Source organism: Psychromonas arctica (assembly GCF_036697365.1).
Classification (GTDB): domain Bacteria; phylum Pseudomonadota; class Gammaproteobacteria; order Enterobacterales; family Psychromonadaceae; genus Psychromonas; species Psychromonas arctica_A.
This window is the reverse complement of record NZ_JBAHZA010000002.1, coordinates 1-115343: the sequence shown is the minus strand read 5'-3', so window position 1 is coordinate 115343 and position 115343 is coordinate 1. Positions and strand designations below refer to the sequence as shown.

General features: G+C 36.0%; 103 protein-coding genes and 1 pseudogene. 39 read left to right on the top strand and 65 right to left on the bottom strand.

The genetic code is table 11. The features are described 5' to 3' along the window. Positions 1-57: 57 nt before the first annotated feature. The 13 genes from V5290_RS02605 to V5290_RS02545 all read right to left on the bottom strand — a co-directional run bounded on the left by V5290_RS02605 (position 58) and on the right by V5290_RS02545 (position 10775). Positions 58-1299, bottom strand: a complete 1242-nt coding sequence (locus V5290_RS02605) for a cyclopropane-fatty-acyl-phospholipid synthase family protein (RefSeq protein WP_333381538.1) — start codon at positions 1297-1299, stop codon at positions 58-60. A gap of 35 nt (positions 1300-1334) precedes the next feature. After that, entirely contained in the window at positions 1335-2129 is a 795-nt protein-coding gene (locus tag V5290_RS02600) for a DUF1365 domain-containing protein (protein ID WP_333381536.1), read from the bottom strand. A 5-nt stretch (positions 2130-2134) separates the two neighbouring features. Further along, positions 2135-3409, bottom strand: a complete 1275-nt coding sequence (locus V5290_RS02595; RefSeq protein ID WP_333381533.1) for an NAD(P)/FAD-dependent oxidoreductase — start codon at positions 3407-3409, stop codon at positions 2135-2137. 4 nt (positions 3410-3413) lie between these two features. Beyond that, entirely contained in the window at positions 3414-4130 is a 717-nt protein-coding gene (locus tag V5290_RS02590; protein ID WP_333381530.1) for an SDR family NAD(P)-dependent oxidoreductase, read from the bottom strand. Beyond that, a complete protein-coding gene (locus V5290_RS02585; protein WP_333381528.1) occupies positions 4130-4588 on the bottom strand; it encodes a nuclear transport factor 2 family protein in 459 nt (152 codons plus the stop codon). The genes V5290_RS02590 and V5290_RS02585 overlap by 1 nt, the downstream gene beginning before the upstream one ends. 76 nt (positions 4589-4664) lie before the next feature. Further along, a complete protein-coding gene (phrB, locus tag V5290_RS02580; protein ID WP_333381526.1) occupies positions 4665-6038 on the bottom strand; it encodes a deoxyribodipyrimidine photo-lyase in 1374 nt (457 codons plus the stop codon). Positions 6039-6115: 77 nt separating this feature from the next. Further along, positions 6116-7075 carry a DUF523 and DUF1722 domain-containing protein gene (locus tag V5290_RS02575; RefSeq protein WP_333381523.1) on the bottom strand — a complete coding sequence of 320 codons (960 nt, stop codon included), beginning with the start codon at positions 7073-7075 and terminating at the stop codon, positions 6116-6118. Between the two features lie 30 nt (positions 7076-7105). Continuing rightward, positions 7106-7804: a ChrR family anti-sigma-E factor gene (locus V5290_RS02570; protein WP_333381521.1), complete on the bottom strand. Its 699-nt coding sequence runs from the start codon at positions 7802-7804 to the stop codon at positions 7106-7108. Beyond that, the gene (locus V5290_RS02565; protein ID WP_333381518.1) at positions 7797-8423 is read right to left on the bottom strand and encodes a sigma-70 family RNA polymerase sigma factor; all 627 of its coding nucleotides are present in this window, start codon (positions 8421-8423) and stop codon (positions 7797-7799) included. Before V5290_RS02565 ends, V5290_RS02570 begins: the two co-directional genes overlap by 8 nt. Positions 8424-8515: 92 nt before the next feature. Then, on the bottom strand, positions 8516-9082 hold the full coding sequence (locus V5290_RS02560; protein ID WP_333381515.1) for an LON peptidase substrate-binding domain-containing protein: 567 nt from the start codon (positions 9080-9082) through the stop codon (positions 8516-8518). 109 nt (positions 9083-9191) lie between these two features. Then, positions 9192-9740: a DUF3833 domain-containing protein gene (locus V5290_RS02555; protein ID WP_333381513.1), complete on the bottom strand. Its 549-nt coding sequence runs from the start codon at positions 9738-9740 to the stop codon at positions 9192-9194. Next, positions 9737-10285 carry a chalcone isomerase family protein gene (locus tag V5290_RS02550; protein ID WP_333381509.1) on the bottom strand — a complete coding sequence of 183 codons (549 nt, stop codon included), beginning with the start codon at positions 10283-10285 and terminating at the stop codon, positions 9737-9739. Before V5290_RS02550 ends, V5290_RS02555 begins: the two co-directional genes overlap by 4 nt. Further along, positions 10278-10775 (bottom strand): DUF2878 domain-containing protein, encoded by a 498-nt coding sequence (locus tag V5290_RS02545; protein ID WP_333381506.1) that lies wholly within the window; start codon positions 10773-10775, stop codon positions 10278-10280. The genes V5290_RS02550 and V5290_RS02545 overlap by 8 nt, the downstream gene beginning before the upstream one ends. A 318-nt stretch (positions 10776-11093) precedes the next feature. On the opposite strand from V5290_RS02545, the gene hisF reads away from it, so the two are divergent. Together hisF and hisIE are read left to right on the top strand one after the other, a co-directional pair. Beyond that, positions 11094-11867 carry an imidazole glycerol phosphate synthase subunit HisF gene (gene hisF, locus V5290_RS02540; protein WP_333381504.1) on the top strand — a complete coding sequence of 258 codons (774 nt, stop codon included), beginning with the start codon at positions 11094-11096 and terminating at the stop codon, positions 11865-11867. After that, on the top strand, positions 11864-12487 hold the full coding sequence (hisIE, locus tag V5290_RS02535) for a bifunctional phosphoribosyl-AMP cyclohydrolase/phosphoribosyl-ATP diphosphatase HisIE (protein ID WP_333381501.1): 624 nt from the start codon (positions 11864-11866) through the stop codon (positions 12485-12487). Before hisF ends, hisIE begins: the two co-directional genes overlap by 4 nt. 70 nt (positions 12488-12557) lie before the next feature. On the opposite strand, the gene V5290_RS02530 is transcribed toward hisIE, so the two are convergent. The 6 genes from V5290_RS02530 to V5290_RS02505 all read right to left on the bottom strand — a co-directional run bounded on the left by V5290_RS02530 (position 12558) and on the right by V5290_RS02505 (position 18749). Beyond that, positions 12558-13529 (bottom strand): choice-of-anchor A family protein, encoded by a 972-nt coding sequence (locus V5290_RS02530; protein ID WP_333381498.1) that lies wholly within the window; start codon positions 13527-13529, stop codon positions 12558-12560. 506 nt (positions 13530-14035) lie between these two features. Further along, positions 14036-14776, bottom strand: coding sequence for an amino acid ABC transporter ATP-binding protein (locus tag V5290_RS02525; RefSeq protein ID WP_333381495.1), 741 nt, complete (start codon positions 14774-14776; stop codon positions 14036-14038). 2 nt (positions 14777-14778) lie between these two features. Continuing rightward, positions 14779-15450, bottom strand: a complete 672-nt coding sequence (locus V5290_RS02520) for an amino acid ABC transporter permease (RefSeq protein ID WP_333381493.1) — start codon at positions 15448-15450, stop codon at positions 14779-14781. A gap of 25 nt (positions 15451-15475) precedes the next feature. After that, the gene (locus V5290_RS02515; protein WP_333381490.1) at positions 15476-16234 is read right to left on the bottom strand and encodes an amino acid ABC transporter substrate-binding protein; all 759 of its coding nucleotides are present in this window, start codon (positions 16232-16234) and stop codon (positions 15476-15478) included. A gap of 661 nt (positions 16235-16895) precedes the next feature. Next, the gene (locus tag V5290_RS02510) at positions 16896-17492 is read right to left on the bottom strand and encodes a glutathione S-transferase family protein (protein WP_333382146.1); all 597 of its coding nucleotides are present in this window, start codon (positions 17490-17492) and stop codon (positions 16896-16898) included. 15 nt (positions 17493-17507) lie between these two features. Further along, entirely contained in the window at positions 17508-18749 is a 1242-nt protein-coding gene (locus tag V5290_RS02505; RefSeq protein ID WP_333381488.1) for a DUF711 family protein, read from the bottom strand. A 155-nt stretch (positions 18750-18904) separates the two neighbouring features. On the opposite strand from V5290_RS02505, the gene V5290_RS02500 reads away from it, so the two are divergent. Together V5290_RS02500 and V5290_RS02495 are read left to right on the top strand one after the other, a co-directional pair. Continuing rightward, positions 18905-20740: a sensor histidine kinase gene (locus V5290_RS02500; protein WP_333381485.1), complete on the top strand. Its 1836-nt coding sequence runs from the start codon at positions 18905-18907 to the stop codon at positions 20738-20740. Further along, positions 20737-22065 carry a sigma-54 dependent transcriptional regulator gene (locus V5290_RS02495; RefSeq protein WP_333381481.1) on the top strand — a complete coding sequence of 443 codons (1329 nt, stop codon included), beginning with the start codon at positions 20737-20739 and terminating at the stop codon, positions 22063-22065. Before V5290_RS02500 ends, V5290_RS02495 begins: the two co-directional genes overlap by 4 nt. Positions 22066-22252: 187 nt before the next feature. Here the strand turns inward: V5290_RS02495 and V5290_RS02490 are convergent, their stop codons facing one another. The 5 genes from V5290_RS02490 to V5290_RS02470 all read right to left on the bottom strand — a co-directional run bounded on the left by V5290_RS02490 (position 22253) and on the right by V5290_RS02470 (position 28106). After that, complete coding sequence (locus V5290_RS02490; RefSeq protein ID WP_333381478.1) at positions 22253-23626, bottom strand: TRAP transporter large permease; 1374 nt, start codon at positions 23624-23626, stop codon at positions 22253-22255. Then, positions 23626-24297: a TRAP transporter small permease gene (locus V5290_RS02485; protein WP_333381475.1), complete on the bottom strand. Its 672-nt coding sequence runs from the start codon at positions 24295-24297 to the stop codon at positions 23626-23628. The genes V5290_RS02490 and V5290_RS02485 overlap by 1 nt, the downstream gene beginning before the upstream one ends. Before the next feature lie 78 nt (positions 24298-24375). Further along, positions 24376-25377 carry a TRAP transporter substrate-binding protein gene (locus V5290_RS02480; protein WP_333381471.1) on the bottom strand — a complete coding sequence of 334 codons (1002 nt, stop codon included), beginning with the start codon at positions 25375-25377 and terminating at the stop codon, positions 24376-24378. 493 nt (positions 25378-25870) lie between these two features. After that, positions 25871-26590, bottom strand: coding sequence for a PEP-CTERM sorting domain-containing protein (locus tag V5290_RS02475; protein ID WP_333381469.1), 720 nt, complete (start codon positions 26588-26590; stop codon positions 25871-25873). 202 nt (positions 26591-26792) lie between these two features. Further along, positions 26793-28106 carry an Hsp70 family protein gene (locus V5290_RS02470; RefSeq protein ID WP_333381466.1) on the bottom strand — a complete coding sequence of 438 codons (1314 nt, stop codon included), beginning with the start codon at positions 28104-28106 and terminating at the stop codon, positions 26793-26795. Between the two features lie 352 nt (positions 28107-28458). On the opposite strand from V5290_RS02470, the gene V5290_RS02465 reads away from it, so the two are divergent. The 4 genes from V5290_RS02465 to V5290_RS02450 all read left to right on the top strand — a co-directional run bounded on the left by V5290_RS02465 (position 28459) and on the right by V5290_RS02450 (position 32721). Further along, complete coding sequence (locus V5290_RS02465; RefSeq protein WP_333381463.1) at positions 28459-29073, top strand: ANTAR domain-containing response regulator; 615 nt, start codon at positions 28459-28461, stop codon at positions 29071-29073. 222 nt (positions 29074-29295) lie between these two features. Further along, positions 29296-30681: a CmpA/NrtA family ABC transporter substrate-binding protein gene (locus V5290_RS02460; protein ID WP_333381461.1), complete on the top strand. Its 1386-nt coding sequence runs from the start codon at positions 29296-29298 to the stop codon at positions 30679-30681. Between the two features lie 155 nt (positions 30682-30836). Further along, on the top strand, positions 30837-31832 hold the full coding sequence (locus tag V5290_RS02455) for an ABC transporter permease (protein WP_333381458.1): 996 nt from the start codon (positions 30837-30839) through the stop codon (positions 31830-31832). 52 nt (positions 31833-31884) lie between these two features. Then, positions 31885-32721 (top strand): ABC transporter ATP-binding protein, encoded by an 837-nt coding sequence (locus tag V5290_RS02450; RefSeq protein WP_333381455.1) that lies wholly within the window; start codon positions 31885-31887, stop codon positions 32719-32721. Positions 32722-32778: 57 nt separating this feature from the next. Here V5290_RS02450 and trhA read toward each other — a convergent pair whose 3' ends face one another. Beyond that, on the bottom strand, positions 32779-33405 hold the full coding sequence (trhA, locus tag V5290_RS02445) for a PAQR family membrane homeostasis protein TrhA (RefSeq protein WP_333381452.1): 627 nt from the start codon (positions 33403-33405) through the stop codon (positions 32779-32781). 82 nt (positions 33406-33487) lie between these two features. On the opposite strand from trhA, the gene V5290_RS02440 reads away from it, so the two are divergent. Beyond that, positions 33488-34402 carry a M14 family metallocarboxypeptidase gene (locus V5290_RS02440; protein ID WP_333381450.1) on the top strand — a complete coding sequence of 305 codons (915 nt, stop codon included), beginning with the start codon at positions 33488-33490 and terminating at the stop codon, positions 34400-34402. Here the strand turns inward: V5290_RS02440 and V5290_RS02435 are convergent. The 4 genes from V5290_RS02435 to V5290_RS02420 form a co-directional block, all read right to left on the bottom strand. Continuing rightward, complete coding sequence (locus V5290_RS02435; protein WP_333381448.1) at positions 34389-35102, bottom strand: pseudouridine synthase; 714 nt, start codon at positions 35100-35102, stop codon at positions 34389-34391. The genes V5290_RS02440 and V5290_RS02435 overlap by 14 nt on opposite strands. Positions 35103-35191: 89 nt before the next feature. Then, entirely contained in the window at positions 35192-36007 is an 816-nt protein-coding gene (locus V5290_RS02430; protein ID WP_333381445.1) for a PhzF family phenazine biosynthesis protein, read from the bottom strand. A 401-nt stretch (positions 36008-36408) separates the two neighbouring features. Beyond that, positions 36409-37527, bottom strand: coding sequence for a glycine cleavage system aminomethyltransferase GcvT (gcvT, locus tag V5290_RS02425; RefSeq protein ID WP_333381443.1), 1119 nt, complete (start codon positions 37525-37527; stop codon positions 36409-36411). A gap of 66 nt (positions 37528-37593) precedes the next feature. Then, complete coding sequence (locus tag V5290_RS02420) at positions 37594-38214, bottom strand: XRE family transcriptional regulator (protein ID WP_333381440.1); 621 nt, start codon at positions 38212-38214, stop codon at positions 37594-37596. Between the two features lie 337 nt (positions 38215-38551). On the opposite strand from V5290_RS02420, the gene gcvH reads away from it, so the two are divergent. Then, positions 38552-38929 carry a glycine cleavage system protein GcvH gene (gene gcvH / locus V5290_RS02415; protein WP_333381437.1) on the top strand — a complete coding sequence of 126 codons (378 nt, stop codon included), beginning with the start codon at positions 38552-38554 and terminating at the stop codon, positions 38927-38929. Positions 38930-39043: 114 nt separating this feature from the next. Continuing rightward, entirely contained in the window at positions 39044-41971 is a 2928-nt protein-coding gene (gene gcvP, locus V5290_RS02410; protein ID WP_333381434.1) for an aminomethyl-transferring glycine dehydrogenase, read from the top strand. Between the two features lie 169 nt (positions 41972-42140). Here the strand turns inward: gcvP and V5290_RS02405 are convergent, their stop codons facing one another. The 6 genes from V5290_RS02405 to V5290_RS02380 form a co-directional block, all read right to left on the bottom strand. Then, complete coding sequence (locus V5290_RS02405; protein WP_333381432.1) at positions 42141-42947, bottom strand: SDR family oxidoreductase; 807 nt, start codon at positions 42945-42947, stop codon at positions 42141-42143. A gap of 60 nt (positions 42948-43007) precedes the next feature. Then, positions 43008-43361: a MerR family transcriptional regulator gene (locus V5290_RS02400; RefSeq protein WP_333381430.1), complete on the bottom strand. Its 354-nt coding sequence runs from the start codon at positions 43359-43361 to the stop codon at positions 43008-43010. Positions 43362-43664: 303 nt separating this feature from the next. Beyond that, on the bottom strand, positions 43665-44264 hold the full coding sequence (locus V5290_RS02395) for a pentapeptide repeat-containing protein (protein WP_333381428.1): 600 nt from the start codon (positions 44262-44264) through the stop codon (positions 43665-43667). A gap of 106 nt (positions 44265-44370) precedes the next feature. Then, positions 44371-44589 carry a DUF6500 family protein gene (locus V5290_RS02390; RefSeq protein WP_333381426.1) on the bottom strand — a complete coding sequence of 73 codons (219 nt, stop codon included), beginning with the start codon at positions 44587-44589 and terminating at the stop codon, positions 44371-44373. 345 nt (positions 44590-44934) lie between these two features. Then, positions 44935-45378 carry a DoxX family protein gene (locus V5290_RS02385; protein ID WP_333381425.1) on the bottom strand — a complete coding sequence of 148 codons (444 nt, stop codon included), beginning with the start codon at positions 45376-45378 and terminating at the stop codon, positions 44935-44937. An 86-nt stretch (positions 45379-45464) separates the two neighbouring features. Then, the gene (locus V5290_RS02380) at positions 45465-46010 is read right to left on the bottom strand and encodes an FMN-dependent NADH-azoreductase (RefSeq protein ID WP_333381423.1); all 546 of its coding nucleotides are present in this window, start codon (positions 46008-46010) and stop codon (positions 45465-45467) included. Positions 46011-46232: 222 nt separating this feature from the next. On the opposite strand from V5290_RS02380, the gene V5290_RS02375 reads away from it, so the two are divergent. From V5290_RS02375 to V5290_RS02365, 3 genes are all read left to right on the top strand, one after another. After that, positions 46233-47123, top strand: a complete 891-nt coding sequence (locus V5290_RS02375) for a LysR family transcriptional regulator (RefSeq protein ID WP_333381421.1) — start codon at positions 46233-46235, stop codon at positions 47121-47123. A 141-nt stretch (positions 47124-47264) separates the two neighbouring features. Continuing rightward, complete coding sequence (locus tag V5290_RS02370; protein ID WP_333381419.1) at positions 47265-47954, top strand: pirin family protein; 690 nt, start codon at positions 47265-47267, stop codon at positions 47952-47954. 293 nt (positions 47955-48247) lie between these two features. Beyond that, the gene (locus V5290_RS02365) at positions 48248-48652 is read left to right on the top strand and encodes a hypothetical protein (RefSeq protein WP_333381416.1); all 405 of its coding nucleotides are present in this window, start codon (positions 48248-48250) and stop codon (positions 48650-48652) included. A 114-nt stretch (positions 48653-48766) separates the two neighbouring features. Here V5290_RS02365 and V5290_RS02360 read toward each other — a convergent pair whose 3' ends face one another. The 9 genes from V5290_RS02360 to V5290_RS02315 all read right to left on the bottom strand — a co-directional run bounded on the left by V5290_RS02360 (position 48767) and on the right by V5290_RS02315 (position 61129). After that, positions 48767-49459, bottom strand: coding sequence for a GntR family transcriptional regulator (locus V5290_RS02360; protein ID WP_333381414.1), 693 nt, complete (start codon positions 49457-49459; stop codon positions 48767-48769). Between the two features lie 164 nt (positions 49460-49623). Then, entirely contained in the window at positions 49624-50871 is a 1248-nt protein-coding gene (locus tag V5290_RS02355; RefSeq protein WP_333381412.1) for an amidohydrolase family protein, read from the bottom strand. Then, complete coding sequence (locus V5290_RS02345; RefSeq protein ID WP_416351593.1) at positions 50871-53348, bottom strand: ATP-binding cassette domain-containing protein; 2478 nt, start codon at positions 53346-53348, stop codon at positions 50871-50873. Before V5290_RS02345 ends, V5290_RS02355 begins: the two co-directional genes overlap by 1 nt. A 2-nt stretch (positions 53349-53350) precedes the next feature. Next, positions 53351-54220 carry a branched-chain amino acid ABC transporter permease gene (locus V5290_RS02340; protein ID WP_333381409.1) on the bottom strand — a complete coding sequence of 290 codons (870 nt, stop codon included), beginning with the start codon at positions 54218-54220 and terminating at the stop codon, positions 53351-53353. A 44-nt stretch (positions 54221-54264) separates the two neighbouring features. Then, the gene (locus V5290_RS02335) at positions 54265-55449 is read right to left on the bottom strand and encodes an ABC transporter substrate-binding protein (RefSeq protein WP_333381406.1); all 1185 of its coding nucleotides are present in this window, start codon (positions 55447-55449) and stop codon (positions 54265-54267) included. Between the two features lie 1033 nt (positions 55450-56482). Next, positions 56483-58213 (bottom strand): D-lactate dehydrogenase, encoded by a 1731-nt coding sequence (dld, locus tag V5290_RS02330; RefSeq protein ID WP_333381403.1) that lies wholly within the window; start codon positions 58211-58213, stop codon positions 56483-56485. A gap of 677 nt (positions 58214-58890) precedes the next feature. Next, complete coding sequence (gene pcp, locus V5290_RS02325; RefSeq protein ID WP_333381401.1) at positions 58891-59529, bottom strand: pyroglutamyl-peptidase I; 639 nt, start codon at positions 59527-59529, stop codon at positions 58891-58893. A gap of 8 nt (positions 59530-59537) precedes the next feature. Continuing rightward, entirely contained in the window at positions 59538-60443 is a 906-nt protein-coding gene (locus V5290_RS02320) for a DUF979 domain-containing protein (protein ID WP_333381398.1), read from the bottom strand. Beyond that, positions 60437-61129, bottom strand: a complete 693-nt coding sequence (locus tag V5290_RS02315) for a DUF969 domain-containing protein (RefSeq protein ID WP_333381397.1) — start codon at positions 61127-61129, stop codon at positions 60437-60439. The genes V5290_RS02320 and V5290_RS02315 overlap by 7 nt, the downstream gene beginning before the upstream one ends. A 587-nt stretch (positions 61130-61716) precedes the next feature. Between V5290_RS02315 and V5290_RS02310 the strand changes: the two genes are divergently transcribed. Genes V5290_RS02310 through V5290_RS02280 form a run of 7 tightly spaced genes read left to right on the top strand, consistent with a single transcriptional unit; the run spans position 61717 to position 67507 of the window. Then, positions 61717-62682 (top strand): TRAP transporter substrate-binding protein, encoded by a 966-nt coding sequence (locus V5290_RS02310; protein ID WP_333381394.1) that lies wholly within the window; start codon positions 61717-61719, stop codon positions 62680-62682. 41 nt (positions 62683-62723) lie between these two features. Continuing rightward, positions 62724-63281 carry a TRAP transporter small permease gene (locus V5290_RS02305; protein WP_333381391.1) on the top strand — a complete coding sequence of 186 codons (558 nt, stop codon included), beginning with the start codon at positions 62724-62726 and terminating at the stop codon, positions 63279-63281. A 2-nt stretch (positions 63282-63283) separates the two neighbouring features. Then, a complete protein-coding gene (locus tag V5290_RS02300; RefSeq protein ID WP_333381389.1) occupies positions 63284-64588 on the top strand; it encodes a TRAP transporter large permease subunit in 1305 nt (434 codons plus the stop codon). Position 64589: 1 nt separating this feature from the next. Next, a complete protein-coding gene (locus V5290_RS02295) occupies positions 64590-65120 on the top strand; it encodes a winged helix DNA-binding protein (protein WP_333381386.1) in 531 nt (176 codons plus the stop codon). Positions 65121-65137: 17 nt separating this feature from the next. Further along, positions 65138-65893 carry a 5-oxoprolinase subunit PxpA gene (locus V5290_RS02290; RefSeq protein WP_333381383.1) on the top strand — a complete coding sequence of 252 codons (756 nt, stop codon included), beginning with the start codon at positions 65138-65140 and terminating at the stop codon, positions 65891-65893. Next, the gene (gene pxpB, locus V5290_RS02285; protein WP_333381380.1) at positions 65884-66567 is read left to right on the top strand and encodes a 5-oxoprolinase subunit PxpB; all 684 of its coding nucleotides are present in this window, start codon (positions 65884-65886) and stop codon (positions 66565-66567) included. Before V5290_RS02290 ends, pxpB begins: the two co-directional genes overlap by 10 nt. A 16-nt stretch (positions 66568-66583) precedes the next feature. After that, complete coding sequence (locus tag V5290_RS02280) at positions 66584-67507, top strand: biotin-dependent carboxyltransferase family protein (RefSeq protein ID WP_333381377.1); 924 nt, start codon at positions 66584-66586, stop codon at positions 67505-67507. Positions 67508-67612: 105 nt separating this feature from the next. On the opposite strand, the gene V5290_RS02275 is transcribed toward V5290_RS02280, so the two are convergent. Then, on the bottom strand, positions 67613-68362 hold the full coding sequence (locus V5290_RS02275) for a sulfite exporter TauE/SafE family protein (protein ID WP_333381374.1): 750 nt from the start codon (positions 68360-68362) through the stop codon (positions 67613-67615). 319 nt (positions 68363-68681) lie between these two features. Between V5290_RS02275 and V5290_RS02270 the strand changes: the two genes are divergently transcribed. After that, a complete protein-coding gene (locus V5290_RS02270) occupies positions 68682-69584 on the top strand; it encodes a LysR family transcriptional regulator (RefSeq protein WP_333381372.1) in 903 nt (300 codons plus the stop codon). 14 nt (positions 69585-69598) lie between these two features. Here V5290_RS02270 and V5290_RS02265 read toward each other — a convergent pair whose 3' ends face one another. The 3 genes from V5290_RS02265 to V5290_RS02255 form a co-directional block, all read right to left on the bottom strand. Then, the gene (locus V5290_RS02265; protein ID WP_333381369.1) at positions 69599-70654 is read right to left on the bottom strand and encodes a carbon-nitrogen hydrolase family protein; all 1056 of its coding nucleotides are present in this window, start codon (positions 70652-70654) and stop codon (positions 69599-69601) included. Positions 70655-70729: 75 nt separating this feature from the next. Beyond that, positions 70730-72679, bottom strand: coding sequence for a TRAP transporter fused permease subunit (locus V5290_RS02260; RefSeq protein ID WP_333381366.1), 1950 nt, complete (start codon positions 72677-72679; stop codon positions 70730-70732). 49 nt (positions 72680-72728) lie between these two features. After that, positions 72729-73754, bottom strand: coding sequence for a TAXI family TRAP transporter solute-binding subunit (locus V5290_RS02255; protein WP_333381363.1), 1026 nt, complete (start codon positions 73752-73754; stop codon positions 72729-72731). A 595-nt stretch (positions 73755-74349) separates the two neighbouring features. On the opposite strand from V5290_RS02255, the gene V5290_RS02250 reads away from it, so the two are divergent. Next, positions 74350-74601 carry a hypothetical protein gene (locus V5290_RS02250; RefSeq protein ID WP_333381360.1) on the top strand — a complete coding sequence of 84 codons (252 nt, stop codon included), beginning with the start codon at positions 74350-74352 and terminating at the stop codon, positions 74599-74601. Between the two features lie 228 nt (positions 74602-74829). On the opposite strand, the gene V5290_RS02245 is transcribed toward V5290_RS02250, so the two are convergent. Beyond that, positions 74830-75246 carry a VOC family protein gene (locus V5290_RS02245; protein ID WP_333381357.1) on the bottom strand — a complete coding sequence of 139 codons (417 nt, stop codon included), beginning with the start codon at positions 75244-75246 and terminating at the stop codon, positions 74830-74832. Between the two features lie 176 nt (positions 75247-75422). On the opposite strand from V5290_RS02245, the gene soxR reads away from it, so the two are divergent. Beyond that, a complete protein-coding gene (soxR, locus tag V5290_RS02240) occupies positions 75423-75887 on the top strand; it encodes a redox-sensitive transcriptional activator SoxR (protein ID WP_333381354.1) in 465 nt (154 codons plus the stop codon). A gap of 121 nt (positions 75888-76008) precedes the next feature. Here the strand turns inward: soxR and V5290_RS02235 are convergent, their stop codons facing one another. Then, positions 76009-76887, bottom strand: a complete 879-nt coding sequence (locus V5290_RS02235) for a carbon-nitrogen hydrolase family protein (RefSeq protein WP_333381351.1) — start codon at positions 76885-76887, stop codon at positions 76009-76011. Positions 76888-76889: 2 nt separating this feature from the next. Continuing rightward, on the bottom strand, positions 76890-78224 hold the full coding sequence (locus V5290_RS02230) for an APC family permease (protein WP_333381349.1): 1335 nt from the start codon (positions 78222-78224) through the stop codon (positions 76890-76892). A 308-nt stretch (positions 78225-78532) separates the two neighbouring features. Between V5290_RS02230 and V5290_RS02225 the strand changes: the two genes are divergently transcribed. After that, the gene (locus V5290_RS02225) at positions 78533-79327 is read left to right on the top strand and encodes a helix-turn-helix transcriptional regulator (RefSeq protein ID WP_333381346.1); all 795 of its coding nucleotides are present in this window, start codon (positions 78533-78535) and stop codon (positions 79325-79327) included. A gap of 267 nt (positions 79328-79594) precedes the next feature. Then, positions 79595-80977, top strand: a complete 1383-nt coding sequence (locus tag V5290_RS02220) for an NAD-dependent succinate-semialdehyde dehydrogenase (protein ID WP_333381345.1) — start codon at positions 79595-79597, stop codon at positions 80975-80977. Positions 80978-81111: 134 nt separating this feature from the next. On the opposite strand, the gene V5290_RS02215 is transcribed toward V5290_RS02220, so the two are convergent. Both V5290_RS02215 and V5290_RS02210 read right to left on the bottom strand, forming a co-directional pair. Continuing rightward, positions 81112-81870, bottom strand: coding sequence for a DUF3307 domain-containing protein (locus V5290_RS02215; RefSeq protein ID WP_333381343.1), 759 nt, complete (start codon positions 81868-81870; stop codon positions 81112-81114). After that, positions 81863-82513 (bottom strand): hypothetical protein, encoded by a 651-nt coding sequence (locus V5290_RS02210; protein ID WP_333381340.1) that lies wholly within the window; start codon positions 82511-82513, stop codon positions 81863-81865. Before V5290_RS02210 ends, V5290_RS02215 begins: the two co-directional genes overlap by 8 nt. Positions 82514-82931: 418 nt before the next feature. On the opposite strand from V5290_RS02210, the gene V5290_RS02205 reads away from it, so the two are divergent. Then, a complete protein-coding gene (locus tag V5290_RS02205) occupies positions 82932-85016 on the top strand; it encodes a diguanylate cyclase (RefSeq protein WP_333381337.1) in 2085 nt (694 codons plus the stop codon). A 67-nt stretch (positions 85017-85083) separates the two neighbouring features. Here V5290_RS02205 and V5290_RS02200 read toward each other — a convergent pair whose 3' ends face one another. The 4 genes from V5290_RS02200 to V5290_RS02185 all read right to left on the bottom strand — a co-directional run bounded on the left by V5290_RS02200 (position 85084) and on the right by V5290_RS02185 (position 89879). Next, positions 85084-87084: a CHASE2 domain-containing protein gene (locus V5290_RS02200; RefSeq protein ID WP_333381335.1), complete on the bottom strand. Its 2001-nt coding sequence runs from the start codon at positions 87082-87084 to the stop codon at positions 85084-85086. A gap of 10 nt (positions 87085-87094) precedes the next feature. Beyond that, a complete protein-coding gene (locus tag V5290_RS02195; protein ID WP_333381333.1) occupies positions 87095-87688 on the bottom strand; it encodes an OmpA family protein in 594 nt (197 codons plus the stop codon). A gap of 1 nt (position 87689) precedes the next feature. Beyond that, positions 87690-88133: a FecR family protein gene (locus tag V5290_RS02190; protein ID WP_333381330.1), complete on the bottom strand. Its 444-nt coding sequence runs from the start codon at positions 88131-88133 to the stop codon at positions 87690-87692. A gap of 264 nt (positions 88134-88397) precedes the next feature. Further along, the gene (locus V5290_RS02185; RefSeq protein ID WP_333381327.1) at positions 88398-89879 is read right to left on the bottom strand and encodes a carboxypeptidase M32; all 1482 of its coding nucleotides are present in this window, start codon (positions 89877-89879) and stop codon (positions 88398-88400) included. 330 nt (positions 89880-90209) lie between these two features. On the opposite strand from V5290_RS02185, the gene V5290_RS02180 reads away from it, so the two are divergent. The 3 genes and pseudogenes from V5290_RS02180 to V5290_RS02170 all read left to right on the top strand — a co-directional run bounded on the left by V5290_RS02180 (position 90210) and on the right by V5290_RS02170 (position 92449). Beyond that, positions 90210-90620 (top strand): hypothetical protein, encoded by a 411-nt coding sequence (locus tag V5290_RS02180; protein WP_333381326.1) that lies wholly within the window; start codon positions 90210-90212, stop codon positions 90618-90620. A 65-nt stretch (positions 90621-90685) separates the two neighbouring features. After that, positions 90686-91093 carry a hypothetical protein gene (locus V5290_RS02175; RefSeq protein WP_333381323.1) on the top strand — a complete coding sequence of 136 codons (408 nt, stop codon included), beginning with the start codon at positions 90686-90688 and terminating at the stop codon, positions 91091-91093. Positions 91094-91425: 332 nt separating this feature from the next. Beyond that, positions 91426-92449, top strand: a pseudogene (locus V5290_RS02170) (IS630 family transposase). A gap of 126 nt (positions 92450-92575) precedes the next feature. On the opposite strand, the gene V5290_RS02165 reads toward V5290_RS02170, so the two are convergent. Then, complete coding sequence (locus V5290_RS02165; protein ID WP_333381320.1) at positions 92576-93484, bottom strand: LysR substrate-binding domain-containing protein; 909 nt, start codon at positions 93482-93484, stop codon at positions 92576-92578. Between the two features lie 112 nt (positions 93485-93596). Here V5290_RS02165 and V5290_RS02160 point away from each other — a divergent pair, with 112 nt between their 5' ends. From V5290_RS02160 to V5290_RS02145, 4 genes are all read left to right on the top strand, one after another. After that, on the top strand, positions 93597-95591 hold the full coding sequence (locus tag V5290_RS02160; RefSeq protein WP_333381317.1) for a CocE/NonD family hydrolase: 1995 nt from the start codon (positions 93597-93599) through the stop codon (positions 95589-95591). 18 nt (positions 95592-95609) lie between these two features. Continuing rightward, positions 95610-97139 (top strand): BCCT family transporter, encoded by a 1530-nt coding sequence (locus tag V5290_RS02155; protein WP_333381315.1) that lies wholly within the window; start codon positions 95610-95612, stop codon positions 97137-97139. A gap of 221 nt (positions 97140-97360) precedes the next feature. Continuing rightward, positions 97361-97561 carry a ribosome alternative rescue factor ArfA gene (locus V5290_RS02150; protein ID WP_333382142.1) on the top strand — a complete coding sequence of 67 codons (201 nt, stop codon included), beginning with the start codon at positions 97361-97363 and terminating at the stop codon, positions 97559-97561. Positions 97562-97980: 419 nt separating this feature from the next. Beyond that, positions 97981-98697 (top strand): metal-dependent hydrolase, encoded by a 717-nt coding sequence (locus V5290_RS02145; RefSeq protein ID WP_333381311.1) that lies wholly within the window; start codon positions 97981-97983, stop codon positions 98695-98697. Between the two features lie 90 nt (positions 98698-98787). Here V5290_RS02145 and V5290_RS02140 read toward each other — a convergent pair whose 3' ends face one another. Then, positions 98788-99651: a polysaccharide lyase family 7 protein gene (locus V5290_RS02140; protein ID WP_333381309.1), complete on the bottom strand. Its 864-nt coding sequence runs from the start codon at positions 99649-99651 to the stop codon at positions 98788-98790. Between the two features lie 464 nt (positions 99652-100115). On the opposite strand from V5290_RS02140, the gene V5290_RS02135 reads away from it, so the two are divergent. Next, the gene (locus V5290_RS02135; RefSeq protein ID WP_333381306.1) at positions 100116-100937 is read left to right on the top strand and encodes a GGDEF domain-containing protein; all 822 of its coding nucleotides are present in this window, start codon (positions 100116-100118) and stop codon (positions 100935-100937) included. Positions 100938-101005: 68 nt separating this feature from the next. Here the strand turns inward: V5290_RS02135 and V5290_RS02130 are convergent, their stop codons facing one another. After that, the gene (locus V5290_RS02130) at positions 101006-102556 is read right to left on the bottom strand and encodes a PAS domain-containing methyl-accepting chemotaxis protein (RefSeq protein ID WP_333381303.1); all 1551 of its coding nucleotides are present in this window, start codon (positions 102554-102556) and stop codon (positions 101006-101008) included. Positions 102557-102828: 272 nt separating this feature from the next. Between V5290_RS02130 and V5290_RS02125 the strand changes: the two genes are divergently transcribed. Then, positions 102829-104133 carry a DEAD/DEAH box helicase gene (locus V5290_RS02125; protein WP_333382140.1) on the top strand — a complete coding sequence of 435 codons (1305 nt, stop codon included), beginning with the start codon at positions 102829-102831 and terminating at the stop codon, positions 104131-104133. Between the two features lie 397 nt (positions 104134-104530). Beyond that, the gene (locus V5290_RS02120; RefSeq protein WP_333381299.1) at positions 104531-106765 is read left to right on the top strand and encodes a sensor domain-containing phosphodiesterase; all 2235 of its coding nucleotides are present in this window, start codon (positions 104531-104533) and stop codon (positions 106763-106765) included. On the opposite strand, the gene yqfB is transcribed toward V5290_RS02120, so the two are convergent. Next, positions 106744-107064, bottom strand: a complete 321-nt coding sequence (gene yqfB, locus V5290_RS02115; protein ID WP_333382138.1) for a N(4)-acetylcytidine aminohydrolase — start codon at positions 107062-107064, stop codon at positions 106744-106746. The genes V5290_RS02120 and yqfB overlap by 22 nt on opposite strands. A 345-nt stretch (positions 107065-107409) precedes the next feature. Next, a complete protein-coding gene (locus V5290_RS02110; protein ID WP_333381297.1) occupies positions 107410-108567 on the bottom strand; it encodes a YHYH protein in 1158 nt (385 codons plus the stop codon). Positions 108568-108771: 204 nt separating this feature from the next. Between V5290_RS02110 and V5290_RS02105 the strand changes: the two genes are divergently transcribed. Continuing rightward, positions 108772-109020 carry a DUF3297 family protein gene (locus V5290_RS02105; RefSeq protein WP_333381294.1) on the top strand — a complete coding sequence of 83 codons (249 nt, stop codon included), beginning with the start codon at positions 108772-108774 and terminating at the stop codon, positions 109018-109020. A gap of 93 nt (positions 109021-109113) precedes the next feature. On the opposite strand, the gene V5290_RS02100 is transcribed toward V5290_RS02105, so the two are convergent. The 3 genes from V5290_RS02100 to V5290_RS02090 all read right to left on the bottom strand — a co-directional run bounded on the left by V5290_RS02100 (position 109114) and on the right by V5290_RS02090 (position 112857). Continuing rightward, the gene (locus tag V5290_RS02100; protein WP_333381292.1) at positions 109114-110463 is read right to left on the bottom strand and encodes a YHYH protein; all 1350 of its coding nucleotides are present in this window, start codon (positions 110461-110463) and stop codon (positions 109114-109116) included. A 99-nt stretch (positions 110464-110562) separates the two neighbouring features. Beyond that, positions 110563-111063: a hypothetical protein gene (locus V5290_RS02095; protein ID WP_333381290.1), complete on the bottom strand. Its 501-nt coding sequence runs from the start codon at positions 111061-111063 to the stop codon at positions 110563-110565. Between the two features lie 405 nt (positions 111064-111468). Then, positions 111469-112857 (bottom strand): fibronectin type III domain-containing protein, encoded by a 1389-nt coding sequence (locus V5290_RS02090; protein WP_333381287.1) that lies wholly within the window; start codon positions 112855-112857, stop codon positions 111469-111471. A 469-nt stretch (positions 112858-113326) separates the two neighbouring features. Between V5290_RS02090 and V5290_RS02085 the strand changes: the two genes are divergently transcribed. After that, positions 113327-115228 (top strand): methyl-accepting chemotaxis protein, encoded by a 1902-nt coding sequence (locus V5290_RS02085; protein WP_333381285.1) that lies wholly within the window; start codon positions 113327-113329, stop codon positions 115226-115228. The last annotated feature ends 115 nt before the right edge of the window (positions 115229-115343 follow it).

The following is a 115343-nucleotide window of genomic DNA, read 5'->3' as shown; positions in this document are numbered from 1 at the left end:
AAAAATAGAAAGGCGCTATCTAAATAGCGCCTTTTTTGTAACCTAGTGTCAGGGTTATTAACTTTTTCTAGCAACAAGATGTACCGTGCTTATTGAGCGTTCTAAAAAAGCGCCTTCACAATATGCTAAGTAATATAACCATAAACGTTTGAACTCTTCATCATAACCATGCTGAGTTAATTCACTCCATGAGGCTAAAAAGTTAGTACGCCAATCGGCTAAGGTTTTAGCATAATCTAAACCAATATCATGCAGCCCTTCCATCACCATTTCTGAGCTTGTGGTTAACTGTTGAGATAGCACGTTAATAGATGGCAGAAAACCGCCTGGGAAAATATAACGTTGAATAAAATCTACATTATTTTTGTAATGCTCAAAACGCTGATCTGCGATGGTAATAGACTGGATTAGCAGTTTACCACCGGGTTTTAATCTTGCGTTGCACTGTTCAAAAAAGCTCGGCAAGAACTCATAACCCACCGCTTCGATCATCTCAACAGATACGACTTTATCAAAAGACCCTGTTAAATCACGGTAGTCTTTTTTCAATAACGTAATTTTATCTTCTAAGCCTAAAGATTTCACTCGCTGTTCAGCATAAGCATATTGTGCATCAGAGATAGTTGTTGTTGTTACTTTACAACCAACATGTTGAGCTGCGTAAATTGCTAAGCCACCCCATCCAGTACCTATCTCCAATAAATGATCATCTTTGTTTAGTGATAAACGTTCACAGATAGTTTTTAACTTGTAAAGCTGTGCATACTGCAGTGTTGTTGTTTCAGATGGATAGATAGCAGATGAATACATCATCTCTGGATCTAAAAAACGTGTGTACAACTCGTTACCTAAATCATAGTGAGCCAGTATATTTCGTTTTGAACCAGATTGTGTGTTTCTATTTTGCCAATGTGTAAAACTATTTTTAATTTTATTAAGGATAGATTTGTTAGAGTCCAATTGATCTGTTTGTTGCTGTGCTTTAGCAAAAATTCTAATAACATTTGTTAAATTAGGACTTGTCCACTTTCCTGCAATAAATGCTTCTGAAACACCAATACTGCCGCCTTTTACAAACTCTTTATAAACAGCGATATCGTGGATGTGAATTTTTGCTTTAATTAAATTTTCTTGTTTATCTTGGTCAATCACTTCCGGAAAAAAGTAGTGCTCAGAACCTTCTACGACTTCTAGTTGACCGTAACTTAACTTTGAGAACACTGAATGAACAAGAGTCCTGCAGCGTTTAGCAAACCAAGTATTTGTCTCTACAGTTACCACTTTTTGAACTTCTTCCATTAATATCTCCTAAAATATAAAGCGTGTACTAAATATTAAGTTGCCTTTTGGTAGCCAATAAAAGGAATTCTCTTCAGAAATAACTTAAGCGCTTGCCAATAAATACCTAATACAATCTTGCCCGTCATAATCGGAATTTGGGCCCAGATTTTAAATAAATTTTGTTTATTAAAAGCCTGTTTTTTTAAAGATAGGCTTGCTTCAAATAATTTAAAAAAGTCTTGGCCGTCTTGGTCATACCGTCTGTTTTCAATCTTAACCATAAGACGGTCAGAACAAGTGCTGGGCGCTCTAACATGCCAAATATAACTCATATTAAGATCCATGAATGGTGAAACCTGAAACACTTTATCTGTTATTTTAAGTTGTTTTTCTGCAATTAAGTCCACCAAATAATAATGTCTTTCATTCCATGGTGTATTACTTACTTCAGCTAACATTTGTGTACATTGATCATTTGCATCATAACAAAAATAAAAATTAACAGGACTAAAGTACAATCCAAAACAGCGTACCTGAACTAGCATCAATACGCGTGTAATATCCTCATGACCTTCAAGACTTTTTACTTTGTTTCTAATACGTTGCGAAAGTTTATTAGGTTCACTCCTTAAATAATCTTTCTCTACAAAGCGTAATGGATGAAACCAATTGTAGCCGAAAACACCAATACCCTGCTTTTCTGTAGCTAATTTATCTACATCTAATGCCAACATAAATAGCTTAGCATTAAAGTGGTGTTTCTTAGGATGAAATCTGTGATGGACAACATTGCCGACATAAATTGCGCTATGTTCAAATTTAGTCAGCTTATTTATTTGGCTTTCCATAAAATTTATTTCCCAGCAAAAGCATCAAGATAACAATTAAATCTCTGAGCAACCTCTACCGCACTTCTTACGCCATCTTCATGGAAACCATTGTGCCAGTAAGCACCGGCAAAATGAGTATGGCTTTTGCCACAAATCGTACTTCTTTGCTGCTGAGATTGAATAGATTGCAATGAAAACACTGGGTGATAGTAGGTAAACTCTCTTAAAATTTTATCTGCATCAATCTCTTCTTTTTGATTCAAAGTCACACAGAAAGTCTCATTACTTGTGATTCCTTGTAATATATTCATATTGTAGGTAACACTTGCAGCTTTGTTTCTATCATTGCTTAGCTGATAGTTCCAACTTGCCCACGCTTTTTCTCTGTTAGGGAGTAAGTTCGTATCTGTGTGTAAAACAACAGAATTTTCGCTATATGGCATACCAGATAGAATGCTTTGCTCATCATCTGTGGCATCACTTAAAAGTTTAAGGGCTTGATCGGAATGACAAGCGATAACCACTTCATCAAAAGTTTGCATCTGATTTTCGTCTTCAAAATGCAACTGCACTTTATCATTTTGCCTAGTAATACCTAGTAGCTCAGCATTTAAGTGAATACGTTCTTTGAAAGGTTCACAGAGAGGTGCTAAATAGGATCTTGAACCATTTGGAATAACGTACCATTGTGGTCTGTCTGCTATATTGAGTAATCCATGGTGATGAAAGAATTGTACAAAAAAACGAAACTCGAAAGTCTCCATTTGTGCTAGAGAACTTGACCAAATAGCGGCGCCCATTGGCAATATATAATGCTCAGCAAAGAAATCACTGAATTGATTAGTCTTTAAAAAGTCACCTAATGTATCGCCGGGTTTATAACTATTATTTTCGAAAATAGCTTTACATAGCTTATTAAACCTTAAGATTTCTTTAACCAACAGCCAAAACTTAGGTTTAAATAAGTTACTGCGTTGAGCAAATAAAGTATCGAGATTATGTCCGTTATACTCAAGGCCTGTTTGACAGTTGTGCACAGAAAAGCTCATTTCTGTAGCCTGTTTGCCTACACCAATCTCATCGAGTAATGCTAGATAATTTGGATAAGTCTTGTCATTGAAGACAATAAAACCAGTATCAATTGCATAAGAAACACCATTTTTTTCGATATCAACAGTGGCAGTATGACCACCAATGTAATTATTTTTTTCGAAAACAGTTACTTGATGCTTTTTAGATAATAAATAAGCTGCCGTCAATCCTGAGATTCCAGAGCCTATTATGGCAATATTTTTCATTTTACTATCCCTTAATGATCATTTTACGCCAAATCCAATTTGGCATAATAGAGAAGAATTTAAGTAGCATGGTTAAACGCTTTGGAAAATGTGCATATTCTTTGCGCTTATCAATCGCCTTTGCAATATTCAAAGCTGCTTGTTCACTAGTTAATAAGAATGGCATAGGGAAGTCATTTTTATCAGTTAAAGGGGTTTTAATGAAACCAGGATGTATTAAGGTCACATCAATTTTTTCTTTAATAAGGTCTAATCTTAGGCTGTTAGCAAGGTAGTCAATACCTGACTTAGACGCTCCATATGCTTCGCTGCGTTGAAAAGGCATTAATGTCGCACTAGAACTAACAAACACCACTTGTCCACCTTTTCGTACTTTTGGTAGGAAAAACTGTAATAACCAACCTAGTGAAATTAGGTTTGTTTCAATAACGTCAGCAAATAAGGCACCATCGAAATTTTTAGCATCGTCAATATAACGACAGTTACCAGCATTTAACACAAGGATATCTAGACTCTCTACGGATTTTGAGAAAGTCTCAATTTCAGACGGGATAGTCATATCAAACTGACCAGTTAAGTGAGCTTGGCTAGCTATTTCATCTAACTTTTGTTGGTTACGCCCACAAGCAATGACGTTATCGCCCTTTCGAGAATAGTGCTTAAAAAGTGAATGGCCTATGCCTGATGTTGCACCTGTAATTAATATATTTTTAGCAGTCATTATTGAGCCGCCTTAACTTTTATCCAATGAATCAGTTTTCCAATTAATGGTAATTGTTCATATAACATGGCACCTAAGTCTAAAAAATCACGGTGATATACGATCTTATTGTCTTTTGCTATTAACTTAGAAGATCCTTGCACTGATACTATTTCACCTTTATTTAACTTGGCATGTTGATAATTCATTTCCCAGTAGACTGCTGCCTGTTGTTCATCCACGATGACGTCATTAATGATAAAAGTACAACTACTTAAATTCTTATATAGACCATCAAAGTACTCGTGTAAGTTAGACAGCCCTTTGATTTCGTGGATAGGATCAATGAATGTAACTTCTTGTGCATATATTTCGTCTAACAAATCCAGGTTATTAGTTGAAAGTTTCTGATACACAGAAATAAATTGATTCAACCACTCAGGGTATTGCTTTACTACTGATAACCTATCTTTGTCCATTGTATTACCTTAAATAAATCTACCTAATACCAATCAATAAACATGCCAAGATCTTACACCTGTTTATTAATATTGATTACTTGTAAAAAGCTAATGCACTCAATCTTGCTTCTTTATGATCGACTATTGCAGGCCAATAAATAGATAAATTATTTTCTTTTATATATTTGTGTGGAAAATGTATCTGTTTATCAGGCAACTTGCTCAGTTCTGGTAAATATTTACGGATAAAAGTACCTTTAGGATCAAATCTTTCGCTTTGAGTAATCGGATTGAATATTCTGAAATATGGCTGAGCATCGCAGCCAGTACTTGAAGCCCACTGCCAACCTCCATTATTTGAAGCCAAATCACCGTCTATCAAGTGCTGCATAAAATAACGTTCGCCTAAACGCCAATCAATTAATAGATGTTTTGTTAAAAAGCTAGCAACTACCATACGTAAGCGATTGTGCATCCAACCAGTTTGATTTAGCTGTCTCATAGCTGCATCTACAAGTGGGTATCCTGTTTTACCCTCACACCAAGCTTCAAATAATGTTTTATCGAGTGGCCAAGAATGGTCTTGATACTTGTCGTTGAAACATTTGTGTTTACACAAACTAGGATTAGCGAATACTAAATGACGATAAAATTCACGCCAAATGATCTCATTCAACCAGCAAAATTCATCACTATCACTGCTAATTAAAATGTCTGGATATTTATCTAACAAACTTTTAAAAACATAACGAGGGCTTAACACCCCTGCCGCCAAATAAGGAGAAATACCACTGGTTCCTTTTACGCTAGGAATATCACGAACATTTTTATAATTTGAGACTTTGAGTCGGTAAAAAAGTGGCAAAGCTTTTTCTGTTAATATGCTCACTAAGGGCCACTTACTTGACAGTGATGAACTTTTATCTTCATCAGTTATACTTTTTTGGTCACTTATACTTTTAAAGTACTGATAACCATGCTCTCTGACATAGGTTAACCAAGCACGCTTAAAAGGGGTAAACACTTTATACATTTCACCTGATTTAGTAACAATTTTACCTTTAGGTACGATTACGTCAGCTTCAAATAATATGAGGGGTATTTGTTCTGTTACACATAATTGATCACGTTGTTGCTCGTTGATTTCTAATTCACTGTTGGCTAAAACTTGCTTAACATCATTCTCTTCACAGTAATTTTTTAAGTATTCAATCTGATCTTTGAAATAATCAACTTCAACTAACTCTAAATGAATGTTAATTGCCGCTAACTCTTTAACTAATGCAACAGCATGTCGTTTAATAAAATCAATCTTAATAGGTGCCCAGTCATGTGTTAGCCACTGTTTTTCAGAAATAAAAAAAACCGCTTTACCGGTTTCGTTTGAAGTAGATTGATTAATGAATTGATATAACGCGGGGTTGTCATCTGTCCGTAAATCGTTACGGAACCATAGTAGTTGATTCATAGGAAGGGAGATTCCTCTAAAAATAAGAAGGCATAATCAACGCTACAGCTGAAACTGTAGCGTTAAAGACATGAAGCTTAGTATGCGTACCTTAATCTAAGCTGTTCTGGATATGGTTGTAGGTAAGACTGGCCTTTCAAATAATCCTTTGGATACTCTCTTAAATAATGATTAATCAATGTTAAAGGAGCAATTAAAGGTAATAAACCTAAACGGTATCCATCTATCTGTTCACATAACTCTTTACGTTGCTCTGCAACTAAGTGTTTAGAAAAATATCCTTGGATGTGAGTTAATGTATTAACATGATTCTTACGTGTTGCAGGAATTTTCAACGCATTCATCAATCCTAAGATATACTTGTCTGCTTTTTCAGCTAAAGGCATATCTACATCTGCTAACAGTTGTCCAAGCTTTTTATAAGCAACAAGATTATGGCTCATGACAGTGTATTTATAATGGCTATGAAATGTCGTTAACTTATGTTTTGTTAAACCAGATTCACTGACCATTTGCCAATGTTTGTAAGCATAAATACGTGCAACAAAATTTTCTCTTATGTGCATGTCATTTAAACGACCATTCTCTTCACATGGTAGTAACGGATTTGCTTCCATTATCTCTTTTGCAAAAGCACCAATGCCATCAGATGCTAGTGAATTGCCATCTTCTGAGTAAATTTTAACACGTTCCATCCCGCAACTAGGACTTTTAGCACAAAACACGTAACCACTTAAGTGTTTAGTCATTTCAGCTACTTTTTTACCATAAGCCTGCAAAGCTTCAGTTACATCTCCAGACCCATCAGGTCGTGCAACAGTGATAACATCATCTTTTTTAATCTGTCTTATTGTAGGACGTGGAATAGGTAAGCCGATAGCAACTTCCGGACAAAATGATTCATATTCAACATGATCACCTAATTCATCAATACAAAACCGAGAAGGCTTATTACTTGCATCGAAACGTACTTTTTGACCTATCAAACAAGCACTTATACCAATTTTAATATCTTCTTTTGCGACTGAATAAATCACTATTCGCTCCTTTGAATAAAAGCATAAAAATTAATAGATAAACGAACCAATTGGGTTTAATAGTTTATTGATACCCTGTGTAAAGTGTAGAGCATCATTAGCAACTGTGTAACATAAGCACCCATTTTCTGAAACTGGATTATGTGTAAAGGTACCATCTAGTAAAATAAAATCGCCTTTATTATACTCACCTCTGCTGTCAGTGAATGACCCATCCAATAACACAGTTAACTCAAAGCCTTTGTGAGTATGAGCCGGAACACCACCGCCTGGATTGATATGTAACAAACTAGAGTGAATTTCATCTTCGTTTAGTTGTAAACGAGAACGTGATAATTTACCTATATTTGCAGCTTTACCGAGGTCAATACGACTAAGCGCTGTTGGTAGTTGGTATTTCTTATCTTTAAATACAACTTCACGCTCAACTGCTTCCACAACTTCATCTGCATCTTCAGAAAAAGTAATATTACTTATCATGGAGTCAAATAATTCGTCTTGGTCCAGATCATCAGAATCAGACAAGAAACTGCTGTCACTAAGGTTATCGAGTCGAATCGTCGATTCTTCAAACGAGTGCTCGGCTACTTGTTCAGTCAATTGCATTATTGTGTGTTTGCAATCAGGGCACATATCCGCATGGATACTAATGCCAATAGCAAGAGAAGCAGGTAATTCGCCATTGACATAAGCTTGTAATAATTCAAATTTCGGATGATGTTTAATCATTTTTTTCTCCTAACTGCACTTTCAATTTTGCGAGTGCTAAACGTAATCTGGATTTAATTGTGCCAAGTGGTAGGTTTAGATGGTTAGCAAGTTGTTCTTGCGACATTTCCATCAAATAAAAACCTTTAACAACTTGTTGTTGCGCTTCTGGTAATGCTTCAATGACACGTAAAAGTTGATTACTTTCGAGATGATCTTCATAAACTTGTTCTTCGGTCACTGCGCCTTCTGCAATTGGCCAAATATCATCACTTAAATTATCTTCTCGATTACTTTTAACCTTTCTTAATAGGTCAAAAGTGACATTACGCATTACCGTATAAACCCATGTAGTAGCAGCGCCTTTATTTGCGTCAAATAAATGTGCTTTACGCCAAACATTACTCATGGTTTCTTGAACCACTTCGTGGGATTGAGCTTCATTAGGAAATTTACTGCGTGCAATACGCTGTATCTTGGGTGCGAAAAATTTAAACAGATGAGTAAACGCAATTTTACATCGTTTATCAGCAACTTGATTAAGCCATTCGCTTAGTTGGGTGTGATCAATATTTTCATTCATGCTGTTAGATTTAGCATGACTTACCCCTGTTGGCAATTTAGTTTCTTCGACAACCATAATTATTTCCCTAATTTGGACTCTGATAGTCAATACGAGAGCTGCAAATTAAAGATCACTTAAAGAGTAAAAAAATAAAAGTTTTGTTGGAGTTATTGGGAAATGATTGAATGTACAAGTTTTTTAGCTTCCATATAAGAAGAGTCAAATACAAACTTATTTTTAACATCAAATGGAATAGGCAACAGTTCCAGCCATCTTGAAACAGTCCAATATGGATTGTTAGGTAACTTCTGCTGATACAATTCATTTAAAAGCTCATTATTTTCAAACAGCATTTTAAGTGAATCAGTTAATAACACCAACTCAGTAGAAGATGACTTTTGAGACCAATGAGTCAGTTTTTCTGCATCTGCAAACAACAGCTTATCCGAGTCTTGAAATAGATTTGATATAAGAACTAAACAATCACATTCGACATCTATCTCTAGAACACCATCAGATCCTTGCTCAAAGTTAATAATTTGTACCCAGCTTCCCCAACGATCACCATTTGAATGATTTTGCTTATTCGAAGAAATAACAAAACCACCTAACTGTGAAGCGAGACCTACCATTTTCAAATAACGAGGCTCGAATATTCTTAAACGCGTAACACCACCTGGTAATAAAAATAGATCCAATGGAAATACAGGAAGATTAGTTGTTTTAGTTGACATAAGGGCCCCTCTTTAAAAAATATGCTTGTTTAGTATTACGAAGGCCTTGCTTAAATAGTTCATTGGATAATTAAAGTCGTAAAATTTTTCGTTAAAATTGCACAAAAAATTATTCACAACCGGTTATTGGGTCTTGTTTATCAAAGAAAAGAGTTACATTAGCAACATTGACTCCAAATTTATTTATCGAGGTTTTATTAACAACTCGATATTCATCTATTTGATACATCCAATCATTCATGCTCACATCATAAGTAGTGTCGTCAACTGGTATTGTTAATGTATATTGTAATTGAAAAGCAAAACCTTGGTGCTCGCCAATTGCTTCTCCAACTACATCTTCAGCGGTTCCAATATAACGTCCATCAGCCTGCTTAGAAAAATGCCAATTTCGATAGCTTATTTCACCATCGTCAAAGAAAAACTTTTCAGCCAACACACCATCTTGACCTTCCCAAGTACCTTCCAGTTCAACACAAAAGCGCCGAGTGACTACATTGCTAGCATCTTGAATAGTACCCCAAGCGGTTACATTACCGTTGAAGTATTCTTTAATATCAAACTCATTGCTATTTTTTGTGTAATCACTTAAATCTTGGCTACAACTAGCTAGAGCGAAACTACTGAGCAGCAATAACGATGTTTTAATATATTTCATGATTTAATTCCTAATAATGAATCACGTAACTCTGGTTGAGAAGTTTTCTCTGAAAACCAAATAGACAAAAAGACTTCAGCAAACCCTTGATTGTCGATACTACCCACCAAGTAACCGTTATAATAAAAAGCACTTTCATCGCCTTTAGCAATAAAGGCTAGTTGATCGCCCTCTTCGATATCTGGCCAAATATTACCTAGTTGCTTAACGTAAGGTGTATAGCGATCACTTTTAATGCCAAGGTGTTGCCATTGTTCAATCGTTTTTTTTATCAGCTCTTTTGACTCAATATTTTTAAAGTACTTAATTTGGTAAACAATTAACCCATCTGGATCAGGGTAATTACCACTGCTCGTTGACAATTGGCTTTGGTAAATATCCCAAATAAATACGGAGAATTTGGCTGTTCCAATTTGCTTTGTGGAGTTTGATTCCAATAGTTCAGATAAATTTTGTTTCCATTCAGTTGCCATATCATTTGGCGAAGAAAAAGCCATATTTACTGATAAAATGAACACAACTAATCCACTAAAAATTTTAAGCATAATGTAGGTCTCTTTGTAAAATAACTGATTTCAAATAAAAGAATAAAAGGAATAAACATCCCCAAATTAATGCGAGTACAGAAAAAGTAATAGGTAAGCTGTACGTGAACGCTACCATACTGAATTTTTCTCCAGCTAAGTAACTTAATGGAGCAAAACCTCCCCCTATAATCAACTGGCTTTTTTTAGAGGAGCTTAAAAAAGTGAGGCTATGGCAAACGGTACTAGCAAAACAAGCCCACAACACCATTAACCAGAAAGGTGTAAAATTAGCATTAGGAAAACTAAAAAAGTTGATGAAATGTAAAAATGAATCTACTGACACACCAATCACAGTAATTAGCAATACCAGTCTAATCTCTTTTTTTATTTTAGAGAGGTACTTAAAATGAATCACTAACAGGCCTAACGCAACGGGAATAAACATATTTCCCCAATATAACAAACCAAACCAGATAAGGTTAAACCCCAACATATTGATTAACATCATTATCGCTCCGTGATTCGTTTTAATTATGAATAAATAATAACTACGACACTAGATTATATTTAGATCTCTTTTCTATACTGAATAAACATTGTTTTACTGATTAAAAAGTAGCAAAGGTATCGCTATAAAACCAATATTAAAAAGTACTTAATAATAGGATTAAAGCCTACAAACTGATCATTAATATAGTTATAATGACCGGATAATGAATTAATAATCTTTACAATCACTTATGATTATTTTTAATAAAGGATTGGTAAATTATTTTAAGGCTATTGAAAAGCTTAAAAATAGCAAACCACATAAAAGCGAGGCTTTATGTTAGCAAAACGAATTATTCCATGTTTGGATGTAAAAGATGGACAGGTTGTTAAAGGTGTTCAATTTCGTAATCATGAAATCGTCGGCGATATCGTTCCACTTGCTAAACGCTACGCTGAAGAAGGCGCAGACGAACTAGTATTTTACGATATTACAGCTAGTTCTGACGACAGAGTAGTTGATAAAAGTTGGGTTAGCAGAGTTGCTGAAGTCATTGATATTCCATTCTGTGTTGCAGGCGGTATCAAAACAGAAGAAGATGCAAAACGCATCTTACAATTTGGAGCAGATAAAGTATCTATTAATAGCCCTGCTCTAGCGGACCCAAGTCTTATCAATCGTCTAGCTGAAAAGTTCGGTACTCAATGTATCGTTATTGGCATTGACTCTTATTTCGATGAAGAAACAGGCCAACATCAAGTAAAACAATTTACAGGTAATGAAGCTGCTACAGTAACAACCAAGTGGAATACATTTGATTGGATAAAAGAAGTACAATCACGTGGTGCCGGTGAAATAGTGTTAAACGTAATGAACCAAGATGGTGTTCGTTGCGGATACGATGTTGATCAACTTTCTCAAGCACGAGCAATTTGTAATGTACCATTAATTGCATCAGGTGGTGCAGGTGAAATGAGTCACTTTGCAGATGTATTCAATGTAGCTGATGTAGACGGCGCATTAGCAGCCAGTGTATTCCACAAACAAATAATTAATATTGGTGAGTTAAAATCTTACCTTAAAACAGAAAAGGTAGAGATACGTTTATGAGTTTAATGAAAGAAGAACAACTAGCAACTTTAGATTGGGCAAAAGTAGATAATTTAATGCCTGTTATTGTCCAAAACCAAGTTTCTGGAAAAGTACTAATGCTAGGTTATGTTAATGAAGAGTCATTAGCAGCAACACTTGAATCTGGTAAAATGACCTTTTTTAGCCGCACTAAACAACGTCTATGGTGTAAAGGCGAACAGTCAGGTAATTTTTTAAATGTTGTTGAAATAAGTTCTGACTGTGACAATGACACATTACTAGCAATCGTTAATCCAATCGGTCCAACTTGTCATTTAGGTAATGAGACTTGTTTCAAAAATGAACAAGAACCTTCATTAAGCTTTATCTCTGATTTAGAGCAAGTTATCAAAAGCCGTAAAGGTGCTGATCCAAAGAGTAGTTATACTGCTAGTTTGTATGCACGCGGTACAAAACGCATCTCTCAAAAAGTTGGAGAAGAAGGTGTTGAAGTTGCACTAGCTGCAATGGCTAAAGATATGGATGAGTTAACCTGTGAAAGTGCTGACTTGTTATATCACCTAACCGTGTTGCTACAAAACGAAGGTTTGTCACTAGCAGATGTTGCTGCTAAATTGGCTGAGCGCCACAGCAAGTAACAAACCTCTTATACAAAAAACCGCTAATAGAAACTATTAGCGGTTTTTTTATGCTTAAAATAAATGTAAGTTATGAAGTTTGCTTTCTGCGCCATAACATAAAGCCTAACAAAGCAGTCAGTAATACAAGCATCGAATTGGGAGCAGGCACAGCTACTGGATCTGTTGAACCATTACCTTGTGCATTATAGTTTATTACGCCACTAAATAAGGCGTCATGCACTTCTCCATTTTGTTCAAAGTTATTTACCACCACAGAACCTTCGATAGGAGTTGCGTTTGTTAAGTCCGCAAAAGGCGCAAGTACACTACCATTGATTTGTTTAACTAAATCAATTTCAGTTGCTTCAAAGAAATTCCAAATGATGTTTTCACGAAATGCATCAGTAGTGATGTTACCAACTGCATTTCCTAAGCTTGCATCATTGATGGTTTCCCCTGAAACATTAATAACAATAGCAGAAGGTGATTGACCATTCAGGTCGACATCATATTGCTGCACTAAATTATTCTCAAAGAACTCTTCCGAAGTAATATTAAAAACAGCTAATTCAGAACCGACTGAATCGCCTACTTCAAATGAGCCAGCAGATGGTTGACCATTTGTAGAAGTCAGTAAGCTAGAGTTGACAGCTAACTCAGATAAAAAGCCAGAGAAATTAATAAATTCAGATTTAATTAGATCGAAGTCATATGCTGACGCATCATTTGATACCGAATTAGCATTAATGTTGCCGTTACTATTACCTGCAATAATGACATCATGTCCATTAGCGTTAACTGTGGTGCCTGTTGTTAAATCACCACCTACGACTAACACACTGCCAACAGATGAATCGTTTTGAGGTAAATGAATACCGTAATTAGAAGTAGATCCTGATAGGTCACCAGATATGATCGTTTTACCTTCAACCTCACCACTTGAAGTTAAATCATTTAGAACAACAAGATTATATTCATTTAACGTCTCTATTGGTCCGGCTAAACTGATAGGTGTATAACTGGCTAAAGCAAATGCTATTAATGTGGTTACTTTATTCATATATGGTCTCAAAGTTAAAATAAAAATTCATGTGTTTATATGCAATTATCTCGCCAAAACTATAAGTGATTGAAATATAAGTGCTTATTGACTACCCATAAAGTAGTTAACCCTAAAGTGTTAATTAAATCGACATGATTAATATTAAAATTTACTTAACCATCGTATTCTTTTAATGTTTTTTGCTGCTATATAAAGAAAACCATAAACAATAAAGTATTGTGTTTATACCAATTACATTAAAATTTATTTAAACTTGGCACTGAAAAAATTAAGTTCAGATATGCCTACATGCACTATATACGTAAATCAAAACGTCAAATTTCCTATTTTAACAAGGAAGGTAATTAAGGAATTTGTTTAGATTGCTATCATTATCAGCATAAAATATTTGAGCGTAGATAAAAATAATGGCCTAAGCCGGTACGCCTTTTAAGTTAATTGTATAATGATAGGTAGGTAATGAAAAAGTATTACTACCTCGTGGAGAGGTAGTAATGCGCAAATTAGTGCTGTTTTAGCGCCCTTTTCACAAAGGCTTGTGTACGTTTATGCTGTGGGTTAGTAAAGATTTGTTGCGGAGCACCCTGCTCTACTATGTATCCATCTTCCATGAAAATAACCCGATCTGCGACCTCTTTTGCAAATTGCATTTCATGAGTTACTACAATCATGGTTTGCTTTTCAAATGCTAATTGCTTCATCACTGCGAGCACTTCATCTACCCATTCCGGATCCAAAGCAGAAGTAGGTTCATCAAATAAAATAACCTCCCCCTTTGCAGCCATAGCCCTTGCAATACCAACACGCTGCTGTTGGCCTCCTGATAATTGAGAAGGATAAACATCAAGTTTTTCAGCCAAACCTACTTTAACTAAAATTGTTTCGGCAGTTGATAACGCTTCTTGCTTGGGTGTTTTCCAAACAGTAATTAAACTTTCAGCTACATTTTGTAACGCTGTTTTGTTAGCAAATAAAGAGTAATTTTGAAAAACAAAACTACTTTGTTTACGTAATTCGGTTATATCTTTAGCTTTATGATCTACAGCATCGATACTCGCAGGCCCAATAGTAATTTTGCCTGTGGTTGGTGTTTCAAGGTAATTTAAACAACGGAGTAATGTTGATTTACCAGTGCCTGATGGGCCGATAATAACCACAATTTCGCCCTTTGCTACTTCAAAGTTAATCTCTTTGAGTACTGCTAAATCACCAAATTTCTTACTTAACTGAGACACGTTGATCATGATTAATAGGCCTTATTAAGTTTATATTCTAATAAATGTTGGATACGAGTAAAGAAGATAACTACTACCCAATAAATTACCGCAACGGCTAAAAAGCTTTCAAAGAATTTAAAGCTAGATGATGCTTCCATTTGTGCTTTAGCCATAATCTCAGCGACACCAAGTGTGAAAGCCAAAGAAGTGCTTTTAATCATATCAATAAAGTAATTCATTAAAGATGGTGTAGCTACACGGGAGGCTTGAGGCAATATGATGCGTTTCATTGCTTGTAAACGTGTCATACCGATACTTAAACATGCTTCCATTTGAGATTTATCTATTCCCAAAATAGCAGCTCGTATACTTTCTGCCATGTAAGCAGAAAAATGTAATGACAAACCGATAACTGCGGCAGTAAATGCATCCATGCCAACAAAGATAGGCATGAACTGTGGGAAACCATAATACAAAAGGAAAAGCTGTACTAATAAAGGTGTGCCACGGAAAAATGAAATATACAATGATGCTAGGTGTTGTATAAAAGCAATTTTAAATACTCGCACTAAAGCTAGGCCTAGCGCGAGTATTAATGCAAATAAGAACCCCCAAAGTGCCATTTCCATTGTTACCCCAAGATACTTCAGTAAAATGGGCATTAATTCAATTATGTATTGAAGATCAAAAGAACTTTGCATAAAAACGACTCTTTAAGGATTAATATTATTGTGTAATGTCTGTACCGAACCACTTATCTGAAATTTCAGCTAATTTTCCATCAGTACGCATAGATGCTAATGCAGTATTAACTTGATCACGAATAGCCAGTTGAGATGGTTTATTTAAGAATGGCATTGCATTTTTAATTTCTTCAAAAGGATGACCAGCAAGTTGCAGTGGTAAACCAGCTTCTTTGATTAATTGCACAGAAGAAACGCGGTCCATTACAAATGCATCAGCACGACCAAGGGCAACATCTTGCTCAATACCTGTATCGTAAGTCACGATGTTAATTTCGTTTTTAGTATCAAACTTACGTAGTACTTCTTCAAAGTTACTACCTAGGTTAACGGCAACTTTTTTACCTTTTAAGTCTTCGATACCTTGAATATCATCACGACCTTTACGAACAGTTACCTGAACACCATCTATAACGTAAGGTGTTGAGAATGCATATTTTGCACTACGCGCTTCAGTAATAGTGATTTGATTAGAGATAGTATCAATATGACCAGCTTCTAACATACCAAATAAACCCGAGAAGCTAGCCGTTACAAATTCAACTTTGTAATCAGAACGTTTTGCGATTTCATTCCATACATCCACTTCAAAGCCTTGTAGTTTATCTTGCTTAGAGAAAGTGAATGGGAAGTAACGACCAGACATACCAACTTTAACTGTTTCTTGTGCAAATGCCGGAACAGTCAATAAGCTACTTGCAGCAACAAAAGCAATCAGCGCTTTTTTAAAAAATAATTTCATAGTAATCCCTATTTAGGTAATGTTTCCAATATGCTAATTAAGATCCATCTATTTTCAGTAGCAAGATAATTACCTTTAACAACTAAAAATAACGTTTAATTATCGTTATTGGTGGTAAACCAATCACACTGTTTTACCGATCTTTTTAATGGATAAAAACTTAATTTATTCGCTGTAAGTTTCATATAAAGAATGACTATTTAACTCAACTTACAGTTCGAATAAAACCATCGTTCCCAGCAATATTTAGATCAGATATTTAATATAATTGGTATCAGTTATAGTAAAAGTCATTAAACGCATTTAATGAGATAATTATTATTCCAATAATCACATTAATTTGTTCATACAATGGGAAAGACTAATACTAAAAAGTAACCCTAACTGACGTACGCAAGGCAATTGTTATTATTAATACAATCTTTGTTCATTAAACAAACTAACGAATTATTTATCAGAAAAACAGACCAATTCTACCGTAAAATCAATGTTTAAATCACCAAAATTATTGATTCTAAAGTAAAACAAAGCCATTCAACCGGAAATGTGTTGCGAATAGTAAACTACTCTTGTAGCCCTGTCGTTTAAGATTTTATAACTTAATGTTATATAATAGAGACTTAGCTGATGATCTTTAGTGAATAGAGCAGTTTTTCAGCAACTAACCAATGGCAATGTAATCAGCATGATTTTTTATTCGGGAAATCCAAGCAAGAATTGCAGGATAACCATTCAAATTAAAACCACCTTCATAAGCGACATGGGTATAAGCAAATAAACAAATATCTGCAATGGTAAAGTCATCACCCACTAAATAAGGACGTTCTTGTAATGCGACTTCCATGACACCTAACGCTTTATTTCCACCTTCTTGTTTACTTACTAGCTCTTCCAACCTATCACTGGGACTCCCCAAATATTTATGAATAAACCGGGCTACAGCGATATAAGGCTCGTGACTATACTGTTCGAAAAACATCCATTGCATACAGATTGCTTGTTGATACTGTGATTGAGGAAACAACTCGCTTTGCTGTGCTAAAAAATAAAGAATAGCATTAGATTCAGATAGGAATTGATTATCTTCAGTCACTAATAGTGGAATTTTTGCATTAGGGTTCATAGCCAAAAAATGATCGGTTCGAGTCTCTCCTTTTAAAATATCAACTTCTACCCAATCATGTTGTATTTGTAATAAAGCACATAATAATTTCACTTTATAACAGTTACCTGAAAAGCTATCTCCGTAAATGGTTATTGACATACTCTATCCTTAGGGTACCGCAAGTACCGTACAGTTGCATAAATCATCACTTTCAAATGAGGTAGTATCACCTGCAACCAATCCCGGCACAGGAAACACTCTAACTGTTAATGGTTTATTTAATCTGAATGCCATTGTTCCAGTATCTCGCATTAAAGCTGATAGCTTATGGTTTGGTGTATCTCCTGGAATCGGCACTGTATCTAAACCAATGCCGCATACCGCACTGTATGTTAATAATGCACGAATATCAAAATTCGCAGCATGGCTACCCGCTGCTAAGCCACGATCTTCGGTTAGCGCTAACATTAATCCAGAAAATCCCACCAGCGGCATCGTTTCAATAGATTTAAACACTCTGGTTAATAAGGATGAAGCTTCTACTGTGCCGGCAGCACCAAAATACTCAACGCCCATCAACTCATAGACGTTTGTCATACTTGCACAATTTTTAGAGGGAGCGGCCGAGCTATCTATTCCTGCAAAACGGAATAGTTTTTTATCTGAGCTATCAATTATTTGTTGTAATTTATCTACATGTTGTTGTATTTGCAGGACAAGTGCTTGGTAATAACCCTCGTATAGGTCTTTATGTTCAAGTGTTGGATTTAACCTATTAAATGCTTTAAGTGTCGCCACTAATAAATCGGGTGTTTCTAATCCAATTACAAATGTATTCACATGTTCATTATCAACATAACTAGCAGGAAAGTATGGAATAAGTGGTTTGCAATTAAAGTTAACAGTAAAGTTGAAATTACCCTCACCTCTGGGTGTTATTTCACTGATTCTTTGAACCGTTTTTACTGCTTCATCTATTAATCGATTGTCCAATAAGAAGTGCTGGTCAGCTGGAATATTTACACATACATTACATAAATCACCAAACTCATTAATCAATTCAGGAATTAGGTTTAATTCATGTGCTGTTTTAGCTTCTCCAATAGCAAAACGTAGCCTAAGTTCACTGCTCTGAATATTATTTAATATGGTATTGAGTTTGCGCAAATCGCTTTGAGCTGTTTTTAGATTGGTTGTGTCTATATATTCAGAAAAAGCATTAGTGACTATTCGTATAGATTGAACGTGATATCCCTTACCTTTAAACTCTTCAGCTAAAGTTAGACAAAACTGATTCGCTTGGTCGATTAAGTCTGGCCATTTACTTTGGTCAAAATCAAACTTTAGAAAAGTAGTAATAGTCCTAACTTTACACAACGATTTATCTAACAATAGTTCTGGGAGGTGCATCTGGTAGCCTCTATAATGAATAAAGATAATAAATTTGGTCTCACTCACATTATCATAAGTATCAACCAATTAAATATAAAACTATGCGTTAAGAAACATTAATTTAGGTAGATTAGCGTAAATTAAATAACATAGATCTTTATTAGGAATACCTTGTGACATTAAATACCATGCCATTAGGACGCCGCATTAATAGTGTATGTTTTTTATTATATAGCATTACTTTAATTATTAGCGTTCATACTCTTTGGCAAACAAGCTATCAGTCACTACAAATTAGTAACCAACAACAACTTGAACGCTTTAAACGTCACCTAGACAGTCAGTTGGGGCACTATGCGTTTATTCCACAATTAGTATCGCGTCAGGATATTATTTTTAAAGCATTTCAATATCCAAATAATCCATCCGTTATTAAAATGACTAATAAACACTTACAGTCTATCAATCAAATTGTTAGTGCATCAGATACTTATCTTCTGGATAAAAATGGTACTACCATTGCCGCTAGTAATTGGCAAAAAGAAACTACTTTTATAGGCAATAATTTTAGTTTTCGACCTTACTTTAATAAGGCAATACAAGGAGAGCATGCACAATATTTTGCTTTAGGATCTCGATCTGGTAAACGAGGCTATTATTTTTCATATCCAGTGCGAAATGAAATTAACGTTATTGGCGTTATTGTTGTAAAAATGGATTTATCGTTAATCGAGAAAGATTGGGTAGGTAAAGAACAACACTTTTTAGTCACTGATAACGATGGCATCGTGTTTATATCATCCAGAGAAGACTGGCTTTTCCATAGTTTGACTCCTTTATCATTACAAAAAACAGATCTCATTAAACAAGAGCAACGTTATTTACAGCGTATTATCGATCCATTACCGCCTATTTACGGTGACTTAAACAAACAAGCAAATATACTTACACTTGCTAACAAAAGAGCATTCTCTAACTATTATTTATCATTGTTGATTGTTTCCGACGATAATCAATGGACTGTAAGAGTCTTTGCCCCCATTGCACCTATTATCATAGATTTGCTGATCTTAACGCTGATCGTTACATTAGTATATTTACTGCTCTACTTATCGCTAATTTTAATCAAACAACAGCGACACCGTCACCAAGAACAAGCGCGAATAGAGGCTAAAACCAAGCAAACTTTAGAGATGACAGTGTTAGAAAGAACTTCAGCACTACAGGCAGAGATACAGGAAAGACACAAAGCAGAAAGTGCGCTTCGCTCAACACAAAAAGAACTTATACAATCTGCAAAGTTAGCCGTATTAGGACAATTATCCACCAGCATTAGTCATGAATTGAATAATCCGCTATCAGCTATTCGAAGTTATGCTGATAACGCCATCATATTCTTACAAAGAGATAAACTGGACAATGTAAATGAAAACTTAATACGCATTACCTCGTTAACCGAACGCATGGCAAAAATTAGTGCTCAGCTTAAATCCTTCGCAAGAAAAACAGACGGGGAATTACAAATTGTAGCGATACAACCTATTATTTTAGCTGCACAGGAGCTATTAAAAGCACAATTTAACAATCAACATGTAGAACTAACATTAGAGATGCCAAGCAATTTCATTCATGTTAAAGCTGATGCAATTCAACTAGAACAGATCCTCGTTAACTTACTCTCAAATGCCTTACAATCGATGCAACATAGCAAACAAAAGCAAGTCAAAGTGCATCTCAAATGCATAGAAGATAATGCAGTAATAAGCGTACTGGATGTAGGTACAGGTATTGAAATAAATCATCTACCACGCTTATTCGAACCCTTCTTTACTACTAAAGAAACAGGTTTAGGTTTAGGCCTGTCAATTTCTCAACAAATCATCCATAACATGCAAGGTAAGTTAACCGCTCAAAACCGACAAGAGCAAGGAGCAGAATTTACTATTAGCATGCCCATTTACAATACAAAAGAGCAGGTCAATTCAAACATAAAGGAACTAAATCAATGATATTTTTTATTGATGATGAAGATGATATGCGCATCGCTCATCAACAAAGCTTTGCATTAGCTGACATTGAAGCTCAATGTTTTCCTGACGCAGAATCTGCATTAGTCGCAATGCACAGTACATTACCTTTAATGATTATCTCTGATATCCGTTTACCAGGTATAACAGGTTTGCAATTACTGAATACATTGCAGCAAAAAGATGCTGATTTGCCTGTGGTATTAATCACAGGGCATGGTGATATTTCTATGGCAGTGGAAGCAATTAGAAATGGTGCTTATGACTTTATAGAAAAGCCTTTTGCATCCGAAAGATTGATTGAAATAACTCGTAAAGCGATTGAAAAAAGACAACTAACGCTAGAAAACCGTGAATTAAAAAAAGCATTACAAAGTAAAGATACGCTTGGCCCTAGAATCATAGGTAATACGCCTAGCATAAGTGCACTTAAACAGATGATATATCGAGTTGCAGATAGTCATGCCGATATACTTTTATACGGTGAAACCGGAACGGGTAAAGAATTAGTAGCTCGTTCCTTACACGAGCAAAGCCAACGCAGTGATCATAACTTTGTTGCTATAAACTGTGGCGCAGTACCTGAACACTTAATTGAAAGTGAGTTATACGGCCATGAAAAAGGTGCGTTCACTGGTGCTGATTCGCAACGTATTGGTAAATTTGAATATGCACAAGGCGGCACCCTATTTCTAGATGAAATCGAATCCATGCCAATGCAAGCTCAAGTTAGGTTATTACGAGTATTACAAGAACGTACATTGGAAAGAGTAGGATCTAATAAGGCCATTGAGTTAGATATAAGAATTATCGCTGCTACTAAAGTTGATTTAAAAGAAACTGAACACTTCCGACAAGATCTTTACTATCGTTTAAATATGGTTACCTTAGATTTACCGCCATTACGCCAACGTAAAGAAGATATTGCACCTTTATTTCATCACTTCTTATTAGTAGCAGCTGCTCGTTATGGTAAAGCTGCACCAGCATTACCAGCTGATTCGTTACAAGCCTTAATGAGTCATGATTGGCCAGGTAATGTAAGAGAATTAAGAAATGCCGCAGAACGATTTATTTTATTAGGCAGCCTATCGGACTTAAATAACGCCAATAACAACATAAGTGCCGGTTTAAGTTTATCAGAACAAGTTGAAGTTTTTGAGAAAACACTTATTGAACAAGCTTTAAGCCTGAGTAACGGTAGTATTAAAAATACGATGGAAGCATTAACACTACCGAGGAAAACGTTATACGACAAAATGCAAAAATACGGACTACAAAAACAAAATTTTAAAAATGAAGAATAACAATTCTTTAACGCCCCTTATTCTAGGTTTATTAATATAATAACTGACAGATATTAAATATCTTAAAAAGAGGTTAACTATTAATAATAATCAGATTTAGTATAAGAATGCTGGAGTTATCAACTCCAGCATTGGTTAGCAATAAATAAATTAAGTAATGCTACTTAGTGGTTTATCTACTAGCAACTTATTTGGTAATAACTTCAGGTCCCATCATCAAGTTAGGTAACCAAGTTGAAACCGCCGGAACATAAGTAACAATGATCAAAAAGATAAACATAACTCCCACCAACGGTAGAGAAGCTTTAACGACTTTCATCATCGATAATTTAGCAACACCAGCTGTCACAAACAGATTTAACCCAACGGGGGGAGTGATCATCCCTATTTCCATATTTACTACCATCATAATTCCAAGATGTATCGGATCAATACCTAATGCAATAGCAATAGGAAACACTAAAGGTGCGACAATAATTAATAGGCCCGAAGGCTCCATGAATTGACCACCGACCAATAGCAATAGGTTAACAACGATTAGAAACTCAATTGGTCCTAGTCCTGCCGATAACATAGACTCCGTTATCATCTGTGGAATACGCTCTTCTGTTAGCACATGCTTAAGAATTAATGCATTAGCGACAATAAACATCAACATAATCGTTAATTTGCCAGCTTCATAAAGTGTTTTACGTGTATCTTCATGAAAAAGTACATGTAATGCTTTTATTAGATAAGGTTTAGCATTTTTATGTTCAGGCTCTTTTTCAGCTAACGGTCCCATGTCTTTATAAACAAAATTGGAAATAATAAAGGCATATACAGCTGCAACCGCTGCAGCTTCGGTAGGCGTAAATACTCCACCATAAATACCGCCGAGAATAATAACGATAAGTAGCAAGCCCCATCCAGCATCTTTAGCAGCATTGAAGACTTCTGCCCACCCCACAAAAGGTTGCGCAGGAATATTTTTATAACGTGCGTAAATGTAGATAGCTATCATCAACATTAAACCAGCGAGTAAACCGGGTATTACGCCACCTAAAAACATACGGCCAACAGATACGTCTGTTGCAGCCGCGTATACCACCATAACAATTGAAGGTGGAATGAGAATACCCAAAGTACCAGCATTACAAATAACCCCAGCAGCAAACTCTTTGGTATAGCCATTTTTTACCATACCAGCAATAACAATCCCCCCAATCGCTACAACGGTTGCAGGTGATGAACCTGATAAAGCAGCGAACATCATACAAGCCACTACTGATGCCATGGCTAAACCGCCACGCAAAGATCCTACCAATGCAATTGCAAAACGAATAATACGCTTAGCTACTCCGCCAGTGGCCATAAAACTAGAGGCTAAAATAAAGAATGGAATTGCCAATAAGGTGTAATGCCCAGTGAAAGCATTTAGTAATGTTTGTGCAATCGAAGCTAAAGACGCATCAGAATGAATTAATAGAAAAACAATACTAGAAGCACCTAAGGAGATAGCAATAGGTACACCAATTACCATCAAAATAATGACCATAATAAATAGCATTAACATTGCCATTAGTGAAACTCCCTTTTGTTGTTTTTATTCCCTTGTAAAACAATTTGCTCAGAAACATCTTCTGTTTCATGCAAGGCATCGACTTTTTCCTCTGCCTCATGACTCGCAATCATCCTGTCAGTTGAGTTATTAACGATTTGCCAACCTATTTGTAAAAACCTAAAAGTCATTAATGTCATCGACAGTGGCAATGCAAAATAGGGAATAAAACGAGGTAATCTTTCATATCTCTCCCCTTCGTTAAACCAATCTGCTAAAAACTGTAATATTTCAGGCATTGGAATATCTTCTGTTTCATACCAAGCGCGATCAGTAATAAAAGGTACCCAGTAATTCCAAGAGCCAATCAATAATGAGATAGAAAAGAATAAACAAGCCGAGACAGTCAATAGTGCACAAGCCTTTTTAAATCCTAGAGGAACCAGATTAATCACTACATCTACACCAATATGTGAATGCTTTTTCACCCCATATGACGCCCCTACTAATACCATCCAAGCAAACATAAACACTGTCAGCTCTAATGCCCATAATATGTTGTCATTAAATACATAACGAACAATCACATTGGCAAAAGTTAATAGTGTCATTAACCCTAAAAATGCAGCAATCAGTGTTTCTTCAATATGATCAGTGATCTTTCCAATTTTAGTAAACAATGTATTCGCCATTAATAACTCCTTGTTTAATGACAATCTAAAATAGTGGCATCCTTGTTAAGCAGATAACGAAGGATGCCGTTGAAAAGATTACTGATTGTTAGATGCTTGAGCAGCTTCAAGTAAATCGCTACCAATATCTTTTTCAAACTTCTTCCAAACAGGTTTTAAAGCCGTTACCCATTGTTGACGTTGTTCAGCTGTTAAAGGACGTACAGTACCGCCTGCTTTAATAATGTTTTGCTTATTTTCCTCGTTCACCGCAATAGACTCACCATTACGTACCTCTGTGACTTCACGTAAAATGGTAGCAAGCTGATCACGCATGTCTTCAGGTAACCCATCCCACCAATCGCCAGATGTCACCACTAAGTAATCTAGAATGCCATGATTACTCTCCGTCACACCATCTTGTACTTCAAAGAACTTCTTGCCGTAAGTGTTTGACCATGTGTTCTCTTGACCGTCAATAACTTTAGTTTGCAGGCCGCCATAAACCTCTTTAAATGACATTTTTTGTGGGTTTGCACCTAATTGCTCAAATTGAGCGACTAAAACATCAGAAGCTTGAACGCGAAATTTAAGTCCTTTCGCATCATCAGGGACTAATAATGGTTTATTGGCTGACAATTGTTTCATTCCGTTATGCCAAAACTCTAAGCCTTTTAGACCACGACGATTCATGGCATTCTTTAACTTGTCGCCCGCTTCTGAGTTTTGGAAGCGATCAACTGCCGCAACATCATCAAACAAGAATGGCAAATCAAAAATACGGTACTTCTTAGTAATTTTTTCAAACTTAGATAATGAAGGTGCTGCTAACTGCACATCTCCATTTAACAATGCTTCTAAAACTTGGTTGTCATCATATAAGGTAGAATTTGGAAAAACTTGCATACAGGCTTTACCGTTCATTTCTTCATTCACACGTTTTTCTAATAATGAAGCAGCAACTCCTTTAGGATGCTTATCTGCATTGGTAACATGACTAAATTTAATAACCATTTCACCAGGATCACAATTAGCATAAGCCTGTGTACCTGATAGTAATGCAGCGCTACAAAGTGAGATGACAGTGAATTTTTTTAACATGTGAAGCTCCTATATCCGTATGATGCGCATCAATGCGCGGCTTTTATTGACGACCTTATCGGCCATAAATATTGTTAACGTAAAACAGATATAGCAATGCATAGGCCAATATTCATAAACTTAGCATTGGCGGTGTTTCTGAGGATATTTAGAAAAAATAAAGCGCTTCAACGATAGAGTAATGGGTGGAAGTTCACCCATATAAAATAGCCTAATGAGTCATAATCCATCATTATTAAATCAGTAATGAACGAAATAATACCAATCACACTAATTAACTGATCTATTTCACTTGTTAAAACAACTTATTTCTTCGTTGTAATTTTCGCAAATAGAACAACTATTTAACTTAAATTACGCCTTGAACTCAGTCATTTTTCCGGCGTAAAATTTAGATCACTTATTTAATGTAATTGGTATAAGTTTAAATTATAAACAATAAAAAAGGCCACCGAAGCGACCTTAGATAGGATAACGATTATTAATTTCGGTTTTAGCTATTACGCTGTTTACGTCTCGCACTAACTAAACCAATTAATCCCATTGCAAAAACAGCAAGTGTTGTTGGCTCAGGAACTGAAGTTGTTGCACTAGTGAAATCAATATTACTGATAGCACCAGAGCCGAAAAAGTTTATTTCAATTGAGTAAACATCAGCTACATCAAAGTACAAACGATCCCAGGTATTATTACCACCCGTGTAAGGTGTGTAAAACTCATCAATATTCAGTTCATCACCGTCGATATCAAATAAATGAATAGCATTGTTACTTGTTGCTTCGTCATATTCAACATCAAAGAAGTCGATACTGTTTAATGTAACACTCTCAGAAAAATCGATCGTGAAATATCCAGCAGGACGGCTTCCTTCATCATCAGGATTACTACAAGTAGATGCATCACATGTACTTGGTGTTTCATGAATAACTAATACATTCCCAGGATTAGAAGTACCTAAACTAGGGTTGTTTATATTAGTAAAAGGTGACTCTAAGTCAGGATCAGCGGTATTATTTAAAGTAGTATCAAATACAACTGCTAGATTAGATTCATTTTTATCAACATTATAACCATTAAAAGTTACACCATAAGATGATGAGTACTCATCATCTACACGTGTCCCATTGTCTAACTCATCAAATGTGATAGTCGTTGCCGAGGCAAGTGGTGCTACCACAGTTGATGCTAATATCATCCAATATTTAAAACTCATCGTTTCTCCTTAACGTTATTATTATTTCCATAATAGTGACATTATTTTTTATCATTATCCCAGAAATAATTATATCTCGCTTAACTTCAAATCCTTATATATCAATAGTAATAATTATTTAATAAAAATTGATTATTTCTATTAAATTCAAGGATTAAGCAAAGAAATTACCCCGATGAGTTTGATTATTAATTAACTTAAGTTATGAATATAGTCGTTGTGCTTTTAATAATGCACCAAAGACTACAGAGCTGAATGCATCTGCCACATTTATTTCAACATCAGGGTAACGCTGCCCTAATGCTTGTTGCACCAGAGGAGATAATCCCATGCCTCCAGTTAAGTAGATTATTTCAGGTACTTTACCTGCTTCAGTTATCGCTTCATCGATCATTACAAACATTTTGTCCAACCAATTAATCATAGTATCTGAAACGTGTTGACGCTCTACTGATAATTGCAAGGTACTTTCAATAAATGCCAGTGATAGATCAGTTTGTGATTTGTCGCTCAGGTTGATCTTTGCAGATTCAATCGCATGCATAAGTTGGTGTGTTAAGCGTTGTTTTTGAACACGCTGTAAACGCATTAACGGTAATGGATCTTCACTTTCGAAAATATACTCTGAAATCAATTTAGCGCGGGCTGGAGAATAAAACTCTCCCATTAAAGGGATATTATCAATATCGTAAACACCTGAAAATAACATATTAGGTATAGCTCGCCCTGTGTCGGTTCTACCACCACGGCCAAATAACGGAGAAACGATCCCTGCTGCTAATGACTTATCAGACACAATACCACCTTGTCTTATGCCTTTAGTTGCAAAAATATCATTAGACCTATCAAGATGATTTGCTTTCTCTTGACTTAATTGACAGAAAGTAACGTCTGAAGTACCACCGCCCAAATCGACAACCATTGCATCTGTTGTTTGATCAATACTTTGCTCAAAGTGATAAGCAGCCGCTAAAGGTTCGTGAATAAAATCAACTTCAGTAAAACCGACTTTGTGTGCCGCACGTAACATAAGGGCTTCTGCTTGCTTATTTCCCAGTTCACCCATGGTTGAATGGTAGTTAACTGGTCGAGCAATCACGGCTTTAGTAATCTCTTGTAATAATTGCTTTTCAGCACATTGTTTTAAATAAGATAAAAAGCGTACCACTAGGATTTCAAAACTATCCAACAAACGCTTTGGAATTTTGGCTCCAAGGAAGTTTTTAGGGCTATTAACATACCTTCCTTCATGCGGTGTTTCTAGGAAGGCATTAAACCCACGTTCGCCAAATAGAATCTCCCCAGCAGCTAACATATCGTTCAATGTTTGTTCATTGGCTTTCGCATCATGGCTATCTGTACCCGATTCATCCTGTGCTAAATAAATTGCAGAGCGTATTTTATATGGGTTTTCACTGTTTTCATCAACAACAATTAAGGTCGGTAAATTATCCACCAATGCGGCAACCGCACAGTTACTTGTTCCAAAATCGATTCCAATAAAATCAGCTGTCATAATGCTTCCTAATGCTAAAAATAAAAGAGCGAGATATTACCTTATCCAATCCTAAATACATACATTTCAAGCTTTAAATAGAACAAACCAGACCCTGTTCGCCGAATTCATACACAAAATTAATGAATTAAAATAGTGGTTATATTGAACACGCCCTTTTTCAGTGCACTTTTGACTTTTTTTTGTCTATTTGGTGCGAAACCACCTACCCCTAAGAGTAATCAATAGAGAAATAACGCCTAATTCATTGATTAATAAGTATTAATTAATAGTGGCACTCATTGTGCTATATATTCCACAAGATAGAGCCTGTTAATTAAATGTTAAAATGGATTTTAATGGAGATAATTACATGGATGCGTTAACTAATACTGATCATAAACTCGCTGTGTTGTTAATTGAAGATAACCCAAGTGAATATTCTGAATTAAAAAATTACCTGACTCACCTTAACTTTAATATCGTGTTACATATTAATACTGATCAAATTATCTCGACAGTTTGCAAAAACACGCTAGCAGACATAGTGATCATTAATACAGATACTCCCAGTGCAAGAACATTACAAGAGCTCACAGATATCGACAACAAATGTCCTCTGCCAGTATTAGTATTTGCAAAACAAGATGCTCGAGAAATGATTCAATCAACCCTAAAAGCTGGCGTTAGTGCATATATTGTTGGTGAAATAAAAGAAAGTCGCTTACGTTGTTTAATAGAAGTGGCTATCGAACGGTTTAAACAACGTCAATCATTATTATCAGAACTGAAAAAAACTAAGACACAATTAGCAGATAGAAAAATAGTTGAGAAAGCGAAAGGTTATATTATGCAAGAAAAGCAAATAACCGAACAACAAGCATTTAAACTATTAAGAAATATGGCAATGAATAATGGACAGTCATTAGCTACCGTTTCGAAAAATATCATCGAAGTTTATCACATGCTCGAACATGACATAAAATAACCGCAAAGCATGAAATAAAAAGTTTTTACCCAATGGCTTTGTTATCAATGGTGATAACAAAGTTAAAAATAGCCTTTACACCTAGTGAAGGATAAAAAGCATAAACAATGACGTTTATGTGTTAAAGAGCAACGGCGCTCATTAATTACCTGACTTGCTTAGGTGATTGATGAGCGCTTTTTTTTGCATAAAAAACGACTATACAATAAAAGGATTTTTATAATGAGTTGGATCAAACCAGTCAAGTTTGTCGCTAAAAAGCTAGCATTAAGCATCGCTATTTCGGCAACCGTTATCTCTTATTCACAAGCTGAAAAAATAGGCTATCCAGAAAAAGAGGAACTGAAATTTGGTTTTATTAAATTAACCGATATGGCACCGATTGCGATTGCTTACGAAAATGGTTACTTCGAGGATGAAGGGCTATACGTAACAATAGAAGCACAAGCAAACTGGAAAGTCCTATTAAATGGCTTAATCGATGGTAGTTTAGATGGCGCGCACATGTTAGCTGGCCAACCAATTGCAGCAACTATGGGCTTTGGTACTAAAGCACATATTATCACCCCTTTTTCAATGGATTTAAATGGTAATGCAATTACTGTTTCAAATGAAATCTGGGAAAAAATGAAGCCAAACATTCCTAAACAAGCTGATGGTAAACCTGTTCACCCTATTAAAGCGGACGCTTTAAAACCGGTAGTAGAATCATACAAAGCGGAAGGTAAACCATTTAATTTAGGTATGGTATTCCCAGTGTCAACGCATAACTATGAATTAAGATATTGGCTAGCAGCTGGTGGTATCCACCCAGGTTTTTACGCGCCACATAAAGGTGATACTAGCGGTCATATTGATGGCGATGCCATCCTATCTGTAACGCCACCACCTCAAATGCCTTCTACTCTAGAAGCAGGCACTATCTACGGTTACTGTGTTGGTGAACCATGGAATCAACAAGCAGTATTTAAAGGTATTGGTGTACCGGTAGTAACTGATTACGAAATTTGGAAAAACAATCCAGAAAAAGTATTTGGTTTAACTGCTGAGTTTGCTGAAAAATACCCAAATACTACCATTCGTTTAACACGCGCACTTATTCGAGCTGCTATGTGGTTGGATGAAAATGACAATGCTAACCGCCCTGCAGCTGTGAAGATCCTTTCACAATCTAACTACGTTGGTGCTGATTATGAAGTTATTGCAAACAGTATGACGGGTACATTTGAATACGAAAAAGGCGATAAACGTGACGTGCCCGATTTCAACGTATTCTTTAGACACAATGCAACCTACCCATACTACTCTGATGCAATTTGGTATTTAACACAAATGCGTCGTTGGGGGCAGATTTCAGAACAAAAATCAGATGAATGGTACAAAGACTTAGCGAAAAAAGTTTACCGTCCAGATATCTATAAAGTCGCAGCACAATCACTAATTGATGAAAAAATGGCTGATGCAAAAGACTTCCCTGATTTTGATACTGAAACAGGTTATCGAGCACCACAGCAACACTTTATTGATGATTTAGTTTACGACGGTAATACACCAAACGCTTACATTGATGCATTTGAAATTGGACTTAAAAAGAGCGACAAGCTTTAAATTTAGTCTAATCAAAATGTTAAACAGTTAAGAAAGTATTACCCATCACGCTGAGTTAATTCTGCTTATTTGCTTAGTGTGATGAATTTAAAACTTAGGCTACACCAATGGTGGTGTGAGCCTAAGCAAAAAGCGTTAAACAAGGAATAGTTATAATGACGACTAGCTCAGTAAGTAGCAAATTAGATCTTTCATCGGCAAAAAGCGCAAAGCTTCAACAATTTGTCAAAGCAACCACCAAAATGCTTGCTCTACCACTATTAGGTATAATGATATTTTTATTATTGTGGAGTATTGCGGCAAAAAACATACATACTTCATTAGGTGAATTCCCAGGACCCAATGCAGTACTTAACCAATTTAATTCACTTTATAATGAACACACAGCAGAAAGAGAAAAAGCAGATAAATTTTATGAACGCCAAGAAGTGCGTAATGCTAAACGAGTCGAAGCAGATCCTACTTACCAACCTAAAGTAAGAAAATATACGGGTAAAGAAACCTTCTTAGATCAAATCATTACAAGTTTAATAACAGTAACCAGTGGCTTCTTATTGGCCGCTATCATTGCCATTCCACTGGGTATCGCAATGGGCTTAAGCAAAAACCTTAACTCTGCTATTAATCCTATTATTCAAATATTTAAACCAGTATCACCATTAGCTTGGTTACCTTTAGTGACCATGGTGGTCAGTGCACTTTATGTTTCGAACGACCCATTGGTATCAAAGTCATTTGTTAATTCATTATTAACAGTAACCCTATGTAGTTTATGGCCTATGGTGATCAATACGTCTATCGGTGTTTCATCACTTGACCAAGACTTAAAAAATGTAAGTCGCGTTTTACGTTTACCCATTTTAACGCACATCAGAAAAATTGTATTACCCGCTTCTGTACCAATGATATTTACCGGAATGCGTTTGTCTTTCGGTGTCGCTTGGATGGTATTAATTGCAGCAGAAATGTTGGCACAAAACCCAGGCTTAGGAAAATTTGTATGGGATGAATTCCAAAATGGTAGTTCGGATTCACTGGCTCGTATTATGGCGGCAGTGATTGTTATTGGTTTCATTGGTTTTATCTTAGATAGAGGCATGCTACAGCTACAACGCCTTGCATCTTGGGATAAATCAGCAACAACAGTTTAGGCACCTTTGTTTAATTTAAACAATTGAGCCATTAGAAATTAAGGAACTAAAAATGAGCACATTACTTGATATAAGCCATATTGATATGGTTTTCCCAACTCCAACAGGCAGTTTTACGGCTTTAAAAGATGTAGATTTAAAAATTAAAAAAGGTGAGTTTGTCTCATTAATTGGACACTCAGGATGCGGTAAATCTACCGTGTTAAACGTCGTTGCAGGACTTTATCAGGCAACTACTGGCGGTGTTATCTTAAGCGGTAAAGAAGTTACTGAACCAGGACCAGAGCGTGCAGTTGTTTTCCAGAACCACTCTTTATTACCTTGGTTAACAGCTTACCAGAATGTTGAGCTAGCTGTTGAGCAGGTGTTTGGTTCTAAGATGAATAAACAAGAGAAAAAAGAGTGGATTGAACATAATCTAAAATTAGTACACATGGATCACGCCATGTATAAACGCCCTAACGAGATTTCTGGTGGCATGAAACAACGTGTTGGTATCGCTCGAGCTTTAGCGATGCAGCCAGAAGTACTACTAATGGATGAACCGTTTGGAGCACTAGATGCATTAACACGTGCACATATGCAAGATTCATTAATGGAGATTCAAAACGAGCTTAATAACACAGTTATTATGATCACCCATGATGTGGATGAAGCGGTATTGTTATCAGATAGAATCGTTATGATGACCAATGGGCCAAGTGCTACCATCGGTGAAATATTAAAAGTTGACTTAGAACGCCCACGTGACCGTTTAAGTTTGTCTAAAGACCCGCATTACAATCGTTTACGGTCTGATGTGTTAACCTTCTTATATGAGAAACAACGTAAAGTTGAAACTATCAAAAGTAAAACGGTTACGAAAAGTACACAAACAAAAACAGCTTAGTAAAAACATCGCTTCAACAATACATTCGAGGGCTTAACGCCCTCTTTTTATTAATAACTATCTGACATAGAAGGCAATTGAAATAAAGTGACTGATAGATCCCATCAATACAAATAAATGCCAAATACCATGTGCATGCCTGAGCTTCTTTAGATCATCTAATACATAAAAAATAACCCCCAAAGTATAAGCAATGCCACCTACGGTTAACCAAATAATGCCTCCACCAGGTATCAGTTGCATCAGAGTTGTATACTTAAGTACACAAACCCACCCCATCGCGAGATAAATTAAAATCTGTAGCCATTCAATACGCTTTTTAATGGCAACATCCATAATTAAACCAAAAATGGCGAGTCCCCATACAATCGATAACATTAACAAGCCATCATTACCTTGTAATGTTAACAACATATAGGGCGTGTAAGTCCCTGCAATCAACAAATAGATACAGACATGATCTAATGTTTGAAATAGTTTCTTAAGGCTCGGTGGTTGTACACTATGATAAAGTGTAGACATAGTATAAAGCAGCACTAAAGTGGTTCCAAACACACTAAACCCAGTGATAGTGCGCCAATCACCTTGTTGCACAGCAATGGTTAATAACACACCCAGCCCAACTAATGCTAAAATTGCACCAATTAAATGAGTAATACTATTAAACTTCTCTCCGTAATACATTAAAGACTCCTGTACTTTCAACAAGTAAGATGATTTATTAGCAAGTTAAAACGTTTTTCGAAAAATAACGATAAGGAAAGATATGACAACGAATGCATTTTATCCCATTGGCCAAGCTGGCGTCCCATGGTCAGACAAAGAGAAACAACAATGGTTTAATCAAACTGTTAAATCCCGTTCATATCAACAAGAAGTCGTCACTGAGCTAACAGCATTAAGTACTGACTTTACCTTGACACAATATGGTGAATTAACGATTAACCCAACTCTTTATCCACTTTATGCATTAACATCTCTAAATTGGGACAACAGCAAGCCGATTATGTTAATCACAGGTGGTGTTCATGGTTATGAAACCAGTGGTGTTCACGGTGCAATCACTTTTCTTAAAGAACAAGCAAAGAACTATGAAAATAAGTGCAATATTGTCGTTTTACCCTGCATAAGCCCTTGGGGTTATGAACATATTTTACGTTGGAACCCTTATACCGTTGATCCAAATCGTTCCTTCGTTAATAACAGTATCAGTGAAGAAGCAGCAAATGCAATGCAGTTTATCGCCTCACTAAAGGGTGAAATCAAGCTACATATTGATTTACATGAAACCACAGACTCTGATGAAAGTGAGTTTAGACCTGCATTGGCTGCTCGTGACGGTGAAGATTACCTTGTGGGTACCATTCCGGATGGTTTTTATTTAGTTGGTGACTCAGAAAACAAACAAGTGGAGTTTCAAAAAGCCATTATTGAAGCAGTTAAAGAAGTAACTCATATTGCGCCAGCAGATGAAAAAGGTGAAATCATTGGCTCGAAACAACAAGGAGAAGGAATTATTAACTATCCAGTTAAATCACTAGGCTTATGTGCAGGTATGACCGATGCTCTCTACTCTACAACCACTGAAGTTTATCCGGACAGCGCAAAGGCGACGCCTGATGACTGCAATAAAGCACAAGTTTGTGCAATTAAAGCTGCATTCGATTTTATTCTCGAATAACACTGTTAATCTCTAGTGGTGTTAGAAAGCGCCACTTTTCACTTTCTACATCTAGCTTTATTTGCCCAATTTGCTCGCGATGCAAACGAACAACACGGTTACCTACAGCAGCAAACATACGCTTAACTTGATGAAACTTTCCTTCTGTAATAGTTAATAACACCTCTTTTTCATCAACTATTTTAACTTTTGCGGGCTTTGTTAACTGTTGCTCACCTTGAAGCTGGATACCCTGTTTAAATATATCGACCAACATTGGGTTAAATGTTTTAGATAGCCTTACACGATAAACCTTAGGACAAAGATTGGTGGGCAATGTGATGTTATACGTCCAGCGGCCATCATCAGTAATTAAAATTAAGCCAGTGGTATCAGCATCTAAACGCCCTGCAATATGTAATTCGTCTATATTGTTTATACTTTCATCATATTTAGCGTTATTTAATAGATTTAAAACAGAAGGATAAACTTCATCGATATTAGAGCAGATAGTATTAGTTGGTTTATTCATCATCAGATAGCGAAATGGTCTTGAAATGAGTCGTTGTTGCTCAAAGACAACGTTATTTTTTTCATGTACTTGATGCGCAATATCCAAAATAATTTTATCATTAACCGTTACTTTGCCAGCCTCAATCTCAATACAAGCCTGTTGCTTGCTTAACAAAGTACTTTTACATACAAACTTATCTAAACGCATTAAACCTCTGATCAATCATCAAGCTACTTAGTGATAACACTTAAACTCATATTTGTGTGTAATTTTAATTTAAAAACAAAATATAAGTGTTAAATATAAATTGTGCCTTTTAAATATAATATCCCAAAGCCTGATATTAATACACGTTCTTCATTAACGTCACAATATAAAGTGCCACCTCTTTTAGAAGCTTGGTATGCAGTTAATTGTTGTTTGTTTAATTCATTAGCCCAGTAAGGAGCGAGCCCAGCATGGATAGAACCTGTTACTGGATCTTCATCCCCACCATTAGCAGGCCAAAAATAGCGCGACACAAAATCATAATGATCCGCTACATTATCATTCTTTATTGAATGGCTGGCAGTAACTACTACATCAAAAGGTGAAAGCTGCTTCAGTAAATCAGACTGATACGTTACATCAAGCACCTCTTGTACTGAACCAAGCACCACAACGTAAGCTTGACGGTTTTGCAAAACACTTAAAGGTTGAATCGATAATCCTTCGCTTAGTGCCTGTGGGACTTCTTCTATTATGTGTGGTTTTTGATTAGGGAAACTCATTTCAATCCGTCGATTTTTGCCTTGTCGCACTGTTAATGAACCAACTTGTAAAGTGACAAATTCAATGTCTCCAATTACGCCTAACTCATTAAATAGGACAAAAGCACTAGCGAGCGTTGCATGGCCGCAAAAATCAATTTCAGTGATAGGAGAGAACCAGCGTATTTCGTACCGCCCTTTACTGATCTCAACAATAAAAGCTGTTTCAGACAAGTTGTTCTCAGTTGCAATATTTTGCATTGCATCATCATTGAGCCATTCTGTTAAAGGAATAACCGCTGCAGAATTCCCTTGAAACTGTTGATCGGTAAATGCATCAACAACATAAATAGTAAGTTCCATTTGTTTTCTTCCTATGAATATTAAAAATAACGATGACGTAAAATATTTTATCTAAATTTACGATGAGGGCACAGTTGAATTCAGTTTTTTATTGATATAAACACTTGGTTTGTTTAGAAAATTTGTAACCAGAAAATGCACTTTTTTACATATTGACTAGGTAATCTATTTATTACGATAGTTAAAACAGTACATACTAAATAAAGCCGTTAATAAAGATACAGATCGAAAATAACAAACAAAACAGAATGGCATTTTTTTCATTATTTAAAAATATAATGAAAAAGCAGGCTAATGCCTGCTTATAGCGATTACATTAAATAGGTTATCAATATTATTCGCTGAGGGAGATCTCAGCTATTAATTGAAATTGCTATTATTGAACGAGATTAATAAACTGACTAACCGCGGTAATAACTCTGTGCTACAAAAGGCATTTTAGTGACTGTCATAGCCAGCTTCTTACCACGTACTTCAGCATAGATAACAGAATCTAATACAGCATTATCTGTTTTCACATAGCCCATGGCAACCGGTGCACCTTTTGATGGTCCAAAAGTACCGCTAGTCACAATACCAATCTCATTGTCATCAGCATCAAATAACACAGCACCTTCACGAACTGGTGCTTTTGATTGCCCTACTAAGCCAACACGCTTACGGTTTACTTGTTTAGTCGCAATCTGCTCAAGGATAATATCACTACCAATAAAGCCACCCGCTCGAATCCCATCTACACGTCGTGCTTTGCTAATGCCCCACAACAAACTAGCTTCAACAGGTGTCGTTGTTTCATCAAGATCATGGCCATATAGGCATAATCCACACTCTAAACGTAATGAATCACGGGCACCAAGACCAATCCATTCAACTTCTTGTTTAGCTAATAATACTCTTGCTAGCTGTTCAGCTTGAGCAGCAGGTACTGAAATTTCATAACCGTCTTCACCCGTGTAACCTGAACGGCTCACGTAACATTCTACGCCAACTAGCTCAACTTTAGCTGCATCCATAAACACCATGTTATTAACACTGGTATTAAGCTCAGATAAAATCGCAGATGCTTTAGGTCCTTGTAAAGCCAATAATGCTCTATCTTCAATAACCTCTAATTCAACATCTTCAGGAAGATTAGCTTGTAAGTGTGCAATATCTTGCGTTTTACACGCAGCATTAACAACTACAAATAGATGGTCGCCAAAATTAGTCACCATTAAATCATCACTAATACCGCCTTGTTCATTAGTGAAAAATGCATAACGTTGTTTGCCATTTGGCAAATCGATAATATCTACTGGCACTAGGTTTTCTAAGCTAGCTGCTGCATTTGCACCTTTTAAACGTAGCTGTCCCATGTGTGATACATCAAATAAGCCAGCAGATTGACGACAATGTAAGTGTTCCTTTTTAACACCTAACGCATATTGCACAGGCATATCATAGCCAGCAAAAGGCACCATTTTTGCCCCCATTTCAATATGTAAAGCATGTAGTGGCGTAACTAATAGTGGTTCAGACATTGAGTAGATCTCCAATAAAACGTTAAGTATTTCTTAATTAAACAGCTCAGTAGCAAACATTAGTTGCTAAGAAGCCGTTACCCATAAAATAAGCGCATCATCTTCACTAACAGAGGCTAACATGTGCCCCATATTAGCATCGTAATAAACCGAATCACCTTCACTCAAGTTGACAGGTTCATAATATTCCGAGAAGAATGTTATCTCCCCTTTTATAACAAGCAAAAACTCTTCGCCATCATGGCGGATCCAGTCACTGTAATCGTCAAAACTACGCGCACGCACTAGAGATTTAAAAGGCATCATTTTCTTATTCGATAATTGCGTCGCCAGTAACTCGTGTTCATAAGTCGAAGTAGGATGTGCTTTACCTAGTTCATTACGGGTAATGTCTCTGCGACCTGTAGTATTAACTTTCTTAGGTGTAGCAAATAATTGTGGGATATTAATATCTAAACCACTGGTTAACTTCTGCATTGCTTGAAAAGTAGGCGAGATTTGTTCATTTTCAATTTTTGATAGGGTGGAGCGTGCTAACCCAGTCTTTTGGCTCGCTTCTTCTAAGGTGAGTCCTAATCCACGACGGATCTCTTTCAATCGTTCGCCGAGTTTAATAGGGGCAATATTTTCAGATGATTGATCCGTTGAAATGGTCATCGATGGATAAATATCTTGTTGATCAGTCATCACTGAAGTCCTTTATTTTTATGCTATTAACGTGGGGACAGCACATTACTACAAATCAATTAACTAACGTTAAAGTATTTATGTTTCCTTTTGGAAACTTATTTTATTCCATATTAATAATTTTTCTATAAATGTCCATATATTAAACGCTTATCTTAAAAACAAACAGATAAAGACCTACTTCTGACCATTTGGTTACATATTTAACCAGTAAATAAATTCACTATAGGAAACATTTGTTATTGATATCTTTTCCCAATATGGTAAAAATACACAAAATCGAGCGGCATTTCGGCGCAACCAATCATTCAAAATGCATTTTAGCTAAGGGAACATTATGGAAGGCAACTTAAAATTCACGGAAACACACGAATGGGTATTGGACAATGGTGACGGTACTATCACTATGGGTATTTCAAACCAGGCTCAAAAATTATTAGGTGATGTTGTTTACGTAGATTTACCAGATGTGGGTGATGAAGCTGAAGCAGGTGAAGCCTTCTCACTTGTTGAATCAGTTAAAGCAGCTTCTGATCTATATGCACCAGTGACAGGTGAAGTTGTAGAAATCAACGAAGAACTTGAAGACAGCCCAGAGCTAATTAATGAATCCCCCTATTCAGCTGGCTGGATAGTAAAAATCAAACTATCTGATGAAGCAGAGTTAGAAAACTTAATGTCTAGCGAAGCATATCACGAAGCAAATGAAGAATAGCAACTTGCTGACTACTTCATTCAGCACTAACTGCAAATAATTAAAACCCAGGCGACTTCAACTGAACTCGCCTTTTTTTTAAAACGTAACTGACTGCGACTGTTTAGGATAAATATGACTGCCAACACATTACTCGACCTACTAAGTGACCAACAAGAATTCGCTACACGTCACAACGGACCAGACTTAAATCAACAACAAACTATGTTGAAGACTATTGGAATCGACAGTTTAGACCAACTGATTGACCAAACGGTTCCTGCTGCCATCCGCCTTAAAGAGAAGATGAACCTTGCAGAGCCGCAAAGCGAATCTGCTATGTTAGCGTCACTAAAAACTATCGCAGAGAAGAACGTAGTTAATCGTAGCTTCATTGGTCAAGGTTACTACAACGCTCTAACGCCTAACGTTATCTTACGTAATGTATTAGAAAATCCAGGTTGGTATACAGCTTACACTCCTTATCAACCAGAAATATCACAAGGTCGTTTAGAGTCATTATTGAATTACCAACAAGCAGTGATGGATTTAACTGCTATGGATCTAGCAAATGCATCTTTATTAGATGAAGCAACTGCTGCCGCTGAATCAATGACATTGAGTAAACGAGCAAGTAAAAGCAAAAGTAATGCATTTTTTGTGAGTAATGACCTTCACCCACAAACCGTTGATGTTATTCGTACACGCGCTGAATATATCGGTTACGACATTATTACAGGTTCAATTGAAGAGCTTGATAACCACGACGTATTCGGTGCTATTTTACAATACCCAAGTACTACCGGTAACGTAACAGACCTTACTGAGATCATTGAAAAAGCGCATACCAAAAAGACATTAGTCACCGTTGCTTCTGACCTACTGGCACTAACAGTACTAAAAGCGCCAGGTGAAATGGGTGCGGACGTTGTGATTGGTAGTGCACAACGCTTCGGTGTACCAATGGGCTTTGGTGGGCCGCATGCTGGTTTTATGGCAACACGTGATAAATTTAAACGTACCATGCCGGGCCGTGTTATTGGTGTATCAAGAGACAGCAAAGGTAAACAAGCACTGCGCATGGCAATGCAAACGCGTGAGCAACATATCCGTCGTGAAAAAGCGACATCTAACATTTGTACCGCACAAGCATTGTTAGCTAACATGGCAGCGTTTTACGCGCTTTACCATGGGCCAGAAGGTTTATTCAAAATCGGTCGTCGTGTTCACCACTTTACTGCTGTGTTAGCAGCTGCATTACAAAGTGAAGGTATCGAGCTAGAAAACAGCGCTTTCTTTGATACGTTAACGATCAACACCAACGAGCATACTAAAGCTATTTATCATCGCGCACTAGCGGAAGGCATGAACTTACGTAAGTTCCCGCCAATGCCGACCAGTGATGCAGACAAAGCAGCAGATAACACGCCAATTCAACTAGGTATCAGCTTAGACGAAACAACCACAGCAAAAGATGTCGAAGACTTAATATTAGCGATTACAGGTAAAGCATTAAGCGTAAGCGATTTAAGTGAAACAATCGCACAGGACGAGTTTGCTGCTATTCCAGAAACATGTCGTCGCACAAGTAAATACTTAACACATCCAGTATTCTCAGCGCACCACAGTGAAACGCAAATGATGCGTTACATGAAGAAGTTAGAAAACAAAGACTATTCATTAACACACGGTATGATTCCGCTAGGCAGCTGTACCATGAAGTTAAATGCAGCCGCTGAAATGTTACCAGTTACTTGGCCTGAATTTGGTCAAATGCACCCTTTCGCACCAACAGAGCAAAGCTTTGGTTACCAAGAGTTAGCTGAAAAATTATCAGCTATGTTGTGTGAAATAACTGGTTATGATGGCATGTCATTACAACCAAACTCTGGTGCACAAGGTGAATATGCGGGTTTAATCGCTATCCAACGTTACCACGAAAGTAACGGCGACTCGCATCGTAACGTTTGTCTTATCCCAAGTTCAGCACATGGGACAAACCCAGCGTCAGCAGCAATGGTGTCGATGAAAGTTGTGGTAGTAGGCTGTGATACCGAAGGTAATATTGATCACGATGACTTAAAAGCAAAAATAGAAAAACATCGCGAAAACCTATCATGCATCATGATCACCTACCCTTCTACACACGGTGTATATGAAGAATCTATTCAAGAAGTTTGTGATTGGGTACATGAAGCTGGTGGTCAAGTTTACCTTGATGGCGCAAACATGAATGCACAAGTAGGATTAACAACACCTGGTTTCATTGGATCAGATGTATCACACCTTAACTTACACAAAACATTCTGTATCCCGCATGGCGGCGGCGGTCCAGGTATGGGTCCAATTGGTGTTAAAGCACATCTTATTCCTTTCCTGCCTGGACACATTGAAGTGACTGAATCTGCTGATAATAAACATTATGCAGTATCAGCAGCGGAACTAGGTTCAGCTTCTATTTTACCTATCTCTTACGCTTACATTGCGATGATGGGAGAGCAAGGTTTAACACAAGCAACTAAATTAGCTATCTTAAACGCTAACTACGTTATGGAACGTTTACGCCCTCACTACCCTGTATTATACCTAGGTAAAGAAGGACGTGTTGCGCATGAATGTATTATTGATATTCGTCCAATCGAAGAAATATCAGGTATTTCAGGTGAAGATATCGCTAAACGTTTAATGGACTATGGTTTCCATGCTCCTACTATGTCGTTCCCAGTTGCAGGTACACTGATGATAGAACCAACAGAGTCTGAGAACCTTACAGAACTAGATAGATTCTGTGATGCGATGATCGCAATTCGCAACGAGATTAAACAAGTTGAGTCAGGTGAATACACACTAGAAGACAACCCGCTAGTTAATGCGCCTCATACACAAGTTGATCTAATGGAAACTGAATGGGCACATGCCTATTCACGCGAAATCGCTTGTTTCCCATCTGAATTCAGCAAAGGTGCGAAGTACTGGCCGTCAGCAAACCGCGTTGATAACGTATTTGGGGATCGTAACTTAATCTGCTCTTGTCCAAGTATTGAAAGCTACATGGAAGATTAATGTTTTGTAGTTGGCTTTAAGTTTAACCGGCTCAACTAAACAAATAAAAAATAAAGGCAACCAGTTTTTGGTTGCCTTTTTGTTATCTATCTCTAATCTGAGATTAGAGATTATAGTTATTACCATCTGCTTAAAGAAAATGCTGAGTTACTATTCATGTTTACTAAAACTAAGTCGATTTTCCTACCACCATCTCTTTAAACATATTAACAACTATTTTGACCGTTTTTTTGCGTGACACTACTCGAGGTATTAAAGACTGTAAGTAATAAAATTTACCCGATACTGTGTATATTTTATTTTTATCGTAATCAGTAAGTGCGTCTCTAACTACTTCGCTTGCGGGTGCTAAATGCATCTTTGATGTATCAGCATTAGCATTTTCCATAAATCGAGACTCTGTAGCGCCAGGGCATAAAGCCATAACCCGAACATTAGTCTCTAATAACTCTCCTGATAACGCTTCTGAAAAACTTAAAACGAATGCTTTAGATGCACCATAAACAGCCTGATATGGTAATGGTTGAAATGAGGCTATGGAAGCTACGTTAATAATTCCTCCACTATTTTTATCTTTCATTGCAGGTAAACATAAATGAGTAAGCTCCACTAAGGCATTTATATTTAAGGTCAACATTTTATGATAAGTTTCAAAACTCTCACCAGAAAACTCACAAAATTTCCCAAACCCAGCGTTATTTATCAAATAATCAATCGAAAGTCCCAACTGTTTTATCTTCTGATATAAAATTTCAGGGCTGTGCAATTCACTCAAATCAGCAGTAATAGTATGAATTAAAATGTTCTTGTGTTGAGATTTTAGTTCTTGGGCTAGGTCCTGAAGGTCACTATGTGATCTGGCTGTTAAAATTAAATTTGCTCTTTTATTGGCAAATTGCTTCGCAAACTCTTTCCCGATCCCAGAAGATGCGCCTGTTATTAAGATAGTGGTGTTTTCAAAATTCATTTTTTTCATGATAAGCCACTCTGTTAGCTAATTAAAAACTAACTGTAACCCTTCCCCTTAAGGTGAAGGTCAATTGAATTTTTTAACTAAATCTCCTTTAAATTTTTTTAGATTTTCAGCCTTAAGTAAAAGCGCTTCAGATTCTTGTTTTAGCGCTGATATTTTTTCATCTATTAATTGATTAACTAAATCAATAGGTAGCTTCTTTCCCTGCGTCTTTTTGGCAACAATATCTTTAATTTCAAAGAGGCTAAAGCCAAGGGCTTTGGCTCGGCAAATCATACTGATAACCATAACATCATGGTTATTATAAATTCGGTAGTTGCCTTTTCTCTCAGGAAGAGGAATCAAACCTATCGATTCATAGTGCCGAATAGCTTTGCGAGTTGCTCCCGTCAGTTCAGAAACACGACCTATTAACATAGTAACCCTCATAATTTTAGATAGATAATTTCCTAACATCTTATAGCTAGGCATAAGTATAAAGTTTTCTGTTTATCAGAATAAGGCCAAAATAAAGCGATGAATCTGCATTACCAACTTAGAAAGTTAATACGGTGAATGAGTGCTGCGCCAGTAAATTTTAACAATAATTAAGAATATAATTTACCATGCGACAATCTTGGTCACTTAAGACTTTTTAGATCAACAATAGCCCACGATATTTTCCATCATAGATTATTCGTCTAACACCAGTAATTTACTAAATAAATATGTTGTTACTTATTAATCAACTAACTCGATATCCAAGCTATTTAACAAAGATAGTGCTTCATAACGTGTAAACTTAGCTTTTGAGACCCTATTTTCCAATACATCGATGGTGAAGTTATTTGATTCGGTGAAATCCACACTTTGTAGATTTGTTCGCATAAATAAGCTGTTAGTAAAATCACAATAAGTCATGGCCGATTTAGCAAAATCTCCTTCTCGGAAATCTACTTCATGTAATTTACATTCATCGAGTTTTAATTCATTTAATGACAATCCAAAAAAAGATGAATCATTTAAAATACATCGGCTAAATGTAAGTTCTGAACATAAATTAAATGATGACCACTGTGCCACTGTCCAATCTATCCCCACTAATTTACAGTCAATGAAATCAACTTCAAAAAAACGCGAACTAGGTATTTTTATTAAACTTAGATTACAACGATTAAATGAAGAATTCAGAAAGTTACACTGTTTAAATATAGCTGATGAAAAGTCGCAATCGTTAAACTCACACTCCTCAAATTCGCACTCCAAGATATCAATAGACACTAGGGCTTGCTTATCAAAAGACTCCTCAAAATACTGCGTATTATTTTTTATGTCTGTCACTCAAGGTCCTTTAGGGGTTGTATTGATTTACGAGTTCTGATTATTGGCTATGATTTATTTAAAATGAAGCTAATAAACCGTTATTTATCTGAATTGATTACTTACTTTACAAACCGGTTTGAATCATCTCTTTGATTTTATGTGCTTTAACGAAATGATCTAATTTATGGATTTGAATCCACCAAGTGGCTACTTCCATAAGTAATTCAGGATTGTCATTTTTATTTGCAAAGAAAGCATAAAAAGAAAGACCTACATTATTACCTTTCTTTGCTATTTTTTGATCGCATATGTCTATGATTTTTAGCCTTAATGTTTTTCTCATGATCTACTCATACAGTTAAATGTGTTGAATACCTACGATTATTGAATCAAGTAATTAAACTATTGGTTAGAAATAGGCAACAGTAAATACTGTTTAAATTAGCATGAAAAGGCACCTCGAACATTAAATAAATAGTCTAAATTTTACGTAGTAAAAATGACTAAGTTTGAGGCTTAATTTAAGTATTTCATCAAGTAACCTCGTTAATATTCTATCGAGGAATTGACGGTAACATGTTAATTAGTATGATTGGTTTTGTATTAGAAGTGACTTATCAATCTTTACAGACTGATAAGCCATAAGAGCAAGTTTGTTGAAAGATTAATATAAAAACCTAAAAATGATCTAAGTTAGTTTTTTATAAATCGTATTATCTAAGGCAAACTTCCCAGCACCAGAAAAAGCCAATGAAAGGCTAGCGGCAAATAATGCTAAACCAAATTCATATCCGTTATTTGCTATAAATAATCCATTACCAATATGCACAGTGAATATAGCAACGGCCATTGTTAGAGTAAGAATAGCGCCAACCGGACGGGTTAGTAACCCTAGTAAAATAAATACTCCACCAAAAAACTCTGCACTACCAGCCATCAGAGCCATTAAAAATCCAGGTGCTAAACCAATTGATTCCATAAATTGACCAGTGCCTTCTAAACCATAGCCACCAAATAAACCAAATAACTTTTGGGCTCCATGGGCAATAAAGATAACAGCAGTGCCAACTCGTAAAACTAATGCAGAGTAACCTGCTTGAGAGTGAGTAATGCGCTTAAGTAAAGATTCCATATATTTTCTCTTTCGTATAAAAAACTAGTAGGTTTTAATTAAAATTTTATCTGAGTTAATTCGTTTTGTGCAGATGCTAATCGCCCTTAACTTCCAGGCATGTTAAGACCTTCAGCATAAGTAAAACTAACATCTTTAATACCGATAAAAGCCAAGAAGTCTTTTAAGTACTGAGTCTGCGAATCATGCTCAGTACCCGCATAAATGCCACCTCTTACTGCGACGATAATCGCTTTTTTATTTTCTAATAATCCTACTGGGCCATTCTCGGTGTAACGAAATGTCACTCCAGCTCTTGCGACTCTATCAACCCACGCCTTAAACGTTGAAGGGACACCAAAATTGTACATAGGCATGCTTAGCACCAGTATATCGCTATCTTGTAATTCTTTGATTAGCTTGTCAGACGTTTCAGCTAACATTGCTTGTTCTTCGTTTCGCTGGCTTTCTTCCGTCATCCATGCCCCCATTTCAGCCTGTGTAAGATGTGGCAAGTTATCACTAGCTAAATCTCGTTTAACTACATTTACATTTGCACCAGCGGTAAGATTTGACAGCAACACTTCCCCAAGCATAGTTGATTGACCTTGGCGACCATTCAATGATGACGTAATAAATAATATGTTTTTCATAAGACTCCCCATAATTTGATAGATAACAGTACCTTGTGTAACGATAAAACTATTATTTAGCAAAATTTAAAGAATGAAAATTGGTTAATCCAGTACAAATCATTCTATTAAAACGAATGATTGGAATGTTATGATAATTCAACAATAAGGTTAGATTTGTCTTTTCCCATCCGTGACAAGTTAGATTAACTGAAGAAGACACTGTCAATAAAAGGCGCAATAATGCTAAAAATATCTTTAGAACAATGGAGAATGTTTCATGCTGTTGTTGAGTTTGGTGGCTTTAACCAAGCTTCGCAGCATGTATATAAAAGCCAATCTAGTATCCATAATGCTGTAAGCAAAATTGAGGAGTCACTCGGTGTAAAACTATTCTTGATTGAAGGAAGAAAAACCGTTTTAACTGAAGCTGGACGAATGATATTAAGACGTTCAGACTATTTACTGGAAGAGGCTAAGAAGGTCGAGGATATCGGACTAACATTAAGTCAAGGCATTGAAAGCCATCTCAAGATTGCCGTTGATGAAGTTTTCCCTCGTACATTACTTTACCAAGCACTAGAGCAGGTATCCGAAAAATTCCCAACCGTTCAAATTGAGTTACTTGAATCAATATTAAGTGGTGCAAATGAAATGCTTGATAAAGAAGATGTCGAAATCGCTATTTCACCAAACTCTCTAGGGGCTGGGTTGAGTGAGCATCTTTGTGAAATTAAGTTTGGTGCTGTCGTGACACCAGACCACCCTCTTAGTAAGATTGACAGAAATTTAACACTGCAAGATCTGAAAAAATTCCGACAGATAGTAGTTAGAGACTCTTCAACATCAAATAACAAAGAAAAAGCCAATGATGGTTGGCTTAAAGCAAACCAACGCTGGACAGTTAGTCACATGCAAAGCTCAATCGATATGGTATCAAAAGGATTAGGGTTCGCATGGTTACCACTAAATTTAATACAAGATAAACTTGAAAATAACACTCTTATCCCACTTCCTCTCGATGGTAACAGTGAACGGTCAGTATCACTGTATTTAACATTTAAAGACCTTGATGCGTTGGGACCAGTAGCTCAGGACTTTATAACTACGATTAAATCACTCTGTGCAATTTAGTGAAATGATTTCATAAAAGTCTAAGGATGAAGTCGTTATACCATTCTATTTTTTAGAACAAAAAATGCTAAATTAACTAATTTTAATCACTTTAGTGAAACATTAGTATGGACTCCACATAAATAACGGAGAGTCGAACTTATGAAATATATAAGAAGAGCTGAAGATCGAGGTGTCGCAAATTTTGGTTGGTTACAAAGTAAGCATACTTTCTCGTTTGGGAGTTATTACGATCCTAAACACATGGGTATATCTGTATTACGTGTTATCAATGATGACATGGTGCTGGCCGGTAAAGGGTTTGAAGAACACGGACACCGTGATATGGAAATTATATCGTATGTCATTGAAGGAGTGTTGAAACATGAAGATAGCTCAGGAAACAACTACCTTGTTCCAGCAGGTGAAATACAAAGAATGAGTGCAGGACGAGGTGTCATGCATTCTGAATTCAATGCCTCACAAACTGATAAAGTTAAGTTTTTGCAAATTTGGATTGAGCCTAATGTAAAAGGTATTAAGCCGAGTTACCAGCAAAAACAAATCCATCAACAGGGAGCATTCACTAAGTTAGTAACACCAAACGGTGAAGATAGCACTTTATCTATCAATCAAAATGCTTCGATTTCTCGCTTAGTGTTAGCAGCAGGTGAAACATTTCAGTTACAAACAGAAGCAAGAATTGGTTATTTGCACCTTATCAAAGGCGAGATATCAGCAGATGGACAAGTATTTAAACAAGGCGATGCGTTTTCCATCGATCCAGAACAAGAAACTCTAATTACCGCAAACACCAATATTGAAGCGCTATGGTTTGATTTACCTAGGTAGTATTCGCTAAAACCCTAGCGTTATTATTATTACAAAGACTTAAACACACAATAAATAAACTAATGAGTAGGTGAAAGTGATATCGAACCCATGAGTGAATTGTTCTTAACAAACTGATTTATAATGAAACTTATTAACCTGAGCTTTCAGAAACTATTCTTAAATCTATTTATCTAAAATTAACAAAAAGGATTGCTAGCAATTTAATTGTAATTGCTAGCAATCCTGTTAACATAAATAGGTAGTATCAATTTATCTAGTTTGAATTTTTTGATTAATTTAAAGGAGTAAATATGAATGATTTAAATAAAGCTGTTGAAGTAGTAAATCAATTTCTAGAAGCATCAATGGAACCCAACCCAACACTTGCAGCAACTTTTATGGATGATGATGTTAAAATAACTTTTACTGGCCGCCGAGAAATGGCTAATGCACAACAAATAACAGAATTTAATAAAAGTCGATATGAGTGGGTTAAAAAATCAATAAAACAGACTGATGCGGTCCAAAAAGAAGATCACTGTATTGTTTATTCAATAGGCTTTTTATACGGAAAATGGAAAGACGGCACTCCGTTTAATGGTAATCGATACACTGATAGATTCGAGGTTCGTCAGGGAAAGATTACAAAAATGGATGTACTTAATGATAGTGCAGAGTGGATATTAACTCCTGAAATAAATCGACTAGTTGAGTAAAATTCAAACTTATAAATTACTGTAATGTTAACATTTTTAAATTTATGTAACTAAAACTTATTACAAAGTAATGAGTCTTAGTTATGCATTCCCAATTTGCTAATAATAAGCAACCTAAATTTCTTTTAACGCCATCACTAAATCAGACGTTGAACTGCTAGTGTTATCGAGTACTAACTCAGACTCTAAGTGTTGTAAATGTTTTAGCATAACTTCAATAGCTAATGCTTGATCCCCTACTTTTAACGCATCAATTATCTCCTGATGTTCATTATGTTGACAAGATGGGACATCATTCCTCTGATACAGTGCAACAATAAGAGAACTTCGAACCATAATATTTTCAAACATCTCTTTTAAAACTGTATTTCCACATATCTCAGCTAGTAATTTATGATAGTCACTTAATACACCAACAATAACACGTCGATCGTTTCCTTTAGTAACTTGATTTTCACTTTTCATATGGACTTCAATTTTATGCCAATTATCAAGTATTGTTTGTTGAGTTATATTTTCTATAATCCCTCTTTCAATAACACGTCTCGCAGCAAAAACTTCTCTTGCTTCATTTGAGCTTGGCTGAGCGACAAAAGAGCCCCTATTAGGCTCTACAGTAACAATATGTTGCAACGCTAAACGCTGCAAAGCAGATTGAACATGATTCCGGTTTGCCCCCAACGCTTCGACAATTTGAGCTTCAACTAAACGTTGTCCAGGTTTTAATTTATGTTGAGCAATAGCCTTAGAAAGCGTAGTAATAATTCTTTGTATTTCTTGTTGTTTGTTAGTTACTACTTTTTTCATTTTATCAATACATCCTAAATTTCTAGCTATATTGCTAGCTTATAAAATATGATACTGCAATGTACTTGTATAAATCAAAAGTAATGTCACTCAAATAGAAATTAAAACAATTATATTTCATGGTATTACAGTATTTTCATCAATATTAATTAACCGTTAAAAATTTATTTAGGTGGGTATAAATGCGTATCATCACGTGAAAATGTTATCTTTCCACTTTTAATTCCAAAGCTTGGAGGCTGAATCGTTGCAATAATTTCAGCTCTCTCACGAACAGGGAAAAAAATCGCATCGGCAGAGTGATTAACGGCAATACCATAATCATCCATTCTCATTAATAAAGCTGAATCAGAAGAAACCCAATCTAAACATTGTACTAACTCTTTTTTCGTTGCTAACTGAGCAATATTTGCGAACAAGTTAGCTTGTCTTACCTGTGAACAATCACCATAAGGAGTGAAAGGGTTTTCAATATTATTACTCGAAATAGAGCAATTCACTCCTGCTTTAGTCAAAGGCATTAATGGAGCAACACCTCGTGGTATATTGTGGTCAAACTCTCTTCCCATTAAGAATAAGTCAGTACTTGGTAAAGCGGTTAGATGAACTCCAGCTATTGCCATTTCTTGTGCAATAACGGCTAATTTATCCATAGGGATGGTTGATAATTTTGTAACATGACCAACTGTAACACGATGTTTATAATTATATTTTTTGGTCATTTCAATTACATGTGGCAATAACATATGATTACTATCTAGATCAAAATCTAAATGAAAATCCAAATCTACATCATATTTATTAGCAAGCTCAAAAAGTGTTTCAATTTGTTTTTCCGGTAAGCTGTCTGTGTAAGGACAGCCCCCTAATAAATCTGCTCCAGATTGTAATGCTTGCTCTAATAGTTCATGAGTTCCTTCATTGTTATGTAAACCCTCTTGAGGAAATACACATAATGATAACGTTATTCCCCAAGCATAATCTTGTTTTAACTGTTGTATCGCTCGAAACCCCGTCAACCCAATAACAGGATCAATCTCAACATGGGTACGCATATAACTCGTCCCTTGTTTGATAGCTTTTTCAATTACCTTCTTTCCGCGAATATACACATCCTCATAATCAAAATTGGCTTTAGCATTTGCTGTTTGTTCAATTGCTTCAGACAAGGTTCCTTTATGTAATTCACAACGGGAAAATATACACGCCTTATCTAGATGAACATGTGTTTCTACTAGTGGAGGTAACATTAATTGACCTTTTGCATCAATCATTTCTACATCCTGCAATTGAGATGGTAATAACTCTTTTTGATCTAAGAATTTTACAAATCTCCCCTGCTCAATAAAAACGCAACTTAATTCTTTTTTACCCTCAAGCAAACAATTAATAATAATAGTATCAATAGCCATTATCGAGCCCCCATATAAGCTTCTTCTAATTTAGGATCAGACAATAATTGCTCCGCTGTACCTGATTTAACAATTTTCCCTGTTTCTAACACATATGCTCTATCAGCAACTTGTAATGCTAAATTTGCCATTTGATCGACTAATAAAATAGTTACACCATCATCTCGCAGATCAGCTAAAGCATCATATAACTCGCCGATCATCGCAGGTGATAAACCTAATGAAGGTTCATCCAATAATAAAATACTTGGTTTAGCCATTAATGCTCGACCAACTGCTACCATTTGCTGTTCGCCGCCAGAGAGAAGTCCAGCAGGACTATCAATTCGATCGTTAAGTCTAGGAAAACGAGTTAATATATCGTTTAATTCATGCTCTTCATCTACTTTGTCAGAGCGAGAGTAAGCACCGATTAATAGGTTATCTTTAACTGATAACTCACCAAATAACTGCCTACCTTCGGGCACTAACGCCAAGCCCCTTTTAGCAATATCATTGGCAGTTAGATCTTGTATATATTCATCTTGCAACCCAATATTTCCTTGTATTGGACGCTTGAGTCCAGCCAAAGCCTGTAAGATGCTACTTTTCCCTGCTCCATTAGCCCCTAAAATAGCAACAAGCTCACCAGGATTAACTTCAATGTTAACTTTTTCAACAACCGGGGCAGCACCGTAATCTATTGTTAAATTTTTAGTAAATAGAACAGATTGTCTTTTCGCTTTCCATACTGCTTGTCTAGGCGTTGCTTGATAACTTGTACCACCTAAATAAGCTGAAATAACTTTCTCGTCATTCCTAATGTCATTAGGGGCCCCCATTGCTATTGGTTGACCAGCATCTAGCACTAAAATTTTATCACTCACTCCCATTACTAATTGCATATCATGCTCCACAAGAATCACTGCAATTCCGAAACTGGCAATTGTTTTCAGTAATGTAGATAACTTATCTGTATCCTCTCGACTCAAACCCGCTGCAGGTTCATCTAATAATAAAACCCAAGGACACATTGCTAAAGATCGAGCAATTTCAACAATACGGCGATCAACGTGTGGTAGATCTTGAGTTGGTGTATGTAAACCTCCCTTATATCCAACAAGAGAGAGCAAATTTAAAGCTAACTCTTTTTGCCCTGATTTACTGGATAAGAATGGATGCCCTAGTTGCCCTTTCTGCATAGCCGCTAACAAATTTTCTAATACAGACATATCATCAAATAATTGGCTAGTTTGATAAGTTCTAGCGATACCACAGCGAGCTACTTGATAAGCACTTTTGCCCGCTAATTCATCAAACAACTTAATGTTTCCTTGATTAGGCTTATAAAACCCACTAATCATATTTAATACAGTTGTTTTACCTGCTCCATTAGGGCCAATAATACTGGTTACTTTACCAATTTCAGCTTCAAAACTAATATTTTGTGCTGCTTTAACACCACCAAATTGGATGCCAATATTTTCAACTTTTAAGGCTTTTAAACCATTACCTGATCGATCATAAAATTTAGAAATCAAATGCCTATTAACAGACTTCGGTGGTAATTCTTCTTTGTAACGAACAAATCTAGCTTGTATTTCACCTAGAATACCTCTCGGTGCCCCCCATAAAACAACAAGTAATAACACCGCAAAGATCAATAAACGATACTCCGCTAAAGGAGATAATACTTCTGGGAGTAAAACTACAATGGCAGCACCTAAAATTGGCCCCCATAGAGTACTAGTACCACCAATGATTACGACTAATACAAATAAAATAGATTGAGAAAATGGAAATGTACTTGGACTTATAAATAACATTAATGGAGGTACAATTGAGCCGGCTAACCCTGCAAAGCTGGCGGATAAAGCAAAGGCTAATGTTTTCGTTTGAACCGCGTTAAAGCCTAATGAACCTGCCGCTATAGGGCTTGCTTTAACAGATCTCATCGCTTTCCCCCACCCACTGTTGTAGAGGTAGGCATAAAGAACTAAACAAACACTCAATGCAAAAGAAGCGATGATTGCCAATATTTGGCTAGGATCCATTTCGCCATACATTGGCATTGGTATCCCCATTAATCCATTACCACCCCCAGTTAAACTTCGCCATTCAATTAATCCATGATGCACTACGAAAGCAAATGCAATAGTGATCATCGCTAGATAGGGCCCGCTAACTCGCATTGCTGGGATAGCTAAAAGAGCGCCCACCAGACCACAAGCGATAGCAGCCATTAATATGGCTAAGAAAAATGGTACTCCATTTAGTAAAAGCAACGCACTGACATAAGCGCCAATAGCGTAAAAAGCGATGTGTCCGAAGCTTATTTGCCCACTTAACCCCATTAAAATATTTAATCCAATACCAACTAATGCTGTTAATACACAAAGAGTAAATACAAGTAATGAATAACTATCTAATAAAAAACATAAGGTGAAATTAACAAGGGTTAGCACCCCAAGAAATAGTAAAGATCTATTGTTGGCCATGTTCATACCTTGACCTCCTTATTCTTGCCAAATAATCCATTAGGTTTTATTGCAAGTGCAACAATAACTAATGAAAAAGTAATAATTTGTGTAAAAGCTGAACCAAAATAAATAGTTACGACCGCCTCAAGTAATCCGAAGATTAAGCCAGCCATGAATACACCATATGCACTAGCAATCCCCCCTAGTATTGCAACTGCAAAAGCTTTCAGACCAAACAAGGTTCCCATATCAGAGTGCACTGCAAACAAAGGAGCAATTAAAATTCCAGCAATAGCTGCAAATATTGTAGAAATAGCAAAACTTACAGCAACAACTCGGCTTACATTAATACCCATTAATTGAGCTGATTGAGGGTTTTGCACACATGCTTGCAAAACCTTTCCGAGACGCGTGTACCTACCAACCAGTACTAAAGAAACAGTAATCGCGATACCCACTAAAGGGATAATAATTTGTAAAGCTGAAATATTGCCGCCAAAAATATCAACACTTAAACTTGCAAATTCGCTAACAAATTGGCGAGGTTCCTTACCGAAAGAAAACAACGCCAAATTATCAACTAATATACCACCAGCCACCGTTGCCATTAACCAAGCCTCGGAACCTTTGCTTGCAAAAGGTCGAACTAAAAACCGCTCAATAGCGAGCCCATATACAGCACAAATTATCAGAGTGATAAAAAATGCAACCCAATATGGAAAGCCCCAAGTAATAGTTAATGTGTACGCAACAATAGCGCCAACCATCATTGCACTGCCTTGAGCAAAATTAACGGTTTTACTAACAATGTAAGTTATATGAAAACCTAGGGCTAACAACGCGTACATACTGCCTAGCCCAAGGCCTGTGATAATGGCGGCTGATAACATAACTTCTCCTAAATATTTAAATAGCATCCCTGCCAGTACATAAATTACTTAACTGGTACAATTTGATTATCTACAAAGTGTGTAAAGATATAATCATTAGCCTCAATAGCATCATGCTGATCTTTGCTGAAAGGTTTGCTATAACTTTTTATTAGGCCGTCATATTTATCGATAGCGTAGTAACCGTTACGTATGTCTTTACCTTTAGTATTCCCTGCTTGTTCAATCGCAATAGCGGTTAAATGCATCGCATCATAAGCATTTGCAATACCTACAGCAGGAGTTACATCAGCAATCGATTTGATCTCAGGAAATTTAGCTTGAAGCTTTTTAAATATGTCTCCACTCTTTCCACTTTCTGTGTCAGTGAAGGTAAAAGTCTGAATGAAATGTACGCGATCAGCAGTTGCGCCAGCTAACTCACCAAAACGACCACCAGCTGGTCCCCAATGAGAAACAATAGGTACATCCCAGTCCATACGCTCTAATGACTTTACAACCTGAGCTGAAGGTGCAACATTTGCTACCATTAATAATGTATCAGTCCCTTTTTCTTTTAACCTAGTTAGTTGAGGAATAACATCTAGATCACTTGATTCAATTCTTTCAATAACCGTATATTCAATTCCGCGTGATGCAAGTGATTGCTTTAAGCCCTTTTCATTAGATTCACCCCAAGGATTGTTAATTAAAATCATGCCTGGTTTTTTCATTGCATAATTATCAACGCCATATTTAACTAAAGCTTCATCAACTACTTCATCCACCGCAGATACACGAAATGCATAATTCTCTTTAGCGCCATTTTTAGTAATCGGCGTACCCGCAGCCCAAACGCCCATAAACGGGACCTTTAATTGGTTAATTACAGGTACGATTGCTAATGATACAGGCGTATCTAAACCACCAAATAAAACAGAGACCTTCTCTCTTTGTATTAACTCTCTTGATGCCAACAAACCTTTAGATGGATTACTTTCATCATCTCGTCTCACTAGTTCCAATGGTCGTCCTAACACCCCACCAGATTCATTAATCTCATCTATAGCTATAGTTAACCCTCGAGTAATTGCTTCACCTGATTTTGCAGATTGTCCAGATAAAGCAGCAACTAGGCCTACTTTAATAGGTTCAACCGCCTGCGCAGTTACAGCCCCCATAGTGAATACACTATAAATACTGATACAAAGTCCTTTTTTTAACGCTTTATTAATCATTGATAAATTCATACATCACCTTTTCCATCTGATTGTTATGACAAACCCTAAATTGCTAGCTAAATAAACAGTATTGCTAGCAATCACAATTAAATAGCTAGCAATAACAGTGCCAAACTACACCTCCCTTGTTTGCTAGGGTTTACAATATTTATCTGCACTAAATGAGAGCGAAAGTTACCTAAACGCACTTAATTTGATCAATTTAGATACAAATCAAGTTATCGAAATAGGAATGTTTTTGAAAACTAATCTTTAGAGGCTTAAATAATTAATTTAAATATTGGTTTTAAAATAAGAAAGTAAACTAAGCATTAATATTGAACTAAGTATCGCTGACAAGTGATAAGAACAGTGCAAGTCAAGATGGTTTTATTTGGGAGGGTAAGATTATACCTCGACACAAATCGAGGCATAATTAAAGTTGGATTGTACGTACTACTGTTCCAGCCATAAGAGCACTGTTTTAATTGTTGTTATTTTTTGGCTGTACTATTGGAGGCTCTTCGGCACTGATATAACCATCATTGTTTTTATCTAAATAACTAATGCTTGTATCTTGGCCTTTAAATTCAGCGCTAGATACTTTGTCGTCACCATTTTTAATAAAGGTTTTTTGACTATAGGATGGATTCTCTCTAACAGGTCGTTGGTCTTCCCCAGACTTTGTAGGCAGCTTCTTTGAACAATTCAGTTTTCATTATAAGTCCCTTGGCTTAAGATAAAAATTTATTGATCTAATCTTTGCCATGTGGACAGTCTGAAAAAGTTCGTATTAATACCGGAAATATAAAGTATCGACAACATACATATGAAACAAGCCTGAGTATTATAACTAAAGTCATCGACTACTAATTCACCAAATAAATAATAGCTATGTAAAAAATGCATTTGGGGAGTAAAAATTGAGCTTTTCTTTTTAGACATCGAAAAAGTTAACCTTTCTCGGTTATGTCGTTCAACCAAAAACTGAACGACATAACCGAGATAGTTCTTTCTTCACTCAGAGAATTAAAAGGAAGTTAGTACGAGTGTGTTTTCAAGGCTATAAACAGCAAGAACAATTACGTTTAGTTTTTTCCATTTTCCCAATGCCCGGATTAAAAGTATTGGTCGGGTCTAATTTTTTATAAAACTGTACTAGTCCATCTTCCGCTTTATACAGGTGTCCTACATTATGTTCTGCTGGGTATTTTGCTCCACGGTCATCTAATATTTTGAGCATTTCCGCTTTCACTTCTTTGGCATCTACGCCTTTTTTCAATACATAGTCTTGATGAAATACATGACAGAAAAAATGTCCATAATATAAAGACTTATCGATTTTATCTTGCAGTGATGCTGGTAACTCTTCAACCCAATCGAATTCGTTTCGACGTAATGCGATGTCTAAGGCGATCAACTCCCCGACTTGCTTTTGATTTAGCACCTCGTAACGTATTGCCGCACCAGCTGCCGCAAAACGATGTAATGATGCACTAGTGGCTTCTTCTGCATTACATTCAAAATATTCACCATTATCTTTATCCGCAAAGAACTCAGGTAAAAAAGCTTCGACTTCAGCAATGCCATCATCACTTACCTTCAAAATAAGGTAATGCTCGAACTTTTCTCTATATTCAAGTAAACGTTTTGGAAGGTGTTGCGGAAATAGATTTGCTGCAAATTGCATGACGCGATCGGTAAGATGATTTGGTAACCATTTTACATTCTTCAAAGCTGAATCTATGCGACCTTTTAATGCAAATAATTTAGGCATTCTATCTGTGCCTAAATATTTTACGCTCAAGAAAGTGTCTTTACCGTAATCTTGGGACACATCAAAGATATCACGGTGCATATACTCGCCCACTTCTGGTAGGTTAGTAAATTCGGCTAAAATTCTACGTCTTAGTGTCGTTAATGCCGCAGCACTGTTGGTGCCTATATAAAAGGTTTTCTCTTTTTTAGGCACTGGAAAGCTATCTAGTCTCACAGCAAAAACAGCCAATTTACCGGCACAGCCGCTCGCTTCATACAGGCGAGAGGTATCAGCATTATAACGGCTTGGCGTATCAGCATCGACATCTCGCAATAATTCTTGGTAGTTTCTGGCACTGGCTTGTTTGCCAGTACCTGTAAACGGATTGTTATTAGTTTCAGGGTCAACATAAGCATGATCAAATTGACCATTTTCAAGATTTTGTAAAATCTCTTCTGGACTATTGCCTAAGTCAATACCTAGGTGATTGATGAGAGTTAACTCACCTTTTTCATTTACCTGTGCAAAAAGCGCTAATTCTGTATAAGCAGGACCACGTTTAACTAGTGCGCCACCGGAATTATTCGCAACACCACCGACAACGGTTGCCCCTAGACCAGACGATCCAATCACTGAATGTGGTGAACGAGACAAAGGCTTTAAGGTCTTTTCTAACTTATGGAGAGTAGTTCCGGGAAAGCTAACTATCTGCTCACCGTCACCCAACATAATAAGTTGATTCATTGCCAACGTATTAATTACCACAACTTCTCGATCATAATCATCACCGCTCGGTGTTGACCCTTCAGTTAATCCTGTTTTAGCAGCTTGCATGATAACGATGCAATTATGAGCAATACAAATTTCTAATACGTGCCAATATTCGATTAACGTCTGAGGGAAAAGTACTGCTAATGCTGTGCCTTTTCCAGATCGCCAACCTGAACGATAGTGCTCCGTTCGACGTTGATTGGTTACAACATGCTCTTGAGATAATACATTTTGGAATTTTTCGATTGCAGGATGTTGGGACATTTTTCACTCCGAAAGATAAAGCTTTATTTTTATGAAGAGACTGCATAGGTTAACAAAATGTTAATATACAGTTAAATTAAATTTCATTTTTCTGTTTTTTGAAATAATGAGACCAATATTTTTATACTCAAAACACCTATGGTGTTGTTTATTGATCGAGTACAAGAAAAGTGATTCTTTTGTATCCCAAACTTTCGCATCGATATGTTAGTTGTTGTAGAAGCGCTTCACATTACAAGATGCTCAATGACTGTATCGTACAACTAATAGGCAAGCTTAACAGTGGCTTAGTTAGCATTTTAGGAAAAATCTAAAAGTATCAAACTGCCCGAGGATATAACAGCATTCCTCCCTATATTTATTGTGTCATGAAGTAAGAAATAGAATGAATATGATGCACCACGATAACAACAAAGTTTACGCTAAGCACTGCTGTAAGGTTTCATTAATTAACGCTGGCCTTACTTTTATACGAACGCTTAAATAGTCTCTAAAACTTAGATGTCCATTCAATCCAATTAAAGTTGGATTGAATGGACTACAGTTCGAACCATATGAACACAGTTTTAATTATTGTTATTTTTAAAGGTCCCGTTGGAACTTTGTCGGCACTGATATAACCATCACTTTTTTATCTATATGCCTAAAATTTCTCTCTTCAGCTTTGAACAAAAAACTCAACAAATAGTTCCAGCACCAAAGCTGATGTCTTTATCATTATCAACTATAGCTTGTGCAGCAATACTTAATCCCTCAATAATCGAGTCTAATGACATAGTTGGTTTACTACCATCAGTACACTGCTCATTCATTAGAGGAATATGCACAAAACCATGTTTGATATTAGTCTCTCTTAAATAATGTTGGATACCATAAAATAGGTGGTTACAGACAAATGTTCCAGCTGTATTAGAAACTTGTGCTGGTATGCCCTTATCCTGCATCGCTTTAACCATGGCTTTAATTGGCAGTGTTGACAAGTATGCATCGGGGCCAGTTTCCTCTACTTTTTGATCAATAGGTTGGTGACCATCGTTATCGGGAATTCGGTAATCATCAATATTGATAGCAACTCTTTCAGGTGTAATAGCACACCGCCCTCCTGCTTGACCAACAGTAACCACATAATCTGGTTTATGCTTTTCAATTTCATGGATAACGGTATCAATAGAGCGTTGTAATACAACGGGCACACTACAAGTTACCACTACGGCTCCTTCAAGCTCCAAACCTTCAAGTCGTTTTACAGCCTCCAATGCAGGATTTTTATCATCTCCACCAAAGGGTTCAAACCCAGTAATTAATAGTTTTTTCATGGTTAACCTCAAAATGCTAATAAGTAAATTAGGAATGTATTAATGGTCAACATTAATAAACCTGGGATAAGTTGTAGAAATATGATCTGATTTTTATTTTTTAACGCTAATAAAGCAGCTGGAACAATATTAAAATTAGCAGCCATTGGTGTCATTAACGTACCGCAATATCCTGACAGCATCCCGATTACGCCAATAATCATAGGATTACCAGATTGTTCGATAATCAATAACGGGATAGCAACACCCGTTGTAATAACAGCAAACGCAGCAAAAGCATTGCCCATAATGATAGTGAACAGGGCCATACCGAATGTGTAACACATGACGTAAGCAAATAAGTTATTATTAGGTATGATTTCTTTCACTATTTGTGAAACTGTTTCACCAACACCAGCCTCACCAAATAAATACCCAAGTGCCGCTAAGAACTGAGATAAAATCGCTGCCCAACCAATGGTATCAATTAAACGGCGTCCTTCATGAACACTCTGTTGGACAGTACCTTTGGTAATAATGATAGCCACAATTAAAGCCAATGCAGCACTTATCCCTAATCCAATTAATGCACTTGAGTCAGTCATTTTTGACCATAAAACCGTGACCACAGGAATAATGATTGCAGGAATAAACATACTATTTTTTAATTTTTTAGCACTTGCGACTCTGAATTTCTCTTCAGAGTAACCGTAACTACCGCTTCCCATCAATCCACACGCGGCGATCATCGTCATTAACAAAACCATCACACCAACAAACCAATCCGGAAGAAGTGGACCAAAAAGAAAAGATAAACCATAAATTAGCCAAAATGCCCCTGTGCCGAAGCGTTTTTTATTGCCTTTATCAAGGAAGGATTGCACAGCAAATACGATCAATAGAAGGCCAGTAGCTTGATATACATATTCTAACATTCTGACTCCTCCGCAACTTTAGATACTGAGGTCGCTTTCTTTTGCTCAATTTTAGAAAAGATAAAGAAAATAACCAAAGACGATAACGCAGTAGGAATTGCCCAAACATACATATCATCAAGCTCCATCGCGTAACCTGCTTCATCTAACACGCCTTTAATCAATAACAAACCACCGCTACCAATAAAAATAAGCTGGCTGAAAAAGTTTCCAAAGTTTTCACTCACAGCTGCAAACGCTCTTACACGTAATCTCTGTTTTTCAGTGATAGCAGGATTAGAAGCTACTGCGGCTGCTTCAGTCATAGGTGCTATCAATGGACGTACCATTGAAGGATGACCTCCTAAGCTCAACCCCATTGCATTAGTTACTTTTCTTAACAATAAATAAGCAAAAGTCACTTTACTCACTGATGCATTTTTCATAGATGAAATAAGAATTTCAGCACGCTCTTTTAACCCATAATGTTCAAGTAAACCAATCATAGGTAAAATCAAAATAAATAGAGACATATAACGGTTTTTGGTAAATGAAGCCCCTAAAATACTCAGTATTTCAACTATTTGTAAATGTGAAATTAACCCTGTTACTACTCCTGCGATAAGAATAACTAGCAAAGTATTTAGTCTGAGCATGAACCCAATAGTAATTATCCCTATGCCAATCAATGGCCAAAAATCAATCATTCTAACTTCTCCTTGTCTTTATATTTACGGTTTATTATGTCTACTAAACAACTAAGTTGTGCACAAAAAAAACACACCAAATTAAATTTGCATGCGATTTACACGCGTTTTACTCATAAAACACAAAAAAATTAAAGCATCAACTATGCCATAAAATAAATAAAGTTGATGGTGGCTAAAAAATAGTTAGTCAGTACAGTAAAAACGGCTTTTACTGTACTGATTTGTTTTATTGGAAAGTAATGAATGTAGTTTAAACAAATCATTTACCTAACATGGTGCACTTATTTGGTGTGTGTTTGCCCCAAAGTAGTGTGTTGTAAATTAATAAAGTAGCTAAGTTCACCTTTTATCTCTTCTCCATTTAAAAAAATCAATAAGAAACAATAAAAGAATAAATCAATGAGAATCGGCGTGTTTATTGACGTCATAGATGTTTTTATTACATAAAGCTTAATAAATGTGTTTCAGTTCGCTTGATTTGGTATGCAATCTGCAATGAAAATAATTAGCATGTAAATTAAATGTGATTTACATGTGATATGTAATTGGATGTTATTTTTTCTATAATTGATAAGGGATAATCTATGAAAATATTCAAAATTGCAGCACTCACCATTGCAGTAATCGGTTCAGCAACTAGTTCTGCAGCAACCCGATGGGATATGGCAACGCCTTACGTTGATGCGACACACCATACTCAAAACAATATTCAATTTGCTAATGATGTAAAAGTAGCAACCGATGGCGAATTAGAAATTATTATCCACTCAGGTGCTTCGTTGATTAAGCATAAAGAGATCCCTAAAGCAGTGCGTAGCCAACAAGTACCTATTGGTGAAGTCTTTATTGGGATAATGGGCAATGATGATCCTATTTATAAATTAGACAATGTGCCATTCTTAGCGACCAATTTTGAACAAGCTAAAAAACTTTACGATGTATCTAAATCGGCAATTCAAGCTAAATTAGATGAAGATGGTTTAATGCTACTTTATTCAGTGCCTTGGCCTCCACAAGGTATCTACAGCCAAGAACCCGTCAATAAGATTGAAGACTTTAAAGGTGCAAAATTACGATCTTACAGCTCTACCCTTTCTCGCTTAGCTATTCTCTTAGAAGCTTCACCAACAACAGTACAAACTGTTGAAATACCTCAAGCATTTTCAACAGGTATTGTGAATATGATGATCACATCACCAACAACCGGTGTGAGCAGCCAGTCTTGGGATTACGTTAATCACTACACCGATGTGCAAGCTTGGATCCCAAAAAATATGGTTATTGTTAACAAACGTGCTTTCAGACGTTTAGATAAACCATTGCAAACCGCACTATTAGCTGCAGCAGAAAAAGCTGAAGCGCGTGGCTGGGAAATGGCAATAAAAGAAACAAAAGAGAAAACAGCTGAATTAGCTAAAAACGGAATGAAAGTGACTGAACCTAGTGATGCCTTAATGACTGAACTAAAAAAAGTAGGGGCAAATATGGCAGTTGAATGGGCTGAAGAATCAGGAAGTAAAGGCAAAGCTTTGTTAGAAGCATATAAATAACAATTTACTTTTATTGATAGTCTATTAAGGAGAGCCTGATAATGAGAACACTATTAGATAAACTCTATTTCTTTTCTGGTGCATTATCGGGGCTTTGTATTGTCGCCATTTGTGCCGTTATTTTAGCCCGCGTAATTGGTCGGTGGTTTAGCATTGAAATTCCTTCTAGTGATGACTTTGCAGGATTTTTATTAGCTGCGGCTAGCTTTTTAGGATTAGCCTATACCTTCCGTCGTGGCGATCATATCCGCGTGAATTTATTTATTTCTAAATTGCCTGTCTCAATTAATCGTTGGATAGAGAGGTTTATTTTAATACTTGGCTCGGGGCTTATTATTTATCTCACGTGGCAATCTGCGTTATTAGCGTTAGAGTCATATGAATACAATGACCTTTCATCAGGCTACATCCCTGTGCCACTCTGGATTGTTCAATTTCCCTTAGCTTTAGGTATGGTGATCTTCAGTATCGCTATTATTGACCAAACTATTTGTCACCTATTTTTAGGACAAATGCTACCAAAATCAGAAGAGGAAGCATTGGTAGATAGCGAACAAATCGATGTTACCACTACAAATTCATTGAACACGGAGCGTTAATAATGAATGAGATGATGATTGGATTTATTTTACTAGGTGTTTTATTCGCTCTATTAGCCAGTGGCTTTTGGGTTGCATTCACACTGATAGCTGTTTCCATTGCTGGTATGACCTTGATTGGTAATGATAACTTTGGCTTATTATTTGGTACTTCGACTTGGGCATCGGTGTCCGATTGGTCTTTAGCAGCGTTACCCCTATTTATTTGGATGGGTGAAATATTGTTTCGCTCTAATCTATCTAAAGACTTATTTAAAGGTTTAACACCTTGGTTGACTGGCGTGCCAGGTAAGCTATTACACGTTAACATTTTAAGTTGTGGTATTTTCGCAGCGGTATCGGGTTCATCAGCAGCAACTGCAGCAACAATCGGGAAGATGACTTTACCCGAACTTAAACGCCAAGGTTACGACGATAAAATGGCTATCGCAACCTTAGCCGGTTCTGGGACATTAGGTTTATTAATACCGCCTTCTATTATTTTAATCGTATACGGTGTAGCCGCTGAAGTATCAATTGGCCGTTTATTTATGGCAGGTGCATTGCCAGGCATCATGTTAGTCATTTTATTTATGGGTTATACGGCTTTTTGGTCTTATAGAAATCCCAGTAAATCACCACAAACTGAGAAAAAGTATACTTGGTCTGAAAAATTTTCATCATTATTGCGCTTGATACCTATCGGTGCACTTATATTTTTTATCATTGGTTCAATTTATGCTGGTTTAACAACACCGACAGAAGCAGCTGCTTTTGGCGTGGTTGGTTCATTAATTTTAGCTGCAAGTAGTCGTTCATTATCAATAAACACTTTTATTGATAGTTTAATGGGCGCCGTTAAAACGTCTTGTATGATTATCTTCATCTTAGTGGGCGCAGCTTTCTTAACCATGGCAATGGGATTCATTGGCATACCGCGTATGCTCGCAGAAAATATCGCATTATTAGATTTATCACCGTATATGCTGCTTTTTATACTAACTATTATGTTTATTATTCTTGGCTGTTTTTTAGATGGTATTTCAGTAGTTGTATTAACGACATCAATTGTTTTACCTATGGTGCTTGAAGCAGGTATCGATCCCCTTTGGTTCGGCATTTATATTGTTCTGGTCGTAGAGATGTCTCAAATCACACCACCAGTGGGCTTTAATTTATTTGTCATTCAAAGTTTGACGGGCCGAAATATACTTTATGTTGCCAAAGCGGCCTTCCCTTTTTTCTTCTTATTACTCGCGGCCGTTTTAATTGTCACTGTTTTCCCACAAGTTGTCACTTGGCTGCCACACACAATGTCTAGAGGTTAATATGGTAAAGAAAACCAATACCGATAAAAATGAATACGTCCCTATATTGTCATCGTCACATTTAGGTGGAGAAAACGCACAAGAATTAAGTGAGTTTGAATACGGCTTAGTCATGGTTAACAACGCATTTCAACGCTGGATGCAATCATGCAGTACGGCTTGTGAACAACATAATTTAAGTGCTTTGGATAACTTAGTTATTCATAACATTTATCATAGAGACCGAGCTAAGCGAATCACTGATGTAGCTTTCACTCTAAACCTTGACGATAGCCATAACGTTTCGTATTCGGTTAGAAAACTAGTTAAATCCGATATGTTGAAACATGAAAAACGCGGTAAAGAAACGTATTACAGTGTGACATCTAGCGGTAAGCAGTATTGCTTAGAATATGCAGCAATTCGAGATAAGTGTTTGCTTCAAGCACTTGACCATCTGTCCGTCGATAGTTCCCTCAGTGAGGTTGCTAAATTAATGCGCACACTTTCAGGTGTGTACGCGCAAGCTTCACGAGCAGCAAGCTCTCTATAAATAAAAAGGAAAGTTCAATGCTAATAAATTGCGATATGGGTGAAAGTTACGGCACTTGGAAAATCGGTCAAGATAAAACCATCATGCCTTATGTGGACATGGCTAACATTGCGTGTGGTATGCATGCATCTGACCCAAGTGTCATGCTAAAAACGGTACGTTATGCAAAAGCGAACGACGTTCAAATCGGTGCTCATCCTGGCTACCCTGATTTACAAGGTTTTGGGCGACGTTTTATTGAAATGCCAATGGAAGAGCTGAAAGCTTACGTTGTTTATCAACTTGGAGCATTAAGTGGTATCTGTCAAAGTGAAGGTGTCGCTATCAGTTATGTGAAACCTCATGGCGCACTTTATAACGCGATGATGAAAAACGATGAAATTTACATTGCGCTTCTTGAAGCCATTGCTAGTTATAATATTGAATTACCTTTAATGATAATGGCTGTACCCGATCATCTTCATTACACTACTTTAGCTGAACAATATGGTGTCGAATTAATATTTGAAGCCTTCGTAGACCGTACATATCTATCAAATGGTCGCCTAACACCAAGAAGTCAACCAGGTGCTTGCCATGATAATTTAGAGATTATTTGCGCGCAGGCAATGAAGCTGGTTTCTGAGCATTCAATAACAAGTATCGATGGTAAAGAAGTAAAAATTAAAGCTGACACATTATGTATCCATGGTGATGGACAATTAGCTGCTGATATTGCTAAAAGTTTAAGAATGCGAATCACTGAATACACAGAGTCCTTAACATGCAAGTGAAGCTAGTCAATGAAAATAGCCTTATCATCTATTTTGCTGAATCGGTTAGCATTGAAACCGCTGACTTTATCAATTATGCCTATCGTCGATTAAATGAAGAACTAGGTGACGTGATTGAAAGTATTATCCCTTCTTACACGTCTATCTTACTGAGTTGTAACTCACGCAAAATTGGTTTACAACACTTTTTAAGTCGCGTTAACGCCCTAGTAAACAATTTACACGCAAAGGATATCACTGACTTTAAGCCCAACCAGATTGAACTGCCCGTTTACTATGGAGAAGAAGTTGCTTTAGATCATCAAGATATATCACAACATACAGAATTGGCTTTTTCAGAAATCATCAAACTCCATACCAGTGAAGCTTACCGTGTATTTGCTATTGGCTTTACCCCCGGTTTTGCATTTTTAGGTAATGTCTCAGACAAAATTGCCATGCCACGTAAAAAAAGCCCTAGAACTGCGGTTCCTAAAGGCAGTGTTGGCATAGCTGACAGGCAAACGGCTGTTTACCCCAACCAATCCCCAGGAGGATGGCAGATTATAGGACGGACGCCAATTGATTTAATCGATATAACAACAAGTAGTCTCAGTAAGTTTTCAATGGGCGATCAAGTGAGCTTTAAAGCAATAGATAAACAAACATTTTTAGACATGGGCGGCACTCTTTAAAGGTAACAATGAATCAATGACATTAAAAATCAAACAAGCAGGTGCATTAAGTTTAATACAAGATCTAGGACGCTTTGGCTATCAAGATTTAGGCGCTACAGTAGGTGGCCCAATGGATAACCATGCTTTTTACTGGGCAAACCGTTTATTAGATAACGCCCCAAACGCAACACAAATTGAAATCACCATGGGCCCTTTTAGCGCAAAGTTTGAAAAACCAACCACTTTCTCGCTCTGTGGTGCGGATGTTGTTGCCAAATTAAATAATCAAACCATCAGTAATTGGCATTCATGGACAGCCAACACAGGTGATGTATTAACCTTAAGCTTTCCGCAATCAGGTTTACGTACCTATTTAGCCATTGCTGGTGGCTTCGATGTCCCAAAAACACTAGGCAGTACTAGTACTGTTGCTAGAGATCAATTTGGTGGATTAACCCAGCAAGGTGATAAACTAAAGGATAATGATCTTATACCTTATCAACCAAAGCTTATTGGCTATCACCGTAATGTACCGAAACAATTTATCCCCGATTATGCCCAGACAATTCGAATAGGTGTACTACCAACCTACCAGTTTGACCAATTTGGCGAGCAAGCAATAACAACATTGTTTAATGAGGTTTATACCGTTAGTCCTTTAATTGACAGAATGGGTTACCGGCTTAGCGGTACGCCTATCGAGTTCCCACAACAGCAGTTCGTTTCAGAAGGGATTGTACCGGGTTCTATTCAAATTCCTGCCAACGGACAACCCATCATATTGATGAGAGACAGACAAACAATAGGTGGATACCCTAAAATTGGTTGCGTGTGCAATCGAGACCTCAATTTACTTGCTCAAGCAACGCCAGGTACAAAAATTCAATTTTTCTTACAAGATTTATTGGAAGCTGAAGCTGAACTTCAACAAGAACAACATTACTTTTATACTGTTTAACCATTTAAACCAACATAAACCAACATAAAACCCAAGTCTAAAGCCCGGATGATCTTTTGGTTTAAATAACTCAGTTATTTAAACCAAAAGCCTAATTCTGATTTTCTACAAAATCGCTTTCAACGATAAACTAACACCAGATAACAATAACAAAATAAGCGCAATACGCTTTATGATTTGCGGCGGTATATTTGGTGGATAGCGTTTTGCTAATACTGCGGTAATTAGCACACAAGGCAAACCAGCTAAACTAAGCCATAACATTGGTTCTGTTATTTGTCCGCTTGCGCCCATTATCACGATCCGCAATATACAAGAGACAAAAAACACACTAAGTAACGTTGCACGAATGATACTTAGGGCAATAGGTTGACGATACATCAAATATGAAATAGGTGGACCAGAGGTAGAAAATAAGCCGCCAAATAAGCCTGAAATGCTTCCGAATACAAAATATACCCACGGTTTTGAAGGTTCAGCATCTTGTTTAGGCTTGATTAAACTCATCAAACAAGCCATTACAATACTTATACCTAATAAAAGTTGTAACCAGTGTAAGGCATTACTGCCAAAGTAACTTAATAAATACACCCCGACTGCAATCATAGGCGTCGACGCTAGAAAGAAAATAATAAAATTCTTAGCATTAACTTGCTTCCATGTACCTCCATATAAGCTGGTTCCAGCATTGACCATACTCAATACACTCACCACAAAAGCAGCAACCTCTAATGGCACAAGTGAAAATAAGCCAACCATACTCATCACTATCAAACCAAAGGCGAACCCAGTGATACTTTGCACATAGCTGCCTAGAACAAAAACTATTAGAAGCCATATAGAAAAATCTTGCATACAATCCTCAATCTAAATAATACTAATATCAAAAAATAAATTATCTGTTTTACTCGTTAAAACTGCCTATTTCCTTTTTACAAATTTCGTAAACTAGCAAGCCATTTACGTCTTAAATAAACTATTTTTCCTATAGAAAATTTACCGAACATATTTAATGTCATCGATATACAAAACCTGATAGCTATTAAACAAATTACTGTTTAAAAACATTATTAATAAACCTATTATTTATCTCATTTGTTATGTTGATAGTTTAATCCTCATACTATTTCCTATAGGATTTAAGATAACTCATTGCATTAATCAGGAAAAAACAATGGATATAAAGCTACGCCCTATTCGTTATTTTATAGCAGCGGCAGAGTGTGGAAGCCTATCCGAAGCTGCTAATAAACTTCATATATCTCAACCAAGTATTTCTGCTGCAATCCAAGAGATAGAAGAGACATTAGATCTCCAGCTATTCATTCGCTACCCTTCAAAAGGTATCCGACTTACCGCTGAAGGAATTAAAGTCCTTGAAGAAGCCAGAATATTAATTAGACACGCTGAATCCTTTCGGGCAGCAACTAGTGAAGTTAAATCACAACTTATCGGTAACCTCTCTATCGCCTTTTTCATGAATCTAGGCTCACACTACTTATCTGAAATTATTAGAACCTTTAAAGAAAAGTACCCAGATATTAATGTACATATTCACGATTTAAATCAAGCGGACATCTTTGATGCTTTGAGCAGCGGTAAAGTAGAACTTGCGTTAACCTTTGATTTAAATATTCCAAAGTCAATGAAAGCAAAATATATTGCTTCCAGAGCTCCATACGCTTTATTACCTACAGACGATCCACTTGCACAACAAGATGAGGTTGAATTAAAACAGCTTGTTGAACGCCCTTTTGTTTTAATGGATCTTCCCTACACTAATGATTATTTTATCTCATTGTTTTCAAAGTATAATCTAACACCGAATATCCGATATCGTACTACATTATTTGAAGCAGTAAGAACATTTGTTGCTAGCGGATTGGGAGTATCAGTTTTAAATCTAATTCCTAAATCTCCAATAACTTACAATGGTAATGCCGTCGCGATTAAACCTATTAAAGATGAAGTAGACCCACTTAATATTGTACTAATACATTACACGCGATTAAAGCCTCGACGCATTGCTGAGATATTCTCAGAACATGTCGAAGCTTTTTTTGAAGCATCTTCATAGAAGGTTTTAGCAAATTAGATATTGTTAATAATTTCCAAACTTTCTTCTAATGTACTGCTTGTTTGTGCCTGGCTATTAGGGCTGTGATTTACCATATCATGCAATGGTTTATGACGAGAGCGATTCACCGATACGTGAAATATGTCATGGCGATTGTAATATCCTGCCATATCATGATGTTGTTTAAGCTCAACCAAGCTGCCAACATCGATATCAGCTATCACTAATCCTTCGCGGTCTGTTAATGTTTCACCAAGCGTTGTGCCACTCGGCGTTACAATCATAGAGGCAGACCTTGGTGATGCTTTCAAAATAGCTAAGGCTTCTTCGTCATCACACAACATTTCTAGGTTTTCATCGGTTATAAAACCAGATGAAACAACAGCGAATACCTTAGCTTCAAAGCAGTGCGCAGCAGCACGAACGCGTATTGCATCTGCAAGATCATAAGGTTCTGAATCACGAGGATCTTTAAATGGCCAAATAGGAGGGTAATTTGCACAATGAATCTCTTCACCCTGTGCCATCAATGTGTAACGAGATAATGGATTACCATTTTCACCACAAATTAACCCCCCTACTTTACCAAATGGCATGTCGATAACTGATAGTCCTGCTCCATCGCCTCGACTCCAGGTTAATTTCTCATAAAACGTAGGTACTAATTTACGATGATGATTCACAATGATGCCCTGGGCATTAATCAATACCGATGCGTTCCATAAACAACCTGCTGAATATGAGGCCACTTCCGAGAACCCAAGTGATACTGATATTTTTTGTTCTGCTGCAGCACTCGCTATCGCTTTAATTTCGGGGCCATCAACTCGTAATGAAGCAGCAGCAAATTTTACAAAGTTAGCATGGCCACTAATTGGGCTAGATAATGCATTCCAAATTGGAAAACCAGGGATAAAGCTCTCTGGAAATACAACTAATTCAGCGCCTGCTTTAGCAGCTTCGGTTAAAAACTTAATCGCTTTTTCAACACCTGCAGCAGGATCAAAAAATGCTGAAGAAACATGTGCAGCAGCAACGCGAACCATTTTGTTTTTTTTAGTATTTGACATAATAATCTTCCATCTATTTATCATTGATACTTACGAATAAATATCTTTATTTAATATTTCATTCCTGAGAATGGATCACATTTGCGTACTCGGAGTGTTATCGCTGACACTGTTTAAAGCATCTTGCTGGTTACTTTTGCGATTACGATAAGTAAATATCACCTTGATAACGATTGTCGCGATAGGTAATAAGCCAATTAAAACATTGTGTGTTGTTAAGTAAGTAATTAGAGATATAGGTCCGGTTACTACGTAGAATAACCTCTCACGAGTACTTAATTTACTGCCAATAGCTCCATAAATAACACCTGACGTTAATATAGCGGCACATAGATATACAATTAATCCAAGTACAGCTTCTGCAGTAATATTGGCAGGATCTAAAATGCTTGGAATTGATACAAATACAAAAGGTACTAGTAATGCACAGCTCCCCAATTTAGCGGCTTCAATAGCACTTCGCATAAAGCTTCCCCCAGAGATCCTAACCGCAACTAAAATACCAACTGCAACAGGCGGAGTTAGCGCAGAAAAGATCGCAAAGTAAAAACCATACATATTTGCAGCCATAGGTGACAAGCCAGCATCAATCAGCCCCGGTACTACCACGATGGCAATTAATGCATAGGCAGCTGGAGTTGGTAAGCCCATTCCAATAATTAATGAAACCAACATGCCTACAATCAACGCCATGATCATATTTCCATCAGTAAACACTGAAATAAGATGACCAGCTGATACACCTAATCCGGTTGTTGTTAAGGTTTGAACGACTAAGCCAATTGCTGCTAATACAACGGTTAATTGCACTGCTGTCTCAAGACCTGTCTGACAGCCTTTTAATAACTCTTTTAAATTAGGGCGATATTGAGCGGGACGGACAAAAGAGAGTAAAACAACCAATAAGCCTCCCCAAAAACCAGCCATTGCGGGTGAATAACGCAGCATCAGTAATACAATCAATACCGCGAACGACAAGATAAATGAAGGCAAAGTCCATTTTATTTTTTGCCAATCTATTTTACATTGCTTCAAAATTTGACGAGATTGACGACCTATTAAACAGTAAAGCGCAATACCAACGGCACACATGTAAAGTAAACCGGGAATAAAGCCTGCAATTACAACTTCAATGTATGAAACGCCAAGTATTACAGCCATTAAAAAGGCTCCTAAGCCCATAATCGGTGGTAACAACTGACTACCCGTTGATGAAATAACTTCAATTGCTCCTGCTTCATCTGCAGTAAATCCATTCTTTTTCATTGTAGGGATGGTCATTACGCCAGACAGTGCAATATTACTGATAGCCTGACCTGTCACCATACCAATCAATGTACTGGCAACTACTGCTGAATAAGCAACACCTCCTTTCACCAGCAGACCAATTGCTTGGCCCAATTCACCAAACGTATCGATGACACGCGTGCCATGCAGTAAACCGCCGTAAACTAATAATAAAAAGATCATATCTGCAGACAATGGCATATAGCTCAACACACCACGAGGTCCACCAATACCTCCCAGAAAACTAATTGCTACATTCAATGGTTGATGACGTGACGTTAAAGGCTCTGGTAATAAATGCCCAAAAGTCATGTATGCAGCGCCCAATAAGCAGATAACCGCGATGGTCGCTCCCCACATTCTCCATGTAACCAAAATAACAGCAGTGATAAAGCATGCACCTGCAATCAAAGCTTCTGATTCAACAAAAGGCTGAGTGACCTCTAAGATTTCAGAGTTTGTGTACAGGTAAACACCTGCACCTATTGCTAGCACTAAACTTACGATAGAGGTGAGAACATCGATACTTCGTGACAAAGATGATTTACCAGAAGAACGATTACCTATTATCAATAAAGCTCCTAAAACCAAAACAGCTGTCAGGTGCATGGTATAATGCTTCATTGACCCGTGAACACTCACCCAAAGGGTTAACATATGGTAAGCAAAGAGACTTCCCCCTACTAACCATAACAACCAGTGACTAAGTGATATCATTTTTGACTTACTTTCTAACATATTTAATCCTTTGTTTTATTGAAAATAGCTTTAAAACATTAAGCTTTACTTAATCAATAAGACCGAATTCTTTATAAGCTCGAAGTGCGCCAGGATGGATATTCTCTTTACCAATTTTGGCAACAGTTGAAATCGTTTCTTTATCCCAAATTTTTGCTATGGCACTGTATTTACCAAGTTCAATACCAGACTTTAACCATAGCTTAGTCATTTCATAAGCATCTTCTTCAGGAAACGATTTATGCACAGTTAATAACGTGTAATTACCAAAGCTTGTAACAGGTTCAGGTTGGTGAGCGACTGTGTTAGCTGGTAAAACTTGGATACTGAAAGGAGCACCAGTTTTATCGATGTATGATTGGATATCCGCTTTATCAATATCGATAAAGGCATAGTCTCGACCTGAGCTTTCCAGTGTTTTAAATGCGCCGGCTTGTAACGTGAAGCTAAAGTCGTGATTACTGTGAGTAGCTAAAGTACCGATATCAGCTTTATTATCTAAAAGAGCATTAATATTTTGCGCTGGGCCTAAGGCATCAAAGGATTTAAGTTTTTTTGTCATTCCCCAACCGTCAAGCATCATACGTTGGTGCATGCCCCACTCATTTTGAGTTAATAACCCCACAGCAACGCGTTTACCAACGAAATCATCTTTGCTTTTAATTGACGGATCGAGCGTAACAAACATATTACTCGTACGACTCATCACACCCAATGCGCGAAAATCTTTCACTGCCTCCATCGGTTTAGGAAAGAAAGGAGCAATCCCTTCTTTTGCAGCCCACTCAACCACTTCACCCGACCCTATAATCGTATTTTCCCAAAGGTGTGGTGAAGAGGCTAAATAACGTACATTGTAAGTAAACCCAGGCGTTTCAACAGCAACTGGGGCTATTTTATCAGTGTAATCACTTGCATAGTTTTGCATGGTTGCCCAAGCTAAATAAGGACCTGAGCCAGAAGGAGATATTAATATATCGACTTTTTTAGGGTCTGCCGCAGCAGAAAATGAGGTTGAAAGTAAACATATTGCAGAGATGCTTAAAGCTAAAGTGTTTTTTATAAACTTTTTCATAGTGTTGCTCCTTGACGTTATAAAGACATTCCCTAGTCGATTTTTAATAAAAATAGTTAACGACTAAACAAAAGTTAAAATTAGTCTAAGAGCAACGCTTCCAAGTGTATAGCATGTTATTCATTACAACTAACAAGGAAAAAACTATGAATGAAATAGCGCACTAGTTAAGTGCGATATCTTTTATTTTTGCAATATTATGATGCGTTTTTATGATGAAATTACTCGAAAATAGACGCAAACCAATGATTTTTTCAAAACATATAAAAACCTATATGAAAAATCATTTTTTTAAAAAGCAATAATTCGATGGCATTAATTAACTTATTTCGCTCCAACCTTTGCTATTTTTTATAAGTATTAACGTCATAGCATTAATCATTTTGAGGTTTAACAACTCCAGTCCCTCTAATTTGCTAGTTCAATGTGCGAAATATAAAAACATTGAATTCAACGTAACTAATGAGTCATTATAAAATTTATAAAAGTCATTCATTAATTAAATCAATCAATCATTTCACGTTTAACTCTTATGTTTTATAGCTAAAATTATTACAATAAATGACAACAACAAATGACACATAAGGACTTTAAAATGGGATACAGTGACTTCGCGAATATTCTTTCTACAAAAACAACATATAAGCCGGTAGAAACTTTTGCACGAGAGCACGGCATTAACTTAGAGGAATTAAAAGCAACGACTGCCGCTGTTTTGAAAGAAAGTGGAAAAGTACCAGCAGTTAAACATGTGAATGCTTATTTTGGATTAGGTCGACCTTTGCCACTATTATCAACGAAAAACTATGTTGAACAAATTGAGCTATCTATTAACGAAATGGAATAATGGGGAAATAAAAAGCAAAGCCAGTTATTGCAACTAACCCGTAGATATACGAAAAGGTCTTAGTGTACCTGACATTTTACTCGGTATTTTTAATAAATCAGCATGCTGTTTGTAGTACTGCGTTCAAAATTGGTACATGGCTAATAAAGGATGCCAAATTAATTTCGAACGCATGACTTCTTCAGTATTGAAATGAGTGTTTGTACACCAACTTCTCCTTGATACGTGTTAATTGTAAGCGTTTCTTTCTTCAATTAGATCACTATGGTACTCAACAAATTCAACCTCAAATCCATTTGGATCTAAATAGTATAGATTTGAACGATGAGGATCCTCTGCCCCATCTTTAGCTTGTTTATAACCTGCATCTAATAAGCGCCCTTGTACCGCTTTCAAATTAACGACAACAAACGCAAAATGTGCCAGCCCGACTTGATGACCACTTAAATCTCGATTGCTTCCTTCGCCATCATCGCAAAAAGTAAGATATTGATGGTTATCACCAAAGTGTAGCCATTTTCGCTGCTTTCCATACCAAGTTTGTTCTCCTTGCCCTCTAATTTTCCAGTTAGGAAATGCAGCCTGATAAAATGCCAATGTTGTTTCAAAGTTTTTAACCGTCAAATTCAAATGCTCTAAATACATTATTTTCTCCATAAATATTAAATGAAGCATGACTATAAGTGCTCAACCTAACTTGAGGTCAAGCGTTAATTGCTATAACTTTATGTAATGAGAAACACCCTGAACATATATCACCATAGATTTTACACAGAGAATTAAATTAAAACGCCAATAGATGGGTAAAGAGAAGAATCAAAATGGATAAAAAAATAGGACATGGAAACTTATTAACCGTAGGCGCTGTTGCAAAGCGCTGTGGAGTAAAAGTATCAACGCTGCATTTTTACGAAAATAAAGAATTGATCAACAGTACACGTAATAGTGCAAATCAGCGTCTTTATAATAAACAAGTTTTACGTCGAGTATCATTAATTAAAGCAGCACAAAAGATGGGAATTACCTTAGCAGAAATTAAGGAACAGCTGGATACATTAAATGGTAAAACGTCACCCAGCCAAGAAGACTGGCAACGATTATCAATGCATTGGAAAGAAAGTTTAGACCAACGTATTCATAAAATGGAAAAACTACGTGACTATTTATCAGGTTGTATTGGCTGCGGTTGTTTATCAATGCAAGCTTGCCCGCTTTACAATGAGAATGATAAACTAGCTAGTAAAGGTAGCGGAGCAGTTTTAATTGAAGGCTCAAATAAGGATTAAACGACGATAAAAAGCTAAACTTTAAAAATTTAGTTAACTCACTACTTACCGTTGATAATGAAAAGATACAACATAAATGATTGTGCTGTAAAAGATAACAAAATCATTTACAGCACTTATTTTAACGTTTTTTCGCTTCCCACGTTGAAGGATTTATTTCACCATTTTCATAGATAGGTAGTTTTAAAGGTGCATCATCGGGCAAGAATTGAGCCCAAGTCCTATTTAGACCACACACTCCATACTCTCTTACTTTTTTAACTTCATCACTATTAATAACATCCGTTAAAATAAAGTCAGAAACACCGGGTGATTTAGCCCTAATATTACCTTCTGGGTCAATAATGATACTTTCACCGGTACCCGCTGGAGCTGCCGCATTGACACTCGCAATATAGACTTGATTTGTTATTGCTTGCGCCTGCAACAAGATCAATTCTTTACTGCGGTCACAAGTAGAGGTTTGGACTAAATTAATAATTAAGTCAGCCCCCATCCATGACAATTGACGTACCACTTCAGGGAACCAAATATCATAACAAACACAAATACCGACTCGACCAAAACCAGGAATATCGAACACATTTAACTCTTTACCCGGTGTAAAAGGTTCATAAGGACGCCATGGAAAACATTTACGATAGCTAGTAACTAACTCCCCTTCCGGTGAGTAAACAACAGCCGTACAATAAATATCATCACCTTCACCTTTCTCAATCACTGTGCCAGGAATTAACCAAATATCGTTTTCTTTTGCTATTTTGGCAAGTCGCTGTCCTCTCGGTCCATCTAATGGTTCAGCTGCATCGTAATACATTTTTTTGCGTTCAGCTCGTGTTCCTTCAGCTCGACATAAATGTATTTCAGGACAGATAATCATTCTTGTTTTTTCGAAGTCAGACTTCAATTCTTTAATTTCAGCTTCAAATTCATCTAAGCTTTCAACTGTTGGAAGACGAGATGGAGCTTGCATTAATAATATTGGTAAATGGTGGAGCATATTTATGATTCCTCAAAATGAAGAGCAGGTGTTGGTTTGGTAAACCCTTTTGTTAAATACACTAAATAAAGAACACCTATTCCGAGCCAAATTGCCCCCACAGTTAAAGCATTAAGGTCTAATTTAGTCATTAGGTAAAATGTAACAAAAGTACCAATTGCCGGAAAAACTAAGTTAAGTATTGTGGAGCCAGTTGCAATGCCTTGTTTTTTATCTTTTACATAAGTAAAAATAACAGACATATTAACAAATATAAAAGCAACAAAGGCACCGAAATTGATTAATGAAGCCGCTTGCATAACATCAAAAAATAAAGCCAAGCTTGCAGCTAAAGCAGATAAGATAATACCGCCGATTGGTGTTAAATATTTAGGATGTAAAAAACCAAACACTTTTTTAGATAATACACCATCTCGCCCCATAGCAAATAGTAGTCTTGATACACTTGCTTGTGCCGATAATCCAGACATGAACTGGGCCGTGATCATGGCAGCTAAGAATATTGAAGCAAATATGTTTCCACCAATATTGGCTGCGATTTCAAAGGCCGCTGAGTCTGTATCATTAAAAATAGCACCAGGGTGTACTAACTGTGTCGTATAACCAACGGCCACATAGATAACACCAGCAAAAAGTGTACAAAGCATAATTGCTTTGGGTACTGTTTTTTCTGGTTCAATTGTTTCTTCTGTAAAAGTGGTAATCGCATCGAAACCTAGGAAAGCATAAGCTGCAATACTTGAACCTGCTAAAACAATAGATAAAGTACTAAACTCATTAAAGAACGGCGCTGTACTAAATAAGCTGCTAATACCACCATTCCCGTATACTTCGCCTAACGATAAAACAACAAATATAACCATGGCAGTTAATTGAAATATCATTAATACAGAATTTAATTTGGCAGCTGTTTTAACACCGATATAGTTAATAACGGTTGTTACAATAACAAAACCAATGAGAAATACCCATTGAGGAGTTTCAGGGAATTGAGCGCCCAAATAAGCTGCCCCAATCAGCCAAATAACCATAGGTAAGAAGAAGTAGTCTAATAGAATTGTCCACCCCACCATGAAACCAACTCTGCTATCAATAGCCTTAGTAGCAAAAGTATATGCCGAACCTGCTATCGGGTATTTACGAGCCATAATGCCGTAACTATTTGCAGTAAATAGCATTGCAAAAGTAGTTATTAAAAACGCCATTGGTACAGTACCATTGCTTGCTTCTGCTATTATGCCAAAGGTACCTAACACGATTAATGGTGTCATGTAAGCAAGGCCCATAATAATGAGAGGCCATAACGTTAAAGTCCTCGTTAATTTTAAACTTGTCATTTTATATCTCCATATATTTTAAATTAAAGTATTTCAATAAAATTACACAACGAGAATTTTCTAGTTATCAGTCAATATAGCTTTTCACACATTGATAGCACTTTTCTAAAGGCAACGATCAATGTACTTTAAAGCTTATTTTTCTGTACCTATAGTTATTCAAAACTTAATAGGATATAACTAATAAAATAACCCGAATAATGAAGTTTTATAGTAATTTCACTGTTAAAGGGGGTATATAACCCCAGCGTGGTATACTTTCAAAAAATGCGTTGTGAAGACTTTTTATACAGATAGGAATAGTTTTAATGCCTAATCAAGAACAAGATAAAGCGTTAAGTGAGGTCGTTAGATCACTTGGTAATGCTAATTTTCCAGAAGCGTTAGGACATTTTGTAAAAAAAATAATTGGCTTCGATAACTTAATTATCATCGTCTACCACAAAGACTTTAATCCGGAAGAATTATATCGAGAATATGATGCCCCTACTGTATATGAAAATATGCAAAGTCATTACTTAACAGCGGCTTACTTACTCGATCCTTTTTATCATGCAATTAAAAATGGCATTCAAAAAGGCATACACTGCATTTTTGACTTAGCACCAGATCAATTTAAGCAAACCAGTTATTTTAATGAATATTATCGAGCAACAACATTAGTAGATGAATTTAGTTTATTCGCTAGAATTAATCATGACACAACATTAACAGCCTGTTTTGGTAGGGATAAAACAAGTGGCTTGAAATTCGGTAAAACTGAATTAAAAAAAATAAAATCTTATGAGAATATACTCTCTGCGTTATGTCAGCAGCATTGGCAGCATTACCAACCCAAAGAAGGAAAAGACATTGTTCTGCCGCCAATCAAGCATCGACTAAGAACGAAATTAAAAGATCAACACGAGATATCACTTAGCCCACGTCAAGCTGAGGTTGCCCTTTATATACTTCAAGGACACTCCTCTTTGTCAATATCTCTCAATCTCAATATTAGTAAAGAAACAGTAAAGGTCTTCCGCAAACAACTGTATTCAAAATGTAACATCAGCTCACAAGCAGAACTTTTTGCTCTATTAATGCCTATTTTTTCAATGTTGTAGATTAAACTAATCCAATTAACGTGAAATCTATTTCCAAGTTTAAATATTTAATCCTCCCTACCGTTAACTAAGTATAAGAATGAATACGACATTGTAAAATGAACAATTTACAATGAATTTTTTTCACCCTTCCTTCATTAACATTTACATCTAAAACAATAAAAAAAATATAAGCCATTGATAAATAAAACTTTAAGATTATTTAACAATGTTGGCATTAGCTTTGCTGAGTAAGAGATACTTATGCAATAAAGAGGTAACTGTTAAATGAGTAATTCAATACAAACGATCAATCCTTTTACTGAACAAACATTAAACGAGTACAACTTGATGGATCTTCAAGGTGCTGAGAATGCAGTAAATAAGTCAAATGATTGCTTTGCAGAATGGAAACTTGTACCTGTTAAACAGCGTATTAAGCTTGCTAATGCATTAGCTGAAGTCATCGAAAAAAATCGTGATGAATTAGTACAATTGATGGTCAGTGAAATGGGTAAGGTAAAATCACAAGGTGAAAGTGAAGTAACACTTTGTGCGAATATTTGTAAGTATACAGTCAACATTGCTGAACAAGCATTAGCAAATGAAACTCGCGAATATGAAGGTGGGAAAGCAATTATAAGTTATCAACCAATTGGTGTAATTTTAGGTATCCAACCTTGGAATTTCCCACTCTATCAAGTGATTAGATATAGCATAACGAATTTAATTGCTGGTAATACAACTGTAATGAAACATGCTTCAAATGTGTTTGGTATGGCAGAAAAAATCCAGTCACTTTATGAAGAAGCAGGCTTTCCGAAAAATGCTTATCAGTCATTATTAATAGATGGTAAAACAGCCAGTGCATTAATTAGTCATCAAGCTATCAAAGGTGTGACTTTTACTGGTAGCGATAAAGTCGGTAAAAAAGTAGCTGAAGAAGCAGCAAAAAGAAGTAAAAAAACAGTTTTAGAATTAGGCAGTAATGATGCATATATTGTTTTAGATGATGCAGATATCCAACTTGCCATTGAAACTTGTGTTTTAGGTCGTGTCGTTAACAATGGCCAAACCTGTGTTTCAGCGAAACGATTTATAGTGACTGAATCAAATTACGATAAATTTAAAGACGGTTTTACAAAAGCAATGTCGCAACTCAAAACGGGTGATCCTGAAGCAGAGGACACTGATATCGGTCCAATGGCTAGGAAAGATTTAAGAGAAAAACTACATCAACAGGTTACAGAGTCTATTGAAAATGGGGCCTCTGTGGTTTGTGGTTGTGAAATACCGGAAGGTAAAGGCTATTTTTATCCTGCTTCTATTTTAGAGAATGTTACGCCAGGTATGCCAGCGTACGATGATGAATTGTTTGGTCCAGTAGCTTCGCTTATCAAGGCTAAAGATAATGAAGATGCAATGCGTATCGCAAATGATTCACGCTATGGTTTAGGCGGTGGTATTTTCTCTAAAGACGAGGATAAAGCGACAGAACTTGCTATTAAACACTTTGATACGGGTATGGTAAATATCAATGGTATCGCTCTATCACAACCAAACCTCCCCTTCGGCGGTGTAAAAAGCAGTGGTTATGGTCGTGAGCATGGTGGGTTTGGAATAAAAGAGTTCGTTAATATCAAGTCCGTAATGGTCGCTAAAAATAGTTAAATTAATAGATTTCAATTTCTATTTATTACTGATTAGATGCTAAATTTTCAGTATATTTAACAGCGTAACAGGCTATTTATTAATATAGCTTGTTACGCATTCCTTAAGACATCCTCAAAGTAATACACCTATCTTTACTTAATTTTTATTCCCAAGATCAGAGAAATTAACGTACCAATCACTATAGTGATTACCATAGATAACAAAGAGCCAATTAAAACATACTCGGTCATACTTCTATCTCCAGATTTACTTAACTCCCCAAATCTAAATATTGACTTAGCTGCCAATACAAACCCTATCGCAGCGTAACTTCCAACTAGAGTAAAGGTGAGTATTAACACACGTTCTAGATAACCGATCAGTTCACCACCAGCTTCTAATCCATGAGTACTCGTTTTATCAGTACTGCTTGATATTGAGTATGTTCTTAACACATTACCAATGACAATTGATGTTGGTTTAAGGACTAATAAGTAAGCAAAAATAACCATCAAAGCTTCAAAAAATTTTTCATGCTTTAATACGCTTTCAATGGTTACGCCCTTTGACATATAAAAAGCAAACACCATTAACAATAACGCATACGTAAATTGTTGAATGACAAAATGGGATAACCTGCATGCTTTCTCAGCGGTTACCTTACATAGGTCTAAGATGAAATGAGTAACGGTGACAATAACAGCTAAATAAACCGTCGTTGTTAAATTAAAAGCTAATAACCAAGCAGGTAATAATATTGCGATACCATGTAATATTGAATTAAGGTAAAGCTCAGGCGCAGCGAAGCGTTTGGCTCTCTTCGCACTTTCCCAAGATTTAGGTTGAATATAGAATTCGCAGATAATGTGCACCAGCATCAAGGTCAACAAGATTTTAAAAAAATCAATCATATTTGAACTCCATGACTTGCTTAACAAACTTAGTGTTAAGTGCTTTTATTAACGACCAACCTGATGCCTTAAGTGATTTACTTGTTGTAGCTGTCGCTATATCTAGTTCCTGTGCTAACTCACTAATCGTTAGTTCTTTTTTACTTTTAATCATTGGCAACAATACCTCACATTGACGAGCGGTTAACTCTGTTATTTGCTTATCAAGATATTTAAACAGTAATTCAAATTGTTCAGTTAATGTTGGGTACTCACAAGTAAACAATAACCTATCATTTTTTATTTCTTTTAAACCTCTACCTGAAAGTACAAATGCTTCGCCCATCGACTCAGGCAATAGTTCTCTTAAATCCGCATTAGCAGCAATTGCAAAGCTAATACGACTATCAAATGCTTTGCCAAGTGATTTAATACTAAGTCGATAAATAATTGTATATCTCAGTGCATGCTGAATATCATGGATTACAGATTGAAACTCATCACCTCGCACAATACTATGCGCATTTTTACTATTTTCTTCGGTTATCCATGTTTGGATATCTTTTAGATTTACAAGTAACCGCTCATACTCCATCTTTGTTAGCTTAGTTGAATTAACGATATCGCCACTGATGACAGCAATAGGTGTATTAATAGATCCCATAATACCTCTCCCCTTCTAACAACAATCTCATAATTTAGCCCCATTAGGCTAAAAATGCAAATTTAGCCATTTAAGGCTAAAAAGAAAGATAATGGTTTATAAGCACTGTGTTAAAAGTTAACTAGGTGAAATGTATCAATCCTAGATTCGCATAATAAGTGTCATTTAATATCTTTATTTACTAGAAACATGCGTTCATTTATAAGAAATCAAAACTTAATACCTATATGTGAGTAATTGTGTATTACAATATAGATGAGATTGTTTTTTACCCACTATTAAATTATTTGTCTACTAACATGACTCTTATTATTAACTATTAAATTATTAGGCTTGCTTTATGCGTTTCAGATATTCAAATATAAGCTTTATTTCAATACGTCTACGAAAAATAGTTGTCACTGTTGTGTTGACTCTTATGCCAATTAATATAATGGCAGAAAGTAATTCAGGCCCTCTATCATCAAAATCAACAATAGCTTCTAGTATAGATATCAACGCTCAATTAAATGAAGTTAATACCTTACTAAAACAAAAAAAATACGATAAAGCACAGATAATAGTGAGTGTGCTATTCGGGGAAATAAGACAGTTAAAGAAGCCAGAGATAAAGATCGATATCTATACAATGGCGGGAAAGCTCAGCTATAAACAAAAGAGATATAATAAAGCTATTATCCAGTTCGAAAAAGCCATTTCACTTATTACAGAAGATGATGATCAATCAAAAAAACTATTAGCCGCTCTATATCATGAAATTGCCCAGTGTTATAAACACTTGAGAGATATACCAAAGTCTATTGATAATTATCAAAAATCGCTAACTATACAACAACAGAGAAAGGATGAGTTCTTTATTGCAATGGCATTGAAAAATATTGCTATGGCAGAAAACAAACAGAAAAACTTTATTAGCGCCCTTGATCATGCACAAAGAAGCTTAACTATTCTTTCATCTGGTAAGTGGCCGTCACGTCAAGCACAGACATTACTTACAATAGGTATCATTTACCGCAATATAGGCCATTATGAAAAATCACTAGATTATATCCAACAAGCTAAAATAATTTACGAGCAAGAGAATGATGTACAACATTTAGCCGAAGTTGATAACCAAATTGGATTAATTTATACCAATTTACATCAGCTTAATAATGCAAAGTCATTTTACACACAAACAATAGAGTTACCGACCGAAAACGTGAAGCCTGAAACACGTGCGGCTGCATTTCGTGAAATAGGTGTAATTAATTACCACCAAAATAATTTTAAAGAATCTACTAGTAAATTAAAGACAGCAAAAACTATTTATGAAATCGCGAATAAAATATCAAAAACAACGCGGATAGATTTGTTATTAGGACGTAATTATTTAGAGCAAGGTCAACCGACTATCGCGGCAGATTATTTTGAAAATTCATTAGCATTAGCGACTGAGTTTAAACAAATTGACCTGCAAATACAGTCACTTAATTATTTAGGTGAGCTCATGCTAAATAAAGATATTGACCTTGCCATAACACTATTTCAAAAAGCATTAACGCTCTCTTCAACAATCGATGCTAAAGATGAGAAAATGAAAACGCTCCATTGGTTAAAAGAAATTGAAAAGCAAAAAGGAAACTTAGATAAATCCCTTGAATACTCAGAACAAAAATACCAATTATCACACCTCATTCAACAAGAGCATGAAAATTTAGATTTTACTAGAAACCAAGTTATTTTGGCCTCTTATAAATTAGAGATGGAGCTTAAAGATTTACGTAAGAATGCAGAGTTAAACTCATTGAAACTAACACAGCAACAAAATGAATTGTCAATAATGAAGCAGTTACAACAGATTTCAGAACTAGAAATTAAAAAAAATCGCTTTGCTAATTGGCTACTGATCACTCTGCTAACCGTATTTTCAATGTTAGCAATCTATATTCTATACCAGTATAAAAATACCCGTGCAAAAAATAAAAGGCTCGATTATTTAGCTTCAAGAGACCCATTAACCAATTGTTTTAATAGACGAATATTGTACTTACGCTTTAATAAAATGCAGGAAGAACAAGCAAAATTAAAACTCTACTCAGTGGTGCTAGCTGATATAGATTCATTCAAAGCAATTAATGATACTTACGGACATGCGACAGGTGACAAAGTATTGCAAAACGTTGCTAAAATATTACAACAAAGTACTGATGAACATGACACGGTCGCGCGATTTGGTGGTGAAGAGTTCTGCATTTTATTACCTAATTCAAATGAGAAAGAAGCTGAAGAAATAGCAGAAAAAATGCGCGACGAAATTGAAAAAAGTGTCTGTGAATCAATCAAAGTAACCTGTAGCTTTGGTGTTTCCTCGCTAGATAATAAAGTCGAATGTAACTTAACATTAATTGAACGTGCGGATATGGCTTTATATCAATCTAAATATCAAGGTAGGAATCAAGTGTCAATATGGAATCCACAAAGTATACACCCACAAAAAACAACCAATAATGACAACACCTAACGATATAAAAGGGATTAATGTCTAGTAATGTTAAGTTCGATTTTAAACACACAAACAACACTTTCCACTAATCATTTATTGTTTGTGCGATACAAAGTAAATCTGATTTAATTTCGATAAAAGCATCGACAACATCTGGATCAAAGTGGTTTCCTGATCCTTGTTTAATATAACTAAACGTGTCGTCAAAGCTAACCGCTTTTTTATAAATTCGTTTATTAATCAGAGCATCAAATACATCAGCAACCGCCATTACTCTCGCAGAAAGTGGGATAGCGTCTCCTTTTAAACCTAATGGATAACCAGTTCCATCCCATTTTTCATGATGGTAATTAGCAATTTCTATCGCAATGTTAAGGTAGGGATTAGGCCCTAACTTTTTAATTGTTTGCCTTAAGATATCCCCACCTAATGCAGCATGTGTTCTCATGATCACAAGTTCATCAGCAGATAATTTACCAGGTTTGAGTAGGATATGGTCGGGAATACCTACTTTACCTATATCGTGCAATGGAGAAGCAGCAGAGACAAATTTAATATATTCATCATTAATTTGATGCTTATATTTGGGTTTTGTTTGTAACTGTTTAATCAACGCTTGCACATATAATCGAGTCCTGGTTATATGTCCACCTGTTTCAGAGTCTCTTAATTCCGCTACCGTCGCCATAGAATCAATAATAGATAGATTCGCGTTAGCAATAGCACCTTGAACAGTGGCTAACTGCCTTTCTGCGCAATAATATTTTAATGTCGTCATCACAATGAAACTCAATACTAAACTGACGATAGCTATAAATGGAGATAAATATACTTGCGTAATATAAAGCAACATTGCAGGTAGAATGATCAAGGCACAAAGTAATAAACCAGCAGATATATTTAAAGCCATCACACTTTTTTTTATCATTAATAATGCGAGTAATATACCAATCAATAAGATCATGAACGACTCTAGCTCACCAAACCAAATTGGTATCGTTAACACATCATCACTGATTACGTTATCAATTAGCGTTGCATGTAGTTCAACATTAGGAAAAACAGGATCTAAGTAAGTATTAGAAATATCATTCAGTGCAGAGGCTGTAGCGCCAAGTAACACTACTTTTCCTGTAAAGTAGTCAGGTGAAATAGTGCCATTCATTAGATTTAACATTGAAATTGTCTGATAATGTCGCCCTTCCCCTCTAAAGTTTAAAAGCGCATCACCAGATTGATCAACAGGAATATAATTGTTATTTAATTTAATCGATGTGCCTACATGCCCACGATTAACAGTAAATTCACTACCAAAAATAACTGTTAACCCTGCCATAGAAAGACTTGGTATTAATTTATTATTATACATTTTTACGATAGGTATTCGTCTTACTATGCCATCGTTATCGATACTAGGATTGATAAAGCCAGTCGCGGCTGCATGTTGATAAAACTGCTGCAAAGGACAAATGATGCCTTTGTACTGTCTTGAATTAAAATTCCTTAAGCTTTTTTCGAGGGTGTCTTCAGTAGTTTTTTGATAGTTTTTTTGTTCAACATAACTATTAATACATTGTTTTTGCTGTTGTACTTCATACTGAGAAAGTAACGAAGAGAGAATAACAGGTGTGCCATCAATAACTTGTGAAAAATAAGCATCATAATCTTTTAATACATGAGGCACAGATGATAAATCTAGGTCGATTGCAAATTGTGTTGCAAAGAGTTGTTGAATGTTGGCTAGAGATGAACGATCTTTCTCGGTTAATAATATATCGATTAAAATAGAAGAAGGTTTACCTTCAATAACACTACGCAGTGCCTCAGCTAGTTGAAAACGAGGCCATGGCCATTGGCCGATAGCCTCTATGCTTTGGTCATCAATATCAATAATGATGATGCTTTTATTAGGCTCTGATTGAGGATAATAACTGTTATAAAAATCGTAAACTTTCCAATCTAATGTTCTCTCATTTATCGGCGTTGAAAATGCATAGTATGCAAACCAAATAGTAATAATAAAACCAACTAATGAAGGTAAGTATTTAGTTCGCTGACTAAAAACAACATTTGAGTCATTTATCATCGATATGGCATCACCAAATTTCAACTTCTACACGTCTATTTTGCGGTTCAATCTCTTTATCTGATTTAATCAGTGGATCATTTTCACCATATGAATCGATTCTATACTCGGCACCTTTAATATTTTTAGATTGTAATAATTTAGCGACAGAATTTGCTCTTTCAGTAGAAAGCCTCAAATTGTATTCAGTACTTCCGGCTGCATCTGAATGACCAATTATATTCAAAATAGGCGCTTCTCTTGTTTTAGCAGCTTCAATAATAGTCGATATTAATAATTTAGATTCATTGAGTAAAACTGCCCCGTTGTTTTCAAAATAAAGTAGGAACTTGTCTGGTTTTTTAGGTTGAATGGCAAATAAGGTAGCATGTTGTAACTTTATTTTTTCTAAGTCGACTTGTTCAGGTGTTGTCGGTGTATCTACATCAGAGGTAACGATTACTGCGAAGCCTTGCTCATCTACAACTTGAGACCCTGAGTCATTTAAAACAATAATTTTACTATTTTCTTTATCATCAGGGAGTAGCGTCACTTTGGTTGTCGAAGACTGAGTCGCACTTAAAATCGCTACAAACGTAAAAGTGACCAAAATGAAGATTTCCATATTAATCCACCTCTACTAAAAATTTTGTACCACGCACACCAATCGTTGCTTCGGGTGTTTGTACTTTAATCGACTCAGGTGATAATTCACCCAGTTTGCCTGATGAATAAATTGCACTTCCATTTTGAATCATCACATCAAACAAATAATTTTTTTGTTTAGGAGAAAATAAATAGCGATTAATAATAACTTGAGAACTTGGTCCAATAGATAACTGCGTACCATCAATAAAGACAAGACCAATACTACTATCGTCTTCTGTTTCGATGAGATAGCCTTCATAAAGTTTATCATTAGGTTTAGCGTCAAATATTGTGGAACCAACTTGAATAAATACGTTACCTTGTACGGCTTTTATTGTGCCAATAAAATCTGACTCGGCGAAAGCAGAAGAGCATGACAAAAAAATGGTCAATATTACGTAATAAAAAACTCTAGATACCATACAAATCCCTTTAGCATGATTTATTGAATATGTTTATTTGCAATCACTATATAAATCTATAATAGATAAACAAATTAATAATACAATAACAATAAAATGTAAGTGTGCAGAGGATGGTGTATTTAACTAAATATTAAATAGCTATCTTTATCTTAATATCTACCAGATGAAAATAATATGAAACTTATTACCTGAGTATTGACATGATTTAATGGTTAACAAATTAAGGCTAAACAATGGCTTGTGTAGCCTTGATACATACTATTATAAATAACGTGTTTCTAAATGCTTTTTAAAATGAGCCGCATTTAAGGTTTCACCTGTAGCACGTTTGATTAAATCGTCAGTATTGTGCAATGAAGCTTGTGACCAAATATTATCACTTAACCAATTAAAAATTGGGCTTAGGTCACCGCTTTTAATGGCACCATCAATATCAACAGTTTGCTGCATTGTCGCTTTATATTGTGCGGCATACATCGCGCCTAACGTATAAGATGGGAAGTAACCAAAGGCACCATCAGTCCAGTGAATATCTTGCATACAGCCATTTTGATAATTACCTTCAGTAGTAAGCCCTAATGACGCTTTCATCTTCTCATCCCATAATGCAGGTACATCGCTATGTTCTATCACACCGTTAATTAGATCACGCTCTATTTCATAACGTATGATAACGTGTGCAGGATAAGTCAATTCATCAGCATCAACACGTATGAATCCTTTTTCAACTTGAGTGTAAATCTTATAAAGATTCTCTTCTGCAAAAACTGGATCTTGATGCGCATTAAAGGCATCAGCGGATAGCTTTGATAAGTGAGAAATAAAGGGCTTACTGCGACCAACTTGCATTTCAAAAAACAATGATTGCGACTCATGAACCCCCATAGACCGAGCTTCTCCTACTGGTAAGCCAGCAAAGGCTTTCGGTAAACCTTGTTCGTAGCGTGCATGCCCTGTCTCATGGACAATCCCCATTAAAGCTTGTACGAAGTCTTTCTCATCATAACGAGTCGTAATACGCACATCCGATGGCACACCTCCGCAAAATGGATGAACACTTTGATCCAGTCGCCCATGGTCAAAATCAAATTTCAATAGTTTCATGGTCTCTAAACCCAATGCTTTTTGACTCGCGGTAGAGTAAATACCAGAAGGTTTAATAATCGATTGTGTTTTTTGTTTATCTAGCGCTTTTTCAATTAACTCTGGTAACCAGCTTTTTACATCAGAAAATAAAGTATTTAATGATGCAGAGGTTGTTCCTGGTTCATATTTATCAAGCATTGCATCATAGGGCGTCAAATCAAGTGCTTCACTACGGATATTGGCTTCTTCACGAGAAAGCTTAACCACCTCTTTCCAGTTTTTTTCAAAACCTTTCCAGTCATTGGCTGGTCGTTGCGAGCGCCATGCATGTTCACATTTAGAACCCGCGATAGACTGAGCCTGCACTAAGTCTTCAGGTACAATCGTTGCCTGTTGCCATTGTCGTTTCATTTCACGCAAGCTAGATTGTTGCTCACCGTTTAAAAGCTCTTGTTGAGCTTTATCAAACCATTCGCCAAGTTGTTGTTGTGTTGATAAACGATGAACATGTACAGATAATTCAGCCATTGCTTGAGAACGCGCTTCGTTCCCTCCTGCAGGCATATTAGCGGCTGCATCCCACCCCAACATAGATTGAGCATGATTGAAGTGATTTATTGTTTGATAATGAGCGGTTAACTTGTCGTAATTTGACATAATATCTGTGCTTCCTGTGGTGTTAGCTTATTCTATACATCTTATTACGAACTCAGTAATAGGAACAATAGCGAATAAATATTTTATATGAAGTGAAAAAGCTGGTTATCCGTACAGATAAAGTTATAAGCTTTAACGCTTAATTCATAAATTTTTTTATGTATTCGGGTGATTTCTTAATAATTAAAACTTAGACAGCGAACTAAATACCTCTTAGTGGTTGTTTTTTATAAAACAATGCTTTCATTCATTGATAATCAAATAAATATAAAATATCATATTTAATATAAAAAGTTATGAATGCAATAGTGTTGTTGATTAAGGATTATCATGAGAATAATTAAGCTATTATTAGTTACAAGCTGTGTTACACCACTTCTAGTAATTGATACCGTTCAATCTGCGATCAATGAACGATGCACTACAGTAGAAATAAACCAAGTTTACTATCATGATCATTCATCTACAGAACACTCAGAAACACTTTCACAGCTATATGATAAGCAGGTAACGGCATTAAATGCATTTGCCATAAAAGAAGGATTGGATAATCTTAGTATCATTTCTGAAACAGAGGATTCGAAGAGTAAAGATATCCCTGATAAATTAGAAATGAATGTTTCAATGACATTTGAGAGAGGCAATTACGATAATATTATTGATAAAATCAATACAGAACTAAATCCTGATAGTTTTTCTTATTCTTCACTTATCTTAAAAAATACGCTTTGTAAGACTTAGCATTACTTTAATACCTCTGATATTTAACAAAATATATTTTTTAATTTTATTGGACGAAGAAATCAATGAAAAATTCTAAAAGTTTGTGCATTACGTTATTAACACTCCCACTATTATTTGATACGGCTAAAGCGGATAGTGATGAAAGATGTTCAACAACCAAGATAAATCAAATTAATTATTATCAAGTATTTAGTATTGATAGAGATGATAGCATCACTAATTTGTACAAAAAACAGATAGATAGTTTAAAAGAGTTCGCAAAAAAAAACGATCTAAAGCAATTTGAGATTATGAGTGAAGATATCAATATATCCGCTACAAGCTACATTCCTGATAAATTAGAAGTTAATTTCTCAGCAACATTTCAAAGTCAATATGATGAAAGTCTATTAGATAAAATTAATGCAGTATTTGCCCCTCAAAGCTTTTCTTTCTCTGTTAGTGAGAAGCAACAATGTACAAATGAATAATTTATAGAAAATGTTTAAATAATAATTAAGCATATATATTTAATTCCATGACAATCATAAGGTCCTCAGTTAAAAGCATAAATTTAGCCTTTAATGATTTATTTATTGATTATTTATGGGATTCCCCCAACTAAGTTTTAAAAATACAGATTTTATGAAGTAAGCTAATTTGTTCACTAGTCTGATGGTGTTGATGATTTTTAGATAGAATTTCGATGAAGACTTCATTAGCTACCAAACCTCATCCTACTTCAAATTAAGATTATCTTTTAATTTTATACCAATTCCATTAATTTTGTTATCCAATAAAGCACTCATTAAAGGTGCTGAATATGAATCAAGAATTATCCAAAATGATTAGCTCAACCTCAGATGCGAGATTAAAACTTCGGTTATTAGCTGTATCTCACTTTCTCGATGGTAAAAATAGAACTCAAATATCTGAATACTTAAAAGTAAGTCGGACTAGTGTAAATAGCTGGATACAAACCTATTTAACACAGGGAATTTCAGGGTTAAAAGAGAAAAAGCATACCGGGCGCCCAAAAGGCTTAAGCGAAAACCAACTGTCTCAACTGAAAGAGTTTGTTATTTCTTCGGTTGTAAAGCCAGACGGTGGCAGACTCCAAGGAAAAGATGTCCAGCAGTACATTTTAGTTGAGTTTGGTATCGAGTATAAAAAATCCAATATTTACAACCTATTACACGAATTAAATCTAAGCTGGATAACCACACGTTCAAAGCATCCCAAGCAGTCAATTGAATGTCAGGAAGATTTTAAAAAAATTCCAAATAAAAACGGTCCTTAAAATCCCTGGTCATGTTGCATTAGATCAGGTTAATATCTGGTTTCAAGATGAGGCGCGTTTTGGACAACAAAATACGACAACTAGAATATGAGCTGAAAAAGGAACGAGACCACGGGGAGTACAGCAACAACAATACACTTACGCTTATCTATTTGGTGCTGTTTGCCCAGCAAATGGTAAAGCAGAAGCTATCATTGCTCCTTTTAGTAATATGGAAATAATGAAAGAACATCTAGCACTTATTTCCAAAGCAACGGAAGCGGGTCGCCATGCCGTAGTGATAATGGATAGTGCCAGTTGGCATCAGGAATATTTAGATCAAGCATTTGCTAATCTGAGCATTATTCACATCCCACTTTATTCTCCTGAATTAAATCCAATCGAACAAGTCTGGTCATGGATGAGGCAAAATGAAATTGCTAATCGTGTTTTTAGTGATTATGAAGATATTGAAGAGAAGTGCACTATTGCTTGGAATAACTTTAGAAGTGATATTAATAGAGTCATTTCACTATGCTTAAGATCGCGGATTAATTTGACCAGTTAATTAATGGAATTGGTATAAGACTAATTACTAATTTGTTATTAGTCCGCAATATCAGAGAGCATGTTAAAAAGTAAAGTGAGTTTTTTAATTTATCTAATCATGCGCATTACTAATCATAGAATAGCATTATCGATATCCACTCTTTTGTTGCTGTACCCATCCAACAAAGGTTTTAGCGGCTAGGTTATTCTCTTGGTCTGCAATGTGTAAAAAATAGGCCTTTTCTTCGAACTCCATATAATCAGTAACGCTCACTAATTCACCTTTAGCAATTAACTCTGACACATGCCAATCCCACACTAAAGCAATGCCAGTATCATTAATCGCCGCTTGGATAACAGCAACTTGATCGTCAACCATTAACGCATTGTTAGGTATACGATAAGTTAGCCCAGCTTTATTTGCCCAGGACTGCCAACCTTCCCAGAATGACATCTCTTTTTTAAGCATGATCAGAGGTTGATCGAAGATGCTTTGCAAGTCGATATATCCGCCATGACTTTCTAAAAACTTCGGACTGCATACCAATTGAATACGCTCTGCAAATATTTGCTCGCAATTTTCATTGGCTGTTGCAATCGTCGCGTAATAAAAAGTCACATCATAAAGTTCGCTAGCATCGATATGACGTTCATTACTGATAGTGATATTCAACATAATGTCAGGATGAGCTTGTCTAAATTGTTCTATTTTTGGCAATAACCAAAAGTGCATAAAACATGGGCCCACTTCTAAGTTAAGTGTCACTGTAGTACTGGAATTATCTAATATTTTGGTCTCTTCAGAAAGTATGTCTAACGCTTCTCTTACTCTTTGCAAATATTGGTAACCCTGAGCGGTTAATTGCACACCTTGTTTTGAACGTGTAAATAACTGGATATTTAAAAAAATTTCCAGATTTTTTACCTGTTTACTCACCGCTGTCGTGGTTACACAGAGTTCGTCTGCAGCTTTAGTTAAGCTTCCCAAACGCGCTGCTGACTCAAACACTAATAGGTATCCTGTTGGTGGAATTAACCTAGACTTTATAGACACTTTAACAACCTTCGTTAACTTTAAGTTAAAGATATATTAACTAAATAACGATTTACTAACAAATCTATCTGTCTAGTATCTTCTGAACCTTACAGAAATAAGATTTAAATCAATGATTAAAGTGGAAGAAATCCATCACGACTGGCTAACGTTACCCGATGGTACCCGTTTAGCTTTTCGTGCTTGGCTTCCAGACAATGCCGTCTTACAGCCTGTTCCAGCAATTTTAGAATTTCTGCCCTACCGTAAGAGTGATGGCACTGTCGTCCGTGATGAAATAACCATGGCGCAAACTGCTGCACAAGGTTATGCCTGTGTTCGAGTTGATTTACGTGGCTGTGGTGAGTCTGAAGGTTTCTTTGACGATGAATACTCACCACAAGAGTTACAAGATGGTTGTGATGTTATTGCTTGGATTGCGGCACAAGATTGGTGTGATGGTAATTTAGGTATGGTGGGTATCTCATGGGGTGGATTTAACTCTTTACAAATTGCAGCACTTAAACCGCCCGCTTTAAAAGCCATTATCACCCAATGCTCTACCGATGACCGTTACAATCGAGATATTCACTTTGAAGGTGGTTGTTTATTAAATGACAACATGGGCTGGGCTGCTTTTTTCTGGGCTTACGCACAAGCACGCTCTCCCGATCCTTTATTGATAGAGCAAGATTGGAAAGCCGTATGGTTGGATAGATTGAAGAATATGCCACAATTGGCAACGCCTTGGTTATCGCATCAAACGCGTGATGAGTACTGGCAACATGGCTCAGTCTGTGAAGATTATTCTGCCATTGAACTCCCAGTGTATGCGATGGGTGGCTGGTCAGATGGTTACCGCGATACTGTATTTAATCTGTTATCTCATTTAAGCGGCCCAAGTAAAGGTTTAATCGGTCCTTGGGCACACAAGTACCCTAATATTGCTTTCCCAAACCCGAAAATTGATTATGTTAAAGAATCTGTACGTTGGTGGGATCGCTGGTTAAAACAGATCGATAACAAAATTGATCAAGAACCCGCATTACAATATTACTTACAAGACAGTGTCGCTCCACAAACAGATTATGACTTCCGTGCTGGTACTTGGGTCAGCGAGCCAAACTGGCCATCACCTAATACTCGTTTACAAACATGGCATTTATCAGCACAGGGGTTAAGCACAGAACAACAACAGCCTGACCATTCAGTCTCAATCTGTTCTCCACAAACCACTGGCTTAGAAGGCGGCAGTTTCTGTGTGGGTATTCGAATTGATATGGAACAACCAGGTGATCAGCGTGCTGATGATGCAGGCTCTTTAGTTTTCGATTCCGAAACGCTCAGTGAAGAGATGCCAATTGCAGGTCAAATAGCGGCGCAATTTGCGTTGAGCAGTGATAAACCCCAGGCTAATTTGGTGGTGCGTATTTCTGATGTACATCCAAATGGCGAAGTGACGCGAATTACTTATGGTGTATTGAATTTAACACATCGTGATAGTCATGAAACACCGGAAGCGCTAATCCCTGATCATGAATATGATGTGAGCATTACACTTAATGCAATGGCTTATGTGATCCCTAAAGGTCATAAGTTACGCGTTGCTGTATCTACTGCTTACTGGCCACTGATCTGGCCAAACTCAGAACAAGCGACATTAAGTTTTAATACTCAAAAATGTTCAATCACAGTGCCAGTTAATCGGCACCCTACTATCAGTGAAAACATACCTGCTTATGACAAACCGGTTACTTTTGATGGTAAAGAGCTAGCTCCTTCAGAGAGTAAACGTGTTATTCATAAAGATTACAAAACCGGCATTACTACAATGGAAACGCGTGAAGACTTTGGCCGTCAATTTTATGAATCTGCACAAAGTGATATTCAGTTCATTATGGATCAGCAGCAATCCGTCCATCATAGTGATCCATTAAGCGCAAAAAATGAAATCAAGGTGCAAGTTGATATGGGTAGAGAGGGTTGGAGAACCACTATCAAAGGTCACTATCTAATGACCTGCGATAAAGAAAACTTTTACCTGAAAGTGCAATGGCAAGCTTATCAAGATCAAACCCTGATCTTCAGTAAAGATTTTAACGACACAATAAAACGCAACTTTATATAACTAACTCAAGGATGAAATATGATTAAAACAATAAGACCCTTGGTGTTTTTACCTACCTTTTTGATATTAGCCGCTGCGTTAATATTAAGCTTGGTAGATCTAGACACCTTCATTAAGGTAACGGGCGACCTTAACAGTAGTATTTTAAAAAACTTTTCATGGTTATTTAGCTTAGGAAGCTTCTACTTACTAGGTTTAGTTGTAGTGACCTACTTTTCTAAACTAGGTAATGTACGAATCGGTAGTGAAGGCAGTGAACCAATGATCAAAAAACCACAATGGTTTATGATCGTACTTTGTACTACTTTTGCCGTGGGGGTTCTATTCTGGACAACCGCAGAGCCTATCTATCATTTGCATGCTCCACCAGCTAGCTTTGGTATAGAAGCGGCAAGCCCTAATGCTACTTTATTTGCTTTCTCTGCGATGTTTTTACATTGGGGACCAACGCCTTACGCAATTTATTGTGTACCAGGGTTAATTTTTGCTCTGGCTTTCCATAATTTGAAAATGCCTTTTTCAATTTCAAGTTCATTACGCCCTGTATTTGGTCGTCTAATTACCCCTGTTGTGGCAGATATTATCGACTCATTAGCTTTGTATTCTCTAGTGGTTGGCATGGCTTCTTCTTTGGGTACGGGTGTATTAACGCTATTAGGCGGTATCAGTCAGTACATCGATATTGAACGTAATGCATTAACCTTAGGGATCATTACAGCAATCATTGTTGGTACTTTTATTTTGTCTGCTATTAGTGGATTAATTAAAGGTATTGCACGTTTATCTAAAATTAACTTTTGGATGCTGATTGCCCTCTTTGTGTTTATCTTTATCTGTGGGCCAACCCTGTATATTTTATCAATTGGGGTTGAAGGCTTAGGTGCCTTTTTACAAAGCTTCTTCCGTTTAAGTTTGTTCACAGGACAAGCTGCAAATGACCCTTGGCCACAATGGTGGAGTGTATTCTATTGGGCAGTTTGGTTTGCTTGGGCACCAATTACTGCGATGTTCTTAGGTAAAATATCGCGTGGTTATACGGTTAAAGAATTCATTCAAGTCAATGTTATTTACCCAAGTTTATTTGTATTCCTATGGATATCAGTATTCTCAGGTACGGCTATTTTCATGGACACACAAAGTGCCGGTGAACTTTATAATGTATTAAACAATGAAGGTATTGAGCAACTACTTTATTACATTATGAATGACTTGCCATTTACTGCGATTACCTCGTTCTTCTTAGTACTGATTGCTTTTATCTCATATGTGACAGCAGCAGATTCAAGTACTGATGCCATTGGTGATTTATGTACTAAAGACTTTACTTCAGAATCTGATGCTAAGACGTCATTACCTATTAAAATACTTTGGGGTACATTAATAGGGTTAGTCTCTTGGATCATGATCAGCACAGTAGGGATTGATGGCGTAAAAAAACTGTCATACTTAGGCGGATTACCAGCCACTTTAATTATCTTAGCTTGTAGCGCGACGTTAATTTTGTGGATTAAAAAACCAGAGTTAGTCGCAGTAGCGAGCAAAAAATAACAACAATAAAAACTAATAGATTAGCAAAAAGCTAACATAGTTAATGCGTTATTTAGGCTAACAGAAATCACTTTCTGTTAGCCTTTTTTATTGCTGCTTTTCTTTTAAAAATATTAATTAAAATAACCAAATAATATTATGAATTTGAAAATTTACTGCTAGACTGCGCGCACATAATAGGAGATAAACAGATGGGTAAAAAACAAAAAATGAACAAATTGATGAAATCATCGCAGGGTGAAAACAATCAAACACAAAAAACCACAGAAATAGGTCGTGGTACGATTAACCATTCAGCAATGGCTGCTTTAGTCACCAGTAAAGTATTTACTATGCGTGTTGAAAAAGCGAAAAAAGGTAAAGGTTCATTCAGTCGTAAAGCAAAGCATATGGGAAAAGAGAGTTATCAAATAGCGGCTTAGTGGTTGATACTGACTAAGTTATATTTGATAGCCTTCTTTAGCATATCCACACAACTATATAGATAAACAAGCAAGTCGTTAACTTAATATGGTGGCGACTTGTTAATCACCAGCACACATTTACCACTAAGTGATACCACTAAAAAGCTTAATAATAGCAAGCTATTCCTCAATCATGCGCCTTGCTCTTTATCATTTTCTCTAAACAAGCCCTGGCCATAATATTATGCGAAGTGGTATAACAAGTTAATTATTAATAACTTAAATTAACCCTGTGTTTCATTACCTACACAAACCTTACTCAAGCCTCTTTACCGATCATTTAATCAGTTTTGATCTTGATACTTTGTGTAAAGTTCATTGAACAATGAACTTTACAGTTGTTAAAATGCCCTATTATTTTCCCATCAAGAGATACAATGGCTAACTTCAATACTCATCTTAATACTGCAGTGATCGTTACTGGTTTAGGCTCCGCTACTTTATTATCTGCAGGACATACTGATTTAAACGGTGCACTTTGGTTATGGTTTTTGGGTTCAATTGGCGGCTTATTGCCAGATATAGATTCAGATAACTCTACTTCTCTTGATACTATTTTTAACTTGTTTGCATTTAGTGCAGTCTTGCTAGTGCTCCATTACATAACGACAGAGTTAATCATTGAAATTAGCTTTATTGAGTTAATCGTTGTGCCTTTACTGGTCTACGGGTTTATGAAATATATCCTTAGACCACTTTTTGAATGGATCACAGTACACAGAGGCAGCTGTCATTCTTTATTATTTATAGTATTTAGCGCATTGTTAACCACACAAGTCACTTGGCAATTGAATGCTCAAGCCACTATGCAAGCAGCAACTTTTGCTTGGCTAGCGGGCGGATTTATTTTGTTAGGAGGACTAATTCATTTAATGTTGGATGAAATTTACAGTGTAGATTTGAGTAACGTTAGAATTAAGCGTTCTTTTGGCACGGCCCTTAAGATTGCTGACTTCGATAATAAATTAATAACGTTATCTTCAGTAATTGCTATTGTAGGCTTGGTCTATATTGCACCTCCCACGGAGCAAACAATCACTGCTCTAAGTGATTGGTCCCACTTTAAATTTCAATCTTTGCAAATTAGATTTTAATTCTTTCTAAAAGATAAATATGTCAAAAAGAGCCCATGTAGTTTATATCATGGGCGTTTAATTAATCTAAATTAATAGCCTTACTGGTTATTAATCTTCTACATCAAAATATAAAGATTTATAACGAACAACCGTTGTACCTGCATCTTGAATGTAAGCTCCAGTTTTAAAGAAGAAGCCGCCTTCTGGCCAATCACTGTCAATTACATGATCCCCACTGCTATTAGTATGCTCTTGACCGTTATCATCGCAATTATCAGCAGAGTACTCACCACCAGATAGACACATTAAAGTACCACGTAGATCATCCATCTTCATCGTCACAACACTGTCTTTGACTTGTACGTAAAAAGAACGATGCTGATTTGTGCTCACAGTAGGTTCACCGCTACTATCTAACCAACGATAAGTATCATATTCAGCATCGCAAGTATCTTTATCGCAAGCAGACAATCTTAATTTGGCTTCGTAAAACTTAGTCCCATCTTCTATTATCTGTGCAATTCGCATCAAAGGAGCGCCGATATTATCACTATCGGAGTTATGTACTTGTAGAACGGTTACTTCATCTAAACCATCACTGGTTGAGTTTATTTTGATGGTACCTTCCATTGTGTTGGTATCAGAACGATTAAAGTCTGTTAGATGACGAAACTCAGTACGTGATGATGAATCACCTTCATGAGTAATTTGCATATAATTTTGTCCGCTTGGCACTCTAAAATCATCCGTTACATAGCCATCAAATGACAAGTCAGGATCACTTGAACTAGCATCAGCTAATTTTGTTGAACCATCCGGCGATGTTAATTTAACTTGATCAAGTGCAGATTGAAATATTGCAGTCCCTGCACTGTTTTCATAATTGTATGGCGCAATGTCAGCAGCAAATACACTCGTGCTTAATACAGAAAGCCCAAGAAATATAGATTTGTTAAGATGACTTATTTTCATGCTATCGTTCCTTAATGTAAAGTAACTATCTAATTAATAACGTATTTTATTAATTAATTTTTGAAAATACTGTGTAAATATTCTTTTACTATTCAGACTTAATTAACAGTAAAATGAATACACAAATAAATTAACAAGGCCACGTTAAGTATTACAATAATATTTATCACTCATAGGTCACTGCTCACAATCTATACAATAGATTATGAACTTTCGTGATTAGAAGCATATAATCAATCACTTACATATTGACAATATAATAATGATAATTACTACGATTACAAATTACTAAATTTTATCGTCATATCTTTCAATTTTTAAAATATAACTTTTATTTATAATCCATAAAAAGTTAAGTTTGATAATAACTTGCCGATAATTTAACAAATATAACTTAACCCAGTATGAACGTTTTAAAGTATCATTGTGCCTGTTATTGATTCGTTTCGCGTTTAAGGAGATTTATGGAAGTTTTGAATCAAAAAGGCGAATTAATTGAGTTAGTTACTGGTTTCAAGTTTGGTGATAGCTTCTTCACTTTATTAGATTTTATCAAATACCCAAGTCCTGATGATGCTTTACGTTGTACCAGTGAATTGCAATGTGAGCTGTTTTACCGCGATATCATGAACTACGCATTTGTTCCCTCCCATAACCAACTATTGGCAGATGGATATATAGATTTAGCAGCTAAAAATTTAAATGAGATCAATAATTTATCTTTAGATCATTTAACAGGCTTAAAGAAAAGAGAATACCTAGAACGCAAGTTAGCTAGCTTGGAAAATGAACAATATCTCGGTAACCCCATCGACTTTTCGATGATCATGTGTGATTTGGATAACTTTAAATCGGTTAATGATAGATTTGGACATTCCATTGGGGATGATACTTTAGCGCTTTTTGGAAAATTAATTACTGATACACTTCGCCCTTCTGATTTTGCTTATCGGTATGGAGGTGAAGAATTTTTAATATTACTGCCTAATACAGAATTGCTCGATGCTATTGTAGTTGCGGAAAGGTTAAGGAAAGTGATTGAAAAACGTTTATTGGTTGGTAACTTTGGTCTAAATCAAATAACAGCTTTTGATTTAGATATTTCAACGATAACCAGTCATGAAGACGATATTAATGACACTTTCTTTCTAGCGCATAATGTCACCTGTAGTTTCGGCGTCGCTAATTATTTAGAGCAAGGTCAATCTACAGAGGCATTATTTGATGCCGCTGATGCCAATCTGTATATCGCTAAAAAAAGTGGAAGAAATAAAGTATCTGCTTAGTAAATCATTGTCATTTAACCCAATAATAACCAAGCAAATACTCGACTTAAAGCGTCAAGTTAAACTACCTATTTAAAACGCAATACTAATTCATGTAAATCATCTGCGGTCTTTTTTAGATAATTTATTGAAGCTCCAGTTTCCGTCGTTAAATTAACGTTCTCATTAGTAAGGCCAGAAATACCAACAACTTGTTGGTTAATATCTTCAGATACATGTGCTTGCTCTTCAATGGCTGTGGCAATCTGAATCGACATATCAGATATTTGTGCAACCGCCTCAACAATGCCCTTAAGCATTTCACTGCTTTCTAATACTTTACTCATACCATTTTCAGCTTCAACGGTCCCCTGCTCTACATGCGTCACTGCAGAGCTTGTTTTATCCGTCAGCAACTCAACAATCTTAAAGATTTCACTTGTAGAGTCTTGTGTATGTTTTGCTAAGTTACGTACTTCATCAGCTACTACTGCAAAACCGCGTCCTTGCTCTCCTGCTCTTGCTGCTTCAATAGCAGCATTCAATGCCAATAAATTAGTTTGTTTGGCTATTTTATCTATGATGTTAGTTGCCGCAGATATTCTTTCCGCTTCATCTGATACTTCAGTGACCGACCGATTAATGGTTTGTACCGTATCTCTTAATTTATCAATTGATGCGCTGGTTACATTCGCTAAGGCTTCCCCTTTTGTTGCTAATGATAATGCAGTTTCGGCATGCTCTGCAGTATCTGAAACTCTTGAGGAGACTTCATTAATTGTTGCAGTAATTTCATTACTTGCAGTCGCAACTTGTTCCGTTTTGGCTTGTAGTTGTTCTAAACCATTTTTAGAGTGTTGCACAAATTCAAAGGAATTATGCGATTCCGATGTTACTTTTATTGCAGCACCTTCAATACGACTCAACACTGTGATTAGGTGTGATTGCTGACTTAATATAGCAACTTTTACTTTTCCTAATAAACCGGTACTTGAAGTATAAGACTGAGCAGCCTGCTCATTTGAAAAATAACCACTTAATGACTCAGATAATGCCAACAAGTTGTTTTTACTTTCAAGACTCGTCCATAATGCATAAGCAATATTAGAGATAATCAATACACTAATAGCAGCTATGTTTGAATCAATTGATATAAAGAATAAAGACAATAAAATTAGCACTATAAGTAATAAATTTGGAAGTGAAATAGGCAATGTTTTACTTAAGCCTTTTCCCGCATTAACACGTTGATAGAGTTTTTCAGTTCTTATTACATCTTGCTGTTTAGGACAAGACCTTACTGACTCATAACCAACAATCTTCCCGTTTTCAGTAACAGGCGTTACATATGCATCAACCCAATAGTATTCCCCGTTTTTACATCGGTTTTTTACTAAGCCCATCCATGGCTTACCTTGTTTTAGTTGACCCCACATAGCTTCAAATGCTTCACGTGGCATATCGGGGTGACGCACTAAGTTATGAGGCTGTCCAATTAACTCATCGCGTGTAAAACCACTAATATCAATAAATGCCTGATTACAGTCAATAATATTGCCATCAATATCGGTCACTGAAATAAGTTTTGTATGCTCTGCGAAGGTTTTTCTAAGATCTATCACAGGTAAGTTGTTGCGCATTAAGATATCCTTGTTTCAAAGTACTTTCAGTACAAAATTTTCATATATAAATTCAATTCATTTTAGCTATATCAAAATGAGTATATTGATACTACAGCATTTGATAATAAATTGACCGTAATACTGATAGTAATTTTACAAAATTCAACTCAAAACAGGTAATAACTAGCATTAAAAGCAAAATACTTAATTTTTACTGCTTTTAACCGCGAACAAGCAACTAAAATAGGCTAAAATAGATGGTTATTATTTACTCTAGAGCTATTTATTTAATGACATTTAATGCTATACCCGATATAGGTTCTGATACAGTGACCTCATTTACATCACTAAAACTTGTCTCTCCTTTATTAACTCGTTTAGATGAGATGAACTATACAAAGCCGACGCCTATTCAGGCACAGACAATTCCAAGTATATTAGCGGGCCGTGATATCATTGCAGGTGCAAACACAGGCTCTGGTAAAACAGCTGCATTTGCTTTACCAATGTTAAATAACCTTGCTTTAGTTAATAGATCACATAAGTCATCTGACAACTTTGTATCGAATCTGATCCTAGTACCTACCCGAGAGTTAGCCAAACAAGTTTCAGATAGTATTAAATCTTATGCTGTACACTTCAACGGTTCCATTAAAACCGTGCCTGTATTCGGTGGCGTTTCGATTAATACACAAATGCAAGCGTTACGCGGTGGCAGCGATATTGTTGTGGCGACGCCAGGGCGTCTATTAGATTTAATCAATAGCAATGCGTTGAAGCTCGATAAGGTAAAAACCTTAGTATTAGATGAAGCAGATAGAATGCTCAGTTTAGGTTTTAGTGATGAACTGTCATCATTATTAAGCTTATTACCAGTTCAAAAACAAACTTTACTGTTTTCAGCAACCTTTCCAGAGCAAGTTAAAACATTAACGACCGCACTACTTAATAATCCAGTTGAAATTCAATTACAAAGTGCAGAAGAAAGTACATTAGTTCAACGATTATTCACTGTTGATAAAGGTCAAAAGACCGCATTGTTAGCACACTTGATTAAACATCATAATTGGCAACAAATACTAATTTTTGTAAATGCTAAAACCGGTTGTAAGCATCTAGCAGATAAGCTAGCAAAACGAGGCATTACTGCTGAAGTGTTTCATGGCGATAAAGGACAAGGAGCTAGAACACGTGTTTTAGATGCATTTAAAGCCGGTGATATTCAAGTTTTAATTGCAACAGATATTGCTGCACGTGGCTTGGATATAGAAAAACTGCCTGTAGTAATCAACTTTGATCTACCAAGAAGCCCTGCTGATTATATGCATCGAATTGGACGAAGTGGTCGTGCTGGTGAAGTTGGTCTTGCACTTTCTCTTATTGATTACGAAGATTATCACCATTTTAATGTCATAGAAAAAAAGCATAAGATTTACTTAGAGCGTGAACAAGTCATTGGATTTGAAACGACTGACTTTGAAAAGCAAGTGTTTCAAGCAAAAGAAAAGTTAAAGGTACAACCACAAGGTACGGGTAAAAAGAAACGTAGCAAACAACCACAAATAAATGCCGATATTTGGTTAGGTAAGGCATAAACTATTCAAGCTAATCTCAATGAAATGGAGGTTAGCTTTATTATAAAATTACTAATATATAAACGTAATTTGATTGACAATGATTACACACTATTTTCTTTGCAATTAAACAACACTATTTTTTAGTTTTAATTTTTAAATACTACTTACTCGCTTATTCGCTGTATTAAATTATTCAATTTAAGATCTATTTGCCTCAAAAATTCGTTTATTTATTATGCTATATCATTATTTTTTATTAGTAATACTAATGATATTAGCTATAATGCCATACAAAACAGATGTTTATTTATCTTTATATATTGTATTTTTTATAATAAATGATTATCAGTAAAGCGCCTTTATTCATTAATGGGTAATAGTGCTAAACACTAATCACAAAGGCAGAATAGGTTCTATGAACTCAAAAAAAAATACTGAACTATTAGCAAGTCAACAAAAAATACTCACAAAAATAGCATTGGGTGATCCATTAGAAGATATACTTAAGTCAATTTGTCTCTCTATTGAAAACCTTATTGATGATAAAACGGCTAAATGTTCAATTTTAAAATTAGTTGATAACCTGCTATTTAGTGTCGCCTCCCCAAGCATACCAAACAGTTACTCAGAGGTAATTAATGGTATCAAAATAGGACCGTTAGTTGGCTCTTGTGGTACGGCGGCATTTACCAATGAACGTGTCTTGGTAGAAAATATCGCTGATTCAACTCTATGGGAAGGCTTTAAAAGTGTTGCAAAGGCACATAATTTAGCATCATGCTGGTCTACACCTATTACTTCAAGTAAATCCGAAATCTTAGGCACTTTTGCAATCTATTACAGTTCTCCTAAATCGGCTTCTAAAGAATGTTTAAACTTGATTGATTATTTTGTTCACCTTTCTAGTATTGCAATTGAGAAAAGTAACAATGCTTTTCATATGAGAAAATTAATCCATGATTTAAAAGTAACTAATCAAAATTTAAATGCCTTTATCAAAGTAATACCTGACCCTGCAATTGTTATTACCAAAGAAGGCTTATACCTTAATGTATATGCAGCATCTGAGAACTTATTAAGTGATCCAATCCAAGATTTAGTAGGCAAAAATATAAATGACATTTTATCTAAAGATGATGCTGAAATGGCATTAGATAAAATAAATAAAACATTAGAAACTAATGAAACTCATGTTTTCGAATACACATTAACAATACGTTCTATTGTTCATATTTTTGAAGGTAGAACCATTAAAATTGATTATGATAATCAGAGTCATGTATTGTGGGTGATCAGGGATATCACTAACCGTAAAAACAGTGAAGATGAAGTAAAAAAATTAGTTTATTACGATCCATTAACTAACTTGCCCAATAGACGTTTACTCACTGAGCGTATTAATAGTTGTGTTGAAAAAATAATTAAAGATGACACGATCAGTGTATTGTTATTTTTAGATATCGACAATTTCAAGCGTATAAATGATTCCCTAGGACATAGTGCTGGTGATCAATTACTGATTCAGTCAGCAACACGTCTTTCAGCTATATTAGGTGATGTAAATACCTTGGCTAGAATTGGTGGTGATGAGTTTGTGATATTAGTAGATGACATTGCAGATAATATGCAACAAGCGCAATCTAACGTTATTCAATTAGTACAAAAAATACAAAGTATTTTTATCGATAAATATGAGCTGGGTAAACTAGCCTTTCAGATAAGTGCCAGCATTGGTATTTACTTAATCGATAAAAATCATGCAGATGCAGATAATATTCTAAAATTTGCAGATACTGCAATGTACCGTACTAAATTCAAAGGAGGCAACGGTTACAGCTTCTTTGACCCTAAACAACAAACATTATTGGAAATAAAAACAGAGCTAGAAAGTGAGATAATAAGAGCAATTGAAGGTGACGAATTTTGTGCACACTTTCAGCCGCAAGTTGACGTAAATGGGAAAGTATCAGGCGCTGAAGCATTAATTCGCTGGAATCACCCAACTAAAGGTTTAGTCCCACCTTACCAATTTATTCCTTTAGCCGAACAATTTGGCTTAATCCAAAAACTTCAAAATATTGTATTACGCGATATTTGTTTACTGTTAAAAGAACTATCAAAACACGCTATTATCCCACCGAATTATCGAATAGCGATTAATATGGCACAAAACCAATTCAATTCGCCGACATTAAAAAATGAATTGATTTCTATTTTAAATGAATATCAAGTATCTCCACATCAAATAATGTTAGAGATAACAGAAAGCATGTTATCGAAAGACTTATCTTACACAGTGCAACAAATGCATGAGCTGAAAGCTCAAGGGTTTACATTTTCTATTGATGATTTTGGAACAGGTTACTCTTGCTTATCAACATTACATGCTTACCCTGTTGATGAATTGAAGATAGACAAAAGCTTTATCGATAATATTGAGAATGTTCAAACTGGGTTACCTATTGTTGAAACGATCATTAATCTAGCAAAAAACCTAAATATCTCTGTAATGGCAGAAGGTGTCGAAACAGAAAAACAATTCTCTATATTAAAAGAGAAAAAAACTGATGGGATTCAAGGTTATTTAGTCGCGAAGCCTATGCCTGCTGAAGATTACATTACTTGGCATCAAGGAGTTACTAACTCATAATAAATAACATATAACTGGTTAATACCTGGGTAAATTTCTTGAATAATTGTCTTTAATTCAGCTAAGGTCATATTTTCTTGGCGAGCGTGCTCTATAGTTAAATTCTCAAATAATATAGGCTCTACTCGTAATATAATTAAGCGACAAAACCACCGTTCTTGTTCATAAGTATAAACATTTACTTGGGTATTTGGCTGATAGTCTTTCTCTTCCTCGTTTCTTATCGTTAACGTTTTTTTACCAGATAAAATATCTACTTCAAATCGCTCGAAAAAAGTAATTTTTGATTTAGGCACCATCGCAAATGACATGATTAAACTCACTTATAAAAAGAGATGAAGATAGCATTATCACAACAACTACTGCAATAATGTTAATACCAATTGCATTAAATAAGTGATCTAAATTTTGCGCAGGAAAAATGACTTAGTTTAAGTCGTAACTTAAGCCTTTCGTCGATTAACTTCGTTAATAGTCTATCGGAGAATTAACGATAAGATGTTAATTCTTTAATAGTTGTTCTATTTACGAAAGTTACAACGAAGAAATAAGTTATTTTAACAAGTAAAATAGATCAGTTACTTAGTGTGATTGGTACAATAACACCTCTTTATAATTAAGTTTTCTGATTTACTAAACCATACTTAGCGTTTAGGAGGTGACGGAAGAGCTGCTTTTAACTCTTCATTCGTAACACCTAGTTCTTTTGCTGCTGCAACGAGATCTAAATCCCGCCCTCCATTATTTCTAATAATGTTCATGAGCGTTTTTTCAGAAACACCTAATACTTTAGCTGCTTTATCGAAACCAGGCGGAGTACCGTGTCCGGGTCCGCCGCCTTTTCCTTGCCCACCTGCAGCACCTATTCCTTGTTTAGCTGTTGTTGAAAAGTTGTCTTTAGCTACTACACCGTGTAAGCATGTTGGTAAATTAGGGAAAGTAGTAGAAGCGTGATAATGATATATACCCTTTGGGTATTCCTTCGTAGCACTAAAGTGACCACCACAAATATCTAGGTCTTCAGGTGTCTTACCGTCTTGTTCTAAACTGCCGTAAATTGGAAAACCGTCAAAGGCATAGGCAAAGATAGCACTGGCTTTTTGTTCAATATTACATTCGATGTCTAAGTGCTCTTCTTTATAAACAGAGCTAATATCCGTTGCTGTTGAATGCCAGTGATACCAACCACCTGGATCAACATGCCCACCACATTTATCCAACGCAGGCATATGTCCAGTTTCTAATACCGAAGGAGCATCAGCAAAAATAGGGACACCGTCTAGCGCTAATCCTACTTTTGCAACAGTCCCTAAATCAGTTATCTGCTCTGATTTTATAGGATTAATAGGGATTAAAATGGTCATTTCAACTGTCTTATCGACGGAAGCTTGTAAACAAGTATTGTCACTTTTAGGTTGACTCGTACGAACATCAGTGATGTTTACATTTCCATCTTTATCATAGAAATTGTAACCTTGGCTATCCAACATAGATAAAAAACCTTTATCTATTTGATATAAGCCAGATAATTCACCATCCCAATTCCAAATCCCCCCTTTTTGGTCAATGCTTTGTGGGCAAAATGGACCTGTTCTTAGATTATCTGGCTGATATTTAACAACAAACCTAGCGCAAGTAGACTTTTCCCCATTTTCTAGAGAACATTCACCAACGACCGGCTCTGTAACTAACACATCTTTATTGATATCAGCAATATTAATACCCGCCGATACACTACCAATTGAAGCTCCCATAGAAACAGCACTGGCGATCAGACATTGTGTAAATTTTTGTAAATTCATTAAACTCCCTTAACACTTACTAATTACAAGATTAGTGCCCCATTTTAATAAGCCACATACCCATATTTCTTAAAATATCATTTCAAAATAGTTATAATAGTAAGTAATACTTGTTGGATTGACTGCAAAATTGTATTTACATAACTTGAGCAACTTCCACATATTGCTTACAATGTATCCCTTTTACTTTTATAGGTTATATTTATGAACGACACTCAGTCTCTACCAACACTTCCAGACCGTTTATCTGTTAATCCACGCAGTCCTTACCATGTTGCAGAAATATTCGAACACGATATTGGTATTAGACTTAATGGCAAAGAACGCACTGATGTCGAAGAATATTGCATTAGCGAAGGCTGGGCTTTAGTTTCAGCACATAAAGCGTTAGATCGCCGCGGCCAACCGCTAATGAGAACCGTAAAAGGTACAGTTGAAGCTTATTATCGTTAAATGATAAACCCCAAGGTGCTTTAAAAGCACCTTTTTATTTTCAGTTGTAAATCTCACATTATTTAAAGATTCAAATATTTATTTATATCGAGATTATCTACTAGGGAATCCACCCATTATGACTTCTGAACTAGTATCACAGCTTGCAAATGAATTATCCGGTAGCTCCCCTTTAAACCTTGGCCCCATTTGATATGGAAATGAGGGAGAAAGTGTTCCATCAACTTCTTCAACTAATGTAATATGATAGTGATAGCCCTTCCCGTCACCTGTATCATGACCATTGTGTTCGTCTAATACTGCACCAGTAACTTCCTCACCAGCATAATAATAATCTTCATAATAATACCCATCATCCGCAGCGATTATATTACTTGATAATGTAGTGACTTCTTCACCAATATCGGGACCATTTTCTTCCGCTTCCATTACACCCGCTTCAAGATCGTATTCATCTACAAGAACACAAGTTCTTTCACCTTCAGTCTCACACCCACCTTCAGCTTCAGAAGCACCATAATCACGAACTTTCCAGCCACTAATAGCTAATTCTCCAGCACTCTCATAAGGACCGTATAATGGGTAACCGTCAGCAGCAAAACCATAGATAGGAGAATGTTGATCACCTTCATCATCTAATAATTCTGCTAGACAACTAGTATATTGATGATGATGGTAAAGACCATTTGCAGCATGTCCAGCACAAATATCCACGTCATATTGCTCTGCTTCAGGTGCTAAGTTATACCACTGATTAGTACCGTAACTCATACCATCACCCCAGTTAAAAATTGCAACACCGTTTACCATTAACCCAATACTATCTAGACCTGTTTCACAAACATCACTCTCATCTAAATCTATTGGCGTATCAACAAAATAAGCTTCAACAGACTGCTGATTTGGACACCCCGGGCCTGGTGGCCAATAACCTGCTCCACCTGTATCATCACAATTCTCTGTGCTGCTGTTATAACCGATATCTTGACCAAACAATACAAGATCACCCGCTGCAACAGTGGTATAACCATTTACAAAATCGGTCACCGCTTTTGGTCGGTTATCTAAATCCTCTACCATTTCATCAGTCATGGTCGTTTCGTATTTTGGGATACCATTAGTTAATACATACGTATATCCGATACCATCATCAGTGACATTTTCAGCAGATTGAACATCCTCTACAACGCCAACACCATCATCGTCTAAAATGTAAACGGATGTAGTAGTATTATTTATTATCCAACTAGTTTCTGTATCAGTACCGTCTGTATTCTCAACACTTGTATCACTGCTAGTATCGTCGTCTGTATTTGATGTTTCATCACTGCTCGAGTCGATGGTTGAACCGCTAGAAACTGTTGAAGTGGAATCTCCACAACCAGTTAAAGTTAGCAATACAACACAACCTAATAAAAAGCTCAAACATTCCTTGTTTTTCATGCGGTGAATCTCCGATGGTAATATTAGATCAATCTAACCTAACAATGTGCAAAAAATGTGCAAAATAAACAGTTTTTTAATAGTATTTAGTTTTGTTAATTACAAGGCAGGAAAACTTTCAAATCTATATGTGATAAAAAGAGATTTATTGGGATCAACATATAACGTTGCTAATATTTTTTTATGCTCTGCAACCCAGTACATATGTCCATGATTATTTAAAGTAACTGAGACCGTATTTATGCCATTTTTTAGATAACGCTGTGGAATATGGATAGTTTTACCATAAACTCGTTGTATTTTAGTTCCGTTAATATACAAATGAGCATGCCCTTCTACAAAATTTGAATTTTCGTCGATACTAACCTTCATCAACTCTGCCATTGTGCTATTTTCAGGAGGAGGAATTAATAAATAATGCTCTGTAATTAAGGTTAAGTTATAACCATCGATACTGTCTTTGGTGAGTTTTAAGCTTAGTTTTGGTGACTTAATACCAGATGGAACATCGATGGGTAGATGTGAATGTTCAATTGCCTCTTGTGCAAGTGACTGAGCTATCCCTGAAATTAATAACACGAAAACTGTAATGATCTTCATATATCCCCTCACGAAATTTCGTTAATTTTTTAATGGTTTTACATTGAGGTGAGTAAGCAGTTGATGCCATTTATTTAATTAGCTTTTACTCTTCCTTTTTTACAGATACACGTTATTTAATAAATAAGGAATAACTCATTACACTAAAAATAAATATGTAAAATAAGAGTCAATATAAATTTAAATACTGAACAGCCTTTTTACTTACTATTATTAAAGTTAAAGTCACAAATAAAGCCCTTTTAAAACAATCACTTAATTAATTTAATTTATGAATAAAAAAATGCCAGATTAAAGTTTCTACTATTAATAAAATAGTAAACGCCTCAACCTGGCACACAAATATAAATATATTTATAATTAATTAATGATAAAAATATTCTTTAATAGTAATTAAAACACGCTTTAATAGTCTAAAGTTACCCCAGCAAACATTAATGCACTGTACCCAGAAAAAGTATCTATTGGGCGAATTTCAACATTCAATTCACCTTCGAATTCAATATCAATCTTATAGTTTTTCCAAGAAAAACCAGAGCTAAGAGTAATAATTTCACTTTCACCATTAATAAGTAATTCTATCGACGCAGGTTCATGACTCCAAGCTCCTGCTGTTAAATAAATTGATGCTAAGTTTACTTGTTGCTCACCACTATTAAGGCTTAAGACGATACCATTATCAGGATTCCAGCTCATTGACTGGTATCCTTTATAAGTTTGTTCATCTTGATTAGTAAATGTGTAACGACTAGTGCGAGATTTCGTTGTACCTATATAAGACAAAGAAGATAAAGTTGCATCAGAGAAAGAACTGTTGACGACTTCAAGTTGATGAGTAATAAACTTATTATCAGATACATCGATATTAGTACCGTTATCTGTCTGAACATCCATGAGTGAAGCGTATTGAATAACTTCTTCTATAACTGGTTCAGCAGTCTCAATTTCATCAAACACAATGCCTGCAATCATCAATGAACTGTAACCACTGTGATCACTGTCTGTTGTAATCGTCACAGGTACTGTCCCTTCGAAATTGATATCAACTACCATATATTGCCATGAATACCCCTTCTGTAAGGTAATGGTTTCGGTTTTGTCGCCAACAATTACTTCTACTGAAGCGGCAGTACTACTCCATACGCCCGCTTGTAAATAGATATGAGCGATTTGTGTTGTACCGTTACTTTGCATAGTAAAGTTAACACTATTAGCAGTATTAAATCCCATACTGACATAACCGTTACTCAATACCGATTGTTCGTTGCTAAAAATAAAGTAACTACTTTCACGACTTTTGCTATTGCCACTATTTATATCAAAAATAACAGATGACACAGTGGCACCACTATTACCTTCATTGTAATGATTTTCATTATAGAATGAATATAAACCTTGCTCAGACACATCGATTTCAACAGGTTTACTAATAAACTCGTGAGATAATGCAACACTGTATGAATCATAGCTATACTGAGCTGTTTCTTCAATTTCTACGAAATCATTACCAGTATCCTCTTCATTGCTATTATCCTCATTCTCAATAACTTCCATACATGACTCATCTGAGTAACTAGAGCCAGCAGGATTAAAAGCAATCACTCGATAACAGTAGGTTTCATCTATTAATACATCATCATCTGTATAACTCGTGGTATTCGCCGCTATAGTTGAAATAATGGTTGAATCATTTTCATTTAAACCACGTTTCTCAATATAAAAACCATCTTCATTAGAAGAACTATCTGCCCAAGTAATATATAAGCTCGCAGCATATACTGAGTTTAAGGACATATAAAACCCCAAAATCAGCAATAAGGTGTTGCGTATGTTGTAAATATAAATCATGTTGCTTCTCCGATCTTTTAGGCACTCTATTTCAATCTGCGTTGAATTCGGAGCATTTAGCCTGTCTTGCATTGTTTTTAAGTGCCTAATAAAGGACAACTTCCATTAGGTATTAATCTTGTCGCCCAATACATTTAAATAATTTCGAGCAACAGTCTAAAAAATACTACTTTAAGGGTAGTTAATTAGTTTATTAATGCAAAATTAAAAGAAAAAAAACTACATTATTTACACCCTTTCGATACTAAACATCTAATTTTAATATGAATCTTTTTCGAAATTACTTTTGAAAACCTTTTTTGATAATTAAATGTCAAAATACTCTCTTAGTGCTACAATAATACCCACATAGAGATACTTATATTTTATAAAATACTCTACAAACACTTAATACTTATGAACAAAAAAGGCACTTATGCGCTCACTTTCTATTAAAAATCGAATCATTTTATCTATTTTACTTGTTGTCGTAGTATCGACTAGTGTGATTGCGTTTGTAGCACAACATAAATCACATGAATTTTTATTAAATCGCCTACAAAATTCAGAATTACCAAATTTAGTACAACGAGTTTCTCAAACTGTCGACGGAGAAATTGCTGAGATGAAAGCAATTACAAAATCGATTGCTAATAACCCATTCATCTATCAATTAATAGATAACAACAATAAATCTGAGATAGATAAACGTTTAACGGAATATTTATCAGGCATTGCCAACACCAATAATTTGAGTAATGCCTCATATATCGAACGAAACACTGCAGAATACTGGAACCAAAAAGGTTTCCTCCGAGTATTACAGGATAATGATCACGATAGTTGGTATTTCAAATTCAAAAATAGTGGCCTACAAACTTCAGCAAGCACTTACACTGAATCAGATGGCACCATCAATGTATTTGTTAACTATCAACAACTTAATGGTAGAGGTTCATCAGGCGTTTCAAGAACTTTTTCAGATATTGCCACCCTGTTGCAACAGTTTAAAATTGAGCAAACAGGATTTGTGTACTTGGTAGACCAAAAAGGTCTCATTAAAGTTCATAAAAACCGCAATTACGCTGAAAGTAAAAATGTAAATGAGATTTATCCTGACTTGGATAAAAGTATTCTTTTTGCTAAGCAACCTTTTGCTTTTCAAGAAGTAGGCGAATACATGATTTCAACCAGTTATATTGATAGTTTGCAATGGTATATTATTGCTCAAGTACCAAAGAATGAATTGTATGAGCCTATTACAGAAGCTCGTAACTTTATGATAATTCTATTCTTAATTATTGTAACTGTATTTGTAGGCTTGAGCATTGTTGTATCAAACAGGTTGGTTTTACCATTACAAAAAATGGCTGAAAAGTTCCGTATATTAGGTGACGGTGAAGGTGATTTAACCAGTAAAGTTGACGAGAATGGCGCTTATGAGATTGCTGAATTAGCTAAAGGGTTTAATTCATTTGTCGCGAATATTCGCACTGTGGTCCATGACGTTAAGTTCACATCCACCGATATCAGAAGTGCGTCAGAACACGTATATAAAGATGCCAATGCTTCTAAGTTATCACTCGATAAGCAAAGAGATGAAGCACATCAGGTATCTGTTGCAATTAATGAAATGGGTAGCACAATTGCTGAAATTGCAAATAATGCCGCTGTCGCAGCAGAAACCACCAATGAAGCGACAAACAAGACATCACAAGCACAAATTGTGGTCAATGAATCAACACAAACAATTAGCATTATGGCTGAAGATATGGAAATTGTGTCTGCTAATATCGAAACACTAGCACAGAGAAGCGACTCAATTAGTAGTGTATTAGATGTCATAAGAGGCATTTCCGAACAGACTAACTTATTAGCACTTAATGCGGCAATTGAAGCTGCTCGTGCTGGTGAGTATGGTCGTGGGTTTGCTGTAGTTGCAGATGAAGTAAGAAACTTAGCTAAAAAAACACATGAATCAACAGATGAAATTCATAGAATGATCACTGAACTTCAAGATGGATCTAAGCTAGCGGTCGACTCCGTTCATAAAAGCCGTGAACAAGCGATTTTAGGGTTGAATGCAGCGCAAAAGACTAACTCAGCATTAAATGAGATTGTTAATAATGTTCAGCATATATCAGACTTAAATACCCAAATTGCGACGGCTACAGAGGAACAATCAGCGGTAATTAATGAGATCAATGTACATGTAGTAAACATTAGTGATAGCACTGAAGAAAGTGCTCATGCATCGCAAAGTATTGAATCTTCAACAGACTCGTTAAAATCAATGGCAGCAAGTTTAGACAAACTAGTAAACCGCTTTAAATCATAACTAATTATTAAGTGGCTTATTTAATAATAAGCCACTTAATACCAATCACACTAAGTAACTGATCTATTTTACTTGTTAAAATAACTTATTTCTTCGTTGTAACTTTCGTAAATAG

Excerpts from the sequence above, each read along its gene's own strand:
- V5290_RS02605 (WP_333381538.1), bottom strand. The coding sequence starts at position 1,299 with ATGGAAGAAGTTCAAAAAGTGGTAACTGTAGAGACAAATACTTGGTTT.
- V5290_RS02600 (WP_333381536.1), bottom strand. The coding sequence starts at position 2,129 with ATGGAAAGCCAAATAAATAAGCTGACTAAATTTGAACATAGCGCAATT.
- V5290_RS02595 (WP_333381533.1), bottom strand. The coding sequence starts at position 3,409 with ATGAAAAATATTGCCATAATAGGCTCTGGAATCTCAGGATTGACGGCA.
- V5290_RS02590 (WP_333381530.1), bottom strand. The coding sequence starts at position 4,130 with ATGACTGCTAAAAATATATTAATTACAGGTGCAACATCAGGCATAGGC.
- V5290_RS02585 (WP_333381528.1), bottom strand. The coding sequence starts at position 4,588 with ATGGACAAAGATAGGTTATCAGTAGTAAAGCAATACCCTGAGTGGTTG.
- phrB (WP_333381526.1), bottom strand. The coding sequence starts at position 6,038 with ATGAATCAACTACTATGGTTCCGTAACGATTTACGGACAGATGACAAC.
- V5290_RS02570 (WP_333381521.1), bottom strand. The coding sequence starts at position 7,804 with ATGATTAAACATCATCCGAAATTTGAATTATTACAAGCTTATGTCAAT.
- V5290_RS02565 (WP_333381518.1), bottom strand. The coding sequence starts at position 8,423 with ATGGTTGTCGAAGAAACTAAATTGCCAACAGGGGTAAGTCATGCTAAA.
- V5290_RS02560 (WP_333381515.1), bottom strand. The coding sequence starts at position 9,082 with ATGTCAACTAAAACAACTAATCTTCCTGTATTTCCATTGGATCTATTT.
- V5290_RS02555 (WP_333381513.1), bottom strand. The coding sequence starts at position 9,740 with ATGAAATATATTAAAACATCGTTATTGCTGCTCAGTAGTTTCGCTCTA.
- V5290_RS02550 (WP_333381509.1), bottom strand. The coding sequence starts at position 10,285 with ATGCTTAAAATTTTTAGTGGATTAGTTGTGTTCATTTTATCAGTAAAT.
- V5290_RS02545 (WP_333381506.1), bottom strand. The coding sequence starts at position 10,775 with ATGATGTTAATCAATATGTTGGGGTTTAACCTTATCTGGTTTGGTTTG.
- hisF (WP_333381504.1), top strand. The coding sequence starts at position 11,094 with ATGTTAGCAAAACGAATTATTCCATGTTTGGATGTAAAAGATGGACAG.
- hisIE (WP_333381501.1), top strand. The coding sequence starts at position 11,864 with ATGAGTTTAATGAAAGAAGAACAACTAGCAACTTTAGATTGGGCAAAA.
- V5290_RS02530 (WP_333381498.1), bottom strand. The coding sequence starts at position 13,529 with ATGAATAAAGTAACCACATTAATAGCATTTGCTTTAGCCAGTTATACA.
- V5290_RS02525 (WP_333381495.1), bottom strand. The coding sequence starts at position 14,776 with ATGATCAACGTGTCTCAGTTAAGTAAGAAATTTGGTGATTTAGCAGTA.
- V5290_RS02520 (WP_333381493.1), bottom strand. The coding sequence starts at position 15,450 with ATGCAAAGTTCTTTTGATCTTCAATACATAATTGAATTAATGCCCATT.
- V5290_RS02515 (WP_333381490.1), bottom strand. The coding sequence starts at position 16,234 with ATGAAATTATTTTTTAAAAAAGCGCTGATTGCTTTTGTTGCTGCAAGT.
- V5290_RS02505 (WP_333381488.1), bottom strand. The coding sequence starts at position 18,749 with ATGCACCTCCCAGAACTATTGTTAGATAAATCGTTGTGTAAAGTTAGG.
- V5290_RS02495 (WP_333381481.1), top strand. The coding sequence starts at position 20,737 with ATGATATTTTTTATTGATGATGAAGATGATATGCGCATCGCTCATCAA.
- V5290_RS02490 (WP_333381478.1), bottom strand. The coding sequence starts at position 23,626 with ATGGCAATGTTAATGCTATTTATTATGGTCATTATTTTGATGGTAATT.
- V5290_RS02485 (WP_333381475.1), bottom strand. The coding sequence starts at position 24,297 with ATGGCGAATACATTGTTTACTAAAATTGGAAAGATCACTGATCATATT.
- V5290_RS02480 (WP_333381471.1), bottom strand. The coding sequence starts at position 25,377 with ATGTTAAAAAAATTCACTGTCATCTCACTTTGTAGCGCTGCATTACTA.
- V5290_RS02475 (WP_333381469.1), bottom strand. The coding sequence starts at position 26,590 with ATGAGTTTTAAATATTGGATGATATTAGCATCAACTGTGGTAGCACCA.
- V5290_RS02470 (WP_333381466.1), bottom strand. The coding sequence starts at position 28,106 with ATGACAGCTGATTTTATTGGAATCGATTTTGGAACAAGTAACTGTGCG.
- V5290_RS02465 (WP_333381463.1), top strand. The coding sequence starts at position 28,459 with ATGGATGCGTTAACTAATACTGATCATAAACTCGCTGTGTTGTTAATT.
- V5290_RS02460 (WP_333381461.1), top strand. The coding sequence starts at position 29,296 with ATGAGTTGGATCAAACCAGTCAAGTTTGTCGCTAAAAAGCTAGCATTA.
- V5290_RS02455 (WP_333381458.1), top strand. The coding sequence starts at position 30,837 with ATGACGACTAGCTCAGTAAGTAGCAAATTAGATCTTTCATCGGCAAAA.
- V5290_RS02450 (WP_333381455.1), top strand. The coding sequence starts at position 31,885 with ATGAGCACATTACTTGATATAAGCCATATTGATATGGTTTTCCCAACT.
- trhA (WP_333381452.1), bottom strand. The coding sequence starts at position 33,405 with ATGTATTACGGAGAGAAGTTTAATAGTATTACTCATTTAATTGGTGCA.
- V5290_RS02440 (WP_333381450.1), top strand. The coding sequence starts at position 33,488 with ATGACAACGAATGCATTTTATCCCATTGGCCAAGCTGGCGTCCCATGG.
- V5290_RS02435 (WP_333381448.1), bottom strand. The coding sequence starts at position 35,102 with ATGCGTTTAGATAAGTTTGTATGTAAAAGTACTTTGTTAAGCAAGCAA.
- V5290_RS02430 (WP_333381445.1), bottom strand. The coding sequence starts at position 36,007 with ATGGAACTTACTATTTATGTTGTTGATGCATTTACCGATCAACAGTTT.
- gcvT (WP_333381443.1), bottom strand. The coding sequence starts at position 37,527 with ATGTCTGAACCACTATTAGTTACGCCACTACATGCTTTACATATTGAA.
- V5290_RS02420 (WP_333381440.1), bottom strand. The coding sequence starts at position 38,214 with ATGACTGATCAACAAGATATTTATCCATCGATGACCATTTCAACGGAT.
- gcvH (WP_333381437.1), top strand. The coding sequence starts at position 38,552 with ATGGAAGGCAACTTAAAATTCACGGAAACACACGAATGGGTATTGGAC.
- gcvP (WP_333381434.1), top strand. The coding sequence starts at position 39,044 with ATGACTGCCAACACATTACTCGACCTACTAAGTGACCAACAAGAATTC.
- V5290_RS02405 (WP_333381432.1), bottom strand. The coding sequence starts at position 42,947 with ATGAAAAAAATGAATTTTGAAAACACCACTATCTTAATAACAGGCGCA.
- V5290_RS02400 (WP_333381430.1), bottom strand. The coding sequence starts at position 43,361 with ATGTTAATAGGTCGTGTTTCTGAACTGACGGGAGCAACTCGCAAAGCT.
- V5290_RS02390 (WP_333381426.1), bottom strand. The coding sequence starts at position 44,589 with ATGAGAAAAACATTAAGGCTAAAAATCATAGACATATGCGATCAAAAA.
- V5290_RS02385 (WP_333381425.1), bottom strand. The coding sequence starts at position 45,378 with ATGGAATCTTTACTTAAGCGCATTACTCACTCTCAAGCAGGTTACTCT.
- V5290_RS02380 (WP_333381423.1), bottom strand. The coding sequence starts at position 46,010 with ATGAAAAACATATTATTTATTACGTCATCATTGAATGGTCGCCAAGGT.
- V5290_RS02375 (WP_333381421.1), top strand. The coding sequence starts at position 46,233 with ATGCTAAAAATATCTTTAGAACAATGGAGAATGTTTCATGCTGTTGTT.
- V5290_RS02370 (WP_333381419.1), top strand. The coding sequence starts at position 47,265 with ATGAAATATATAAGAAGAGCTGAAGATCGAGGTGTCGCAAATTTTGGT.
- V5290_RS02365 (WP_333381416.1), top strand. The coding sequence starts at position 48,248 with ATGAATGATTTAAATAAAGCTGTTGAAGTAGTAAATCAATTTCTAGAA.
- V5290_RS02360 (WP_333381414.1), bottom strand. The coding sequence starts at position 49,459 with ATGAAAAAAGTAGTAACTAACAAACAACAAGAAATACAAAGAATTATT.
- V5290_RS02355 (WP_333381412.1), bottom strand. The coding sequence starts at position 50,871 with ATGGCTATTGATACTATTATTATTAATTGTTTGCTTGAGGGTAAAAAA.
- V5290_RS02345 (WP_416351593.1), bottom strand. The coding sequence starts at position 53,348 with ATGGCCAACAATAGATCTTTACTATTTCTTGGGGTGCTAACCCTTGTT.
- V5290_RS02340 (WP_333381409.1), bottom strand. The coding sequence starts at position 54,220 with ATGTTATCAGCCGCCATTATCACAGGCCTTGGGCTAGGCAGTATGTAC.
- V5290_RS02335 (WP_333381406.1), bottom strand. The coding sequence starts at position 55,449 with ATGAATTTATCAATGATTAATAAAGCGTTAAAAAAAGGACTTTGTATC.
- dld (WP_333381403.1), bottom strand. The coding sequence starts at position 58,213 with ATGTCCCAACATCCTGCAATCGAAAAATTCCAAAATGTATTATCTCAA.
- pcp (WP_333381401.1), bottom strand. The coding sequence starts at position 59,529 with ATGAAAAAACTATTAATTACTGGGTTTGAACCCTTTGGTGGAGATGAT.
- V5290_RS02320 (WP_333381398.1), bottom strand. The coding sequence starts at position 60,443 with ATGTTAGAATATGTATATCAAGCTACTGGCCTTCTATTGATCGTATTT.
- V5290_RS02315 (WP_333381397.1), bottom strand. The coding sequence starts at position 61,129 with ATGATTGATTTTTGGCCATTGATTGGCATAGGGATAATTACTATTGGG.
- V5290_RS02310 (WP_333381394.1), top strand. The coding sequence starts at position 61,717 with ATGAAAATATTCAAAATTGCAGCACTCACCATTGCAGTAATCGGTTCA.
- V5290_RS02305 (WP_333381391.1), top strand. The coding sequence starts at position 62,724 with ATGAGAACACTATTAGATAAACTCTATTTCTTTTCTGGTGCATTATCG.
- V5290_RS02300 (WP_333381389.1), top strand. The coding sequence starts at position 63,284 with ATGAATGAGATGATGATTGGATTTATTTTACTAGGTGTTTTATTCGCT.
- V5290_RS02295 (WP_333381386.1), top strand. The coding sequence starts at position 64,590 with ATGGTAAAGAAAACCAATACCGATAAAAATGAATACGTCCCTATATTG.
- V5290_RS02290 (WP_333381383.1), top strand. The coding sequence starts at position 65,138 with ATGCTAATAAATTGCGATATGGGTGAAAGTTACGGCACTTGGAAAATC.
- pxpB (WP_333381380.1), top strand. The coding sequence starts at position 65,884 with ATGCAAGTGAAGCTAGTCAATGAAAATAGCCTTATCATCTATTTTGCT.
- V5290_RS02280 (WP_333381377.1), top strand. The coding sequence starts at position 66,584 with ATGACATTAAAAATCAAACAAGCAGGTGCATTAAGTTTAATACAAGAT.
- V5290_RS02275 (WP_333381374.1), bottom strand. The coding sequence starts at position 68,362 with ATGCAAGATTTTTCTATATGGCTTCTAATAGTTTTTGTTCTAGGCAGC.
- V5290_RS02270 (WP_333381372.1), top strand. The coding sequence starts at position 68,682 with ATGGATATAAAGCTACGCCCTATTCGTTATTTTATAGCAGCGGCAGAG.
- V5290_RS02265 (WP_333381369.1), bottom strand. The coding sequence starts at position 70,654 with ATGTCAAATACTAAAAAAAACAAAATGGTTCGCGTTGCTGCTGCACAT.
- V5290_RS02260 (WP_333381366.1), bottom strand. The coding sequence starts at position 72,679 with ATGTTAGAAAGTAAGTCAAAAATGATATCACTTAGTCACTGGTTGTTA.
- V5290_RS02255 (WP_333381363.1), bottom strand. The coding sequence starts at position 73,754 with ATGAAAAAGTTTATAAAAAACACTTTAGCTTTAAGCATCTCTGCAATA.
- V5290_RS02250 (WP_333381360.1), top strand. The coding sequence starts at position 74,350 with ATGGGATACAGTGACTTCGCGAATATTCTTTCTACAAAAACAACATAT.
- V5290_RS02245 (WP_333381357.1), bottom strand. The coding sequence starts at position 75,246 with ATGTATTTAGAGCATTTGAATTTGACGGTTAAAAACTTTGAAACAACA.
- soxR (WP_333381354.1), top strand. The coding sequence starts at position 75,423 with ATGGATAAAAAAATAGGACATGGAAACTTATTAACCGTAGGCGCTGTT.
- V5290_RS02235 (WP_333381351.1), bottom strand. The coding sequence starts at position 76,887 with ATGCTCCACCATTTACCAATATTATTAATGCAAGCTCCATCTCGTCTT.
- V5290_RS02230 (WP_333381349.1), bottom strand. The coding sequence starts at position 78,224 with ATGACAAGTTTAAAATTAACGAGGACTTTAACGTTATGGCCTCTCATT.
- V5290_RS02225 (WP_333381346.1), top strand. The coding sequence starts at position 78,533 with ATGCCTAATCAAGAACAAGATAAAGCGTTAAGTGAGGTCGTTAGATCA.
- V5290_RS02220 (WP_333381345.1), top strand. The coding sequence starts at position 79,595 with ATGAGTAATTCAATACAAACGATCAATCCTTTTACTGAACAAACATTA.
- V5290_RS02215 (WP_333381343.1), bottom strand. The coding sequence starts at position 81,870 with ATGATTGATTTTTTTAAAATCTTGTTGACCTTGATGCTGGTGCACATT.
- V5290_RS02210 (WP_333381340.1), bottom strand. The coding sequence starts at position 82,513 with ATGGGATCTATTAATACACCTATTGCTGTCATCAGTGGCGATATCGTT.
- V5290_RS02205 (WP_333381337.1), top strand. The coding sequence starts at position 82,932 with ATGCCAATTAATATAATGGCAGAAAGTAATTCAGGCCCTCTATCATCA.
- V5290_RS02200 (WP_333381335.1), bottom strand. The coding sequence starts at position 87,084 with ATGATAAATGACTCAAATGTTGTTTTTAGTCAGCGAACTAAATACTTA.
- V5290_RS02195 (WP_333381333.1), bottom strand. The coding sequence starts at position 87,688 with ATGGAAATCTTCATTTTGGTCACTTTTACGTTTGTAGCGATTTTAAGT.
- V5290_RS02190 (WP_333381330.1), bottom strand. The coding sequence starts at position 88,133 with ATGGTATCTAGAGTTTTTTATTACGTAATATTGACCATTTTTTTGTCA.
- V5290_RS02185 (WP_333381327.1), bottom strand. The coding sequence starts at position 89,879 with ATGTCAAATTACGACAAGTTAACCGCTCATTATCAAACAATAAATCAC.
- V5290_RS02180 (WP_333381326.1), top strand. The coding sequence starts at position 90,210 with ATGAGAATAATTAAGCTATTATTAGTTACAAGCTGTGTTACACCACTT.
- V5290_RS02175 (WP_333381323.1), top strand. The coding sequence starts at position 90,686 with ATGAAAAATTCTAAAAGTTTGTGCATTACGTTATTAACACTCCCACTA.
- V5290_RS02160 (WP_333381317.1), top strand. The coding sequence starts at position 93,597 with ATGATTAAAGTGGAAGAAATCCATCACGACTGGCTAACGTTACCCGAT.
- V5290_RS02155 (WP_333381315.1), top strand. The coding sequence starts at position 95,610 with ATGATTAAAACAATAAGACCCTTGGTGTTTTTACCTACCTTTTTGATA.
- V5290_RS02150 (WP_333382142.1), top strand. The coding sequence starts at position 97,361 with ATGAAATCATCGCAGGGTGAAAACAATCAAACACAAAAAACCACAGAA.
- V5290_RS02145 (WP_333381311.1), top strand. The coding sequence starts at position 97,981 with ATGGCTAACTTCAATACTCATCTTAATACTGCAGTGATCGTTACTGGT.
- V5290_RS02140 (WP_333381309.1), bottom strand. The coding sequence starts at position 99,651 with ATGAAAATAAGTCATCTTAACAAATCTATATTTCTTGGGCTTTCTGTA.
- V5290_RS02135 (WP_333381306.1), top strand. The coding sequence starts at position 100,116 with ATGGAAGTTTTGAATCAAAAAGGCGAATTAATTGAGTTAGTTACTGGT.
- V5290_RS02130 (WP_333381303.1), bottom strand. The coding sequence starts at position 102,556 with ATGCGCAACAACTTACCTGTGATAGATCTTAGAAAAACCTTCGCAGAG.
- V5290_RS02125 (WP_333382140.1), top strand. The coding sequence starts at position 102,829 with ATGACATTTAATGCTATACCCGATATAGGTTCTGATACAGTGACCTCA.
- V5290_RS02120 (WP_333381299.1), top strand. The coding sequence starts at position 104,531 with ATGAACTCAAAAAAAAATACTGAACTATTAGCAAGTCAACAAAAAATA.
- yqfB (WP_333382138.1), bottom strand. The coding sequence starts at position 107,064 with ATGGTGCCTAAATCAAAAATTACTTTTTTCGAGCGATTTGAAGTAGAT.
- V5290_RS02110 (WP_333381297.1), bottom strand. The coding sequence starts at position 108,567 with ATGAATTTACAAAAATTTACACAATGTCTGATCGCCAGTGCTGTTTCT.
- V5290_RS02105 (WP_333381294.1), top strand. The coding sequence starts at position 108,772 with ATGAACGACACTCAGTCTCTACCAACACTTCCAGACCGTTTATCTGTT.
- V5290_RS02100 (WP_333381292.1), bottom strand. The coding sequence starts at position 110,463 with ATGAAAAACAAGGAATGTTTGAGCTTTTTATTAGGTTGTGTTGTATTG.
- V5290_RS02095 (WP_333381290.1), bottom strand. The coding sequence starts at position 111,063 with ATGAAGATCATTACAGTTTTCGTGTTATTAATTTCAGGGATAGCTCAG.
- V5290_RS02090 (WP_333381287.1), bottom strand. The coding sequence starts at position 112,857 with ATGTCCTTAAACTCAGTATATGCTGCGAGCTTATATATTACTTGGGCA.
- V5290_RS02085 (WP_333381285.1), top strand. The coding sequence starts at position 113,327 with ATGCGCTCACTTTCTATTAAAAATCGAATCATTTTATCTATTTTACTT.